Source organism: Nocardiopsis sp. EMB25, from assembly GCF_026797795.1.
GTDB lineage: Bacteria > Actinomycetota > Actinomycetes > Streptosporangiales > Streptosporangiaceae > Nocardiopsis > Nocardiopsis lucentensis.
Window position 1 is genome coordinate 5790055 of the sequence record NZ_JAMTDN010000001.1, and the last position, 115343, is coordinate 5905397.

Sequence of the window (115343 nt, forward strand, 5' to 3'; positions counted from 1 at the left end):
TGGGTGCGGTCAGGCCGTTGCTGGCGCCGTCCTGGTTGACCGCTGATCCTCGGATGACGGCCAGGACGGGGTGGCCGTTGCGTTGGGCGTCGGAGAGCCGCTCGACCAGCAGCATCCCGGCACCCTCACCGGGGCCGAAGCCGTCCGCCCCCTCCCCGAACGCCTTGCAACGCCCGTCGGGGGACAGACCGCGCTGGCGCGCGAACTGCACGAACACGGTCGGGGTCGCCATCACGGTCGCCCCTCCGGCCAGGGCGAGGTCGCATTCGCCCTGGCGGAGCGCCTGGGCGGCCATGTGCAACGCGGTCAGGGACGACGAGCACGCCGTGTCCACCGACACCGCCGGACCCTCGAACCCCAGCGTGTAGGAGATCCGACCCGAGGTGAAGCTGACGACCCCGCCCGCCAGAAGGTCCGCCTCCAGCGCGGCGGAGGGCGCGTGCACCCGGTCGGTGTAACCGCTGGACCAGGCGCCCACGTACACCCCCGTCCGGCTACCGCGCAGGGACCGCGGGTCGAACCCGCCGCTCTCCAGGGCCTCCCAGGAGGTCTCCAGCAGCAGTCGCTGCTGCGGGTCCATCGCGGTGGCCTCACGGGGTGAGATCCCGAAGAAACCCGCGTCGAAGGCGCCCGCCGCCTGGAGGAATCCCCCCTCCCGGCAGTAGGTGCGTCCCGCCGCGTCCGGGTCCGGGTCGTACAGTCCGTCGGTGTCCCATCCCCGGTCGGTGGGGAAGGGGGAGACGGCGTCCGTGCCGGAGGCGAGCAGGTCCCAGAACCGCTCGGGGGTGTCCGCGCCGCCGGGGTAGCGGCACGCCATACCGACGACGGCGATCGGTTCGCGTGCCCGGCCCCGTTCCTCCCTCAGCGCCTCCGAGGTCTCGTGCAGTTTCGTCGTCGCCCGCTTCAGGTAGGTGCGGAGCTGCTGCTCGTTCGCGTTGGCCATGTGTTCTCACCCGTACTGTCGCTCGGGCGGCTCAGAACCGCTCGTCGAGGAATGCGAAGATCTCGTCGTCATCGGCCGACTCCAGGGACGCGGCGACATCGTCGTCGCCGTCGGTCCCGGTGACATTGGCGTGGATCCGGTCCCACAGGCCGACCAGGGCGGACAGCCGCCCGGAGACCTGCCGGAGCTCGGTCTCGCCCACCGTCTGGACGGTGGTCCCGGCGTCCTCCCCGGCCAGGGAGGTCAGCAGGGCCTCCAGGCGGTCGAGTCCGTCCAGGAGGGAGCCGTCGCCCTCCGGCGCGCCGTCCTTCGGCGCCAGTTCGGACCGCAGGTACGCGGCCAGGTCGCCCGGTGTCGGATGGTCGAACACCAGGGTCGCGGGCAGGCGCAGACCCGTCGCGGCCCCCAACCGGTTACGCATCTCCACCGCGGTCAGCGAGTCGAAGCCCAGCTCCTTGAAGGCCCGGTCCTCGGGGATCGTCCAGTCCGCTCCGTGGCCGAGGACCGCCGCCGCGTGGGCGCGGATCTCGGCCAACACCAGACCGGCCTGGTCGTCGGCGGTGAGCCCGGCCAGACGGTCACCGATCGCCGCGGGACCGGCGGCCTCACCCGGCGAGGCGGTGCCGGAGCCCGGTGCGCCGCCGACCAGACCGCTGAGGAACGGGGTGACCTGGCCGGACGAGCGCAGCGCCCCCCGGTTGATCCGGACCGGGGCCAGGAGCGCGTCCCGCCCGCCCAGTGCGGCGTCGAACAGGGCCAGTCCCTCGGAGTCGGTGAGCGGCATGATGCCACCCCGGTTCAACCGGCGCCGCATGTCGCCCTGGTCGAGGTGGTCCGCCATCCGGCTGCTGCTGCCCCACAGTCCCCATGCCAGCGAGAGCGCGGGCAGTCCGAGCCCGGCGCGGTACTGGGCGAAGCCGTCCAGGAACGCGTTGGCGGCGGCGTAACTCCCCTGCCCCGGGCTGCCGAAGAGCGCCGAGGAGGACGAGTAGAGGACGAAGGCCGACAAGTCGGTGTCGCGCGTCAGCTCGTGCAGGTTCAGGACGGCGTCCGCCTTCGGCCGCAGCACGGTGTCGACGCTCTCGGTGGTCAGCGACGCGATGGTCCCGTCGTCGAGGACACCGGCGGTGTGGACGACCGCGCCGAGCGGGTGCTCGTCGGGGACCCCGGCCAGCAGTTCGGCCAGCCGCTCCCGGTCGGCGGCGTCGCAGGACGCCACCCGGACCCGGGCGCCTCGTTCGGTGAGCTCGTCGACCAGTTCCGGCACACCCCGGGCAGCCGCTCCGCTGCGGCCGGCGAGCAACAGGTGCCGTACGCCGTGCTCGCAGACCAGGTGCCGGGCCAACGCCTGACCGAGTGTGCCCGTGCCCCCGGTGATCAGCACCGTGCGGTGGGCGTCGAACCGGGCGGGGACGGTCAGCACGAGCTTGCCCGTGTGCCTGGCCTGGCTGAGCGTACGGAACGCCGTCCGGGCATGCCGCACGTCGTGCGCGGTCAGCGGAAGGGGGCGCAGAGTCCCGGCCTCGAACAGCTCCACCAGCTCCGCGAGCATCTCCCCGACCGCCTCGGGGCCTGCCTGGACCAGGTCGAAGGCCCGGTACGCGGTTCCCGGGTGGTCGGCGGCGATCCGGTCGGCGTCCCTGACGTCGGCCTTGCCGAGCTCCAGGAAGTGCCCGCCGCGCGGCAGCAGCCGCAGGGAGGCGTCGACGAAGTCGCCCGCCAGAGAGTTCAGCACGATGTCCACGCCCCGCCCCGACGTCGCGGTCAGGAACCGCTCGGCGAAGTCGAGCCCGCGGGAATCACCGATCCGATCCTCGGGCACGCCCAGCCCCCGGAGGGTGTCCCACTTGCCGCGGCTGGCCGTGGCGTACACCTCCAGCCCGAGATGCTCGGCGAGTTGGAGGGCGGCCATGCCGACGCCGCCCGCGGCGGCGTGGACGAGAACCGACTGCCCGGCGCGCGCCCCGGCCAGCCGGGTCAGCGCGTAGTAGGAGGTGAGGAACACCGCGGGCACGGAGGCCGCCTCGGCGTAGGACCAACCGAGCGGGATGCGGGCCACCATCCGGTGGTCGGCCACCGCGAGGGGGCCGAACCCGCCGGTCCACATGCCCATCACCCGGTCGCCGACGGCCACACCGGTCACGTCCGGGGCGGTCTCGACGACGACACCAGCCCCCTCCGCTCCCATGACGCCGTCACCCGGGTACATGCCCAGCGCGATCAGGGTGTCGCGGAAGTTCAGACCGGCGGCCCGGACCGCGACCCGCACCTGACCTGGGGCCAAGGGCTTCTCGGCGTCGGGGGCGGCCGCCAACGACAGTCCCTCCAGGGTGCCCTCGCCGGGGGAGAGCCGCCAGGCGCCGCCGCCCGCCGGGGGGACGAGTTCGTCCCGGTCCGGTTCCGCCTCAGCCAGCCTGGGCGCGGACACGGTCGTGCCGCGCACCGCCAGTTGGGGTTCGCCGGAGGCCAGGGCCGCCGCCAGCGCCGGCTCGGTCGCGGTCGCGCCGTCCACGTCGACCAGGACCACGCGGTCCGGCTCCTCGGACTGCGCCGAACGGACCAGGCCCCACAGCGCCGCCGCGGCCGTGTCCCGCACGGTCTCGCCCGGTGCCGCCGCCACCGCACCGCTGGTGACGAACACCAGCCGGGCCGAGGCGGTCCGCTCACCGGCCGCCGACCACTCTTGGACGAGCCCGAGGGCCCGGTCCAGCACCGCGCGCACCGACCCGCCGTCGGGTTCGGGGCAGACGGGGAAGGAGACGACCACGGCGTCGGGCAGTCCCGCGCCTTCCTCAGCCAGGAGATCAGCCAGACCGTCGTACCGCGCGCACCCGCCCGCGGCGCCCTCGAACACGTTGGCGAGTGCGCCGTGGTCCTCGCCCACGACCGCCCACCGCGGCGGGGGCACCGCAGCTGGCCTGGGCAGCGGAACCCAGTCGACCCGGTACAGGTCACGGCCGCCCCGACCAGGCGTCCCGGAGACCAGCTGCTCACCGGAGACGGGTCGGACCACCAGTTCCCCGATCTCCAGCACGGGGTTTCCGGCGGAGTCCACGCACAGCAGGCGCACCGCCTCGTCCCCGGCCGAGGAGAGGGTGACCCGGAGCCGTTCGGCCCCGGCGGAGTACAGCCGCACCCCGCGCAGGGAGAACGGCATCCTGGCCCGGCCGTCGTCGGGGAAGAACGCACCGAGGCTCATCGCCTGGAGCGCCGCGTCCAGCAGAGCCGGGTGCACCCCGTAGCCGCCCGTGTCCACGGTCGTGCTGCCCGGCAGGGCGACCTCGGCGTACACGGCCTCGCCGGCGCGCACCCCGGCCGTGAAACCCCGGAACGCGGGGCCGTAGTCGTAGCCGCGCTCGCTGAACTCCGCGTAGAAGTCGTCCGGGCTCACCGACCCGGTCAGGTCGAGACGGGCCTCGGGTGCGGGGGGAGCGGTGCCGGAGGCGACCGGCAGCACCGACGCCTCGGCGTGCCGGACCCACTCCGCCCCGGCCGCCCGGGAGTGCACGGTGACCGTACGCCGCCCCTCCTCGTCGGGGCCGTCGAGCAGCAGCCGCAGTTCGACGGAACCCTCCTCGGGCAGGACCAGCGGCGCCTGGAGGGTCAGCTCGTCGACGTGCTCGCAGCCGACGCGTGCGCCAGCCCACAGCACCAGGTCCACGAACGCCGTCGCGGGCAGCAGGGTGGTGCCCATCAGTCCGTGGTCGGCCAGCCACGGACGGCTGTCCGCGCCGATCCGCGCCGTGTACACCGTCCCGCCCGTCTCGGGGAGCTCGATTCCGGCGCCCAGCAGCGGGTGCTCCGCTTCGGCCGCGCCGAAGGAGGACACGTCCCCACGTCCGCCGTCCGTGGGGTGGTACCAGTAGCGTTCGCGCTGGAACGGGTAGGTCGCCAGGTCGACCTGCCGCGAGTCGGTGCCGAACAGCGCGTCACCGTCGATCGCCACCCCGTTGACGTGGGCCAGGCCGAGCGCCGCGCCGAAGCCTCTGGCGCCGCCCTTCTCCCGGCGCAGCGTGTGCACCACCGTGCCGTGACCACCGGTGTCGGCCAGCGTCTCGTGCAGCGACATCGCCAGCATCGGGTGCGGGCTGGACTCCAGGTACAGGTCGTAGCCGTCGGCGGCCAGTGCCCGTGTGGCCCGTTCGAACTCCACCGGGTCGCGCATGTTCCGGTACCAGTAGTCGGCGTCCAGCTGCTCGGTGTCGAGCAGACCCCCGGTCACCGTCGAGTAGAAGGGGATGTCCGACGGGCGCGGCGAGACCGGCGCGAGCACTTCCAGCAGGTGTTCGCGCAGCACGTCCACGTGCGCCGAGTGACCAGCGGTGTCCACCCCCGGCACCGGCTTGGCTTGGACGCCGTCGGCGGTCAGCTCCGCCAGCAGCTCCTCCAACGCGTCCACGTCGCCGCTCACCGCCGCGGTTCCGGGGCTGTTCACCGCCGCCACCGAGAGCCGGTCACCGTACGGTTCGAGCCTGGCCCGCAGCTCGGCGTCCGGAAGCGAGACCGCGACCATGCCACCCTTGCCCGCCAGCGTCAGCCACGCCTGGCTGCGTAGGGCGACGATACGAGCGGCGTCCTCCAACGAGAGCGCGCCCGCCACACAGGCCGCCGCGATCTCGCCCTGGGAGTGGCCCACCACGGCGGCCGGGTGCACGCCGATCGCCCGCCAGGACGCGGCCAGCGACAGCATCATCGTGAACAGCACCGGTTGCACCACGTCGACCCGGCTCAGCGGGGGCGCGTCCGGGGCCTCCTCCAACACGTCCAGCACCGACCAGTCCAGGTGGGCGCGCAGCGCCGCGTCGCAGGCCCGCGCGGTCTCCCGGAACGCGGGAGAGCGGTCGAGCAGGCCGCGCGCCATCGAGGGCCACTGCGAGCCCTGACCGGGGAAGACGAACACCACCCGCTGGTCCGGGCCCGCCGTGGTCTCACCCCGCACCACGACCGCGTGGTCCCGGCCCCGCGCCAGCGCGTCCAGGGCCTCCAGCAGCTCCTCCCGGCTCTCACCGACCACGGCGGCGCGGTGCTCGAAGTGCGTTCGTCCGGTGATCAGGGTGTATCCGGCGTCGGCCGGGTGCATCTCCGGGTGCTCCAGTAGGTCCCCGCGCAACCGGGCGGCCTGTTCGCGCAGCGCGGCCTCGGTGCGGCCCGAGAGCAGCAGCGGGACCGTCACGTCCTTCCATGCGTCCGCCTCGTCGACGGGCTCCTCCGGTTGCTCCGCCTCGGCGGGGAGCGGCGCCTGTTCGATGATCAGGTGGGCGTTGGTGCCGCTGATCCCGAACGCGGACACGGCGGCGCGGCGCGGCCCCGTCGGCTGATCCGGCCAGTCGACGTTCTCCGTGAGCAGGCGGAGCGCTCCGGTCGACCAGTCCACGTGCGGAGTGGGCTCGTCCACGTGCAGCGTGCGGGGCAGGGTCCGGTGCCGCATCGCCTGGACCATCTTGATCACACCCGCCACACCGGCGGCGGCCTGTGCGTGGCCGATGTTGGATTTGAGCGAGCCGAGGTAGAGGGGGGTGTGGGGGTCGCGGTCGTGTCCGTAGGTGGCCAGGAGGGCTTGGGCTTCGATGGGGTCGCCCAGGCGGGTGCCGGTGCCGTGCGCTTCCACGGCGTCCACGTCGGCGGGTCGGAGTCCGGCGTTGGCCAGGGCTTGGCGGATGACGCGTTGTTGGGCGGGTCCGTTGGGTGCGGTCAGGCCGTTGCTGGCCCCGTCCTGGTTGACGGCCGATCCCCGGATGACGGCCAGGACCGGATGCCCGTTGCGTCGGGCGTCGGAGAGCCGTTCCACGAGCAGCATCCCGGCGCCCTCACCGAGCGCCACACCGTCCGCGTCCGCGGCGAAGGCCTTGGAGCGGCCGTCGGGGGACATCACCCGTTGACGGGAGAACTCCACCAGCATCTCCGGCGTGGACATCACCGTGGTCCCGCCGACCAGGGCCATCCCGCACTCGCCGCGGCGGAGCGCCTGCACGGCCAGGTGCAGGGCGACCAGCGACGCCGAGCAGGCCGTGTCCACGGTCACGGCGGGCCCCTCGAAGCCGAACACGTACGACAGCCGACCCGACATCACGCTGGCTGAGTTCCCCGTCCCCAGGTAGCCGTCGAAGCTGTCCTCACCGCTCTGCAACAGCTGCATGTAGTGCTGGCCGTTGGTCCCGACGAACACACCGGTGCGGTCGCCGCGCAGCTTCGCCGAGTCGATACCGGCGCGCTCGAAAGCCTCCCAGGAGGTCTCCAGCAGCAGTCGTTGCTGGGGGTCCATGGCCAGGGCCTCACGCGGCGAGATCCCGAAGAAGGACGGGTCGAAGTCGGGCGCCTGCTGGAGGAACCCGCCCTCGCGCACGTAGGTGCGGCCGCCCGCCTCCGGATCGGGGTCGTACAGGCTCGCCAGGTCCCATCCCCGGTTCGCCGGGAACGGACCGATCGCGTCCACCCCGTCCATGAGCAGCTGCCACAGCTCCTCGGGGGTGTTCACGTCTCCGGGGAAACGGCACGCCATCGACACGATCGCGATCGGCTCCCCGTCCTGCGCGGGGACCAGCCCGAACGCCTCCGCCCCGGCCGAGTCCTCCTCCGTGTCGAGCGCCAGGTCGAGCAGGTGCCGTGCCAGGGCCGTGGGATCGGGGTGGTCGAAGACCAGGGACGACACCAGGTCCAGGCCGGTGGCCTCCTTCAACCGGTTCCGCAGCTCCACCGCCGTCACCGAGTTGAAGCCCAGGTTCTTGAACGGGCGCCGCACGTCCACCTCCTCCGGAGAGGAGAGGCCGAGCACCGCCGCCACGTGCGACCGCACCAGCCGCGACACCATCGCCAACCGCGCGTCCTCGGGCTTGCCTCGGAGCGAACGCGCCAGGGAGGAGCCCTCGTCGGCTGACTTCCCGGTCCGTCCCTCCTCCGCTTGTGCGGCGCGCATCGCCCGTACCTCGGGCAGCTCGTCGAGCAGCGGGGTGGCGCGGGCGGCGGTGTAGGCGGGGGCGAACCGTTCCCAGTCGACGTCGGCGACGGCCACCCGGCCCGCACCGCGCCGCACGGTACGGCTCAGCGCGTCCAAGGCCGACGCAGGCTCGAGCGGGGTCAGACCGGTACGCCGCATCTGCTGGCCGATGGCCCCCTCCGCGGCGGGGGTTCCGGACCACGGGGCCCACGCGACCGACGTGCCCGGCAGCCCGCGGGCACGCCTGCACTCCGCGACCGCGTCGAGGTAGGCGGTACCGGCCGCGTAACCGCCCTGGCCGATGCCGCCCCACACCCCGGACACCGAGGAGAGGACGACGAACGCGTCCAGGTCCGTGTCCGCCACCAGCCGGTCCAACCTGGTCACCAGGTCGGTCCTGGCCGACAGGGCGGTGGCGAGCGCCTCGGGTGTGGTCTCCGCCAGACCCGCCAACGGGGCCGTGGGCGGTGCCACGATCACCGCCGTCGGGGACAGTTCGTCGAGCATCGTCCGCAACGCCGCCTGGTCGCGTGGGTCACACGGGACCGTGGTCACGCGCGCGGCGACGTCCGCGAGTTCCTCCGGTAGGGGACCCGACAGGCCCGACAGCGCCACGCGCTGGGCTCCGTCATCGAGCAGCCGCCGTGTCAGCGGACCGGCGACCGTCGAGATGTCGCCCACTACCAGCACGGTGCCCCGGGGGCGCCAGCCACTGCCACCGCCACCGGCGAGGACGTGGGACAGCCTGCGGCCGTAGGTGCCCGAGGGGCGGACCGCCACCTGCTCCTCGTTCCCGCGGTCCGCGATCGTCGCCGCCAGTCGCCGGAACGCGGGTCCATCGGCGTTGACCGGCAGGTCGATCAGACCGCCCCAGCGCTGCGGAAGTTCGATACCGGTGACCTGGCCCAGCCCCCACAGCTGGGCCTGCGTGGCGGATGGGGCCTCACTGGGAGCCACCGCCACCGCGCCGCGGGTGACCGCCCACAGCCGGGCCTCGACCCCGGCGTCACCCACGGCCTGGATCAGGGCCAGGGAGGACGCCAGACCGGTGGGGAGTACCGGGTGCGCGGCGTCGGTGCCCTCGGCGAGGGCCAGGAGCGAGACGATCCCGCTCAGGGGGCCGCTGTCCGTGCGCTCGGCGATCTCCGCCAGCCGCCCGCACAGCCGGGAGCGGTCCGTGGCGGGCTCGACGGGCAGCACCCGCACGGTCGCGCCGCGTTCGGTCAGCTCGCGGGCGATGCCCTGTGCGGTGGGTGAGTCCGCGAGTTCCTCCGGGACCGCCAACAGCCACTGCCCGTCCAGCCGGGTGGTCTGTCCGTCCTCGTCCCGCAGCCGCTTCCAGGTCACCTGGTACGAAAGTGCGTCGGTGCCGTCGGCGGAGGCGGTCGCGCTCGACAGGGCGGCGCGGTGCGGCTCGATCCAGTGGTGTTGGTGTTGGAAGGGGTAGGTGGGCAGGTCGGTGGTGTGGCCGGTGGGGGTGAGGTGGGTCCAGTCCAGGGGGGTGCCGTGGGTCCAGGCGGTGGCCAGGGAGGTGAGTAGGCGGGTGGGGGTGTCGTCGTCGCGTCGCAGGGTGCCGGTGGTGTGGGCTGTCAGGTCGTGTTGTTCGGCGGTGTGCTCAATGGCGTGGGTGAGGACGGGGTGGGCGCTGGCCTCGACGAAGCGGGTGTGGCCCTGTTCCAAGAGGGTGGTGATGGTGTCGGTGAACTTCACGGTGTGGCGCAGGTTGCGGTACCAGTACCCGGCATCGAAGGAGGGGTTGTCCTCGACGGTGGAGTGGAACGGGATGCGCGGGGCCTTGGGGGTGATGTGGGCCAGGGCGGTGGTCAGCTCATCGTGGATGTGTTCGACGTGGCCGGTGTGGGAGGCGTAGTCGACGGGGATCTGGCGTGCTCGGATGTTCTGGTGGGTGCAGTGGGTGACGTAGTCGGTGACGGCGTCCAGATCCCCGGCCACGACGGTGGAGTGGGGGCTGTTGAGGGCGGCGATCTCGAGCCGTCCTTGGTAGGCGGTGAGGTCGATGGCCTGGACGGGGAGGGGGATGGAGGCCATGCCTCCGTGTCCGGCCAGGTGGGTGGCGATGATGCGTGCTCGTTTGGCGACCACGGCGGCGCCGTCTTCGAGGCTGAGGGCTCCGGCGACGGTGGCGGCGGCGATTTCTCCTTGGGAGTGGCCGATGACCGCGTCCACACGTAGTCCGTGGGTGTGCCAGAGGTGGGCGAGGGAGACCATGACGGCCCAGGTGGCGGGTTGGACGATGTCGACCCGGTCCAACGACCGTCCCTCGGTGAGGGTTTCGATCAGGTCCCAGTCGGTGTGGGGGGCCAGGGCACGCGCGCACTCGTGGAGGTGTTGGGCGAAGGCGGGTTGGTCGCGTAGGAGGTTCGCGGCCATGCCGGTCCACTGGGTGCCCTGGCCGGGGAAGACCAGGACCTGTTTGCCGTCGGCCGCGACACCGTTGATGACGGCGGGGTTCGGTTCTCCGTGTGAGAGGTCGCGTAGGCGCTTGTTGAGTTCTTCGGTGGTGTGGGCCAGGACGGTGGCGCGGTGGTCGAAGGTGGTGCGGTGGGTCAGGGTGTGGGCGATGTCGCCCAGGCTCATCCCCGGGTCGCGGTCGATGGTGTCGGCGAGCCGGGAGGCGGCGTCGGTCAACGCCTTGGGGGTCCGACCCGACAGCAACACAGGAACAGGACCGGGAATGTCAGGGCTGTCCTGGGGCTGGCTGAGTTCTGTTGCTTGTTCGATGATCAGGTGGGCGTTGGTGCCGCTGACCCCGAATGAGGAGACCGCCGCCCGCCGTGGCCGGTCGTTCTCGGGCCAGGGTTGGGCCTGGTCGAGGAGTCGGACGGCTCCGTTCGCCCAGTCGACGTGGGTGGTGGGGGTGTCGGCGTGCAGTGTGCGGGGCAGGGTGCCGTGGCGCAGGGCCTGGATCATTTTGATGACCCCGCCGACTCCGGCGGCGGCTTGGGTGTGGCCGATGTTGGATTTGAGGGATCCGAGGTAGAGGGGTTGCTGTGGGTCGCGGTCGTGTCCGTAGGTGGCCAGGAGGGCTTGGGCTTCGATGGGGTCGCCCAGGCGGGTTCCGGTGCCGTGTGCTTCGACGGCGTCGATGTCGGTGGGTCGGAGTCCGGCGTTGGCCAGGGCTTGGCGGATGACGCGTTGTTGGGCGGGGCCGTTGGGTGCGGTCAGGCCGTTGCTGGCGCCGTCCTGGTTGACGGCCGATCCTCGGATGAGGGCCAGGATGGGGTGTCCGTTGCGTCGGGCGTCGGAGAGCCGCTCGACGAGCAGCATCCCGGCGCCCTCGGCCCACCCGGTGCCGTCGGCCTCGTCACTGAAGGCACGGCACCGCCCGTCGGGAGACAGGCCACGCTGCGTGGAGAACTCCACGAAGACGTCTGGCCTGGCCATGACGGTGACACCTCCGGCCAGGGCGAGGTCGCATTCGCCCTGGCGGAGCGCTTGGGCGGCCATGTGCAACGCGACCAGTGACGACGAGCACGCCGTGTCCACCGACACCGCGGGACCCTCGAGCCCCAGCGTGTAGGAGATCCGACCCGACACCACACTGCCCGAGGTGCCGGTCCCGGAGTAGCCGCCCGTGTCCGCCGAGCGGTCCCGGTCGGAGCCGTAGTCGTGGTACATCACGCCGGTGTAGACGCCGGTGGGGGTGCCGTGGAGGGTGTGGGGGTCGATGCCCGCGCGTTCGATGGCTTCCCAGGAGGTTTCCAGCAACAGGCGTTGTTGGGGGTCCATGGCGGTGGCTTCGCGGGGTGAGATGCCGAAGAAGTCGGGGTCGAAGTCTGCGGCGTCGTGGAGGAAGCCGCCTTGGCGGACGTAGGTTTTGCCGGGGGTGCCGGGTTCGGGGTCGTAGAGGGTGTCCAGGTCCCATCCCCGGTCGGTGGGGAAGGGGGAGATGGCGTCGGTGCCGGTGGTCACCAGTTCCCAGAGGGCGTCGGGGGTGGTGGCTCCGCCGGGGTAGCGGCAGGCCATCCCCACCACCACGATCGGGTCCTGGTCACGCTCCTCCACGGCTCGGAGCCGTTCCCGGGTGTCGTGGAGATCGACCATGGCCCGGCGGAGATACTCGCGCAGCCTCTCCTCGTTGCCCGAGCCGTCGGTGGTCCCGGTCGCGCTGGTGGAGTCCTCGGTGGACACGTTTCCCCCTGGAAGTGTCGGTACTGTCGCCTCGGTGCCGTCGTGCCGTCCGTTCCGGCCGGTCATGGTGAGAGCCCGCTGTCGAACAGTGCGAACAGTTCGTCGTCCGACGCGCTGTGCAGCCGTTCCGTGACGCTCTCGGCGTCGCCCGGGCCGTCGTCGGTACTCGTCGGGGCCTCCCGGGTCCGGGGGAGACCGGTGAGAAGGGACCGGAGCCGCCGTTCGACGTCGTCGCGCAGGCCGTCGTCCGTGTCGTCGTCGGTCAGCGCCTCGTCGATCCGGTCCCGCAGGGCGTCGATCGCCTCCAGTAGCGCCGTCTCGGCCCCCGGGAGTTCACCGTCGATCCGCTCCGCGAGGGCGAGCGGGGTCGGGTGGTCGAACACGAGCGTCGCGGGCAGTCGCAGACCGGTGCTGCCGCGCAGCCGGTTGCGCAGTTCGACGGCGGTGAGCGAGTCGAAGCCAGCCTCCTTGAAGCTTCGACCCACCTCGACGGAGGCGGGGGTCGGGTGGCCGAGGACGGCGGCCACCTCAGCCCGCACGAACTCCACCAGCGCCGCCCTGCGCTCCCGGCGCGGCAATCCGACGATCCGGTCCGTCTCCGTGCCCACGGCGTCCGGCGCCGTCTCCTGCGTCGCGGCCCCGGAGGGCGGACGGGCCGCTCCGACCAGGCCGTGCAGGACGGGCGGCGCCGTCCCGGATCCGCGCAGGGCCGCCACGTCGAACCGGGCGGGTACGAGCTGGGCCGGTACCCCGCCCCCGCCGTCTCCGGTGAGCACGGTGTCCAGCACGGCCAGACCCTCCGCGCGACTCAGCGGGGTCAGGCCGCCACGGCGGAGCCGTGCCGAGTCCGCTCCGTCGAGCGCACCGGCCATACCGTCGCCCTCCCAGGGGCCCCACCCCAGGGCCACGGCGGGAAGCCCGAGGCCGCGCCGCCAGGACGCGAAGGAGTCCAGGTAGGCGTTGGCCGCGGCGTAGGCCGACTGCCCGGCGCTGCCCAGCACCCCCGCCGCGGAGGAGTAGAGCACGAACGCTGACGGATGCCGTCCGACCGTGAGGTCGTGGAGGTTGCGGACGGCCGCCACCTTCGGCCGGAACACCATCGCGAGCCGTTCCGGATCCTGTGCGGTGACCACCCCGTCGTCCACGACACCGGCCGTGTGCACGACGGCGGTCAACGGGTGCTCGGCCGGAATTCGCTCCAGCAAGTCCCGCAGGGCGTCGCGGTCGGCGACGTCGCACGCCGCCACCTCGACCTCCGCGCCGAGCCCGCTCAGCTCGGCGACGAGTCCGTCCGCGCCTGGGGCCCGCGTCCCGCGTCTGCTGGTGAGCAGCAGACGGCGTGCCCCGTGGGCCGTGACCAGGTGCCGTGCCGCCTCCGCGCCGAGGCCGCCGGTGCCCCCGGTGACCAGGACCGTTCCGGTGGACCAGGCCGGGGCGCCGCCGTGCGACTCCGCGTCGCCGTCCGGCTCCGGGGCGGGGGCCGGGTCGAACCTGGTGAGGGCGGGGGTGAGCCGGAGGCCCCCACGCAGCGCGAGCTGGTCGGCGGTGCCCACCGCTCGCGTCAGCGCCGCGCGGGAGGCGTCGGTGTCGTCGGTGTCGAGCAGCGCGAACCGGCCGGGGTGCTCGGACTGGGCGGCCCTGACCAGACCCCAGACCGTCGCGGACGCGGGATCACCGACCCCGTCGCCGGTGTCCACCGCGCGCCGGGTGACCAGCACAAGCTCACTGTCCGCGAACTCCTCCGCGGCCAACCACTCCTGGACGAGGGACAGCGCCGTCTCGGCGAACCCGGTCGGCGTTCCGGTGCCGTCCCCGCGCAGGTCGGCCAGGACGTGCCGGGGGACGGCCCCGCCGCGCGCCACCTCCGCCAGATCGGGCAGGTGGGTCAGCTGTTCGGCGAGGGGCGCGGCGTCGGAACCCACCACGACCGGTGCGGCGGGGGGGACGTCGCGCCCGCCCCGGTGCTCGGACCAGCGCAGGCGGTACAGGGGAGCCCGCGCGGCCTCGGCGGCGGCGACCGTCTCGGCGGAGACGGGACGCAGCGCGAGCGCCCGCGCGGAGAACACCGGGCGGTTCTCCGGATCCACCGCGGTCACCGCCACCGTGTCCGCCCCGGACGGGCGCAGCCGGACCCTCAGCGCCCGGGCGCCCCGGGAGTGGAGGGTGACCTCCCGCCAGGTGAACGGGAGCAACCCGTGCGCACCGCCCAGCGCGTGCGCCGTGGCGTGCAGGGCGGTGTCGAGCAGAACCGGGTGTATGCCGTACTGGTGCGCCTCCTCGGCCAGGTCGTCGGGCAGACGGACCTCCGCCAACAGGTCGCCCTCATGCCGCCAGGCGGCGCGCAGACCCCGGAAGGCGGGCCCGTAGCCGATGCCCGCCGCGCCGAATCGCGCGTACTCCTCGGCAGGGTCGACGGGTTCGGCCGCCTCGGGCGGCCACACCGCGCCCACCCCCTCAACCGGGGCGACGGGTTCGTCCGCCGCCTCCAGGGTCCCCACCGCGTGCCGGATCCAGCCGCCGTCGCCGTCGCTGGAGTGGACGCGCACCTCACGGGACCCGTGCTCGTCGGGTGCGTCGAGCACGACCCGAAGTCGGACGCCGCCCTCCTCCGGGAGCACCAGGGGCGCCTCGAAGGTCAGTTCCCCGACACGCGCCGTGGCGTGCAGCGCCAGGTCAAGCAGGGCCGAGCCCGGCACCACCGTGCGGCCGTGCACACTGTGGTCGGCCGTCCAGGGCAGCGCGGCGGTGGAGAGGGAGCCCGTCCACACCGTGCCCCGCCCCTCGGGGAGGTCGACGGCGGCGGACAGCAGTGGGTGGGCCGGGTCGTCGAGCCCGGCGGACGGCGCCCCGGCCCGGCCGGCGGGCAGGTCGAGCCAGTACCGGTCGCGCCGGAACGCGTAGGTCGGCAGCCGGGACGCCACCGCGAGGACGTCGGGCCCGGGCTCGTCGGAGAGCGACACGGCGGCGCCGTGGACGTGGGCGGTGGCCAGGGCGCGCTCGAACCCGCCCGGCCGTCCCGGCGCACCGGTCTCGGGTACGCCGTGCCGCAGCAGCGGCAGGACGCACACGGACTCTCGGCTCCGCTCCTCCGGTTCCCGGTCCAGGTACTCGCCGATCATGGCGGACAGCACACCGTCGGGTCCGAGCTCGATGAAGGTGTCCGTGCCGTCGGCGCGCATCGTGCGCACACCGTCGAGGAAGCGCACCGGTTCCCGCACCTGGCGGACCCAGTAGTCCGCCGTGCACAGGGTTTCCTCGGTGGCGAGCCCGCCGGTGAGAGTCGACATGACCGGAATTCTGGGCGGTGCGAATCCCAGGGCGCGAGCCTCGCGGGCGAACTGTGTCAACATGCCGTCCATCCGCGGCGAGTGGAAGGCGTGGCTGACCGCGAGTCGTTTGGCCTCCCGGCCCCGACCCCGCCACGCCTCCAGCAGGTTCAGCACGGCGGGCTCGTCACCCGACACCACGACCGAGGCGGGTCCGTTGACGGCGGCGAGCGCCAGTTCGCCCTCGCGTCCCGCCAACAGGGGCGCCACCTCCTCCTCGGTGGCTCGCAGCGCCGCCATCGCGCCGCCGGCGGGCAGTTCCTGCATCAGTCGGCCCCGGGCAGCCACCAGACGGGCCGCGTCCGGCAGCGTCAGCACACCGGCGGCGTGCACGGCGGCGATCTCCCCGACGCTGTGCCCGCACACCACGTCGGGTCGCGGCCCGCGGCGCTCGGTCAGGCGGTACAGCGCGGTCTGCAACGCGAACAGGGCGGGCTGAGTGAACTCGGTCCGGTCCAGCAGCGCCGCCTCCGCACTACCGGGGGCGGCGAACATCAGATCCCGCAACGGACGGTCCAGGTGCCGGTCGAGTTCGGCGCACACCTCGTCCAGCGCCGCCGCGAACACCGGTTCCTCCCGGTACAGGCCGAGCCCGGCCCCGGCGCGCTGACTGCCCTGACCGGTGAAGAGGAACGCGGTCCGGCGCTCGGTGTCCGAGGCGGCGCCCGTCACCACCCCGTCGTGCGCGCGTCCCTCGGCCAGGGCGCTCAGCCCGGCGAGGAGTTCGTCGCGGTCCCGCCCGAGGACGACGGCGCGGTGCCGCAGCGGCGTCCTCGCGTGGGCGAGGGCACCAGCCACGGCGGCGGGGGCGTCGTCGCCGGAGGACAGGGCCTCGTGCAGCCGTGCCGCCTGGGCGTGCACCGCCTCCTCGTCCCGGCCGCTCACCGTCCAGGCGACACTTCCGGCGGGAGCCGTCGCGGGGAGGGGACCGGCGTCCTCGTCGGCCGGTGCGCTTTCCACCACCACGTGCGCGTTCGTGCCGCTCGCACCGAACGAGGACACCCCGGCGCGGCGCGGCTCCCCCGGACCCTCCGGCCACGGAACGGCCTCCGTGAGCAGCCGCACCGCACCGGCCGACCAGTCCACCCGGGTCGTGGGCCGTTCCACGTGCAGGGTCCTGGGCAGTTCGCCGTGCCGCATCGCCTGGACCATCTTGATCACGCCCGCCACCCCGGCGGCGGCCTGGGTGTGGCCGATGTTGGACTTGACCGAGCCCAACCACAGCGGACGGTCCTCCGCCCGACCGCGCCCGTACACCGACAGCAGCGCCTCCGCCTCCACCGGATCGCCGAGCCTGGTGCCCGTCCCGTGCGCCTCGACGGCGTCGACCTGGTCCGGGCCGACCCCGGCGTCCCGCAGCGCGTCCTCGATGGTCCGGCGCTGGGCCCGCCCGTTGGGGGCGGTGAGCCCGTTGCTCGTCCCGTCTTGGCCGACCGCCGAACCGCGCACGACGGCCAGCACGGTCCGGCCCTCCCGACGGGCGTCGGACAGCCGCTGCAACAGCAGCACGCCGACCCCCTCACCGAAGCCGGTGCCGTCGGCGGAGTCCGCGAAGGTCTTGCACCGGCCGTCCGGGGCCAGTCCGCGCTGCCGGGAGAAGTCCACGAACATCGTCGGCGTGGACAGGACGGTCGCCCCGCCCGCCAGGGCCAGATCGCACTCGCCCCGTCGCAGCGCCCGCACCGCCAGATGCAGCGTCACCAGGGACGACGAGCACGCGGTGTCCACGGTCACGGCGGGGCCGCGCAGGTCGAGGGTGTAGGACACCCGACCGGAGGCCACACTCCCCGCGCTGCCGTTGACGAGGTAGCCCTCCAGGTCCTCCGGGACGCTCCCGGGACCGCCGTGCAGGACGCGGTCCCCGTAGTCGTCGTACATCACGCCCATGTACACGCCCGTGCGGCTGCCCCGGAAGCGGTCCGCGGTGATCCCGGCGCGCTCGAAGGCCTCCCAGGAGGTCTGGAGCAGCAGCCGCTGCTGCGGGTCCATGGCCAGCGCCTCACGCGGCGAGACACCGAAGAACTCGGCGTCGAACTCCGCGCAGCCGTGGAGGAAGCCGCCCTCACGCGCGTAGCTGGTGCCGGGGGCGCCGTCCGGGTCGTACAGTGCCGCCAGGTCCCAGCCCCGGTCCTCGGGCAGCCCTGAGACCGCCTCACGCCCCTCGGACAGCAGCCGCCACAGCTCCTCGGGGGACTCCACCCCGCCCGGGAACCGGCACCCGATCCCGACGATCGCGATCGGCTCGCGGTCCCGCTCCTCCATCTCGCCGAGGCGCTTCTTGGTGGCCACGAGTTCGGCCGTGACCCGCCTGAGGTACTCCCGGACCCGGTCGTCCGATCGCGGGGCGGGTGCGCCCGGCGTGTGGTCGCTTTCATTCCTACTGCTCACAGCTGCTCCTCGATGAAGGCGAAGAGGTCGTCGTCGTCCGTGGAGTCGAGCCGCTCGTCCAGGTCCACGGTGTCGGCGGCGGAGCCGGTCGACGGCTTGGACGGGGAGGCCGCGTGGCCTGTCGCGGTCGGCGTGACCGCGGCCAGCAGCTCGGACAGCCGTCGACGCACGGCATCGCGTCCCTGAACGTCCTCGGCCATGGCGCCGACCGCCCGGGCGACCGTCTCCAGACCGGCGAGCGCGGCGTCCACCCCGCCCCCGGCGCCGTCGGCGGTCGGGTCCGGGGACAGTTCGTCGGTGAGGTACTCGGCCACCGCCATCGGAGTGGGGTGGTCGAACACCAGGGCGGCGGGCAACCGTAGGCCGGTCGCCGTGCCGAGCCGGTTCCGCAGCTCCACGGCGGTCAGGGAGTCGAACCCGAGCTCCTTGAACGGCCGTCGCGGCGCCACCCCGTCGGGGGAGGCGTATCCCAGTACGGCCGCGACCTGGGCACGCACCAGGTTCACGAGTTCTCGGAGCCGGACCGACGCGTCGAGCCCGGCCAGCCGTTCGGCCCAGGTGTCCTCGGGCTCGGTCCGCGGCGCCGGGGCGGACGGCCCGGCCGCCCGCGCGGGCACCAGGCCACGCAGCAGTTCGGGCACCGCCTCCGGGCCCCGTTCGTCCCGCTCCCGGCGCACCGAGGTCAGGTCCAGCCGCATCGGTGCCAGGAGCGGGTCCGCCTCGGCGGCGGCGAGCGCCCGGTCGAACAGGGCGAGCCCCTGCGCGTTCGTCATCGGCGCGATCCCGGCTCCGCGCATCCGCCGCAGGTCGGTTTCGGTGAGGTGGCCGGTCATCCCGGTCGCCTCACCCCACAGACCCCAGGCCAGCGACACGGCGGGCAGCCCCAGGGACCGACGGTGCTGTACCAGGGCGTCGACGAACGTGTTGGCCGCCGCGTAGTTGCCCTGTCCGGGACGGCCCAGCAGACCGGCCGCCCCGGAGAAGACCGCGAACACCGACAGCGGGGCCTCGGCGGTCAGCTCGTGCAGGTTCAGCGCCGCGTCCACCTTCGGCCGCATGACCGTGTCGAGCCGTTCCGGGGTCAACGCCTCGACCGCTCCGTCGTCGAGCACCCCGGCCGCGTGGACCACACCGGTCAGCGGCCGGTCCGCGGGAACGTCCGCCAACACCCGGGCCAGCGCCGCACGGTCGGCGGTGTCGCACGCCGCGATCTTTGGCCTGGCGCCCAGCCCGGTCAGCTCCTCGGCGAGCGCGGCGGCGCCGTCGGCGCCGGTTCCGGCACGGCTCAGGAGCAGGAGGTCGCGGACTCCGTGCCCGACGACCAGGTGCCGGGCCACCAGTCGACCGAGCATGCCGGTCGCACCCGTCACCACCACCGTTCCGGCCGGGTCGAAGACGGTCGCGCGCTCCTCCCACGGGGTCCCGGAGGCTTCCGCGCGAGCGAGCTCCGGGATCCGGACGGCCCCTTCGCGCAGGGCCACCTGCCCGACGCCGCCCAGCACCGCGCCGAGCGCACCGGGCAGGGACCTCCGGCTCTCCGGGGAGTCGTCCAGGTCGATCAGGGCGAAGCGGCCCGGGTGCTCCGAGCGCGCGGACCTGACCAGACCCCACACGCCCGCGCACACCGCCCCGTCGACCCCTTCGCCGGGAACCGTCGCCACGGCCCGCCGGGTGGCCACCACCAGCGGCACCTCCGCCAACGCGTCGGCGGCCAACCACTCCTGGATGACGGCCAGACAGTGGCCGGTGGTCTCGCGCACGGCGCTCGCGGACGGCTCGGAACCGGCGGGCAGTGGCAGGACGACGGCCTCCGGGCGCGGTGCCCCGGCGGCCAGGGCGTCCAGCAGGGCCCGCACCTGCGGATACACCGCGGCGGGACGGCCGGTCCCGCCCGCGTCCGCGGCGGACGGAGCGGGAGAGGGGACGTCGGCGAGACCGTCCGCGTCGGGTCCGAGCAGGGCCCAGGAACGCGGCGGGGCGGTGTTCGCGGGCCGTGGCCGCCACTCGACCCGGTACAGCGGTCCGGAGTCGGCGTCCGCGCCGAGCAGTTCGGCCAGGCGCCCGTTCGACAGCGGACGCATGACCAGCGAGTCCAGGGACAGCACCGTCGCCCCGGTGGTGTCGACGGCGTGCAGGGAGACGGCGCCGTCTCCCACCCGCGCCAGCCGGACGCGGAGCACGTCGGAGGGGGCGGTGGTCGACCGTGACCTGACCCCCTGCCAGGCGAACGGCAGCAGCACGCCGTCGTCGGGGAGGTCGAGGAGCCCACCGGCCACCCACGGCTGGAGCGCGGCGTCGAGGAGGGCGGGGTGCACACCGAACCGGCCGGAACCGGTGGCGGCCCGGTCGGGCAGCCGAACCTCGGCGAGCAACGCGTCCGGTCGCCGCCACACGGCGCGCACCCCGCGGAACACCTCGCCGTACTCGTAGCCCAGAGCGGTGAACCGGTCGTAGAGTTCGGACCCCTCCACACGCTCTCCGGCGGGCGGCCAGTCCCGCGCCCAGTCGGCGGACGGGACGGTCGGAGCCGGGTCCGGGACGAGGACGCCCTGAGCGTGGCGTGTCCAGGTGGCGGGGGAGCCGTGTCCCTCGGGGGAGGAATGGATGGAGACCGTGCGCCGCCCGGAGTCGTCCGCTGGCGACACCCGGAGCTGCACCCGCACGCCTCCGGTAGCGGGGAGGAGGAGCGGTGCCTCCAGCTCCAGCGAGTCGAGCGAGTCGCAGCCGGTGGCGGAACCGGCGTGCAGAGCCAACTCCACGAAGGCCGTGCCCGGGAGCAAGACCGTCCCGGACACCGCGTGGTCGGCGAGCCAGGCGTGCTCCGAGCACGACACGCGCCCGGTGAGCAGGAGTTCTCCCGAGTCGGCCAGCGGCAGCCCGCCGTTGAGGAACGGGTGGTCCTCCCAGCTCATACCGAACCTGCCCGCCGCCGCGTCACCGATCGCCGACGGCGGCATCGGTGTCCAGTGGTGTTGGTGTTGGAAGGGGTAGGTGGGCAGGGGGGTGGTGTGGCCGGTGGGGGTGAGGTGGGTCCAGTCCAGGGGGGTGCCGTGGGTCCAGGTGGTGGCCAGGGAGGTGAGTAGGCGGGTGGGGGTGTCGTCGTCGCGTCGCAGGGTGCCGGTGGTGTGGGCTGTCAGGTCGTGTTGTTCGGCGGTGTGCTCGATGGCGTGGGTGAGGACGGGGTGGGCGCTGGCCTCGATGAAGCGGGTGTGGCCTTGGCGGAGGAGGGCGGTGACCGTCGAGGTGAAGGAGACCGTGTGGCGCAGGTTGCGGTACCAGTACCCGGCGTCGAAGGAGGGTTCCGGTTCCACGGTGGAGTGGAACGGGATGCGCGGGGCCTTGGGGGTGATGTCGGCCAGGGCGGCGTTCAGCTCATCCTGGATGCGTTCGACGTGGCTGGTGTGGGAGGCGTAGTCGACGGGGATCTGGCGAGCCTGGATGTTCTGGTGGGTGCAGTGGGTGACGTAGTCGGTGACGGCGTCCAGATCCCCGGCCACGACGGTGGAGTGGGGGCTGTTGAGGGCGGCGATCTCGAGTCGGCCTTGGTAGGCGGTGAGGTCGATGGCCTGGACGGGGAGGGGGATGGAGGCCATGCCTCCGTGTCCGGCCAGGTGGGTGGCGATGATGCGTGCTCGTTTGGCGACGACGGCGGCGCCGTCTTCGAGGCTGAGGGCTCCGGCGACGGTGGCGGCGGCGATTTCTCCTTGGGAGTGGCCGATGACGGCGTCCACACGTAGGCCGAGGGTGTGCCAGAGGTGGGCGAGGGAGACCATGACGGCCCAGGTGGCGGGTTGGACGATGTCGACTCGGTCCAACGATTGGCCTTCGGTCAGGACGGTGATGAGGTCCCAGTCGGTGTGGGGGGCCAGGGCACGCGCGCACTCGTGGAGTCGTTGGGCGAAGGCGGGCTGGTCGGCTAGGAGGTTCGCGGCCATGCCGGTCCATTGGGTGCCTTGGCCGGGGAAGACGAGGACTTGTTTGCCGTCAGTGGTGGTGGTGTTGGTGACCACGGCTGGGTCGGGTTCGTCTGCGGCCAGGTGACGTAGGTGGGTGGCCAGGTCTTGGGTGGTGTGGGCGAGGACGGTGGCGCGGTGGTCGAAGGTGGTGCGGTGGGCCATCGTGTGGGCGATGTCGCCCAGGTTCATTTCTGGGTTGTGGTCGATGGTGTCGGCGAGTCGGGAGGCGGCGTCGGTCAACGCCTTGGGGGTGCGACCTGACAGCAACACAGGAACAGGACCAGAAGGTTGTGTCGTCGCGTCGGGAGCCTCGGCGGGAGCGGACGCGGGGGCCTGCTCCAGGATCAGGTGCACATTGGTGCCGCTGACCCCGAACGCGGACACACCGGCTCGGGAAGGTCGGTCGTTCTCGGGCCAGGGTTGGGCCTGATCGAGGAGTCGGACGGCTCCGTTGGCCCAGTCGACGTGGGTGGTGGGGGTGTCGGCGTGCAGTGTGCGGGGCAGTTGACCGTGGCGCAGGGCCTGGATCATCTTGATGACCCCGCCGACTCCGGCGGCGGCCTGGGTGTGGCCGATGTTGGACTTGAGCGATCCCAGGTAGAGGGGGGTGTGGGGGTCGCGGTCCTGGCCGTAGGTGGCCAGGAGGGCTTGGGCTTCGATGGGGTCGCCCAGGCGGGTGCCGGTGCCGTGTGCTTCGACGGCGTCGATGTCGGTGGGTCGGAGTCCGGCGTTGGCCAGGGCTTGGCGGATCACTCTCTGTTGGGCGGGTCCGTTGGGGGCGGTCAGGCCGTTGCTGGCCCCGTCCTGGTTGACGGCCGATCCCCGGATGACGGCCAGGATGGGGTGCCCGTTGCGTCGGGCGTCGGAGAGCCGCTCGACCAGCAGCATCCCGGCACCCTCGGCCCATCCGGTGCCGTCGGCCTCGTCACTGAAGGCACGGCACCGCCCGTCGGGAGACAGGCCACGCTGCCGGGAGAACTCCACGAACAGACCGGGAGCCGCCATGACGGTGACACCTCCGGCCAGGGCGAGGTCGCATTCGCCCTGGCGGAGCGCTTGGGCGGCCATGTGCAGCGCGACCAGTGACGACGAGCACGCCGTGTCCACCGACACCGCCGGACCCTCGAGCCCCAGCGTGTAGGAGATGCGGCCGGAGACGACACTCGCGGACTTACCTGTGAGCAGGTGTCCCTCGTGCTCCGCTGGTGCCTCGTGCAACCGTGAGGCGTAGTCCTGGTGGGTGAGTCCCGCGTAGACGCCGGTGGGGGTGCCGTGGAGGGTGTGGGGGTCGATGCCCGCGCGTTCGATGGCTTCCCAGGAGGTTTCCAGCAACAGGCGTTGTTGGGGGTCCATGGCGGTGGCTTCGCGGGGTGAGATGCCGAAGAAGTCGGGGTCGAAGTCTGCGGCGTCGTGGAGGAAGCCGCCTTGGCGGACGTAGGTTTTGCCGGGGGTGCCGGGTTCGGGGTCGTAGAGCGAGTCCAGGTCCCAGCCCCGGTCGGTGGGCGCGTCGCCGATCACATCGCGCTCACCGGCCACCAGTTCCCAGAGGGCGTCGGGCGTGTCCGCGCCGCCGGGGTACCGGCACGCCATACCGACGACCACCACCGGATCGTCGTCGACCATGGTGCGACCCACCGGAACCGGCGGAGTGTCCGCCGGGCCCTCCGTGCCGTCGTCGACCAGAAGACCGAGTAGGAGCGTGGCGATCGCCGTGGGCGTGGGGTGGTCGAAGACGACCGTGGAGGGCAGCTTCAGACCGGTGGCCGCGTTGAGCCGGTGGCGCAGTTCGACGGCGGTCAGCGAATCGAAACCCACTGACTTGAAGGCACGTTCGGCGCCGATGGTGTCGGTGTTCGGATGACGGAGGACGAACGCCGCTTCCGCGCGCACGAGCTCCACGAGTGTACGCAGTCGCTCCGGCTCCGCCAGGGTGGACAGCCGACGTGACAGCTCGGATGAGTCGTCCTCGGCGCCGGGCGCGGCGGTCGTGTCCGCCAACGCCTCCACGGCCTCCGGAACGGAGTCGAACAGGGTGCTGGGCCGGACCGCCGACGTCGCGGGAGCGAACCGTTCCCAGTCGACGTCGACGATGGCCGTGACCGCGTCGCCGCCGGGAATGGAGCGCAGGAGGGCGTCGATGGCGGCCTCGGGGTTCATGGCCCGCAGCCCCCGACGGGACAGGCTGGCCTCGCCGGCACCCGCCGCCATGCCACCGCCGTCCCACAGGCCCCAGGCGATCGAGGCCGCGGGGAGTCCGGCGGCGCGGCGGCGCTCGGCGAGGGCATCCAGCGCGGCGTTGGCGGCGGCGTAGGCGCCCTGGCCGCCGTTGCCCCAGACCCCGGTGACGGAGGAGAAGAGGACGAAGGCGTCCAGGTCCGGCAGATCCTCGGTGAGCTCGTGCAGCAGCGTCGCCCCGAGGGCCTTCGGACGGTGCACGGCGTCGAAGCTCTCCGCCGACAACGTGTCGATCAGGGCGTCATCCAACACCCCGGCACTGTGGAAGACGGCGTTCGGGGGGTGGGCGGCGATCAGTGCGCCGAGCTCCGAGCGGTCGGCCACGTCGCAGGCGGCATGGATGACCTCGCAGCCGTGGCCCCGCAGCTCCTCGGTCAGTTCCGCCGCGCCGGGGGCGTTCGCGCCCCGACGGCCGGTCAGGACGAGGCGTTCGGCCCCCTCGGCGGCCAGCCTGCGAGCCAGACGCCGCCCGATGGCTCCCATGCCTCCGGTGATCAGCACCGTGCCGGACGGCCGCCAGGGGGCGGCGTTCGTCGGTGCCATCCGGGCCGTCCTGCGCCCGTAGACACCTGAGGGCCGGATCGCCACCTGGTCCTCGTCCCCACCGCCGAGCGCGGTCACCGCGCGGGCGAGGTCCCGCGGGCCGGGCCGCTCGGGGAGGTCGATCAGACCCCCCCAGACGTCGGGCAGCTCGAGGGCGGCGACACGGCCGAAAGCCCACAGCTGGGCCCCCTCGTCCTGGGGGCTCTCACCGGGGGAGACCGCGACGGCCTCCCTGGTCAGTGCCCATACCCGGGTGCTCTGGGGGGACACGTCGGTGATCGCCTGGATGAGGGAGATCGACGTCGTGACCGTGTCCAGGGACTCCGCCAGACCGACCAGTGAGACGACGGATACGGCGTGGTCGTCGTCGGTGCCCAGGTGAGGGGAGAGGACCTGGGCGAACTCGTCGCGCTCTGTACCGAGCGGAACGTCGACCCGGTCGACGGAACCGCCACGCTCGGACAGGGCGTGCGTGACCTCATCGACGATCGAGGCGTCGAGATCGGAGGGGACGACGAGCAGGTGGTGGCCGGAGAGCGTCGGAGCCGTGACTTCGGGGAGTGGTTTCCAGGTGGTGCGGTAGCGCCAGGTGTCGGGTCCGGTGGTGGGTGTGGGTGTGGGTGTGTGGGTGGGTTGGGGGGTGAGCCAGTGGTGTTGGTGTTGGAAGGGGTAGGTGGGCAGGGGGGTGGTGTGGCCGGTGGGGGTGAGGTGGGTCCAGTCCAGGGGGGTGCCGTGGGTCCAGGTGGTGGCCAGGGAGGTGAGTAGGCGGGTGGGGGTGTCGTCGTCGCGTCGCAGGGTGCCGGTGGTGTGGGCTGTCAGGTCGTGTTGTTCGGCGGTGTGCTCGATGGCGTGGGTGAGGACGGGGTGGGCGCTGGCCTCGATGAAGCGGGTGTGGCCTTGGCGGAGGAGGGCGGTGACCGTCGAGGTGAAGGAGACCGTGTGGCGCAGGTTGCGGTACCAGTACCCGGCGTCGAAGGAGGGGTTGTCCTCGACGGTGGAGTGGAACGGGATGCGCGGGGCCTTGGGGGTGATGTCGGCCAGGGCGGCGTTCAGCTCATCCTGGATGCGTTCGACGTGGCTGGTGTGGGAGGCGTAGTCGACGGGGATCTGGCGAGCCTGGATGTTCTGGTGGGTGCAGTGGGTGACGTAGTCGGTGACGGCGTCCAGGTCGCCCGCGATCACGGTGTTGGTGGGGCTGTTGAGGGCGGCGATCTCGAGTCGGCCTTGGTAGGGGGTCAGGTCCAGTTGGTGTGGGGGTAGGGGGATGGAGGCCATGCCTCCGTGTCCGGCCAGGTGGGTGGCGATGATGCGTGCTCGTTTGGCGACGACGGCGGCGCCGTCTTCGAGGCTGAGGGCTCCGGCGACGGTGGCGGCGGCGATTTCTCCTTGGGAGTGGCCGATGACCGCGTCCACACGTAGGCCGAGGGTGTGCCAGAGGTGGGCGAGGGAGACCATGACGGCCCAGGTGGCGGGTTGGACGATGTCGACCCGGTCCAACGATTGGCCTTCGGTGAGGACTTCGATGAGGTCCCAGTCGGTGTGCGGGGCCAGGGCACGCGCGCACTCGTGGAGGCGTTGGGCGAAGGCGGGTTGGTCGCGTAGGAGGTTCGCGGCCATGCCGGTCCATTGGGTGCCCTGGCCGGGGAAGACGAGGACTTGTTTGCCGTCGGTGTTGGTGCCGGTGATGACGGCGGGGTTCGGTTCTCCGTGTGAGAGGTCGCGTAGGCGCTTGTTGAGTTCTTCGGTGGTGTGGGCGAGGACGGTGGCGCGGTGGTCGAAGGTGGTGCGGTGGGCCATCGTGTGGGCGATGTCGCCCAGGTTTATCCCTGGGTTGTGGTCGATGGTGTCGGCGAGTCGGGAGGCGGCGTCGGTCAACGCCTTGGGGGTGCGCGCGGACAACAGAACCGGCACCGGACCAGCGGGATCGGCCGTTTCACCACTGTGCTCGACGTGAACAGACACAGGTGTCTGCTCCAGGATCAGATGGGCGTTGGTGCCACTAATGCCGAAGGACGACACACCGGCACGCCGTGGCCGATCGTTTTCGGGCCAGGACACCGGGTCGGTGAGCAGCGTGATCTGACCGTTGGCCCAGTCGACGTGGGTGGTGGGTTCGTCCGCGTGCAGGGTTTTGGGCAGTTGACCGTGGCGCAGGGCCTGGATCATCTTGATGACCCCGCCGACTCCGGCGGCGGCCTGGGTGTGGCCGATGTTGGATTTGAGCGAGCCGAGGTAGAGGGGGGTGTGGGGGTCGCGGTCGTGTCCGTAGGTGGCCAGGAGGGCTTGGGCTTCGATGGGGTCGCCCAGGCGGGTGCCGGTGCCGTGCGCTTCCACGGCGTCCACGTCGGCGGGTCGGAGTCCGGCGTTGGCCAGGGCTTGGCGGATCACTCTCTGTTGGGCGGGTCCGTTGGGGGCGGTCAGGCCGTTGCTGGCCCCGTCCTGGTTGACGGCCGATCCCCGGATGACGGCCAGGATGGGGTGTCCGTTGCGTCGGGCGTCGGAGAGCCGCTCGACCAGCAGCATCCCGGCGCCCTCGGCCCACCCGGTGCCGTCGGCCTCGTCACTGAACGCCTTACAGCGGCCGTCTGAGGACAGCCCCTGTTGCCGGGAGAACTCCACGAACATTCCAGGGCTCGCCATAACGGCGGCACCTCCGGCCAGGGCGAGGTCGCATTCGCCCTGGCGGAGCGCTTGGGCGGCCATGTGCAGCGCCACCAGGGACGACGAGCACGCCGTGTCCACCGACACCGCCGGACCCTCGAGCCCCAGCGCGTAAGCGATCCGACCCGACACCACGCTGGTCGTAGTGCCTGTGAGCAGATAACCGTCGTAACCCTGCGACGGTTCGTAGAGCCGAGGCCCGTACTCCTGCGACATCACGCCGGTGTAGACGCCGGTGGGGGTGCCGTGGAGGGTGTGGGGGTCGATGCCCGCGCGTTCGATGGCTTCCCAGGAGGTTTCCAGCAACAGGCGTTGTTGGGGGTCCATGGCGGTGGCTTCGCGGGGTGAGATGCCGAAGAAGTCGGGGTCGAAGTCTGCGGCGTCGTGGAGGAAGCCGCCTTGGCGGACGTAGGTTTTGCCGGGGGTGCCGGGTTCGGGGTCGTAGAGGGTGTCCAGGTCCCAGCCCCGGTCGGTGGGGAAGGGGGAGATGGCGTCGGTGCCGGTGGTCACCAGTTCCCAGAGGGCGTCGGGGGTGGTGGCTCCGCCGGGGTAGCGGCAGGCCATCCCCACCACCACGATCGGGTCCTCCGCGTCGTCCGTCTTTCGGGTGACGGCAGGCGCGACCTCGGGAGCGGGGCTGCCCATGAGTTCCTGGTGAAGGAATTCGGCCAGGAGTCGGGGACTGGGGTGGTCGTAGACGAGCGACGTGGCCAGGTGCAGTCCCGTCGCTGTCAGCAGTCGGTTACGCAGCTCGATCCCGGTTACGGACTCGAAGCCCTGCTCCTTGAAGGACTCGTCCGCTCTGATCTCGGACACTGCGACCAGGCCGAGGACTGCCGCGGCGTGCTTGCTGACCAGGTTCAGCAGCAGTTCGCTTCGCTCCTCCGGGGTGGAGAGCCGCCTCAGCTCCTGTCGCAGGGCGTTGTCTACGGTCCGGACTTCTCCTTCTGCGGAGCGAGTCTCGCCGTCACTGCCGATCCAGTGGTGTTGGTGTTGGAAGGGGTAGGTGGGCAGGGGGGTGGTGTGGCCGGTGGGGGTGAGGTGGGTCCAGTCCAGGGGGGTGCCGTGGGTCCAGGTGGTGGCCAGGGAGGTGAGTAGGCGGGTGGGGGTGTCGTCGTCGCGTCGCAGGGTGCCGGTGGTGTGGGCTGTCAGGTCGTGTTGTTCGGCGGTGTGCTCGATGGCGTGGGTGAGGACGGGGTGGGCGCTGGCCTCGATGAAGCGGGTGTGGCCTTGGCGGAGGAGGGCGGTGACCGTCGAGGTGAAGGAGACCGTGTGGCGCAGGTTGCGGTACCAGTACCCGGCGTCGAAGGAGGGTTCCGGTTCCACGGTGGAGTGGAACGGGATGCGCGGGGCCTTGGGGGTGATGTCGGCCAGGGCGGCGTTCAGCTCATCCTGGATGCGTTCGACGTGGCTGGTGTGGGAGGCGTAGTCGACGGGGATCTGGCGAGCCTGGATGTTCTGGTGGGTGCAGTGGGTGACGTAGTCGGTGACGGCGTCCAGATCCCCGGCCACGACGGTGGAGTGGGGGCTGTTGAGGGCGGCGATCTCGAGTCGGCCTTGGTAGGCGGTGAGGTCGATGGCCTGGACGGGGAGGGGGATGGAGGCCATGCCTCCGTGTCCGGCCAGGTGGGTGGCGATGATGCGTGCTCGTTTGGCGACGACGGCGGCGCCGTCTTCGAGGCTGAGGGCTCCGGCGACGGTGGCGGCGGCGATTTCTCCTTGGGAGTGGCCGATGACGGCGTCCACACGTAGGCCGAGGGTGTGCCAGAGGTGGGCGAGGGAGACCATGACGGCCCAGGTGGCGGGTTGGACCACGTCGACCCGGTCCAACGACCGGCCTTCGGTCAGGACGGTGATGAGGTCCCAGTCGGTGTGGGGGGCCAGGGCACGCGCGCATTCGTGGAGGTGTTGGGCGAAGGCGGGCTGGTCGGCCAGGAGGTTCGCGGCCATGCCGGTCCATTGGGTGCCCTGGCCGGGGAAGACCAGGACCTGTTTGCCGTCGGCCGCGACACCGGTGATGACGGCGGGGTTCGGTTCTCCGTGTGAGAGGTCGCGTAGGCGCTTGTTGAGTTCTTCGGTGGTGTGGGCGAGGACGGTGGCGCGGTGGTCGAAGGTGGTGCGGCGGGCCATCGTGTGGGCGATGTCGCCCAGGTTCATTTCTGGGTTGTGGTCGATGGTGTCGGCGAGCCGGGAGGCGGCGTCGGTCAACGCCTTGGGGGTGCGACCCGACAACAACACAGGAACAGGACCAGAAGGTTGTGTCGTCGCGTCGGGAGCCTCGGCGGGAGCGGACGCGGGGGCCTGCTCCAGGATCAGGTGCACATTGGTGCCGCCCATGCCGAACGACGACACACCGGCCACCCGCCGCAGGCCACCCTCCTCGATCCAGGGGCGCCGCTCCGTCACCACCTCAACGCTGAGCTCGTCGAGGGGGATGTCGGGGTTGGGCTCGGTGAAGTTGAGGCTGGGCACGAGCTCCCCCTCGCGCACGCACAGCGCCGCCTTGAGGAACCCGACGATGCCGGCCGCCCCCTCCAGGTGACCGACGTTGGTCTTGACCGAGCCCACCTGGACCGGGCGCGTCCGACCGCTGCCCGCACCGACCACCGCACCCAGGGCGGCGGCCTCCACGGGGTCGCCGACACGCGTGCCGGTACCGTGCAGCTCGACGTAGTGGACCGACTCCGGGGACACGCCCGCCCGCTCGTAGGCCCCGCGCAGCACCGCTTCCTGGGCGGCCTGGTCCGGGGTGGTGATGTTCACCCCGCCGCCGTCGTTGTTGACGGCGCCTCCCCTGATGACGCAGTGCACCCGGTCGCCGTCCGCGATCGCGGCGGAGAGCGGCTTGAGCACGACGGCCCCACCTCCCTCGCCGCGCACGTAGCCGTTGGCGCGCGCGTCGAAGGTGTGGCAGCGCCCGTCGGGGGAGAGCGCTCCCATGCGCTCCATCGTTGTGGTGCTCTCCTCGGTGAGCACCAGGTGGACGCCGCCGACCACGGCGAGCGTGGTCTCCCCCCGGCGCAGGCTCTCACACGCCGTCTGCACCGCCACCAGCGAGGACGACTGGGCCGAGTCCACGGTGACGCTGGGGCCGCGCAGGCCCAGGTGGTAGGACAGGCGGTTCGCTGCCATGGCGCGGTGCAGCCCCGTGGCGGTGTGGCTTCCCGTCGGCACCCCGGAGCGTCGGGTGAGGGCGGCGTAGTCGTCGGAGGCGATCCCGACGAAGACGCCGGCGTCCGTTCCGGCGAGGTCACCGGGGACGATTCCGGCGTTCTCCAACGCCTCCCACCCCAGTTCGAGCATGAGCCGGTGCTGCGGATCGGTCGCGGCGGCCTCTGCGGCGTCCATACCGAAGAACTCGGCGTCGAACCCGGCGTGGTCGTCCAGGGCGGCCCGCCAGGTGCCGTCCTCCCGGCGGGCAGGCATGCCGCGACCGGCGCACAACAGGTCCCAGAACTCCTCGGTGGTGGCCGCCCCTGGCAGTCGGCAGGACATGCCGACAACGGCGATGCCGTCGAGATCGTCTGTGCCGTTGGTGGTGTCGGGTCGCCGTGCACCGGTGTTCGGGATCATGAAGTCTCCATTGCCGAGGGGTGGATCGAGTCGCCTGCGTCACGGCGGAGGAAAACCTGGATCGCAGAGTTCGACGGAGGTGGAAACCGTGGTGCGGCGGGAGCGACCGCCGCTTTCTTTCACCACGTCACGAGTAGTTCCTGGGGGCTGCGAATGAGCATTCCCCGGTGCCATCCGATCTCGTTTTCTGGAACGGCCAGGCGCAGTTTTGGAATTCTGGTGACGAGGGCTTCGGTCGCGCACTGGAGTTCCATCCTGGCCAGTGCCGCGCCGACGCAGTAGTGCGGCCCCTTGCTGAACGACAGGTGGGGGTTGGGGTCGCGTTCCAGGGAGAACGTGTCGGGATCGTCGAAGACCTCGCCGTCCCGGTTGGCGGAGGTCAGCGAGTAGACGACGGCCTCCCCCGCCCGGATGCGCACCCCGGCGATCTCCAGATCCTCGGTGGCGACCCGGCTCGCGGGCACCGACGACCACAGGGGCAGGTACCGCAGGAGCTCCTCCACCGCGGTGGGGATGAGCTCAGGCTCCGCACACAACCGCTGGTAGTGCTCGGGTTCGCGCAACAGGAGGAGGACGTTCCCGGCCAGCTGGTTGGCGGTGGTCTCGTGGCCGCCGACGAGCAGGCCCCCGATGAGCATGAGCAGTTCCGGCTCGGTGAGCCGCCCCTCGTCGTCGCTGACCTGGATCAGTGCGCTGAGCAGGTCGTCTTCGGGCTCGGCCCGGCGCTTCGCGGCGAGATCGTACAGGTAGGCGCTGAACTGCTCCATCGCCCCGGTGATCTCGGCCTCGGTGTACCGCGTCGAGGACATCAGCGCGTCGCTGAAGCGGCGGAAAAGGTCCTGATCCTCGACGGGAACGCCGAGCATGCGGCAGATGACCCGCGTCGGCAGCGGGAGGGCCAGTCGGGCCACCAGGTCGACCGGGCCGCCGTCGGCGACCATCCCGTCGACGAGTTCCTCTGTGATCCGCTCGACTTCGGGGAGCATGTCGGCGACCCGCCTGGGGGTGAAGGCCCTGGACACGAGCCTGCGCAGCCTTCGGTGCTGCTCCGGGGGCATCCCCATCAGCCCCACCGAGTCCAGCGGGCGCGGCGCGACCCTGGGCACGTCCCAGTCGGCCCCGGCGTGCAGGCTCAGCCTCGGATCGGTGAGGGCCTCGCGGATGTCCTCGTGGCGGGTGAGGAGCCAGGCCTGACCGCCGTGGGGCATCCGCACACGGGCGACCGGCTCACGCGCGCGCAACTTCGCGTACGTGGGGTCGACGCTGAGGTCCACACGGTCGCCGAACGGGTAGTCCCACACGGAACCGCCGGTCACGGGGCAGGTCATGGCTCTCTTCTCCTCTGGGCGCGGATTCTGTCACTCAACACCAGAAGGAGCGGCGGACGAGAAGGGTTCGCTGATGCTATGTCAGGTCCTTCCCCGCGTTGCCCGAATGGGTTTTCCAAGCCCCGGGTCCGACGGTTCCCGTGGGCTACTGTGTCAGGTTCGGTCTTGCGGGTGGGGTCGCCCGGGATTTAGCTTCCTTTCCGCCATGGGTGTTCGCTCGGGGATTTCTCTCGACGCGGCCACTCGCCGTGTCAAGAGAATGACTCACCGGCGTTCGCGTATTCCCTTTCGTGCGCCCGAGGTCGAGCAATCCTCCGCATCAGCCCCGATGAGAGAGTCGATATGACGCAGCAGATGACCGAATCCGGAAACGGACCGGCCCAGCAGGGGGCCGAGGCCGGACCACACCCGCTCGCGCAGCCGGACGGGGCCGACGCGCGTGGCCTGCTGGACTGGTTCGCCAAGGCGCGGGAGGAGGCCCCGGTCTTCTGGGACGAGACCCGCCAGGCCTGGCAGGTGTTCACCTACGCCGATTACCTGACCGTTTCCACCAACCCCCAGCTCTTCTCCTCCGACTTTTCCCCGGTCTTCCCGGTGCCGAAGGAGCTGGCGATCCTCATGGGGCCCGGAACGTTCGGCGGTATCGACCCGCCCAAGCACGGGCCGCTGCGCAAGCTGGTGTCCCAGGCGTTCACCCCCAAGCGGATCTCCGCGCTCCAGCCGCGCGTGGCGGAGATCACCAGGGAGCTGCTGGCCGGACTGCGTGACCGGGAGCGGATCGACGTCGTCTCCGACCTGGCCTATCCCCTGCCGGTCATCGTCATCGCCGAACTGCTCGGTATCCCGGCGCAGGACCGCGACCTGTTCCGCGAGTGGGTCGACGTCATCCTCAACAACGAGGGCATGGAGTACCCGAACCTCCCCGACGACTTCGCCGAGACGATGGGGCCGGCGATCGAGGAGTGGGCCGCGTACCTGTACAAGCACATCGCGCTCAAGCGGGAGAACCCGGCGGACGACCTGATGAGCGGCCTCATCGAGTCCGAGGTGGACGGCCGCAGGCTCACCGACGAGGAGATCGTCAACATCGTGGCGCTGCTGCTCACCGCGGGCCACATCTCCAGCGCCACCCTGCTCAGCAACCTCTTCCTGGTGCTGGAGGAGCACCCGGACGCCCAGGCGGAGGTCCGCGCCGACCGCGGGCTGATCCCCGGTCTGATCGAGGAGACGCTGCGCTACCGCAGCCCCTTCAACAACATTTTCCGGCTGGTGAAGGAGGACACCGACATCCTCGGCCACCCCATGCGGGCCGGACAGATGGTCATCGCGTGGATCGCCTCGGCCAACCGGGACGCCGCGCAGTTCTCTGCCCCCGACACCTTCGACGTGCGCCGTGAGTCCAACCGGCACATGGCCTTCGGGCACGGCATCCACCACTGCCTCGGTGCGTTCCTGGCCCGCCTGGAGGCCAAGGTGTTCCTCGATCTCTTCTTCGACGAGTTCTCCGCCTACCGGATCGAGCACGACGGCGTGGAGTTCTACGAGGACGACCAGTTGACCGCTCGTTGCCTCCCGGTGGCCGTCACCCGCCACTGAGGCGGGGCGGTCGGCGTGGCGGAACGCGCACGGACGAAGGACTCAAGGAGCAGCCCGATGGTGGCGAGCATCACCGGGGGGACCGGTATCGGCGGGGTCAGATCCTGCCGCCTGGTCGACCTCGAACAGCACAAGGACGAGCGCGGAAGTCTGTCGGTGGTCGAGTCCGAGCGGACCGTGGGCTTCTCCGTCAGGCGTGTCTACTACCTGCATGACCTCCAGCCGGGCACCTCGCGTGGCGGGCACGCCCACCGCTCCCTGGAGCAGCTGATCATCGCCGCCCACGGCGCGTTCACCATCACCGTCGACGACGGGTTCCACCGGGCCAGCCACCAGTTGCTCCAACCCGGCGTCGGGATGTACGTGGGGCCGATGGTGTGGCGGAACCTCAGCGACTTCACCGAGGGGGCGGTCTGCCTCGTCCTGGCCTCCTGCCACTACGACGAGTCGGACTACTACCGCGACTACGACGCCTTCCTCAGGGACACCCGGGGGACGTCATGAGCGGTCGGGAGGTCGCCGCCCCCGCCGGGGTGCGGTTCTATGACCCGCGGGAGGTGCACGACGCCTCGGGCCTGCGGGAGGAGATCGACGCCGCCCTGCTGCGGGTCGCCGCCAGCGGACGGTATCTGCTCGGGGAGGAGATCGACGCGTTCGAGGAGCGGTTCGCCCGCTACTGCGGCGCGGGGCACTGCGTCGCCGTCGGCAGCGGGTTCGACGCGCTCCGGTTGACCCTCCGCGCGCTCGGGGTGGGCTCCGGTGACGAGGTGATCGTGCCCTCGCACACCTTCGTGGCGACCTGGCTCGCGGTGTCGGAGGTCGGGGCCACCCCGGTTCCCGTCGAACCCGGTGACGAGGGGCCCTCGCGGTTCCTGATCGACCCCGACCGGCTGGAGGCGGCCCTGACCGCCAGGACCAGGGCGGTGGTCCCCGTGCACCTGTACGGGCACCCGGTCGACCTGGAGGCGGTCGAGTCGTTCGCGCGGCGGCACGGGCTCCCGGTGGTCGAGGACGCGGCACAGGCGCACGGCGCCCGCCACCGGGGGACCCGCGTGGGCGGCGGGTACGCGGCCGCCTTCAGCTTCTACCCCGGCAAGAACCTGGGCGCGCTCGGCGACGGCGGCGCGGTCGTCACCTCCGACCCGGACCTGGCCCGGCGGCTGCGCCTGCTGCGCAACTACGGGTCCCGGGAGAAGTACCGGCACGAGGCGCGGGGCGTCAACTCTCGCCTGGACGAACTCCAGGCCGCCGTCCTGTCCGCCCAACTCCCCCACCTGGACACCTGGAACGCGCGGCGGCGTGAGATCGCCGACCGCTACACGCGGGCGCTGGCCGGACTGCCCGGGATCACCGTTCCCTCGGTCGCGCCCTGGGCGGAACCCGTCTGGCACCAGTACGTGCTGCGTGCGACCCACCGCGACCGGCTGCGGCGGCTGCTGGCCGAGGCGGGGGTGGAGACGCACGTCCACTACCCCGTGGCCGTGCACGACTCGCGGGCCTACGCCGGTCCTGAGCCGGTGGCGTCCGCCGCGGACCCCGGGCCGGGCACCGGCGCGGCGTCCGCCCAGTGGGCGCGGCCCTTCGGGGACCTGCCGCGCGCCCGGCGGTTGGCCACCGAGGTGCTCAGCCTGCCGATTGGCCCGCACCTGTCCGACGACGCCGTCGCGACGGTGGTCGCGGCCGTCCGGTCGGCCGCGCCGGACACCCGGGAGGTGGGTCCGTGAACCAGCAGCACACCGTTCGAAACGGCACCGGAGGGGAGCGATGAAGGGCGTCATTCTCGCGGGCGGCAGCGGCACCAGGCTGCGTCCGCTGACCGGAACCCTGTCCAAACAGGTACTGCCGGTCTACGACAAACCGATGATCTACTACCCGCTGTCGGTACTCATGCTGGCCGGGATCTGCGACATCCAGATCATCTCCGGCAAGGACCACCTGGAGATGTTCCGCTCCCTGCTCGGCGACGGCGACCGGATCGGGCTGGACATCAGCTACGCCGAACAGGCTGAACCCCGGGGCATCGCCGAGGCCTTCCTCATCGGGGAGGAGCACATCGGCCGTGACCAGGTCGCCCTGATCCTCGGTGACAACGTCTTCCACGGGCCCGGGTTCTCCTCCGTGCTGACCGCGAGCGCGGCCCGCCTCGACGGGTGCGAACTGTTCGGCTACCCGGTCAAGGACGCACAGCGCTACGGGGTGGCGGAGATCGACGACGGGGGCCAGGTGCTGTCGATCGAGGAGAAACCCCGGCACCCGCGGTCCAACCTGGCCGTGACCGGCCTGTACCTCTACGACAACGACGTGGTGGAGATCGCCCGGACTCTGCGTCCCTCCGCACGCGGCGAGCTGGAGATCACCGACGTCAACAAGGTCTACCTCGAACAGGGACGGGCCCGCCTGACCGAACTGGGCCGCGGCTTCGCCTGGCTGGACATGGGCACCCACGACTCCCTTCTCCAGGCGGGCCAATACGTGCAACTGCTCGAACAGCGCCAGGGCGAACGCATCGCCTGTATCGAGGAGATCGCGCTGCGGATGGGGTTCATCTCGGCCGAGCAGTGCTACGAGCTCGGCCTGGAGCTGCGCGCCTCCAGTTACGGCGACTACCTCATCGACGTCGCCACACGCGAGGCGTCCGCCGTCACCCTCACCTAGGGCACGGCGCCGTCCGCACTCCCGCTGACCCGTAGCGTGACCCCGAAAGGCTCTCCCATGCATGTGCTCGTGACGGGAGGTGCGGGTTTCATCGGCTCGCACCTCGTCCGGCAGACACTCTCCGGCGCCTACCCGGACCTGGGCTCCACCCGGGTGACGGTCCTCGACAAACTCACCTACGCGGGCAACATCGCCAACCTGGCGCCCGTCGCCGACCACCCGGACCTGGAGTTCGTCCGCGGCGACATCTGCGACCAAGCCCTGGTCCGACGCCTGATGGACGGCGTCGACCTGGTCGTCCACTGCGCTGCTGAGTCCCACGTCGACCGCTCCATCACCGACGCGTCCGCCTTCGTCACCACCAACGTGGAGGGCACCCGCACGCTGCTGCACGCCGCCCTGGACGCGGGGGTCGGCCGTTTCCTGCACGTCTCCACGGACGAGGTGTACGGCTCCATCCCCGAGGGCTCGTGGCCCGAGGACCACCCGGTCGCGCCCAACTCCCCCTACGCCGCGACCAAGGCGGCCTCCGACCTCCTGGCGCTGGCCTACCACCGCACCCACGGCCTGCCCGTGTGCGTCACCCGCTGCTCCAACAACTACGGACCCCACCAGTACCCGGAGAAGGTCATCCCGCTGTTCACCACCCACCTGCTGGACGGCCACCCGGTCCCGTTGTACGGCGACGGCCGCAACAGCCGCGACTGGCTGCACGTGGACGACCACTGCCGCGCCCTGGCGCTGGTCGCGGCCGGCGGCCGGCCGGGCGAGGTCTACAACATCGGGGGCGGGACCGAGCTGACCAACGTGGAACTGACCGAACGGCTGCTGCGGCTGTGCGGCGCGGACCGCTCGGCCGTGCGCAGGGTTCCCGACCGCAAGGGGCACGACCTGCGCTACTCCGTCGACACCGGCAAGATCCGCGCCGAACTCGGCTACGCGCCGCGCGTGGACATCTCCGAGGGACTCGCCGCGACCGTCGAGTGGTACCGGAACAACCGCGCCTGGTGGGAACCGCTGAAGGCGCCCGCCACGGCCGGAGTGTGACGCCGACCCCGACCCCAACGAACGTCAGAAGCAGGTGAGCAGATGAGGTCCCCCATCGCCGCGCACGGCGCCACCCCCGCCGCGGCCGAAGAGAACGTGTGGCTGCGCCGCTACGCCGAGGTCCCCGCGCCCGCGCACCGATTGGTGTGCTTCCCCCACGCCGGCGGCGCCGCCAGCGCCTACCTCCCCTTCGCCCGACGGCTCGCCGAGGCGGGGATCGAGGTGTACGCGGTCCAGTACCCCGGCCGTCAGGACCGCAGGCACGAGCCGTTCGCGACCACCGTCGGGGAGCTGGCCGAGGGAGTGCTGCCCGAGCTGCTCCGGGTACTGGAGGCCGCCGACGGGATCCCCCTCTCCCTGTTCGGGCACAGCATGGGCGCGACCACCGCCTACGAGGTCGCCAGGCTGCTGCACCACACCGGCGCGGCTCGGCCCGAACACCTCCTCGTCTCCGGTCGCCGCGGCCCCACCGTGGAGCGGCGCGACACCGTCCACCTGCTCGGCGACCGGGAGCTGATCGAGGAGGTGCGCAAGCTCCAGGGCACCGATCCCAGCGTCTTCGCCGACGAGGAACTGCTGCGCATGGTCCTGCCCGTCCTCCGGGCCGACTACCTGGTGGCCGGTCGCTACCGCCACGCCCCGGGCCCCTGCCTGGACCTTTCCCTGACGGTGCTCACCGGCGACGCCGACCCCAACGTGGGGCTGTCCGAGGCCCGCGCGTGGCGGGAGGCGACCACCGCGGACACCGCCCTGCACGTCTTCCCCGGCGGGCACTTCTACCTTCAGGACCAGCGGGAAGCCGTCTGCCGCACGATCGAGGAGACCCTCAGTGATGGGAACAACCGTGCTCGTTGACAGTGCTCCGTCGGCCGGCGGGCCGCCGTCCTCCTCCGCCTCCCGCTGGCGCCCGGCGGCTGACCGGAGGGACACGGCACGCCGGGTCCTGACCTCGGCGCAGACCCCGGACAGCCGGGTGACGCCGAGCGCGGACATCCCCGCCTGGCTCGCCGAACGGGCCGCCGCGGGGAGCTTCGAGGTCACCCCCATCCCGTTCGCGGCCATGCGCGGCTGGCACTTCGAGGGGGGGACCGGCAACCTCCGCCACGCGTCGGGCCGCTTCTTCTCCGTCGAGGGCCTGCACGTCCGCGGCTCCCGCGCTCCCGAGGGAGGATGGCGCCAGCCCATCATCGTCCAACCAGAGGTGGGGTTGCTCGGGATCGTGGCGCGGGAGATCGACGGCGTCCTCCACTTCCTCATGCAGACCAAGATGGAGCCGGGCAACGTCAACACGCTCCAGATCTCCCCGACCGTCCAGGCCACGCGCAGCAACTTCACCGGGGTCCACCGGGGGCGCGGGATCCGCTTCCTCGACCTGTTCCTCGCACCCGGCCGGTGCAGGGTCCTGGTCGACGTGCTCCAGTCCGAGCAGGCCGACTGGTTCCTGGCCAAGCGCAACCGGAACATGGTCGTCGAGGTCGCCCCCGACGAGGAGCTGGACACCGGCGAGGACTTCCGCTGGCTGACGCTCGGCCAGATCCGAGCCCTGCTGACCACCGACAACCTCGTCAACATGGACGCCAGGTCCATCGTCGCCTGCCTACCCACGCTCGGCGGCGGCGGGGAGCGGGGCGCCGGCGACGGGTTCACCGCCGCGCTCCTGCGTTCGTTCACCGAACCGTCGGCGCGCTCCCTGCGCACCGACGAGGAGATCGGCTCCTGGTTCAACGGCATCCGCGCCCTGGAGGAACTGGTGCAGCGGCTGGTCCCGCTCGACTCCGTCGACGGGGACGGCTGGGAGCACACACCCGAGGAGATCGCCCACGGCAGCGGTCGCCACTTCCGGGTACTGGCCGCCGACGTCACGGCCACCAGCCGGGAGGTCTCCAGCTGGAGCCAGCCCCTCATCCAGCCCCGCCATCCGGGCCTGCTCGCGCTGCTCGTCAAACGGGTCGACGGAGTCCTGCATGCCCTGGTGCAGGCCCGGGTGGACGTGGGCCACCTCAACGTCGCCGAACTCGCGCCTACCGTGCACTGCCGTCCCGCCGAGCACACCGGTCCCGACGCCGTCCCCCACCCGCCCTACCTGGACCTGGTCCTGCACGCCCCGGCCGCGCGGTTGCGCTACGACGCCGTGCAGTCGGAGGAAGGCGGGCGCTTCTTCCACGCCCAGAACCGGTACACCATCGTCGAGGTGCCCGAGGACTTCGACGAGGCCGCCGCGGCACGGGGGACCACCGGGGGCGACTACGCCTGGGTGACCTTCGCCCAGCTGACCGAGCTGCTCGCGCACGGCAACTACGTCAACGTCGAACTGCGTACCCTGATCGCCTGCGCGCACGCTCTCTACTGACCCGGCCTCCCACCGGGAACCCGGTTCGGCGGTCTCCCTCCCCGGCGGATCCGCCGGGGCGCGAACGAGCCCCGAGGCGAGAGGCCCCGAACCGGCTCCGGTCGCGCGCCGGGGGCGCCCCGGCGGGAGCGGGGGCGCCCCCGGGCAACAAAAAAGACCCTGCGAACAGGGTCTTCGTTGGTGTCCGAGGGGGGACTTGAACCCCCATGTCCTTAACGGACACTAGCACCTCAAGCTAGCGCGTCTACCTATTCCGCCACCCGGACTGGGCTGTGTTCGGCGCTTCCCGCGCCGGACAGGTCAACCATAGCAAAGGTCTGAGGCCCCGCGAACCAGTTTCCGGGCGGGGTGCGGGCGTGACATGGTCGGTGGGACACGCAGGAGCCCATGCGGCGGGACGGGAGTTGCGAGATGGCAGAGCCGGACAACGCGTTGAGCGCGGCCGAGGTCGAGGTCGTCGACCTGTGCAGGGAGCTCATCGAGATCGACACCTCCAACTACGGCGACCACTCGGGGCCCGGTGAGCGCAAGGCCGCCGAGTACGTCGCGGGCAAGCTCGACGAGGTCGGCGTCGAGTCCCGGATCTACGAGAAGCACCCCGGCCGCAGCAACGTCGTGGCGCGCATCGCGGGCGAGGACTCCGGTCGGCCCCCGCTGCTCGTCCACGGCCACCTGGACGTCGTCCCCGCGGCGCCCGACGACTGGACCCACCACCCCTTCGCCGGTGAGGTCGCCGACGGCTGCGTCTGGGGTCGCGGCGCCGTCGACATGAAGAACATGAACGCCATGGTCCTGGCCATGCTCCGCCAGCGCCTGCGTGAGGGCCGCCGCCCTCCGCGCGACATCGTGCTGGCCTTCCTCGCCGACGAGGAGGCGGGGGGCACCTGGGGCGCCCAGTACCTGGTCGCCGAGCACCCCGAGCTGTTCGCCGACTGCGACGCCGCGATCAGCGAGGTCGGCGGCTTCTCGTTCACGGTTCGGGAGAACCGCCGCCTCTACCTGGTGGAGACCGCGGAGAAGGGCATCGCCTGGATGAAGCTGACCGCGCGCGGCACCGCCGGGCACGGGTCGATGGTCAACGCCGACAACGCGGTCACGGAACTGGCGGCGGCCGTCGCCAGGCTCGGCGAGCACGAGTTCCCCGTGCAGCTCACCCCCACCGTGCGGACCTTCCTGGAGGAGATCTGCGAGGAGTTCGGGATCCCGTTCGACGAACGCGACGTGGACGCCACCGTCGCCCGCCTCGGCCCGATCGCCCGGATGATCGGCGCCACGCTGCGCAACACCCTCAACCCCACGGTGCTCGGCGGCGGCTACAAGGCCAACGTCATCCCCGGTGAGGCGACCGCGCAGGTGGACGGCCGATTCCTGCCGGGGACGGAGGACGAGTACTTCGCGACGGTCGACCGCCTCCTCGGGCCGAAGGTCAGCCGGGAGTTCATCCACCACCTCCCGGCGGTGGAGACCTCCTTCGACGGCGGTCTGGTCACCGCCATGCAGGAGTCCCTGTCGGCCGAGGATCCGGGGGCCAGGGCCGTGCCCTACTGCCTGTCCGGCGGCACCGACGCCAAGAGCTTCTCCCGCCTGGGCGTGCGCAACTACGGGTTCTCGCCCCTGCGGCTGCCGCCGGAGCTGGACTTCGCGGGAATGTTCCACGGTGTCGACGAGCGCGTCCCGATCGACGGCCTTCGGTTCGGGGTGCGTGTTCTGGACAGGTTCGTCGGCATGAGCTGACCCTGTCCGGGTTCGCGGTGCCCTTCCGGGGCGGAAGCGCCGAGAACTTCTCGGCGCGATCCGCGATCACGTCCACGCTCACCCAACGTGATGATACGGTTGCTTTCAGTTCGACGGTGCTGAGGTTCGGCGCTCGCGTCAGCGCGCGCCACGAACACGGCACCGCCGTGCGACCGCGGTAGATCCGCCGCACGGGACCGTCCAGTGACAGTGAGATGAGGGGGGCATCCGATGGTGCTCGCGGGACGAGGGTGGCTGGTGTCGTCCAGCCGCGCTGCCCGTGATGCCCAGGGCCCCTACGTTCGACTGTTGCTCCTGTCCGGTATCGCCGCCGTCGCGTGGCTGGCCGGGGGGTTCGGTGTCGCGCAGGCCGACACCGCCCCCGAGACCGGCGGACTGGTCGGTCGTGTCATCGGAGCGGAGGACGCGACCGAGGACACCGCCCGGGCCGACGCCACGCGTGAGCACGTGCTCGCCGGCGCCGGGGACCGGGCCTCGTCGCTCACCGACACCGTCGTCCCCCAGGCCGCGGCGCTTCCCGCGCACGCCCTGGACGGGACCGGTGTCACGGCGGCACTCGAGGAGGCCGCCGCCGGTGCGGCCACCACCCGCGTGGTCGGCGACACCGCCCGGGCCGTCGACGGCACCGCACGCGGTGCCGGAGAACTCGTCACCGGCGTCGCCCGCGCGAGCCGGGGAGTGGTGGAGACCACCGATGACTCCCTGCGCGGCACCGGCCTGGTCGACACGGTCACCGAGGGCCTGACCGACGCGGGGGAGGGGGTCGGCGACACCGTGCGCCGTACGGTCCCCGTCGACCTGCCGGTCCTCGAGGCCGGCACCGACCCCGTCACGTTGCCCGAGACGGCCGGGGCCGCCGCCCCGGACGCGGTACGGGACCGGGACGGGACCCCGAAGTCCGACCCGGCCACGACCGTGGTCTCGCCCGCGACCCTCTGGAACGCGGCTCCGTCCGAGGCGGCCGACGTGTCGGCCACCGGCGACGACGGCGAGACCGCCGACCGGATCCGCCTCATCGCGGGCGGTACGCCGCACTCGGCCGGGACCGACGCGACCGGTGCGTCCGCTCCGTCGTTCCCCACGCCCGGTGCGGCCGGATTCCTCATGGCCAGGGCCGTGCACACCGCGCCCCAGGCCCAGCGGGTCGCCCTTCCCGGCGACCCCACCCTGGTCGTCCGCGACGCCGCGGACGACCCCTCCTACTCCCCTGACTAGTCGCGCCTGACGACCGCGGCCGGTCAGCGCGCCCAGCGCGCGATCCGCCCACCCTTGCCGGTGGGTCACCACTCCTTCGGCTGATCAAGCCTGGAGTCACCGTCCGTGGTCACATGAGCCGCCAACAGACTTCCTCATTGACCCAAGGACATGTGATGACCTACGCAGCCGCTTCCCGCGTCGCCGCCCTCGTGGCGGTCGGATTCCTCACCGCCGCCGGTGGCTCCGCCCACGCCGACACCGCGACCAGCGGCAACGGTTCGATCGGCGGAGGCAACCAGCTGGTCGTCGACGGCGACGTCCCCGTCAACGTCTGCGGCAACGCCGTCGCCGTGGTCGGCGTGGCCGGCGCCGGGTGCGTGGACGGCGAGGCCGTCGTCCACGACGGGCCGAGCGGGGAGCCCACCACCCCGGCGTCACCGGCCGACCGCCGTACCGACGACGGCTACGACGGCTACGGAGAGCAGATCCCTGAGGAGAACCCCAGGGAGGACACCCCGGGCGAGGACGAGACCTCGGAGGCGACCGCCTCCCCCAGCCCGGAGGAGTCCCCCGCCCCCACCGAGGAGAACCGCGGTGAGGTGCCGGGGGACGAGGAGGGCGCGCCCCCGCAGGAGCGGCCGGGGACGCCCTCCCTCGAGGAGTCCGCCCCCGCCGAGGACGACACCGAGCTCGCCGTCACCGGAACCGACGGAACCGGGGTGCTCTGGATGGTCGTGGCAGCCCTCGCCACCGCCGCGGCCGGGGCCGGACTGATCCTCCTGGGTCTTCGCCGGCGCGCCCGCGCCTGATCGGCCGCCCGGGCCGCCGAGCGGCCCGGGGGTTGACGCGAGTCCCGCAGCACCGGCCGCAGCCGAGATCGCGGGGTTCACGTCAGCCGCCGCTCACCCAGAGCGGAGCTGATCGACCGAGCGCGCGCGTTCGCCCGCACCCAGTGGAGCCGAACCGCGGCGCGCTCACCAGCCCGGCAGACACGCACCGCCCAGGTGCGCGGCCGACCGGATGATCCCCGGGCTCGGTCGAGGGCCCGCGTCCCACCCAGGGACGCGGAACGGCCTGTGGCCCCAAGCACGACACCTTCTCAACTCGTTTTCCGAAAGGACTTCCCACATGAGTAAGTGGGCTGGCACATCAGCGAAGGCCATGCTCCTGGCAGCCGGCTTCGTCGCCCTGGGGACAGGCGTGGCGTTCGCCGACGGTGACATCGCCACCTCCGGCAACGGCTCGATCGCCGGCGGCAACCAGCTGGTCGTCGACGGCGACGTGCCCATCAACGTCTGCGGCAACTCGGTCGGGGCCGTGCTGGGCGTCTCCGGGGCCTCCTGCACCGGTTCGACGGCGGCCGTGATCGAGGACGAGGGCGACATCGCCACCTCGGGCAACGGCTCGATCCTGGGCGGCAACCAGGCCGTCATCGACGGCGACGTCCCGGTCAACGTGGCGGGCAACGCCGTCGGCGCGTTGGGCGGCATGGCCGGTGCCCAGGCCACCGACGCCGACGCCCTGGTCGTGCACGACGGTCACCGCCACGGCCGCGGCGGCGACCGCGACATCGCCTCGTCGGGCAACGGCTCGGTCCTGGGCGGCAACCAGATCGTGGGCGACCTGGACGTGCCGGTGAACATCTCCGGTAACGCGATCGGCGCCGTGGGCGGCGTCGCGGGCGCGGCGGCCACCGACGCCAACGCGATCGTGCACGACACAGCGGGCCGCGAGGGCCACGACGGTGACAACGGCGACGGCTACCGCGCCCACCAGTCGGCCCCCGCCGAGTTCGACACGATGGACCTGGTCGGCGAGGCCGCCGAGAACGTCCAGGTGCTGCCCGACACCTCCGGCGTGGACGCGGGCGTGCTCCGGCAGTCCGCGCCCGTCGAGCGCGAGCACATGGCGCACTCGGACATCGCCACCTCCGGCAACGGCTCCCTGGTCGGCGGCAACCAGCTGGTGGCCGACCTGGCGGTCCCGGTCAACTTCTCCGGTAACGCGATCGGCGCCGTGGGCGGCGTCGCGGGCGCGGCGGCCACCGACACCGAGGCGGTCGTGCACGACAGCCACGACGTGGCCACCTCCGGCAACGGCTCGGTGCTCGGCGGCAACCAGGCCGTCATCGACGGCGACGTGCCGGTGAACATCACGGGCAACGCGGTCGGCGCGGTGCTCGGCACCGCCGGGGCGAGCTCCACCGGTGACACCGCCGAGGTCGACCACATGAGCGCCCCGGTCGAGCACCAGTCGGGTGTCCTGGACGCCGCTCCCGTCCTGCACGAACTGCCCGAGGTGCCCGTCTCGGAGATGGTCCCCGTCCAGTACGGCCTGAGCGAAACCACGACCCAGGCCGTCCAGGAGCACGCCCCCGAGCGGGCCGACGAGCTGCCCGAGGCCTCGGCCATGCAGGCCGCCGACCCGGTCGGTCAGCTGCTCGGGGTCGCCGGCGTGGGCCTGTAACGACCCAGCGGGGTCTTCGACCCGGGGCCGTGGGCCGCACGGCCGGAGGAGTGCGGTGTCTCGTTCCGTAATGGATCGCGGTGGACTGCGAGACGCCGAACACCACCGGACGGCGGTACACGCCCGGGGGAAGAGGTTCCGCGACCGGCGCTCCGGCGCCGCGGACACCGTCCGTGTCCGGTGAGTCGCCTCCGCACTCCCGTTCCGTAATGGATCGCGGTGGACTGCGGGAGCGTGGGGGTGACGGTCACCGACCCAGGACGTGAGCCGAGTCCTCCCGGGAATATCCGGGAGGACTCGTCGCATTCTGGTGGTCGTGGAACGCCGACTCTCCGAGTGTGACTGATGTCACTGCGAAGGTGGGTTCCGGGTGCTCTCCGGAGCCGCAGGGCGATCGTGGGAGACGGTCGCCACGGCCACGCGCGGACGCCGTGGAGCGGTATCGGTTCGGATAACGCTTATTCTGCGGGTGCCGGTGGTTGTGAGCCTGGTGCCCGGGTCGGGGAGGAACCCCGGACTGGAGGAGCCACTCACCCATCGACGGGGGAGGGCCTGGTATTCGGTTACTGTCGGTTCCCAGGAAACCGCAGGACCACGGTCGGACAGATCACGTAGGGCTAGACGTAGGGGAACAGCGTGCCACCCACGAAGGGCAGCGCCGGCAAGAACGGCTCGAAGGACAGCGGACGGCAGGGAGCGGGAACCGCTCTGGTCATCGTCGAGTCGCCCGCCAAGGCGAAGACCATCGCCGGCTATCTGGGCCGCGGCTACGTCGTGGAGTCCAGCATCGGCCACATCCGTGACCTGCCCACCAAGGCCGCCGAGATCCCCGCCAAGTACAAGGGGCAGCCGTGGGCACGGCTCGGCGTGGACGTCGACGGCGACTTCGAGCCGCTCTACGTCGTCAACGCCGACAAGAAGTCGCACGTCAAAAAGCTCAAGGAGCTCATGGCGGAGGCCGACGAACTGCTGCTCGCCACAGATGAGGACCGCGAGGGCGAGGCGATCGCCTGGCATCTGCGCGAGGAGCTCAACCCCAAGATCCCCGTCCGCCGCATGGTGTTCAACGAGATCACCAAGGACGCCATCCAGCGCGCGGCCAACAACACGCGCGACCTGAACACGCGGCTGGTCAGCGCGCAGGAGACGCGCCGCATCCTGGACCGCCTCTACGGCTACGAGGTCTCCCCCGTGCTGTGGAAGAAGGTCATGCCCAAGCTCTCCGCCGGGCGGGTGCAGTCGGTCGCCACACGCCTGGTGGTCGAGCGCGAACGCGAGCGGATGGCCTTCACCTCCGCCGAGTACTGGGGCATCAAGGCGGTCTTCGACGCCACCGAGGCGGGCGTCACCGAAGGGCCCGCCTCCTTCCCCGCCGCTCTGGTCAGCGTGGACGGCACGCGTGTGGCCCTCGGCCGCGACTTCACCTCCCAGGGCACCCTGCGCTCCGACCGCTCCGTCCGCCACCTGGACGAGGCGGCCGCGCGCGGACTCGCCGAGCGGCTGACCGGCGCCGGTTTCGCGGTCAAGTCCGTGGAGCGCAAGCCCTACCGCCGCTCCCCGTACGCGCCGTTCCGCACCACGACCCTCCAGCAGGAGGCGTCCCGCAAGCTCGGCCTGTCCGCGAAGCAGACCATGCAGGTCGCCCAGCGGCTGTACGAGAACGGTCACATCACCTACATGCGCACCGACAGCACCACGCTCTCGGAGAGCGCGGTGACCGCCGCGCGTTCGCAGGCCCGGCGTCTGTACGGCGCCGACCACGTGCCCGACAAGCCGCGTGTGTACGCCAGCAAGGTCAAGAACGCGCAGGAGGCGCACGAGGCCATCCGCCCGGCGGGCGATGAGTTCCGCATCCCCTCCCAGACCGGCCTGTCCGGACCGGAGCTGCGCCTCTACGAGCTGATCTGGAAGCGCACGGTCGCCTCCCAGATGAAGGACGCGGTCGGCGAGTCCGTCACCGTGCGGATCGAGGGCACCTCCGCCAGCGGCGAGGTCGCCGAGTTCAGCGCGACCGGCAAGATCATCACCTTCCACGGGTTCCTCAAGGCCTACGTCGAGGGCTCCGACGACCCCGCGGCCGACCTGGACGACCGCGAGCGGCGCCTCCCGGCGATGGCCGAGGGCGACCCGCTCAAGGCCCAGACGCTGGAGGCCGAGGGGCACAGCACCCGTCCGCCCGCCCGCTACACCGAAGCCACCCTGGTCAAGGAGCTGGAGGAGCGGGAGATCGGGCGCCCGTCCACCTACGCCTCGATCATCGGCACCATCCTGGACCGCGGCTACGTGTTCAAGAAGGGCACGGCGCTCGTGCCGTCCTTCCTGGCCTTCGCGGTGGTCCAGCTGCTGGAGCGGCACTTCGGGAACCTGGTGGACTACGAGTTCACCGCCCGCATGGAGGAGGTGCTCGACGACATCGCCCGCGGCGAGACGGAGAGCCTGCCGTGGCTGCGCCGTTTCTACTTCGGCGGTGAGGACCCGCAGGGCCAGCAGGAGACCGGTCTGAAGGAGCTGGTGGGCGACCACCTGGCCGAGATCGACCCCAAGGAGGTCTCCTCCCTGCCGCTGCCCGGCACGGACATCGTCCTGAGGGTGGGGCGGTTCGGCCCGTACCTGGACCGGAACGGGGAGCGCGCCAACGTCCCCGAGGACCTGGCCCCGGACGAGCTGACCAAGGACAAGGCCGAGGAGCTGCTCGCCCAGCCCAGCGGCGACCGTGAGCTCGGCACCGACCCGGAGACCGGCCGCGCGATCGTGGCCAAGTCCGGGCGCTTCGGTCCCTACGTCACCGAGGTCATCGAGGAGCCCTCCGAGGAGAACGGCAAGGGCAAGGCGAAGACGAAGGTCAAGCCGCGCACGGGCTCCCTGCTCAAGTCGATGGACCTGGACACCGTCACCCTGGAGGACGCGCTGCGGCTGCTGTCGCTGCCCCGCGTCGTCGGCGAGCTCGACGGTGAGGAGGTCACCGCGCAGAACGGCCGGTACGGCCCCTACCTGAAGAAGGGCACCGACAGCCGGTCCCTGGAGACCGAGGAGCAGATCTTCACGGTCACCCTGGACGAGGCCAAGGCGCTCTTCGCCCAGCCCAAGCAGCGCGGGCGCCGCGCGGCCGCTCCGCCTCTGCGCGAGCTGGGCCAGGACCCGGCCTCCGGCGCCAAGATGGTCATCAAGGACGGGCGGTTCGGCCCCTACGTCACGGACGGGGAGGTGAACGCCTCCCTGCGCAAGGGTGACGAGGTCGGGTCGATCACCGACGAGCGCGCGGCCGAGCTGCTCGCCGAGCGCCGGGCCAAGGCTCCGGCCAAGAAGAAGCCCGCGGCGAAGAAGACCACGGCGAAGAAGTCGACCACGGCGAAGAAGTCGACGGCCGCCAAGTCCGGGGCCGCGACGACGAAGAAGGCGTCGACCACGCGCAAGACCGCGGCCGCGAAGAGCACCGCGGCGAAGAAGGACGGCACGCCGAGGACGACGGCGAGGAAGCCCGCCGACGGCGAGTCCTGACACACCGCGTCCGCCCGGGCCTTCCTGAGGGAAGCGCCCGGGCGCGGTGTTCCCGGGCCGGGGCGGTGACCCGCCGCGAACACCCCCTGTCCGGGACTCATGTTCCGTACTAGTCTGTGTGTGGCGGAGGGGAACACGTGAAACGTGTGTGACCTCCAGTTCCATCTCTCGAATCACCTGCGGCGGATCGTCGACCCGCCGGTCCCTATCCCCCTCACCGATAATCTTGAGCGCTATGAGCAGATCTGCACCCCTGGGAGCGCCGTCCGAGGCGCGCCACGTCCTCGCGATCTCACCCTTCAGAAGGCTGTGGATCTCGCTTTCCCTCTCCAGCCTGGGCGACTGGCTCAGCCTGCTGGCCCTGATGTCGCTGGCGGCGATCTTCACCGCTGACAGCTCCCAGCTCGTCCAGTACCTGGCGGTCAGCGGCGTGGTGGTGATCAAGCTCGCCCCGTCGATCCTGTTCAGCCCTCTGGCCGGGGTGGTCGCCGACCGCCTCGACCGGCGCTGGACGATGGTCGTCGGCGACGTGCTGCGCGGTCTGCTGTACGTCTCCATCCCTCTGGTCGGGCTGTTCCTTCCCGGTTTCGCCCTGGAGTGGCTGCTCATCGCCAACCTCCTGGCCGAGATCGTCGCCCTGTTCTGGGCCCCGGCCAAGGACGCCACCGTCCCCAACCTGGTGCCCAAGAAGTTCCTGGAGCAGGCCAACCAGCTCAGCCTGCTCACCACCTACGGCACCGCGCCCGTGGCGGCCCTGGTGTTCGCCGCGCTCGCCTCGGTCAGCAACGTGCTCGGCGCGCTGCTGCCCTCGATGGCCAGCCCTGAGGCGGACATCGCTCTGTACCTCAACGGAGTCACGTTCTTCGTCGCCGCGATCGTGGTCGTCGGTCTACCGATCCCCAAGCACAAGGCGGCGAGTGACGACGAGGACGCGACCGCCGACAGCGGGATCCTGCGCGCCGTGTGGACGGGGTGGCGCTACGTCGGCGGGACCCCGCTCGTGCGCGGCCTGGTGCTGGGCATGCTCGGCGCCTTCGCCGCCGGGGGCGCGGTCGTCGGTGTCGGCCGTATCCACGTCGAGTCCCTGGGCGCGGGCAACGCCGGTTTCGGCATGGTCTTCGCGGCCGTCTTCGCCGGGATGGCGCTGGGCATGCTCGCCGGCCCGCGGGTGCTCAAGAAGTTCAGTCGCCGCCGCCTCTTCGGACTGAGCATCGTCGTCGCGGGCGTGGCCCTGCTGCTCGCCGGCGCCGTCGCCGACATGGTGCTCACCGCCGTGCTCACGGCGTTCCTCGGCATGGGCGCGGGGATCGCGTGGGTGATCGGTCTGACGATGCTCGGCCACGAGGTCGAGGACGAGTACCGGGGGCGGACCTTCGCCTTCCTGCACGGCGCGGCGCGGATCGTGCTGGTCGGTTCCACCGCCCTCGCGCCGATCGCCGCCGGCCTCATCGGCGACTACGCCCTGCCGGTCGGCCCGCTCACCTACGACCTGCGCGGCAGCGGCGTGGTCCTCATGGTCTCCGGTCTGTTCGCCGTGGTCGTGGCGCTCGTGTGCTACCGCCAGATGAACCGGAACGTGCCCGACGCCGGCCCCGGCCTGCTTCCCGAACTCGTCGCCGCCCTGCGCGGCGTCGACCCGAGGGGTGACGAGGACGAGGAGGAGACGGGCCACGGCGGCGCGTTCATCGTCGTCGAGGGAGGCGAGGGCGCGGGCAAGTCCACCCAGGTCCGCGAACTCACCGTGTGGCTGCGCGACCAGGGCTTCGAGGTCATCGGCACGCGGCAGCCGGGGGCGACCAAACTGGGCATGCGCCTGCGCGGGCTGCTCCTGGACAAGGAGAACTCGCACATCACGCCCCGGGCCGAGGTGCTGCTGTACGCGGCCGACAAGGCCGACCACGTCGAACGCGAGATCCTGCCCGCCCTCGAACGCGGCGCCGTGGTGATCAGCGACCGCTACGTGGACTCGCTGCTCGCCTACCAGGGGGCCGGGCGCGACCTGTCGTCGGAGGAGATCGGCGACATCAGCGCGTGGGCCACCCAGGGTCTGGTCCCGGACCTGACCGTACTGCTCGACGTCCGCCCCGAGGACGGACTGTCCCGACTCGGCGGCCCCGCCGACCGCATCGAGTCCGAGTCGGCGGAGTTCCACGAGCGGGTCCGGCAGGGTTTCCTGGGCCTGGCCAAGGCGGACCCGGACCGCTACCTGGTGCTGGACGCCCGGGAGCCGCAGGAGAAGATCGGCCGCGAGATCCGGCGCCGGGTCCGCGCACTGCTGCCCGACCCGGTGCCGAGCGGCTCGGAGGCCGTGACCGGGATGATCCCGGTCATCAAGGACGAGTAGCGTCCGCCGTCAGTGCCCGCCCTGGCGCCCGGGGCGGGCACGGGGCCCTCCGGGCGGTGGGCCGTACATCCCGGACAGCCCGCCCAGGGCGTCGAACCGTTCCCACAACGCTCGGTCGGGCGTCCCCAGGATGCTTCCCAGGATCAGCAGCTCGAGGAACAGCGAGTGCAGCGGCGCGGTGTCGGGCCGCGCTCCCTCCCCCCACATGCCGGTGATCCGCCAACCCCCGGGGCGGGGGGCGAAGACCGCCTCATAGAAGCAACGGCCGGTCCAGCTCCGCATGACGAGGAGCCGGTCGTCCTCGACGAACGCGTCCCACCTCTCCTCCATCTCCCGGGAGACCAGCCCCAGGCGGATCCCCGCCCACTGGTCGGCGGTCCACAGGCGGGTGACGGGCGGCAGGGGGTAGGGCTCCAAGACAGGGGAGAAGCACGGAAAGTCCGCACGGGTCGCGGGGGGTCGGGAGATCGAGGCCATGGGTGGAACCTAGACGACGGTGCCCGTCGTCGGTGTCGGCTCCTATCCTTGAACCAGACATCAGCGCGGGTCCACGAGCGGAACCGCGCCGCGGGGTGTTCGAGGCGGGTGACGGGAGGGTGAAGGGTGACGGTCTTCGACGACCTCGTCGGCCAGGGCGCCGCGGTCGGCCAGCTGGAACGCGCCGTCGCCGCGGCGGGGGATCTGGTCGCGGGCGGTTCCGGCGGCGGAATGACCCACGCGTGGCTGTTCACGGGTCCGCCCGGATCGGGGCGCTCGGAGGCGGCGCGCGCCTTCGCCGCCGCGCTCCAGTGCCGGGACGGCGGCTGCGGGCACTGCGGCTCCTGCCACCAGGCGCTCGCCGGGACCCATCCCGACGTGCTGTACGTGCGGCCGAGCGGGCTGAGCTACGGCGTCGCCGACACCCGTGACCTGGTCCTGCGCGCCGGATCCAAGCCCTCCGGGGGGCGGTTCCGCATCGTTTTGTTCGAGGACGCCGACCGGGCCACCGAGGCCGCCTCCAACGCCCTGCTCAAGGCGGTCGAGGAGCCCTCGCCCCGGACCGTGTGGCTCCTGTGCACGCCCACACCCGACGACCTGCTCGTCACCATCCGGTCCCGTTGCCGGCTGGTCACCCTGACCACGCCGAACACGCGGGAGGTGGTCGACGCGCTCGTCCGCCGCGAGGGCGTCGACCCGGAGACCGCCCAGGCCGCCGCGCGGGCCGCCGCCGGACGGCTCGACCGGGCCCGGCAACTGGCCACCGACCCCGAGGCGCGCAGGCGGCGGGAGGAGGTGCTGGCCATCCCCGCCCGGCTCGACGGGCTCGGCACGTGCGTCACGGCCGCCGCCCGCCTCTACGAGATCGCGGAGGAGGAGTCCAAGGCCCTCACCGCCGCCCTCGACGAGCGGGAGAGGGGTGAGCTGAAGGCGGCCTTCGGCGAGGGTTCCACCGGCAAGGGGGTGGCCAAGGCGGTCCGGGGCGCCGCGGGCGCGCTCAAGGAGCTGGAGGATCGACAGAAGCGGCGCGCCACCCGGATCAAACGCGACTCCTACGATCGCGCGCTGCTCGACCTGGCGGCGTTCTACCGCGACGTGCTCACCCTCCAACTGGGCGCGGGGGTGGAACGGTCCACCGCGGACCGCTCCGGCGACCTGGAGCGCGTGGCGCGGTCCAGCACCCCAGAGGACACGCTCCGAAGGATCGACGCCATCATGGGCTGCCGCGAGCGGATCGCCGCCAACGTGCACCCGCAGATCGCCATGGAGGCCATGACCTCGGCTCTGCTCGCCGGTTGACCGTTCCCGGGGCGCCGCGGGGGAGTATCCCGCCCGGGATGATCGTTGCGGGTCGTGGGGGGCGACGGGCGGGGGCCGGGGCGAACCCGGTACCGGGTCCGGCACAATGGTGCGGCGCCGACGGCGCGCGCCGACCACGGTCGGCCGACACGGAGAGGGCGGACAACGGGTGGGCACGATCAATCGGGGGCCGCTGGCGGCCACGCTCGCGGGAGCGGTGCTGTTGGCGACCGGCTGCACGTTCGGCGGCGCCGACGAGGCCGGGGGGAGCCCCGAGGAGGCCGGTGCCACCGGCGCCCTGGCGGAGTTCACCGGTCAGGAGCTCGACTGGGACAGCTGCGAGTCCGGTCTGGAGGGCACCGAGTGCGCGGTCTTCGAGGTGCCCCTCGACTACGACGACCCCGGCGGTGAGCGGATCGAGATCGCGGTCAAGCGCCTGTCCGCCGAGGGCGACGACGTCATCGGATCGCTGGTGGTCAACCCCGGCGGTCCCGGGGGATCGGGGTTCGACTACGTCGACCAGGCCGCCTACACGATCAGCGACGACGTGCGCGAGCGCTTCGACGTGGTCGGGTTCGACCCGCGCGGGGTGGGGCGCAGTACGCCGCTCACCTGCCTGGACGCCGTCGAGCTCGACGAGTTCCTCGGCACGGACGTGGACTCCGAGGACGGGGACGCGGACCTGGCGGAGGTCACCGAGGAGGGCATGGCGGAGCTGGAGGAGAACAGCCGCGAGTTCGTCGAGGCCTGCGAGGCCAACGCGCCCGACCTCATGCTGCACATGGGCACCGCCGACGTCGCGCGTGACATGGACGTCCTGCGCGCGCTGCTGGGCGACGACAGGCTGACCTACCTCGGCGCCTCCTACGGCACGCACATCGGCGCCCAGTACGCCGACCAGTTCCCCGACCGGGTCCGCGCGCTCGTCCTGGACGGGGCGGTCGACCCGAGCCAGGACCAGCTCGACCTCAGCGTGGCGCAGGCGACCGGTTTCGAGACCGCGCTGCGGGCGTTCGTCGAGGACTGCCTGGGGCGGGAGGACTGCCCGCTGGGCGGTCCCGGCGACAGCGTGGACGACGGCATCGCGGTGCTGAACGACTTCCTGGAGGACGTGGCCGCCGACCCGCTCCCCAACGCCCTCGACGACCGCGAGGTCAACCGCACGCGCGCGGAGCTCGGCGTGCTCGCCGCGCTGTACACCGACGCCTGGTGGCCGCGGGTGCGCGAGGCGCTCACCGATGCCATGGACAACGGTGAGGGCACGGCCCTGATCCTGCTCGCGGACGACCTGTACAGCCGGTCCGAGCCCGAGGACTACGAGAACTCCACCGCGGCGCTCATCGCGGTCAACTGCTCGGACTCGCCGAGCCCGCGCGAGGTCGAGGCCTACGCGCGGGCCGCGGCCGAGGCGGAGGAGGAGTCGCCGAACTTCGGCGCGGGGCTCGCCTGGGGCGCGCTGCCGTGCGCCTACTGGCCGGAGGAGGCCGTGGCCCCCGGCGGTCCGCTCGACGCCGAGGGCGCCGACCCGATCATGGTGGTGGGGACCACGCGCGACTCGGCCACGCCGTACGCCTGGGCGCAGGCGCTCGCCGAGCAGCTGGACTCCGGCTTCCTGGTCACCCGGGACGGCGACGGCCACACCGGCTACCGGATGGGCGACCGGTGCGTGGACGCGATGGTGGACGAGTACCTCATCGACCTGACCGTCCCCGAGGACGGAATGGCGTGCGCCTGAGGGAACCGACACGGTGAACGTGTACGAATCACCCCGGTGGAGGCGCTAGACTGGTGACCGCTTCGCCGCGTTGAACGCGCGGCGCGGTGCCGCCTTAGCTCAGTCGGCAGAGCGATTCACTCGTAATGAATAGGTCGTCGGTTCGATTCCGACAGGCGGCTCAGCCAAAACGCCACCCCAACACGGGGTGGCGTTTCGCGTAGGTGACCAATTGGGTGACCAATGCCTACTCGGCGAAGAGGTCCCCCATGATGTGGGCTCCCTCCGTGATCACCGGCCGCAGCTCCTTGCGGTAGACGAGTTCGGTCGTGCTCGTGCTGCTGTGACCGACCAGCCGCGCGATGTCCTCCAGGTGCACGCCGTTGGCGGACATGAGCGAGACGAAGCTGTGCCGCAATTCTCGGGGCGTCCACGACCCTTCCACCCCGGCGGCCCGCACGATGGCCTGGAAGTCGCGTCGCACGTTGTTCACGTCCAGGGCCTCCCCGGTCCGGGTGCGGAACACGAGATCGGTGTCGGGCCAGTCCTTCCCGGCGGCCTCCCGTTCGGTCTCCTGTGCTTCCCTGTGGGCCTTGAGCGCGGTCACGACGGGTGTCGGGAGAGCGAGCGTGCGGCGGCTCTTCCTCGTCTTGGTGTCCCCGCCCTTGCGGACGGAGCGCCACACCGCCACGTGCGGCGGGGTGCCCTCGGGCGGGTCCAGGTGGACGTGCGACCACGTGAGTTCCCGCGCTTCCTCGGTGCGCACGCCGGTCAGCAGCGACACCAAGACGTAGGCGTGCAGTCGCCGTCCCCGGGCGGCCGCCAAGACCGCTTTGGCCTGTTCCAGGTTCAGAGCCTTGCTGGGGCGCCCGGCTCGGCCCTCGGGCAGGTCCACCAGTTCGGCGACGTTGCGCAGCACCTTGTTGCGGCGCTGGGCATGGGAGATTGACCGGCGCAGCAGGTCAAGGCACTGCTTGAGGGTGGATGTGGCCAGGTGTTCGGCGCGTTCGTCCAACCAGTCGTCCACGTCGTCGGCGGTCAGCTTCCGAAGCTTGGCCTTGCCCAGCTGGGGGATGACGTTGTTCGCGGCCAGTGACCGGTACTTGGTCACCGTCCCCTCGCTGCGGCCCTTCAGGCCGCGCTTCAGCCAGTCGTTGACGGTGTCGGCGACCGTGTAGCCGGGGGACGGCCGGATGCCGGTCTCGTGCTCTTCACGCAGCGCTCGCAGGGCCTCCCAGACTTCTTCCTTGGTCTGGCCGTAGGCCACGGGGCGACGCCGCTTGCCCGACGGGGTGGTACCCAGCGAGATCGAACCTCGGAAGCACCCCTTGGCCTCATCCCAGCTGACCGTGCCCTGCCCGTAGCGGCCCCGCGGCTTCTTCGGCGTGGGTTCCTTGCTCCCCATGTCCCGTGGTGCTCCTGTTCTGTATCAGAGGGTGGGGTGGCCGCTCCCCGGCGGGAGCGGCCACGGGAGGTGTCAGGCGGCGTCGGCCTCGTGCTTGAGCAGTTCGACGTAGGTGTCGATGGCGTCGGCGGTCACGCGCCGGTTCTTGCCGGTGCCGACCGTGGCGAGTCGGCCGGACTTGATCTCGGAGAACAGGCGGGTACGGCCCATCGACAGCACGTGTGCGGCCTCGGTGAGGGTGAACAGTCGCTTGGGCAGGTCGTGAACGGTCATGATGGGTGGTGCTCCTTTCGGGGAGTGCGGCCCCGGGGTCTAGCTGGCAGGTAGGCCCGGGGCCGTCTGTGCGCGTTGATCAGGTGAGAACTGCGGTGGTGCGCTCGCACGGGACGGCTGGTGCGCTCACACGGGCGCTCGCACGGGTTCGTCTGAGCGCTCCCACGGCTCTGTGCGGGCGCTCGCACGGATGACCTGCGCTTGTGCGGGCGTGCGGCCCTGGGCGTGGCACGTGGCGCACGTGTGCGGGTGGGGTGTGGCCCCGAAGTGTTGGAAGGCGGCCCCGCATACCAGGCACGGGCCTTTCTCGACCGCTCGTGTGTCGGCTTCCGGGAAGTCCGCCACAACCGCCACATCCGACACCTCGCAGGTCAGCGACGTGCTTTGTGTGGCGGCACCGTGGCGTGTGGCGGATACGGGTCCGCCACCTTCCACGGGGTTGGGGGTGTGCTGGGGTAGGTAGCGCGCCCAGGCGTCGGCCAGATCAGCGGCGTGGTAGCCCTTCGGGGTGCCGGTGCTCGTGCGCACCGTGCGGGGCTTGATCGGCTCCCCCTGGGCGGTGGTGTAGGGCTTGAGCAGCCGTGCGAGCGCCCGGGAGTCCAGGCCCTTGCCGCCGAGTTCGGCCCACGGGGCGTCGTCCATAGCGGCCAACTCCGACAAGATCACCGTGCCCGGGAGCTTGTCCTGTCCGGCCCGGGTGAAGACGGTGCGCAGGTCGGCCAGTAGGCGCACACCCAACGACACCTTGCTCGGGTCGGTGGACCCGGCCACCAGCTCCACACATGCCTTGCGGCCCCGCTCGGGCCACTCGCCCCCGGCGGCGTCCGCGACCGACAGCAGTGGCTCCCACACGTCGGCGGGCCGGTCGTTGACCCCTTCGGGCATGTCGGGGAAGGCTTCCCGTACGACGTCGGCCACGGTGGCGGCCCAGGAGGACAGGCGTGCCCGCAGGGCGTGTCCTTCGGGTTCGTTGAGCCGGGCGCGGTAGGGGGTGACCTTCTCGTGTGGGGCGCGGCGGCGCATCCGGATGATGACCGAGCGGGTCAGCACCGTGTCGGGCAGCTCCCCCAACCCTCCGAGTGCGATGGCGGCGTAGCACTTGAACGCCACCACGGCTTGGCTGCTGCCGTCGCCCACGCACCGGTAGGCGACCCCGGAGCGGCGGTGTCCGGCGTTGATCAGTCCGCGCAGGTCCTCATTGTCCTTGGCCTTGGGACCGAACACGGTGTCGATCTCATCGAACAGGACCGTGGGTGGGTTGTCGGCGTCACCAATCGCGCGGAACAGCGCGGCCGGGGTGGCATTGACCGCCAGCATCGGGTTGGGCACCAGCGTTTCGAGGATCTCCAACGCGCGGGTCTTGCCCGATCCGGGTTCGGGGGACAGAAACGCCAGCCGGGGTGTGGAGTCGAACCCCTCCAACAGGTGCGCGTGAGCGGCCCACAAGGTGGTGGCCACGGCGGCGGCTTCGGAAGGGAAGGCCACGAATCGGCGCAGGAACGCCTCGACCTCATCGAGGAGTTCGGTGCCTGCGTTGATGGTGCCCATGCCGGCGTCCCATCCTTGGGTTGCGGTGTTGGTCATCATCAGGCGGCCTCTCGTCCGTCCGGCTGCTCGGGCGGCTCGTGGGCGGCGGTGCCGTGGTTGTGGTCGGCGCTGATGTGGCGCCAGTCCCAGCACAAGGGGCCTTCGAGGCCTTCGGCGTCGCCAGGGGCGTGGTTGTGGGCTTTGGCGACGCGGTCACGTGCTGAGAGCACGTCGTTGCCCCAGGCCCAGGATTCGGCGGCCAGCACCACGGCGGCGATCTTGGCGGGGTGGGAGTCGGGCAGGTTGCACCACTCGGGGGAGCCGTAGCGGGGCGGGGGGTTGCCGGGGGTGTTGCCCCGGGAGATCAGGCGGCGTGCCCACTCGCGCCGGTAGGAGCGGATGCGGCGGTGTTCGGCGTTGCTCACAGCAGGCCCTTTCAAGTCCTCAGGAAGGTCGGTGAACGGCGCGGTGCGCCGTCGCGAGGGGCGGACCAGGCCACTTGAAGGGGGGAGGAGGGGCGTCGTCCCCCCGGGGGGACGACGGGCCGACCTGCGACTTCCCCTCTTCGAAGCGGTGGGGTCCGCCAGGGCCGTTCTTAGGCGTGGTCCAAGCTCGCCTCGGCGGGGAAGGCACCGTGTGCCCAGCAGGCCAGGGTCAGACCGTCCGCGAACGGAACCAGGTCCTGGCGGTGGGCGCTGGCGAAGTCGCGTGCTTGGGCACGGGTGACCTGGACACCGTGCATGGCGTCACCGAAGGGGGCGGCCTTGTAGAGGGTGACCAGTTCGTGCGCGTCGGCCTCGACCAGGCGGTGGGCGGGGGCGAAGGAGCGCAGGGCCCAGTCCAGCTCAGCGGAGAGTTCACGGACCATCTGCCGCAGTTCCCCGACCGGGGCGTCGGCCAGGAGGGTTTCCAGGTCGCGCCCCTGGTGGGGAAGCATGATCGGAGCAGTGGTGGGGGCTTGGCTGGTCGTGGTCTGGGGCATGATGGGAGTTCCTCCAGTTCGGGGCCTGCTTCGTTCTGGTGGTTCGCCCCGGCACGACCGCTCTCGCCAAAGAACTAGGTCGTGTCGGGGTTTCTTGGTTCGGGTGAGTTCAGAACCGTTCGCTTACTTGGCCATCATGGCTAGCTTGGCTAGGCAAGTCAAGCCATGTGCGAGGTTTTTTCTAGGCTGCCTAGCCAGCCTGCGGTAACGTGTTCCCATGGCACTCGATCCAGATGACCCGCGCCCGCCCTACGTCCAGGTCGCCAACTCCCTCCGGGCGGCGATCCTCACCCGGAAGTTCGAGCCCGGAGAGAAGCTGCCCTCAGGGCCGCAGCTGGCCAAGACCTACGGGGTTGCTCGCATGACGGTTCAGCAAGCCGTCCGCACCCTTCGGGAGGAAGGCCTGGTGGTATCACGCCAAGGAAGCGGCGTCTTTGTGCGCGAAAGAACCTCCCGCCCGGTCGGGCTGCGCCCTCACATCGAACGATGCTTCGAGGATGACGCCGTGACCATCGACTTCGCGGGCTTCGGAGGTGAGACCCTTCATGGCGCGCTACAGGAGCCGCTGGACAAGGTCCGGCATGGGCGCCTGACGCCACAGCGCATCCACATTCGATTGCTCGTGCCTGACACCACGCAGCCCATGTCGGTCCCCCGAAGGGTTGACCTGGCGGGAGACGACCCCGAAGCGCGTAAGCGCATGGCGCGCATCATGCTGCGGCACACTCAGGGCATCGAGGATGCTGTGCACGAACTCGGGATGCTGGGGCTAGTCGAAAGAGCCACTGTCGAGACACGCGTGCATGCCGCGATACCGCAGTTCAAGCTGTACATTCTGAATGGCGCTGAAACCTTCTTCGGCTACTACCCGGTGGCTCCGAACACTGTCCTGCTGGGCAAGGAGAAGGCCGAGATCTACGACTTGCTGGGGAGAGACACCATCCTCTTCCACCAGGCCAAGGACGAAGACCCCGAGTCGACGGGCTCCCAGTACGTCGCACAGTCACAGATGTGGTTTGACAGCGTCTGGTCAACGATCGCGAAGGATCGAGACGAATGAGTCCCGAGCAGGCCCGCCTTGTGCGTGAGGCGACGGTATTCCTCTTGGACTTCGACGGACCCGTATGCAGTGTCTTCGCTGGATACCCAGCGCCTAGCGTTGCCAGAGACCTCCTGGAGGACGGGGCCAAGGCAGGGACGCCGGTCACGCCTGCGATGAAGGCCGAGAGCGACCCCATGAAGGTCCTTGAACTCCTCTACGAGACCGAACCGCGCAACCACGACCGAGCTGAGGCCTTCCTGACTGCCGCAGAGGTCCGTTCAGTGATGAAGTCACCCCCGACCACTGGTGCCGTGGAGTTCCTCGAAGCTGCTCGTGCGGCCGATACCCCTGTCGCTGTCGTCAGCAACAACTCTCCCGAAGCGGTGGGGGTCTTCCTGGAAAGCCAGAAGCTCGAAGGATTCGTGGCGTCCATCGTTGGCCGTGAAAAGTCCACTCCTCACCTCATGAAGCCGAACCCCTATCTATTGGAGAAGGCGCTTCGCAGTCTCTCTGGAAGCCCTGCGCAGGCTTTGATGATCGGGGACTCAGTGACCGACATCGAGGTGTCGCAGTTGGTCGGGGTGGCATCGGTGGGATACGCGAACCGCCCTGGAAAGGCTCAGAGGTTCAGCGAACTCGGGGCTGACATCGTGGTGACCGACATGGCGGTTCTCGCCCGAACGCTCTTGAGCCCTCCTAACCCTGGCTAGCCAGTGGGGGGTGAGCGTGGCGGACCCGTATCCGCCACACGCCACACATCCGCCACATGAAACCAGCCTCTGACCTGCGGGGTGGCGGATGTGGCGGTTGTGGCGGATCTTCCAGAAGCTGGGGCTAGGGTGTCCTCTACTCCTCCGCGACATGTCCTTCAGCGATCGTGATAGCGAACTCCACCTGCTTCTTGAGCATGTGCAGTTCATCGGGCGACATTCCCCAAAGGAACTGGGCACCGCCCTTGACGTTGCTGCTGAGCATGGCGACGCCTGAGCTGTCGTCGATAGGGGTGTAGCTGAAGCTGTACGACACGGAAGACTCGTTTCTCGGAGGGGAAATGTGAGCCTAGTCGACTCCATCCCTCCACGTGGTGGGTCCAGCCGCGCGGCCTGGACACCCCGGCGTGGTGTTACAGGTCAGCGGGTGTCCAAACCGGTTTGGACAGGGTTTGGACACCTGGTTTGGACAGGGTGTGGAACGGGTTTGGACACCCGGCTTGGACGCCGACAGACGCGACGATCACCCTCGAAGGACCGGCTCCGGGAAACGCCCAGAGGCAGGTGAACGGGACCACCCGAAGGTGATCCATCGTGGCCGGAAACCGGACTCTCACAGGCGATCCGAGGGCACCAATTGGGTGACCAACCGTGGTGAACCCTGGCGGACCCTGGGGGACCTGTCAATGGCCAGTGTGTTTTCCCCGCAGGCGGCCAGTAGTTCTCCCCACTGACGGCCAGGCCGATCTCCCCAACGGCGGCCAGATAAGTCCCCGCCGTGGTGGTGTCCGAGGTCAACTCAACGCCTTCACCCCCGCTCCCGAGGTCGCCTGAGCAAGCCGGAAACTGTCACCCTGGGTCACCACGACATGGGCGTGGTGCAGGAGCCGGTCAACCGTCGCGGTCGCCAACGTCTTGGGCATGATCTCGTCGAACCCCGACGGGTGCAGGTTGCTGGAAACCACCAACGACCTGCGCTCATAGGCGGCGTCCACCAGCCTGTAGAACCCCTCGGCCGCATCGGCCGAGACCGGTAGCAGCCCGATATCGTCGACCACGATCAAGTCCGCGCGCAGCAGCCGTGTCACGGCCCTGGCCATGGAGTCGTCCGCCCGGTGCCTGCGAACCAGCACCCCCAGGTCCTCGATGGTGTGCCAGGCCACCGTCATCCCCGCCTCGACCGCGGCGTGCCCCAGCGCCTCGCAAAAGTGCGACTTGCCCGTCCCCGAGGGCCCGCAGATACTCAGGTTCTCCCGCCTGGCCACCCACTCCAGCGTCTTGAGCGCGTCCTGGGTGGGTCGGGCGATGCAGGAGGCGGTCTCGTCCCAGTCCCCGAACGTCTTGCCAGTGGGGAAGTTCGCCCGCTTGCGGCGGGTGCGCAGGTTGGTCTGGTCGCGTCCAGCGGCTTCCTCGGCCAGCAGGACGCGGACCACCTCGGCTGGGTCCCACCGCTGCGCCTTGGCGGTGGGGATCACGTCGGCCATGGCCTTGCGCAGGTAGGGGAGCCGCAACCGGCGGGTGAGCTCGACGGCCTCGGCCATCGGCTCGGCGGGCGGTCCGGCAACGGTGCGGATCGGGGTGCTCATCACTGCTCGCTCTCGTCGTCGCGGGGCAGGCCGAAGGAGGACCAGGCCGAGGTGCCCGGCTGCAGGCTGTGGTCCTCGCTGGCGCGGGTGGGCTCGGCGGCAGGGCGTCCGGCCTGGTGGGCCAAGATGGCGATCAGGTCGTTCTCGGCGAACCGGCCCGCGATCGCCGCGGTCCCCAGCGCCCGGTCAACCTCGGCCGGAGTGTGCAGCTTGGCCAGAGCGACGGCCTCGGCCATCTTGGGCTTGATCCGGCGGGTGCCCACCGAGGCGGCTTCGACCAGCCAGGACGCGGCTCCGGGCCCCAGGGTCAGGAACGCGGCCTCCTCGGCGCTGTGGGCTCTGGGGGTGCGGTCGCCTTCCTTGTCGCCCCGCTCGGGGTAGTGGTCGTCGCTGATGCTCGGGTTGCCCGGGGTGGAGCGCCCGTGGCGGGCCACCTCCTCGGGGCCGCGTTCGCCGACGGCGGTGACGATCAGCTCCTCGCCGTGGAAGCGGGCCCAGACACGGGTGTCGACCAGGTGGTGGGGGACGGAGTAGCGAACCCCCTCCACCGAGATCGTGCTGTCCCAATTGACCCGCCTTGTGGTGCCAAACGCGATGGTGAACGGTTCGGCGGGCAGCGGGTGCAGCCGGGTGCGCTCCTCGGCCAACGCTTCGGTGGGACGGCGGCGGGTTTCCCGGTGGATCCGGTCGTTGACCTGGTCGGTGAAGGCGCGGCAGGCGGTTTCCAGGTCGCCGAAGGTGCGGAAACCCTCGGCCAGGTTGACGTCGGTGGGCACCAGGTCGGCCTTGGCGATGCGCACTGTGGCCTCCGATCCGCCCTTGGTCTGCGGGTCGGCCGGGACGCAGGTGCGGATCGTCATCCCGTAGTGGCGGGCGACCTGCACGATCTCGGGGTTGCGGACCGCGATCCCGGCGATGTGGGCTTCGGTGACGGTCTTCTCGTTGTCGGTGAGGGCGTAGGCGGGCACCCCGCCGAGTCGGCGCAGGGTGGCGTCCAGGCAGGCGACCACGGTGGGCAGGGTCTTGTCGAAGACCGGGATGATCACGCGGTAGCGGGACCAGGCCAGCCAGGCGCACCACAGGTGGGTGCGCCGCCCCCGGATCTTGGGGCCTTCTCCCCAGTCCCACTGCATCCACAGGCCTGGTTCGGGGATCCAGGGCCGGAACACCCGCCGTTTCCCGGCCCGGTAGCGGTCCTTGACCTGGGCGACCACCCGCCGGGTGGTGCGCTCGCCGCCGGTGAAGCCCATCGCGGTGATGCGCCGGTGGACGACATCGGCGCGGACCCTGCCTTGGGAGCGGTTGACGAGTTCCTCGATCTTGTCGAGGTAGTCGTCGATGGGGCGGGCGCGGTGGGTGCGCTGCTCGGGGCTTTGGCCGGTCTCGCGGAGTTTGACGTAGCGGGCGACGGTGTGGTGGTCGCACCCGGCCAGTTCGGCCGCTGCCCGGTAACTCCCGGTGAGGTCGTAGGCCTCCAGGATTTCCATGATCTCCCTGCTGCTCTTCACCCGGTCAACCCTCGCCGACCGGTGTTTGTCCTGGTCAGGCGGGGAGGTATCTGGCCATCAGTGGGGAGTGTCGTGGCCGTGGGCGGGGCCTTAAGTGGCCGCCTATGGGGAGTATCTACTGTCCGCTGTCAGGGACCCAAGAGGACCGTCTGGGCAGGTCATCGGGGGTGTTCGGCCTGGTGTCCGGGTGCTGGAAAGACCTCGTAATGAATAGGTCGTCGGTTCGATTCCGACAGGCGGCTCCACCCCTTTGGGCCCGTCCGGTTCTTCCGGGCGGGCCCGAGGTGTTTCTCCGGGGCTCCCGCGGCCGTGCGGACCGCGGCCGGCGCGGGGGTCGCCTCCGGTCAATGGATGCTTACCGTACGTTGTGTCAGTTCGTGCCTGTTATGACCGGAATGCGGGTAGATGCGCACTATGAGTCTGGTGTTCATGGTGCTCCTGCTCGTGGGGGTCGTCCTCGTTCTCGGCGGGGGCTCCTACGCGGTGCGGCGGATCATCGCCTCGCTGGAGGAGCGCCTCGCGGCCGGACGGGCCCCGGGCGCCGAGCGGGTCGAGCCGTCCGAGACGCAGATCGGCGGATACGTGCCCGGGCCCCGGAGCCCCGACGACCTACCGCCGTCGTTGCGCGCCCGGGTGCGCAACCTCGTGTCGCTGGACCGGACCGAGGAGGCGGTGCGGATCGTGAGCGAGCGGGCCGACGTCGACGAGGAGCGCGCCCGGGGGATCGTCGCGGACCTGGGAGATGGTTCCGGCCCCGGACGCGCGCTGGATCCCTAGGCCCCCTTTCCCGGGGCGGTCACCCGGGGGCTCTCGCCGTTCGGGCGCCGTCGGGGTGCCGTGGCGCAAGCGAGGCGGCGGGTCCGGAAGGGCGCCACCGGCGCCTGTCCTGGGTCCGGCTCAGTGGGACGGACCGCCGGATCCCGGTTCGGCCGTGCGCGATCGGTTCGCCGCCCCGCGCCACCCGTCGGTTCGCAGACGAAAGACCGCTTCGTCGCCTTCGTCGGGGAAGGCCCCCTGCTGGAACACGCCCTCCTGAACGAACCCCAGGCGCCGCGCCGCGCTCCGACCCCGTTGGTCCGTGAGGCGGACGAACCACGTGACCACGCTCAGGCCCAGCGGTCCGAACGCCTGGTCGAGCACGGCCGAGACGGCCCGGGTGGTCAGCCCGCGTCCCTCGAAGCGGGCATCGAGCCAACAGTCCACCGTGCCTGACCGTGCAGGGGTGTCGTCGATCTCCAGGTCGACCATACCGACCAGGCGCCAACCGTTCCCCGCCTTGACCGCGACGGCCAGTGGCAGTCGCGAGCCCTCCCGCCACGCCCGGCCCGTCAGCTCCAGGGCCGCACGCGTCTCCTCCGGCGTCGGCCGCTCGCCGAACTCCGGGTACCAACGGTCGAGGCGCTCGTCGTCGACCTCCAGCAGCGCGTGACAGGCCTGCGCGATCTCGGCCGTGCGCGGAACCAGGGCCGTGTCGCCCCCCAGCGGCCAGACGCGGGAGCCGGCGGGGACGGTGAAGGTGCCCGTGTCCGGATCTGTGGTCATGGCGCGACCCTAGGCGGTGTTTTTTGGGTCCTCCGCTTCGCTTCGGACCGTGTTCGGGCGCCCTCAAGGCAGGGATTCTTCATCCTCGTCCTCGCCTGTCGCTCGTTCCTCGCTCGCGGCTCGACTCGTCTTGCACAACCCTGCCGGCGCCCGAACGACACCCCCTCGGGTGACCGTTCCAAGAAACAGGCCCTAGGGCCAGGTACCGTCCACGACCGTTCCGTGGCCGGGTTTGGTCCGGTCCAACCACTCCTGGCGGCTGCGCGCGAAGCCGAGCGCCCAGTGCACCTGCCGCTCGTGCAGCTCCACGAGACCGAGCCCGGCCACGTCCGGGTGCCGAGCCCCGATCTCCTCCGCCACGGCCAGCGCGGCCAGGGCGTCCGCGGCGGCGGTGTGCGCCTCGGTCAGGTCGACTCCGTAGTACTCGCTCATCGCGCTCAGATTGCGTTTGCCCCGCCGGTACGGCTCCACCCCCCGGTCGATCACCAACGGGTCCACGATCGGCGCCACGGCGCCGCCGAGACGCGCCGAGAGGGGCGCCAGGCCGTGCCGCTCCAACTCCAGTGTGAGCACCCTCAGGTCGTAGGGGGCGTTGAACACGACCACCCCCTGTCCCGCCGCCAGGTGCGCGGTGAGGGCGTCGGCGATCTCCTCCAGGCACTCGGTGGCGGGCCGGCCCTCCGCGCGCGCCCGCTCGGTGCTGATCCCGTGGATGGCGACCGCGTCCTCGGGGATCTCCCGGTGGCCGGGGTCCACCAGCCACGTCGTCGCCTTGCCGTCCCTGTCGACGAGGGCGGCCGAGACCACGAACGCGTCCTCGGGGTCGCGGGAGGAGGTCTCGGAGTCGAAGCCGAGCAGCGGGGTGGTGTGCCACCCCGGGTGGTCGCCGCGCACGGGTGGTGTGGGGCGGGGCTCGTGCTCGGCGCAGTAGGTGCGCCAGCGCCCGCCGTCCTTGACGACGACGCCGTCACCAGCGGCGACGGGGACCGAACAGGTCGTGCAGGTCCCGGGGTAGCGGTTGCGCATGGGGGTCCCTCTCCGGCCGGATGAACGGCACCGCCGTGAACGGCGGTGACTGGGCACATCGTAGAACGCGCCGGGGACAGGGCGGGTGCGAACGCGGATGGGGGGAAGGGGCGGTGGTGTGCGCGCGTCCAGTTCTGGGGAAGGGAGGAACATGAGTCTGGAAGAGGCGTCACGCCAGTTGGAAGCCGCGATTCACGACGCACGTGTGTCCTTCGACTGCATCCTCCTGGAGGAGTTGGAGCGGGCGCACACGAACGCGATCACCGCCCGAGCCGCGGTGGACGCCGCCGAACTCGCCATTCGGGTGGAGTTGGACAAACGCGCGGAGGAGAAGGACGAGTCCGTCGACTGACGGGGCCGCGCACTGACCCGAGGTCGATCGAACTTATTTTCGAACAGCGGGTATGCTGGCGGGTATGCCCGATCAGTCGCTGACGCCGGACTGGCCCGCGAGTGTGCACCCACCCGGGTCGGACTCCTTCGAGCAGACGGCCCTGGTGTGGCTGTTCGACCACGTCCCGGCCGACTACCGGCTGCACGGAGTGCTGCGCCGACATCCGGTCGCCCTCTCCCGCCTGGCCCATCAGTACGTGTCCGCCGCGCTGGAGGCCGCTCGCGAGGGGTACCGCACCGCCCGGGTGGACCTGCGCGAGCACCTGCCGCCCCACGCGCTGGACCAGGTGATGAACGCCTATCTGGAGGAGGGACGGCGCACCGCGGCCGTCCTCCGCTCGATCGAGGCGGTGGACACCGAACTCCGCGCGCTCGCCACGGGGCGCGGCGCCGATGTGTGACGCCGACTCCCGGACGGACTCAGGCGGTCACCCGGACCACGACGGCGACCTCGTCACCGGTGTTCACGAGGTGCTGGGTCGGCGGGCGCTCCCCGGCCGCGTGCTGGCCCGATCCCACGACCCGGGCACGCCCGGCGGTCAACTCGGCCGCCGACAGCATCTCCCCTCCCGGGCCCGACGCGATCAGGTGCGCGCGCCCGCTGACCAGGAACAGGACCTCCAGGGAGTGCCGCCGTCCCGGCTGCGCGGCCGGTTCGGGCACGAAGGTGTTCGGTTCGAGCGCCACCGCGGTCACCCGGAGCCGCCCGTTGGCGTGGCGGCGGGCCGCGCGGGGAGCGGGCTGCCACCGACCCCGCCGGGACGGCCAGAGCGTGGGTCGGCGCATCGCGTCGGCGGCCCCGCGCGCGGCCGCGACCAGGCGGCCGATCGTCGGCAGGCGGCGTTCGTTCAGGTGGGCGTAGCCGGACCGGCGGCCGGCGTCGACCACGTCGCCGATCCCCTCCGGGGAGACCCGGGCGGGGCGGGCGGGAGCGGTCGCGGGAGCGGATTCGGCGCGGAGGGCGGTGGAAGCCTGCTGGAGCATCGTGGGAAGATCCTTCACGTGCGCGCGCCCCGGCGGCGGGGGCGCGCTGATGTCGTCGATGGGCCCCGGCGAGCCGAGGCGGCGGGGGTGACCGCCGGGCGCGCGGACGCGGAGGCGGGACACCCCGGGCGGATGCGGGCCGCCGTCAGCTCACACGAGAACGTGGACGGGGCGGACACGCACCGGGTCGGTCGGGCACGGGCGTGCGGGCACGCCTGGCGGAGCGACTCAGCGACGACAACACGGACACGCCTCGACGGCCAGGTGGCAGGGGGCCCCGGGGGCCGTGCGAGCCATGGCGTCGGCGGACGTGTGCGGATGCATGGTTCCAAGGAGACCAGCAAAGTCCTGGAGGAGTCAAGCGATCGTGGGCAAACGCGCGTGTCGATCGTCTCACCCGGTCACCGCCCCGGGCGTGTTGCGGGTGGCGTCGCGTGGTGGTGACATGTGGAGCCCGTGGGCGGCGTGTGAGCGACGCCGGTACGGGACCCTCCCCATCCCCCAGCCGCAGTGTCAGGAGTGGCCGTGATGGCATCCGCCCCCCGGGAACCCAGGTGAGTCCGGGCGCACCGGGCCTGTGGGCGCGTGTCCTCGTGCGCGCGCTCGTCGTCGCGGCCGCCGGGGTGATGGCTCTCGGTTTCTTCGGTCCAGGGGCGGCGGTGCTGGTCGCGGGGCTCGCCACGCTCACGTACGTGCTCCTGTGGCTGCGCGGGCACACGCTGACCCGCGCCGCCCGGCAGCCCGCGTCCACGCCGTACCGGGGACTGGATCCCGGCGGGGCGGTCGACGCGGCCGACGGCGGTACCGAGCGTGACGGCTGAGTCGGAAGGCGCGGAACGGGGGGTCTTTCCGCAAAGGGGAGAAGGGCGTGTCGCGCGCGGCGTAGATTCTAGGTCTATGACGGACCGGGATCTTCTCCGCGCCCTGCGCTCCACCAGCACCTCGGAGGCGGACGCCTACGCGTACCTGCTCGACTCCTACGGGGACGAGCTGTACCGGAGCTGCATCCTGGTTCTGCGCGACCGCGACACCGCGCACGTCGTGCTCCGGGACACGCTCATCGTCGCGCACGCGCACATCGGCCACCTTCGGGACGCCGGCCGCCTGCGGGAGTGGCTGCACGCCCTGGCCGAGGTCGAGTGCGCCCGGCACACGCACGGGAGCGCCCGGCCGGAGCCCGCCGAGTCATGGCGGATGCCCGAGCACACCGAGCTCGTGCGGGCCCGAGTGCTCAACGGTATGACGGGGCCCGCGCTCGACGGTTACCGCGCGCACGTCACCGCCCGCGCCGACCACTTCGGCAGGGACGGGTTCCCGCTGCCCCCGGCCACCCGTTTCCTGGCGCGGGGGTTGGTCTCCCAGCTGCCGTTCCTGGTGATCCTCCTGGCCGCGCTGCTCGTGATCATGCTCGCCGGGTACCTCATCGCCGGGGGGTGGGAGATGGCCCAGCCCCTGCTGCCCCGCTGACGGAACCCGTCTCGGGACCCGCCGGGGCCGCTCAGGCCGGACCGGTTCGGCCCCGGGCACGACGACGGCCCGGCGGGGGAGTCGCTCCCCTGTCGGGCCGTGGTCGGAACACCGGGCGGAACCGGCTGCTACTTCTCGTCCCCGCTGGTGGAGATGTGCGAGCGGTCGCCGTGCACACCGGCCTCCTCGGCGCGCTTGACCGAGGCGATGATCTCCTGCTCGGCCTCGTGGCGGCCGACCCAGGTGGCGCCCTCGACGGACTTGCCCGGCTCCAGGTCCTTGTAGACCTCGAAGAAGTGCTGGATCTCCAGGCGCTCGAACTCGTTCACGTGGTGAATGTCACGCAGGTGCTCCTGGCGCGGGTCCGTCGCCGGGACGCAGAGCAGCTTGTCGTCGCCGCCCGCCTCGTCGCGCATCCGGAACATGCCGATCGCGCGGGCGCGGATCAGGCAGCCCGGAAACGTCGGGGCCTTGAGCAGGACCAGGGCGTCCAGGGGGTCGCCGTCCTCGCCGAGCGTTCCCTCGACGAAACCGTAGTCGGCGGGGTAGGTGGTGGAGGTGAACAGCATGCGGTCGAGACGGATACGACCGGTCTCGTGGTCCACCTCGTACTTGTTGCGCTCCCCCTTGGGGATCTCGATCGTAACGTCGAATTCCATGCTGATCTCGGCTCCCATTGCGACTAATGTCGCCATATAACTACAACGTCTGGCCGCGACACCGAAGGAGGGCAGGTGCCCAGGGTGCGACGGGTACGAGGCGAGGCCTTCCTCGCACTGGCCCTGCTCAACATATTCGTGCTGGTCGCCGGTCTGGTCACCCTCGACGTCATCGAGGCGCGGCCCGTTCCGGCGGAACCCGCCCCGGTCACGGACGCGGAGGGCGTGGCGGCGGTTGAACCCGCGACCTCGGCTCCGGCCGACCCGGGCAGGATCGCGGACATTCTCGATGATCCCATGTCCGGTTCCGGGCTGGAGGAGGGCCTCTCCGGTTTCGTGGTCGACGCCACCACCGGGGAGACGCTCTTCGAGCTGGCCCCGGACACCCCGGTCACCCCGGCCTCGACCACGAAGATCGCCACGGCGGTCACGGTCCTCGCCGCCGTCGGCCCCGACCACGTGCTCCACACCGAGGCCTACCTCGACGCGGAGCGGGACCGGGTGGTGCTGTGGGGTGCGGGTGACGTGACACTGACCGAACGCGCCGACTCCGCAGCTTACCCGCAGGTAGCGACCCTGTCGGAGCTCGCCGACCAGACCGCGGCGGCCCTCGCCGGCCTCGGGCTCGACACGGTCTCCGTCGGGTACGACGACTCCTACTTCACGGGTTCCACCTTCGGTCCCGGGTGGAAGCCCAACTACCTCACCGAGAGCAGTACCTCGCGTGCCCACGCGCTGATGGTCGACAGCGGCTGGGACGACGAGAACGGCGACGGAGTGATCGACGCCACCGAGGGCCGGGCCTACGACCCGCCCCTGTACGCCGCCGAGGCCTTCGCCCGCCAGCTGGAGCGCGCGGGGGTGTCGGTCGAGGGCGACCCGACGGAGACCGAGGCGGTCGGCGACGTCGTGGCCAGCGTCGCGTCGGCGCCCGTGTCGGCCCTGGTGGAGCACATGCTGCTGGCGAGCGACAACAACATGGCCGAGGCGCTCGGCCGGGTCGCGGCCGAGGCGATGGGGGAGGAGACCTCCTTCGCGGGCGCGGCCGCCGCCACCCACCGGGTGATGGCGGACCTGGGCGTCGAGGACGTGGAGCTGTCCGACAACAGCGGCCTGAGCACGAAGAACCGCATCTCCCCGCGCGCTCTGGTCGAGCTGCTCCGGATCGCCTCCGACCCCGACAACCCGGAGTTGAACTCGGCCCTGACCGGTCTGCCCACCGCGAACTCCACCGGCACGCTGGCCAAGAACGGGCGCTATGGCGAGTACGCGCCCACCCACGACGCCGCCGGTCTGGTCCGGGGCAAGACCGGCACGCTCAACGGGGTGAGCACCCTGGCCGGGACCGTCCGCGACCAGGACGGCCACACCTTCTACTTCGCGTTCATGGCGAACGACCCGGGTGCGCGAGGGGCGCTCCTGGACACCTTCGCCGCGGCCCTGGCCCGCTGCGGCTGTTCCTGAGCTGTGTTTGTTCGGGGCCTCCGCCCCGCTTCGGACCCCGGGCGCCGGACGGGGTGGTGATGGGGGATCACCCTGGCCCCTCCCGGAATTCGTCCCCCGATCCCCGTGCCGCGAGGCGACGCGTGGGTAGGCTGGCGGTGTGACTGTGATCGACTGGGACGTAGCCGTCAACACCGGTGTCCGCCTCGTCCGCCCGGGGCCGCAGGTGGACCTCTCCGACGCGCGGCAGGCCGTGGCGCAGTTGCGCGAGCTTTCCAACGTGGCCGCCGGGCACGTGCGCGACTTCACCGGGATGAACCCCCTCGAACCCACCGGACCCGCGGTCGTCGTCGACCGCCCCGGCTGGATCAAGGCCAATGTCGACGGGTTTCGGGTGGTACTCGAACCCGTTCTGGAACAGATGAGCTCCGAACGGCTGAACAACGGCACCGCCGCGGCCCTGACCTCGGCGGTCGGGTCCCGGATCACCGGGGTCCAGCTCGGCGCGGTGCTCGCCTACCTGGCCGGGAAGGTCCTCGGCCAGTACGAACTCTTCCTGCCGCCGGACCCGAGCGGCCACGCGCCGACCGGCCGCCTGACCCTGGTGGCGCCCAACATCGTCAGCACCGAACGCGAGCTGGACGTCGACTCCCGCGACTTCCGCCTGTGGGTGTGCCTGCACGAGGAGACCCACCGGATGCAGTTCACGGCCACGCCGTGGCTGCGCTCGCACGTCCAGGACCTGATGCGCGAGCTCCTGCTCTCGTCGGAGATGGACGCCGCCGACCTCATCGGACGGCTCCGCTCCGCCGGTGAGGCCGTCGCCGACGCCGTGCGCGGCGGTGACGCCAACCTCATCACCGCCTTCCAGACCCCCGAGCAGAACGAGATCATGGACCGCGTCACCGCGGTCATGAGCCTGGCCGAGGGACACGGCGACTACGTCATGGACGCCGTCGGCCCGGAGGTCGTGCCGAGCGTGGAGCGGATCCGCGCCCGTTTCCAGAAGCGCCGCGAGGCCGCCAACCCCCTCGACCGGATCATGCGCCAGCTGCTGGGCATGGACCTCAAGATGCGCCAGTACGAGGAGGGCGCCGCGTTCGTCGGCGCGGTGGTCGCCGAGGTCGGCATGGCCGAGTTCAACAAGGTGTGGACCTCGCGCGAGACCCTGCCCACACTGGCCGAGATCCGCGACCCGAACGCGTGGATCGACCGGGTCGTGCGCCCCGCAGCCATCGCGGAGTGAGCGGACCGCCCCCCGCCGTGGCCGCCGTCCGTTCGGCGGTCCGGCGGGTCCTGGCCGACCTTCCGGCCGACACCACCGCCCTGGTCGCGTGCAGCGGCGGCGCCGACTCCCTGGCCCTGGCCGGCGCCGTGGCCTTCGAGGCTCCGCGCGTGGGCAGGGTCGCGGGGGCGGTCACCGTGGACCACGGGCTCCAGGAGGGCTCCGCCGAACGCGCCGAGTCCGTCGCCGGTGTCCTGCGCGGCCTGGGCCTGTCCCCCGTCTCCGTGCGGACCGTGGAGGTCACGGGTCGGGGCGGTCCCGAGGCGGCCGCCCGGCGCGCCCGCTACGAGGCCCTGGACGCCGCGGCCGCCGAGCACGCGCCCGCGGTGGTGCTGCTCGCCCACACGCTGGACGACCAGGCCGAGACCGTCCTCCTCGGGCTCGCGCGCGGGTCGGGGGCCCGCTCCCTGTCCGGGATGGCCCCGCGCAACGGCCACCGTCTGCGCCCCTTCCTCGACCTGGAGCGTGCCACCGTCCGGGCGGCCTGCGACCGTATGGGCCTGGTCGCGTGGGAGGACCCGCACAACGCCGACCCCCGCTACGCCCGCTCGCGGGTGCGCCACGAGGCATTGCCCGCCCTGGAGCGGACCCTCGGCCCGGGGATCGCGGCCGCGCTGGCGCGGACGGCCACGATGCTGCGCGAGGACGCCGACACGCTCGACGGGCTGTCCGCGGACCTGTACACCGCCGCCCTCGGCGGAGGGGAGGCCACGGCGGTCTCGCGTGTCCCCGCCGGCCCGGAGCCGCCGGACGCCGCGGAGCCGTCGGACGCCCCGGGGGCGGCGGGGCCGGAGCTGTCGGTCGGACCGCTGGCCGAGGCGCCGCCAGCACTGCGCACCCGGGTACTGCGCCGCGCCGCCCTCGCGGCGGGCTGCTCGGCCAGTGCGCTGACCGCTCGCCACGTGCGGCAGGTGGAACGCCTGGTCACGGAGTGGCGTGGGCAGTCCCACATCGACCTTCCGGGCGGAATCCGGGTGCGCCGCGTCTCCGGGCGCCTGCGGTTCGGGCGCTGATCGGCCCCACCGGACACCCGCGGTTCCCGGGCGGGTGGCGCGGTCGCCTCGTTGACCACGTTTATCCTGGTTGCCGCAAACGGGGAACCCAGCAGCGAGGACAGTGAGCGTGGACGCCAAAGACATGGGTCGGGATCTGGAGAAGGTCCTGGTCACCGAGGAAGAGATCAATGCGCGCCTTGCGGAGCTGGGTGAACGGATCGACGCGGACTACGCGGGCAAGGACCTCCTGATCGTCGGTGTCCTCAAGGGCGCCGTGATGGTCATGGCCGACCTGGCGCGGGCGCTGCACACGCCCGTGTCCATGGACTGGATGGCGGTCTCCTCCTACGGGGCCGGGACCACCTCCTCCGGTGTGGTGCGCATCCTCAAGGACCTGGAGACCGACATCAAGGACCGCGACGTCCTCATCGTCGAGGACGTCATCGACTCCGGGCTGACCCTGTCCTGGTTGGTGGGCAACCTCAAGTCGCGCGGTCCCCGTTCGGTCGAGGTCTGCACGATGGTCCGCAAGCCGCTGGCCTTCGAGGTCGACCTGGAGGTCAAGTACATCGGTTTCGACCTGCCGAACGAGTTCATCGTCGGCTACGGTCTCGACTACGCGGAGAAGTACCGCAACCTGCCGTTCATCGGCACCCTCGCCCCGCACGTCTACGAGAAGTAGGGGCCCGGGCAGGTCCGGGGCGAACCGTTCGGGCGCCCGGACCCGGGCCGAAGCGAAGTCGCGGGCCCGAGGAGGACACAGCTCGGGAACAACGGAACGGGGCTTCGTCGTTGCTTCGGTGACGGCCCCGCTCCGGGTGCCCGAGCGGTGTGCTCGCTCGGCAGAGCGAGGTGTACCGTCGAAGATCCCAGCGTCATCGCAGGGAGAACATGTCCGATTGGTCCTGCTTCGGAAAGTCCTCTGGGGCGGGGCGGCCTGGTCAGGAGGGACGGACCCGACAGGGTTCCGCTCACATGAATCTGAAGCGTTTTTTCCGCGGCCCGTGGATATGGATCCTGGCCGTCGCCGTCATGCTCGTCATCGGCTTCCGCGTGTTCGACATCGGGGGCGGTCCCCAACCGGAGCAGGCCGACATCTCTCGCGTCTACGACCTCATCGAGCGGGACCAGGTCGAGAGCGCGGAGATCATCGACCGTGACCAGCGGATCCTGCTGACCACCACGGACGACGAGATCCTCGAGGCCTACTGGGTCGAGGGCCAGGGCCTCGAACTCGGCACCATGCTCCAGGAGAACGCCGACGCCGAGGACGGCAACCTGGAGTCGTACCAGGTCTCGGTCGCCACGACCCCGATCTGGACCACCGCCCTGTTCAGCCTGCTCCCGCTGATCATCATCATCGCCATCTTCTGGTTCATCTTCAGCCAGATGCAGGGCGGCGGGTCGCGCGTGATGAACTTCGGCAAGTCCAAGGCCAAGCTCATCACCAAGGACACCCCGAAGAACACCTTCGCCGACGTCGCCGGGGCCGACGAGGCCATCGAGGAGCTCCACGAGATCAAGGAGTTCCTCCAGAACCCGGCCAAGTTCCAGGCCATGGGCGCCAAGATCCCCAAGGGCGTGCTCCTGATGGGCCCGCCCGGGACCGGTAAGACCCTGCTGGCCCGTGCCGTCGCCGGTGAGGCCGGGGTGCCGTTCTACTCCATCTCCGGTTCGGACTTCGTCGAGATGTTCGTCGGTGTCGGCGCCTCCCGCGTGCGCGACCTGTTCGAGCAGGCCAAGGCGAACGCCCCCGCGATCATCTTCATCGACGAGATCGACGCCGTCGGCCGCCACCGCGGCGCCGGTATGGGCGGCGGACACGACGAGCGCGAGCAGACCCTCAACCAGATGCTGGTCGAGATGGACGGCTTCGACGTCAAGGGCGGTGTCATCCTCATCGCCGCCACCAACCGCCCCGACATCCTCGACCCGGCGCTGCTGCGCCCCGGCCGCTTCGACCGGCAGGTCGTCGTCGACCGCCCGGACATGGACGGCCGCCGCGACATCCTCAAGGTCCACTCCAAGGGCAAGCCGATGGCCGACGACGTCGACTTCAACGTCATCGCCCGCCAGACCGCCGGAATGACCGGCGCCGACCTGGCCAACGTCATCAACGAGGGCGCGCTGCTGTCGGCCCGCGCGGACGCCACCGTGATCACCCACCTCATCCTCGAGGAGGCGATCGAGCGGGTCATGGCCGGCCCCGAGCGCAAGACCCGGGTCATGTCCGACCGGGAGAAGAAGGTCATCGCCTACCACGAGGGCGGCCACGCCCTGGTGGGCCACGCGCTGCCCAACGCCGACCCCGTGCACAAGATCACGATCCTGCCGCGCGGCAGGGCGCTCGGGTACACCATGTCGGTGCCGACGGAGGACAAGTTCCTCACCTCCCGCTCGCAGATGATGGACCAGCTGGCCATGATGCTCGGCGGTCGGGCCGCGGAGGAGCTGGTCTTCCACGAGCCCACGACCGGCGCGGGCAACGACATCGACAAGGCGACCTCGCTCGCCCGCAACATGGTCACCGAGTACGGCATGAGCGAGCGCCTGGGCGCCCGCAAGTTCGGCTCCGCCAGCACCGAGCCCTTCCTGGGCCGGGAGATGGCGCACGCCCGCGAGTACTCCGAGGAGATCGCCTCCATCATCGACGAGGAGGTGCGCCGCCTCATCGAGTCCGCGCACGACGAGGCCTACGAGGTCCTGGTCGAGTACCGGGACGTCCTGGACGACCTGGTGGTCGCGCTGCTGGAGAAGGAGACGCTCACCAAGGAGCAGGTGCTGGAGATCTTCGCTCCGGTGACCAAGCGGCCGTCGCGCGGCTCCTACACCGGCTACGGCAAGCGCCAGCCCTCCGAGCGGCCTCCGGTGCTGTCCAAGAAGGAGCTGGACGGGCTGAACGGCGCCGAGGTGCGGGGCTCGGCGACCAACGGCCAGCTGCCCAGCGCCGCCGCCAACAGGATCGAGGGGGACGAGGCGTGAGCGAGACCTTCGACGAGGAGCGCCCTCCCAGATCCGTCGACCGGTTGCGCATCGAGCGCGCCGTGCGCGAGATCCTCATCGCGATCGGTGAGGACCCCGACCGCGACGGTCTGCTCAAGACACCCGAACGGGTCGCCCGCGCCTACGAGGAGCAGTTCTCCGGCCTCGGCCAGAAGCCCGGTGACGTGCTCACCACGGTCTTCGAGGCCGACCACGAGGAACTGGTGCTGGTCAAGGACATCGAGCTGTACTCCACGTGCGAGCACCACCTGGTGCCGTTCTACGGGGTCGCGCACGTGGGCTACATCCCGGGCGCGGACGGCCGGATCACCGGTCTGAGCAAGCTCGCGCGGCTCGTGGACGTCTACGCGCGCCGTCCGCAGGTGCAGGAGCGCCTCACCGGGCAGGTGTCGGACGCCATCATGGACCACCTCCAGCCGCGCGGCGTGATCGTCGTCGTCGAGGCCGAGCACCTGTGCATGACCATGCGCGGGGTGCGCAAGCCCGGAGCCAAGACGGTCACCTCGGCGGTGCGCGGGATCTTCCGCAGCAGCGACCGCACGCGGTCGGAGGCGATGAGCCTCATCCTGGACCGCCGCTGACCAGGCGCCGCGCGCGATCGCGGCCCCGGCCACGTCAAGCCCCGGTATCCGGCCGTCACGGTCGGATACCGGGGCTTCGCGCGCGGCAGGGTCTGTGCCCCGAGGGGCGTTCCCTGAGCGTAGGGTGATCCTTATGGGGCCGAAACAGACAGTTCCGGGCCTGCCCGACCTCGGGCGGTGCCTGGTCATGGGAGTCGTGAACGTCACGCCCGACTCCTTCTCCGACGGCGGCGAGTGGTTCGACCCCGATCGGGCGATCGAGCACGGTCTGAGCCTGGTCGAGGCGGGCGCGGACATCGTCGACGTCGGTGGTGAGTCCACCCGCCCGGGAGCACAGCGCGTCGACCCCGCCGAGGAGATGCGCCGCGTCGACCCGGTCGTACGGGAACTGGCGTCGCGCGGCGTCGCCGTCAGTGTGGACACCATGCGCGCCGAGGTGGCCGAGCGCGCCGTCGAGGCGGGCGCGGTCCTGGTCAACGACGTCAGCGGGGGGCTCGCCGACCCCGCCATGGCCCGACTCGTGGCCTCTTCCGGCGTTGCGTACGTGTTGATGCACTGGCGTGGGCATAGTCATGACATGCAGAGCCGTGCCGTGTACACGGATGTCGTCCAGGAGGTCCTCGATGAGCTCCGCGATCGTATGGAGGCCATGATCAGTGCAGGTGTCGACCCGGGCCAGATCGTCCTGGATCCGGGGTTGGGATTTTCCAAACGCCCCGAGCAGGCGCACAACTGGGCGCTGCTCCAGCACCTCGAACGGTTCCACGAACTAGGCCGGCCGGTACTCGTGGCGGGATCCCGCAAGCGTTTCCTGAGCCGGCTGCTCGGCGATGCCGCGGACGGGGACCGCCCCTTCGTCGACTGCGACGCCGCGACGGCCGCGGTCACCACCCTGGCGGCCGACCGGGGGGCCTGGGCCGTGCGCGTACACGACGTGCGCCCCAACGCCGACGCGGTGCGCGTGGCCGCCGCCTGGTCCGACGGCGGGGCCCGGCTGGACGAGGGGCGCGCCCAGGCGCCGGGCCGGGGCGGCCTGTGAAGTCCCGCCAGGAGGTCATGGAGCGCGTGGCCGAGGCCAACGCGCAGTTCTACAGCGCCATCGAGAACGGCGACATCGACCTGATGCGCAGCGTGTGGGCCGAGGAGCACGAGGCCCCCGACCTGGTGTGCGTGAACCCGGGCTGGCCGCTGCTGCGCGGACGTGCCGAGATCATGCGGGCCTGGTCGCTGATCATGGCCAACGTCACCTACATCCAGTACGTGCTGACCGAGACGCACATCGGCGTCGGCGGGGACGTCGCCATGGTCACCTGCGAGGAGAACGTGCTGACCGCCGAGGACGACAGCCCCGGTTTCGTCGCCGGGGGCAAGGTGGTGACCACCAACCTCTTCGTCGACACCGAGCAGGGGTGGCGGCTGTGGTCGCACCACGCCTCGCCCGTCCTCATGGACGATGAAGGGGAGGACGAGGCCTGATGGCGGACCGCATCACGCTGCGGGGGCTCCGGGCGCGCGGGTACCACGGGGTGTTCGACTTCGAGCGCCGCGACGGCCAGGACTTCGTGGTCGACGCGGTGCTCCACCTGGACACCGCCGCGGCCGCGGCCAGCGATGACGTCGGTGACACCGTGCACTACGGACTGCTGGCCGAACGGCTGGTGGAGATCGTCAGGGGCGAACCGGTCAACCTGATCGAGACGCTCGCCGAGCGGCTGGCCACCGAGTGCCTGGCCGAGCCCCTGGTACGCGAGGTGGAGCTGACGGTGCACAAGCCCTCCGCGCCCATCTCGCACGAGTTCACCGACGTGGCGGTGACCGTTACCCGGGGAAGGGAGACGGTGTCGTGACACGCGCGGTTCTGGCGCTGGGGTCGAACATGGGCGACCGGATGGCGACCCTCCAGGGCGCGGTGGACCACCTCATGGCCGGGGAGGGCGCGCCGCGGCCGGTCGCGGTGTCGCCCGTGTACGAGACCGCCCCGGTGGGCGGTCCCGAACAGGGCGCCTTCCTCAACGCGGTCCTGGTCGTGGACACCGACGGTGAGCCGATCGACCTGCTGCGGCGGGCCCAGGCCGCCGAACGGGCCTTCGGCCGGGTGCGCGAGGTCCGCTGGGGACCCCGCACGCTCGACGTGGACGTCATCGCCTTCGGGGAGGTGCGCGACGACGACCCGGATCTGACCCTGCCGCACCCGCGCGCCCACCTGCGGGCGTTCGTGCTGCGTCCGTGGCTCGACGCCGACCCGGGGGCCGAGCTGCCCGGGCACGGCCCGGTGGCGGACGCGTTGGCCGCGGTGGTCGCGGCCGACACGGCGGGCGAGCAGGACCTGCACCGCCGGGACGACCTTCGGCTGCGGCTCCTCGAGGGGTCGGACGGCTGATGGTCGAGGAGCACGAGGGGAGGATGCACCCGACGGGATGGCGCGTCCCCCTGGCGTTGGCGGTGGTCGGCGCGCTCCTGGGGTGGCTGATCACCGGGGCGGTCCACATCCTGCCGCCGCTGCCGTGGTCGGCGATCCCGACCCTGCTCCTGCTGGCGTTCGCCGAGGCGTTCACCGCGCGCCGGACACGGCGGCGGATCCGCAGGGCCCCGGGGACCGAGCCGATCCAGCCGCTCAGCGCCGCCCGGCTGGTCGCGTTGGCCAAGGCCAGCGCCCTGTTCGCGGCGTTGGCGGCGGGTTTCTTCCTGGGCATGGCGCTCGCGGTGGTCGGGACGCTCGTGCTGCCCAGCCACCGTGAGGTGTTCGCCACCGCCCTGGGCACGGCGGCCTCCAGCGGGCTGCTGCTGGGGGCGGCGCTGTGGCTGGAGTCGGCCTGTCGGGTGCCCGAGGACGGCGAGGGCGATGACGACCCGTCCGCGCGTGCCTGAGGACCGGGTGTTCCGGGTGGGGCGGTTCCCGACCGCCCCACCCGGTGTTGTCCGGTCAGTCCGTGAACACGAAGGGGCGGAGTCCGGTCGGCACCGCGGCGGTGTCGACGTCGAAGGTCGCCCACACGCACGTGCCGAGGTCGGCCCAGGGGGCCAGACGGACGTGGCCCCACTCCCGGGCGAGGTTCTCCAGCAGCAGAAGGCCGCGCTGGCCCTCGGCCCGGTCCCACTCATCCTCCGTGCGCTCGCTCGGGATACGGGGGATGCCGCCTCCGCCGCCCGAGTCGCTGAACGACAGCCGCAGCGTGCGCTCGTCCGGCATGGACAGGATCCGGATGACCTCGCCGTACAGCCGTTCCGGGTCGGTGTACCTGACGGCGTTGGCGTGCAGTTCGCTGGCGCAGAGCCGAAGGGTGTCGACCAGGTCGGGATCGAACCCGGTCAGGTCGCGGGCGAGGTCCGCGCGCACCTGGGCGAGTTCGGCCAGTTCACCCTGGTAGACGCGGGGCTCCCAGAACACCGTCGGCGTGGTCATGCGACCGCCTCCCGCCGCTGGCCGTGCCAGGCGCGCACGAGGTTCGCGAGTTCGTCGAACTCACCGGGCACGCGCGTCACCGGGGCCGCGTGCCTGGGCGTGTAGGCGCTCGCGCGCCTGGTGGTGGGCGAAGTGGCGATGCTCGTTCGAGCGCGCAGGCGGCGGGCGGGGTGGGCCTGGGCGTGGGCGAGTTCGCGCTCGAAGGCGACGTAGTAGGGGCGGATGAGGGAGAGTTCGTCGGCGCGCACGCGCTCGGCGGGCGGGGAGAGCCGGGGCGCGGGAACGGGCGGTTCCTGGACCTCGGGCGGAGCGCTGGCCTGCTCGGGGGCGGGAAGCGGGGCGTAGCGGCGGACCCGGGTGGAGCGGCGACGCCGGGCCGAGTGGCGGCCGTGCGCGGGGGCGAGGAGGGACTTGAGGGTCTCCAGGGCAGACCTGAGGACCGCACGGCTAAACTGAGCCATGTCGGCAATCCTGTTCTTCAAGGTACGTACTTGCTGACCACGACCCCGGGCGCCTAACTAGCGTCGCGGGGTCTTCGGCGTATGGAGTTGTGGGTTTGGCAAGAAGAGTAGAGCACGCGTGGAGTGGAGGCGAACTTTTCCGCGAACTCGTCGGGGAAAACTTCATGGTCTCGACGTTTTCCCAGTTCAGGGCGCATTCAGAAAAGGGTGACCCCATTTCCCCGCCTCGCCAGAACTATCCTCTTGGTCCGAATTGGGATGAATTCTTTGACCTGTGTGAAGCACGCCAAGCTGAGCCGTTGAACGGACACCCGATCGGTGAGCTGTCTCTCCCACCTTCAGTAGATATGCCCGGGGTGCGAAACGCGAGGCCTCGCCCGTGTCGCAGACCGAGGCCCTGCGGTGTGTGACTACTGCGCTGTCAGTACCTCGGTAGCGAAGCGGCGAGCGTAGGGGGCAAGACGCGCATGGAGCGAATCCCGCTCGGCCGCCTGAATGATCTCGGCGCAGATCACCAGGTGAGCCAGTTGCCCGGCGTCGGTGTTCAGTACGTCGGCGAACACTTCGCGCACCTCGGCCGCCGTTTCGGGTTCGGGCAGGGCGTAGGCGTGGAGAACAGCGGCGTCGTAGCCCAACGGGGCCAGCCCCCACCCCTCCCAGTCCAGGATCATCAGGGGATCACGGGTCAGATTGGCCCAATGGAGGTCTCCATGCGAAGCCACCCACGTCCCTACGTTCAGATCCACCCCGGCTTCGGCGATCTCAGGGAGATGATTGGGTATGCGGTGGATGAACGCCTGGGAGAACACCTGTCGATCGGCCGGAGCGGGAACAGTTTCCAGAGTGGTCAGGGCGTGGCGTAGGTCGGTCCACCATTGGGCGTCGTTCTTCGCAGGGGCGGTGAGGTCAGGGGTCGCCGACACCGCCGTTCCCTTCATTCGCTCCCACATCAGGGCTTGGAACGCGGGGGTGTCACCCCAGGTGTGCTCGGCGAGCAGACGCGGTCGGGGGACGTTGTCGCTCACCAGCACATCGGCGAGTGCCGCCCCGTTCCACACTTTCCCGCCGGGTCGAGGCGCGGACATGACCCGAAGCCAGACGGGCGAGCCGTCGGCGGTGGTGGCCGGTCCGCTGAGGGTTCGGCCACCCACCCCGTGATGCAGTGCGACACGGTCGGACGTGGTAAGGCTCAGAGCCACGATCGCGTGATGCCACGCCTGTTGCAGGTCAGGCGTGTTCTCGGAGGAGGAGGTCACTGATGTCCTTGATTCGAGTCTCGGGCAGGAGCGGCCCGCCCACCACCGAGGCCGCGTTCGCCCAGTGCTCTGTACTCGACGTGCTGATCAGCATCCCGGTCAGGCCGGGCGCTGAAGCTGTCACGAGCAGAGCCGCCTCCACGGGTGACGCGCCCTCACTGATGTAGCGCGCGAGACGTTCATTCACCAGTCGGACGAGTTTGCCGCCGTGCAGCGGGGCGGAAGCCCAGACCTCCAATCCTGCCTCGCTGGCCCGACCGATGGGACCGTTTCCCAACAGGGCGTCTCGGATGGGGGCGATCTTGACCAAGGAGGCGGGGAGCTGGATCGCGCGAAGGCCGGTCTCGGGCCGTCCTGCGGCTTCCTGCGCAAGTCGGACGAGATCGTGCACGGTGAAGGCTCCCGTGTCGAAACCGCTCCACGTCGCCACCCCGTATCCACGGATCGCTCCGGACACGGTCGCCTCTTCGAGCGCACCGAACGCATCACGTATCCGTTTGTGGAGGTCGCCGCGCTTCTGGTGATCGTGTTCGGGGTTGTGCAGGTACACCACATCGAGGACGGGGCGGCGCAGCTCGGTCCGGGACATGGCGATCTGGTGAAGCACGTACTCCGGGGCGATGCTGTGCCGGAATCGGACGTCCTCCCCGGTGAGGTCCCCTGTGCTGAGCGCGACCTGTGCCTGCCCCTTGGTCATGTAGCCGACTTTGCTGGTCACGCGGATGCTGGGGTGTTCTCGTAGAACAGGTGCGATGGCCGATTGGTGCTTCCCGTTCCCGTACACGGGAGCGGTGTCGATGAGGGGGCATCCGGCCGAAGCCGCGACGCTGGCCGATGTGGCCGCGTCGTGGCTTCGGTAGGTCCCCAGACCGAGGAGGGTCACGCGGTGCCCTCCCACACGAGAGCGCCATCGTTCATCAGACGCCGGAGCAAGGACACGAGAGCGTCCTCGGCGACGTTGGGGGCGAGCTGGCACAGCTCCTTGACCGTGACCGCTTCGCCCTTCGCGAGCCGGTGCAGCACTGGAGCGGCGGGAGGCGCCAGGTGCCAGCGGCGCCCTTGCGCCGACAGGATCACCGTCGTCTTCTCCTCGTGCACAGTGCCTCGGTGGGAGGCCAGCCGCACTCGTGAGGACGACGCCAGGTCCTCGGTCACGGCGACCGGGAGGCTGAACGCCATCCGGGCGGGAGCGGTCTGGTTCAGGTGGTTCCAATACTCATCGACAACGCCGGGGGTCTGAAGGCGTTGCGTGATCAGATCGGCCAGGCGAGCGGCCCACGCCGCCTGGTCAGCATCGCTTCGGGGGACGTCGCGCCGAACCTCGACGTGTTCAAGCAACAGGCCGTTGAGCCAGTCGAGGAAGTCCGCGCCGGTGGTGGTGTTCAGCCCGCAGGTCAGGTGCAGGCTGGGCTCGCCTTCCGAGGCCGCCGCCGCGTGCCAGCACCCCCGGGGAACATGGAGCACATCGCCGGGCTCCATGGTGAACTCATCGATGGGCTCGGTGGGTGCCTCGTCGTCCACCTCCACATCGGAGTACAACGGGGCCTCGCGGGTGGTGCCGTAGATGCGCCACCGCTTTCGTCCCGAGACCTGAACGACGATCACGTCATGGTCGTCCCAATGGACCCCGAAGCCCTCCTTCGCGGTCCAGGAGGCATAGGCGTTGACCTGGACCCGAGTCCCCAACCAGGCCTCGATCTCGGCAGCCAGGTTGTTGATGGGCGGGTGCATCTCATCGATGGCATCCACGACCAGCGTCGCGCCTTCGCGAAGCTGGGCGTGGAACAGGTGCGGCACGGGCGCGTTCCAGTCGGGCATACGGCGGTAGGTCTGGAGGCGGGTGTAGGCGTTCACGTCCACCGTCTGTCCGGCCGAGAGCCGCATACGCGGCACGTCCAGACGTCGGGTCGCGAGCAACTCGTTGAAGTCGGGCCAGGTGAGCAGGTCAGCGAAGTCAGCGGCCTGGTCAGCGTTGGCGGCGTAGCGGCGGTGGGTGCGGCCGAGCACCTGGGCGGGGAACTGGTCCCCGCCCAGACGGCCGCTGATCACATCAGCGGGCACTGTTGCTCCTAACGGATGCCGTCGTTGGTGTCGCTACGGCCGGTGCCGCCTCCGTCGGAGGGCTGGTCGCCTCGGCTGCGCTCGGTGGTGATCTCCTCGACGGCGACCATCAGGTCACCGTCGAACTGCTGCTCCTGCATCTGCGTACTTCCTTTCGTGCGTTCCTAAGGGTGTGCGGGTCCGACCCAGAGGCCTTCACTGCACGTGTCCACATGATCGACTTTCCGTCATGTGGAGTCTTTGGTGTCTCTCGTACGGACCGGCTTCACCGCGGACACCAGCAACGGCCCACCGGACGGGTGCTGGAGCGTCGGCACGAGGTCGAGAGCCACTCGTGCGGCGAGCCGGTCGGCTGGCTCAGCTGTACTGCGCGGGTTGGACCACGTCGGCGATCCCGGCGGGATTCCACGAAGGGCTGGAAGGGCCGTTGCGCGAGCACGTCAACGCCCTCCTCTCGGGTCGTTGAGCAGCTTGCGGAGCTGGTCGGCGGCCCATTGCCGGTGCCCGTGGACGAGGGCGGTGTTGGCCTCGGAGTGCCGCATCCCGTACTGGCGGGTGAGGTGGGTGTGGCAGACGTGCCAGCTTCCGGCCACGTCGTCCACGCGCCAGACTCCGTGTCCCAGGTAAGAGACCACGGGGTCACCGGCGAGCACCGTCCACCACCACCAAATGACCGGCTGGGTAGCGGTACCACGCGGTCCCGAGGCGAAGGTTCACGAAGCCGGGTTCGGGATCGGGCTCCGCGGCGGTGACCACGCGGAGGTGCCCGGCCCCGACGAGCACGATGTCGTTGCGGCGGAGTTGGCGGGCGGCCCTACGAGTCCAGGTCTGCATGGGATCCAGGTCACACCTTCACTACGGTGTGCATCGACCCGATAGCACTGCTGTGCACGCCCGCGCCATCCTGTGCGATATGGGTCGCACATTCGGCAGGATCCTCACCGAAGCCATGGCCGCCGCCGGAATCAGCAACAAGGAACTCGCGTCACGCTTCCACGTGGACCGGTCCACGGTGTCCCGCTGGCGTCATGACCGCAACCTGCCCGACCGTGCTCTGGTCGAGCAGATCGACACTGCCTTGGATATCGGAGGTCACCTCGTCCGCGCGTGGCAGGTCCAGACGACGGGGTCGCTTATCGCGGACTGGCGCAAGTCCGAACCCGAACTCGACCGGGCGGCCCGTGTGATCGAGATGTTGTCCCCCAACTACGTGCCCGGACTGTTGCAGTGCCCCGTGTACATCGAGCACGTACTTCGGGAGTGCGTCTACCCGGGTGGTGATGACGACATCCGGCGAGAGGTGGGGCGCAAGAGCCGTCGTTACCCGACTCTGCGGGCGACGTCCGATCCCTTGGTCGTGGCGGTGTTCCCCGTCGTGGGCCTGCTCGGTGTCCCGGTCCCTGTGCGTGTCGCGCAGGTGAACCACCTGGTGAAGGCGATCGACTGCGGGCGATTGATCGTTCACCTGTTGCCCGAGAACACCATGGCGACCACAGTCGCGCCGTTGACGGTCTACCACCTGACGGACGGCGGTACGGCCGCGATCGGCGATGGTGTGAGCGGCATGTTGGACTACAGCACGCCGGGCAAACTTCCGTTCATGGTCGAGCGGATGAAACGGGCCTTGGGGTGGGCACTGCCGCCCGACCAGTCCCGCACCCTCATGGAAGGAATGATCCATTGAACGAGTGGCACAAGTCGAGCTACAGCTCGACCGGACCCGAGTGCGTCGAGGTCAGAGAGCACGAGGCCGGGGCGGACGTTCGCGACACCCAGAACCGGGAGTCGGGGCATCTGTCCCTCCCCGCGAGTGAGTGGGCGGCGCTGCTGGCGTCCGTGACGCGGTAGGACCCCAGGGCAGAGCGGGACCCCGGGCAGGACTGGTGCCCGGGGTTTCCACATAAGTGCGTACGCACTGGTCCTCTCGTCACCAGGGCCGCGGGGACCCTCTGCTCGATCGGGCGGGGCATCCTCGCCGTCGCACGGGACATCCCGACCCGTGTGCGGGTCAGGCCCGGTGCTCCCAGGAACCAGCCCCGGATCGGACGACGCACACACCGCACTGCGAATCGACATCCAGTGAGAACGCGTCCAGAGGGGGCCAGGCCGCCCCGTCCAGCGCCGCGTAGGCGGCCGTGAAGGCCTCCAGCGCCGTGGTCCTACCGCTGCCGGTGACCGAGCCGTCCGGCCAGATCCACGCCCAGCTCTGGGAGTCCCCCACGGCGACCAACCTCGCCCGCCCGTCCTTCCATGGCCGTCCGCCCATGGCGACGTGAATGCCGGGGCAGGCCAGTACGAGTCGGGTCAGCAGATCACGACCGAGCAGATCATCTGAGCCGAGAGGGAAGGTGCCCTCCCTCTCGGGTTCCTGACCGACTCCGGGGAAGGACGGTCCCCCCTGGCGCTGGGTGCGGTCCCGCATGAACATCGCGTCACGCACCACGGGGCCCGAGGCACTGGCCCGGCCCGTCTTGCGCAGGGCCGCGATCGGGGTCGGTCCGCCTTCGGTGTAGGGCGCCCAGGGCGCGACGAGTGTCGAACCCTCATCGAGGCAGTCCAACCAGGGGAGGGGGAGGCGTCGGACCGCGCACGTGGCGATGACCACGTCGAAGACCGTGCCCGGTGGCGGCTGCGTGCCGTGGACGACGTCCACCCGGGTTCCGGCGAGCAGCTTACGGGCACGGGAGGCCACGCCGGGGTCGATCTCCAGCGACGTGACCGAACCAGTCGGGCCGACCAGGGAATCCAGGATGGCGGCGTTCCATCCGGTTCCCGTGCCGATCTCCAGCACCCGCACCCCGGGGGAGACGTTCGCCGCCTCGATCATGTCCGCCATCACCTGCGGTGCCGAGGACGACGAAGAGGGGGTGTTGACCAGGCCACTGCCTCCGTCGTTGGCCTGGGTGACGACGAAGCCGTCCGAGTAGACGCACTCCACCCAGCGCTGCGGATTCTGCTTACGCGGTACCGGAAGACCCTGCACATCCGGCCATATGAGATCGGGGATGTAGTGGTGGCGGGGGTGGTCGGCGAACGCGGCGCGAATGGTGTCGGTGGTGTCCAGGCGCTCGACGAGCCGGGCGTGCAGGTCGTCCAGGTCCGTCACTTCTCCCCCGTTCCGTTGCAGTCGCCACAGGTGATGACCTCCTTGTCGGACCAGGGGCCAGACCCGTCCCCACCGGCGACGATCGTTCCTTCACCATTGCATGCCGCGCACTTGGCCATGGGGGTTTCCTCTCTGAGAAAGGCGGGGTGACCAGTGTTTACCCCGCGTATGGATTCGATTCCTTGGTGTGTCCGGATGCGGCCACGGGTGCAGGACCCGGTGGCTTTCTGGTTCGGAGCCGCCTCCGGGAGGCAGGGGCGTCCACCAGCGCCTGGTTGGCCTCGGAGTGCCGCATCCCGTACTGGCGGGTGAGGTGGGTGTGGCAGACGTGCCAGTTTCCGGCCACGTCGTCCACGCGCCAGACTCCGTGTCCCAGATAAGAGACCACGGGGTCACCGGCGAGCACCGTCCACCACCACCAAATGACCGGCTGGGTAGCGGTACCACGCGGTCCCGAGACGAAGGTTCACGAAGCCGGGTTCGGGATCGGTTTCCATGGCGGTGACCACGCGGAGGTGCCCGGCCCCGACGAGCACGATGTCGTTGCGGCGGAGTTGGCGGGCGGCCTTACGAGTCCAGGTCTGCATGGGACTCAGGTCACACCTTCACTACGGTGCGCATCGACCCCGTGACCAGTTCACTCGTCACGTCTAGAGTCACCGCATGAGCGCGCAGGATTTCTGCAAGCTGTTGAAGGAGGCCCGCAGGAACGCGGGAATCACACAGGATGCCCTCGGGCGGATCGTCGGTGTGGTCGGCGGGACGGTCAGCCGCTGGGAGAACGGCGAGAATCTGCCGGATCGGGACGTCGCCGAGGCCCTTGACCGTGCGCTCAAGTGCAACGGGCGCCTGATCCGGGCGTGGCAGTACGAGGCCACGGGTTCGATCATCCCCCACTGGCGCCGCCCGTTGGAGCAGCTCCGGAGGGCGTCTCACACCATCGAGGCCGTTGTCCCGAACGCGGTTCCCGACTTGCTGCAAGCCGTCTCCTACGCGCGGATGATGCTCGAAGAGGCGATGTACCCCGGCACGGACGAGGAGATCCAGCGGGTCGCCGAACGCCAGGCCTCGCAGTACGACCAACTGAGGTCGAACGGCAACCCATGGGTCGTGGCCGTGTTCCCCGTGTACGCGTTGACGTGCCTGCCCGACGGGGTCCGCCGTGACCAGGTGAACCGGCTACTTTCCCTGACCGGTGCGGCCCGGGTTCGAGTGCACCTCATCCCCGAGGACACCCCCGTCTCCCTCGTCGCTCCCGTGGTCCTGTTCCATCAGAGGGACGGGGGAACGGTCGCCGCGGGCGAACACGTACGCGGGCTTGAGGTCTATGACGAGCCGACCGATATCGAACGTCTTGCGGGTCAGGCCAAGAGGATGCTCGGGGCGGCACTGCCCATGATCCAATCGAGAACCCTCATGGAAGGAATGTTGAAGTGAAACCCGGAGAATGGCACAAGTCGAGTTACAGCCCCACCCAGGGGCATGACTGCGTCGAGGTCCGAGAGCACGAGGCCGGGGCGGACGTTCGCGACACCCAGAACCGCGAGTCGGGGCATCTGTCCCTCCCCGCGAGTGAGTGGGCGGCGCTGCTGGCGTCCGTGACGCGGTAGGACCCCGTACGGCGTGGAACCCCGGGCGGGGCCGTCGCCCGGGGTCCCGTGGTGTGGACCCGTCGAGGACGCCCACCAGCCCCTTGGCGGCCTCCGTGATCACCGGGGCCTCGCGGCACACCCGCTCCGCGCTGGCGTCCGCCCCCTGTTTGCCCGCTGATGGTTGACTGGCCTCGTGGACACCAGTGACCCGGCTCCGACGCCGAACCCGCCCGGCCCGTCCCGGCCAGACCGCCCGCTCGCGGCGGCGTTCGCCCCGCCCGAGGGCACGTCCTGGACGCGTGTGTCACCCGCCCTGGCCCTGTACCGCAGGCTGGTGGTCGGCGCCCTGTGCCTGGTCGGGGGAGTGGTCGCCGCGACCCTGGCGTACGTGTGGGCCGGACCCGGCTGGGCGGCCGCCGCGGGGGGCGCGGCGCTGGCCGTCCTCGCCGTCGGCTGGTTCCTGGCGGGACGGTTCCAGCGGTCGTGGGGCTACGTCGAGGCAACGGGGGAGCTCTACCTCACCTACGGCGTCTTCCTCCGCCAGCTGGTCGTGGTGCCCTACGGCCGGATGCAGGTCGTGGACGTGACCGCCGACCTGCTGGAGCAGGCGCTGGGGATCGCCACCGTGCGGCTGCGCACGGCGGCGAGCACGGCCGACACCCGCGTGGTCGGCCTCCCGCTGGCCGACGCGGTGGAGCTGCGCGCCCGTCTCGCGGCGCGCGGTGAGAGCTTCTCGACGGGGTTGTAGTGGACGGACCGAGCCAGTTCCCCCAGCACACCCAGCGGACGCCCGCGTGGCCGCCGGGGGCGCCCCCGCCGCCCGGGGGTCCCCACCCGCGACCCCGGGGAGCCGTTCCCGGAGCCCCTCCGCCGCCCGGGGCACCCGTGCCGGGCGCCCACCCGCCGCCCGCCGGTCCCGTTCCGGGGGCGTTCCCGCAGGGCCCCGCGCTGATGCCGCCGTCCGTGGCCTACCGGCCGCCGCCGATGCGGCGCCCCCGCCCGGAGGACGACGTCACCACCGGGGAGTTCCGGTCGCACTGGTCGATCGTCCCGCTGCGGGTCGCCGCCGTCACCCTGGTGTTCGTGGCGCTGGTGGGACCCATCCTGGTGACCTTCGGCTTCGCGTGGGTGTTCCTGCTGGCGTTCGCGGTCGTCTTCGGCACGCTGGCCTACGCGCTGCCCGCGTGGTGGTACGGCACCTTCGGCCTGCGTGAGGACCACCTGGTGGTGCACAGCGGGCTGGTGATGCGCGGGTCGAGGGAGATTCCGCTCAGCCGCCTCCAGGCGGTGGACGTCGTCCAACCGCTGCTGATGCAGGTGTTCGGGCTGGCCGAACTGCGGATCGAGCTCGCGGGCGGGGACCGGACGGCGATCCGGCTGCCGTGCCTGCGCAGAACGTTGGCGGAGCGCCTCCGGGTGGCCGTGCTCGCGCACGCCGCCGGTCTGCCGGGGCGCTCGCCGGAGGCGCCCGAGTGGCCGTTCTACCGTCTGCCGTTCCCCCTGCTCCTGGGAGCGCTGACCTTCCGGGCGCCGATCCTGTTCTCCTTCGTCGTGCTGCTCCTGCTGGTCGTGGCGGGCGTGAAGCTGATCGAACCCGGGGTCCTGGGCGCGCTCATTCCGCTGGTCCTCGGCCTGATCCGCTACTTCTGGGGACCGTTGGCGCGGTACACGGACTACTACGCGTCGCTGTCCTCCGACGGCCTGCGGCTGCGCTACGGGATGTTCCAGCGCCGGATGCAGACCGTGCCCCCCGGGCGGGTCCAGGCGGTGCGCGTCGTGGAGCCGCTGTTGTGGCGCGTCCTGGGTGTGGCGCGGGTGGAGGCCAACGTGGCCGGGTACGCGGGCGCCCGTCAGGGGGATTCGGCGACGCTGTTGCCGGTGGCGCCGCGACGCCTGGCCTTCTCCCTGGTCAACGAGGTGTTCGTGGGAGCCGATCCGGCGCGGGTGCCGCTCGTGCCGAACCGGAGGCGGGCGCCGAACCTGGCGGGGACGGACGAGCACCTGTTCGTCACCACCCGGGGCCTGCTCTGCCGGGTGACGGACGTCGTGCCCGTGGAGCGGATGCAGACCCTGCGGCTGACGGCGGGCCCGCTGGCCCGGCTCACGGGTCGGGTGTCCCTGGACGTCGACACGCCACCGGGTCCCGCGGACGCGCGGGCCACCGGCAGGGCGGCGGCGGAGGGCCGTGGCCTCCTGGACGCGCTGGTGGGGTCCGCCCGGCGCGCGTTGGTGCGGGAGGCGGGTACCGAGCGGTGGGCGACGAGGTCGACCGAGGGGCCGTCCGAGGGGGCCGGTGACACTCCCGAGGCGTGAGTGTGTGATGTGTCACAAGAGGCGGGGGAGGCCCTCCAGATTGTGGACTGCATGTCCGACATGTCTACTCACCCAGTGTGATATTTCCAGGTGAAGGTTGCGCCAAGCCTCGTCGTTTCGGTCGTGTGGAGCGGTTGAGTATGGCTAAATGGTCTCCGAACACGAGGAGTGTTCGCAGTCATACACATCGTCAATGATTTGGCCCGGTTGGCGCCCCCAGTCAGCCGGTCCATGGGAGAAACCATGCTGAAGAAGGCTCTCGCCGCCAGTGCCATCACCGCTGCCGCTGCCGGCGTCCTGTTCACCGGTGCTCCGGCCATGGCCGACGACAACATCTTCACCTCGGGCAACGGGAGCATCCTCGGCGGCAACCAGCTCGTGGCGGACCTGAACGTTCCCATCAACGTCTGCGGCAACGCGATCGGCATCCTCGGTGTCGCCGGTGCCAGCTGCGTCGGTTCCGACGCCAAGGTCATCGAGTAGTCGGACAGCGAGTCGGACCGCCAGCGAAGCGACCTGACCGGTCGGGGGTGTCCACCCGGGAGACGTCCCGGGTGATCCGATCCGGTCAGGTTCCAGAGCGGCACGCTCGGAAGGCGCCATCCAGCCGGGATGGCGCCTTTCTCGTGTGTCCGGACCCTTCCGGTCCGCGCGGCGCGGTCGACCGCAACGCGGATTGGCGCACGGCTGGAACCCGGACTCCCCGTGACCCTGCGCGCACGCGGCTCCCGGCGATGCGCGACCTTTGCCCCGATCCGACCCGAGGTGTGATGCCACGCAGTGTGAACAATGGCATGTATCTCGTGATAACTCCAGCTCAACATGGGTGAACCGGAGTTCGTCAGGGGTAACTCCCTCATCGGCGCCCCCAAGGTGCTCAGGAAGAACACCGAACGTCCGGCTGGTCCCCCCGTCGGACACAGAAGGAGACACGTAGTGCTCAAGAAGACGTTCGTCACCGCCGCCGTGGCCCTCGCCTCCGCCGGGGTCCTCCTCACCGCGGCGCCGGCGGCGGCCCACGCGGGGGCCTGGACCTCCGGCGCCGGCGGCAACGTCAGCGGGAACATCGCCTACATCAACGGCATCGACAACGCCAACACCGGCTGCGGCAACTCCAACGCCGTCCTCGGCCAGTCCCTGGCGTCCTGCTACAACTCCGGCGTGATCATCCAGGGATAGGCGGTGCTCGCTCCGGGCCCGCCGCTTCGCCTCGGCACGCCGGGAGGGCTCCCCGCGGGGGCGGGCGCGCGGCGCCCGCCCCCGCTCACGCGCCCTGACCGGCGGGGCACCGGGCCAGGAGAGTTATCGTGTGCTCAGGCGTCACGGTGCTGGAGGGACCGGACGCACCGGACCACGAGGGAGCACCACCATGGAGACGACGCGGGGTCGCCCGGCACGGTTGCGAGTCGGTGTCATCGGGCCCGGTCGGGTCGGCTCCGTCCTCGGCCAGGCCCTGGGCCGGGCCGGACACAAGGTGGTCGCCGCCACCGCGGTCTCCGACACGTCCAAGGCCAACGTCGACTCCCGCCTGCCGACCGCGCGGATCCTCGACGCGTCCGAGGTCGTGGGGGCCAGTGACCTCGTCCTGCTCACGGTGCCCGACGACGCCCTGCCCGACCTCGTCGAGGGGCTCGCCGCCACCGGTGCCGAACTGCGGGGCAAGCTCCTCGTCCACGCCAGCGGCGCGCACGGCTACGGCATCCTCGCCCCCGCCACCATCGCCGGAGCCCTGCCCCTCGCCCTCCACCCCGCGATGACCTTCACCGGGCGTGACGAGGACGTCGAACGGCTGGCCAACTGCGCGTTCGGTGTCACCGCCCCCGACCAGCTGCGCCCGATCGCCGAAGCGCTCGTGGTCGAGATGGGCGCGGAACCCGTGTGGATCACCGAGGACAAGCGCACGCTCTACCACGCCGCCCTCGCCGGGGGCGCCAACCACCTGGTCACCCTGGTGGCCGACAGCGCCTCCCTCCTCGCCGCCGCCGGGGTGCCCGAACCGGGCCGGATGCTCGCGCCCATGCTCAGCGCCGCCCTCGACAACGCCCTGCGCCTCGGCATCCACGGCCTGAGCGGCCCCGTCCTGCGCGGCGACGCGGGCACCGTCGCCGGTCACATCGAGCAGCTGCGCGAGAACGCCCCGGAGAGCGTCGCCAGCTACGTCGAACTCGCCAGGCTCACCGCGGACCGCGCCATCAACGCCGGGATGCTCGACCCCGCCGACGCCGCACGCCTGCTCGACGTCCTCCGCCGCTGAGACCCACCGCGTCGCACGGCGGAGGCGGCCACGCCGTGCGCGAAAGACACACCACCACGGGGAAGCACCGATGACCGAACCCACGCCACAGCCCGCGCCAGCCGACGGGCCCCTCGTCGTCCACACGGCCGAGGACCTGCGCCGCGCCCTCTCCGACGCCGGACGCGTCGGCCTCGTCCCCACGATGGGCGCGCTCCACGAGGGCCACCGCAGTCTCATGCGCCTCGCCCGCGCCCAGGCCGACACCGTCGTCGTGAGCGTCTTCGTCAACCCGCTCCAGTTCGGCCCCAACGAGGACTTCGACCGCTACCCGCGCACGCTGGACACGGACACCGGGGTCTGCGCGCAGGAGGGCGTCGACGTCGTCTTCGCCCCGACCGTGAACACGATGTACCCCACCGAGCAGATGGTCACCGTCCAGGCGGGCGCCATGGGGGACCGCCTGGAGGGCGCCTCCCGCCCCGGGTTCTTCACCGGGGTGCTCACCGTGGTCAGCAAACTCCTGCACCTGGTCGGCCCCGACCTGGCCGTCTTCGGGCAGAAGGACGCCCAACAGCTCGCCGTCGTCCGTCGGATGGTCGCCGACCTCAACCTGCCCGTGGAGATCGTCGGCGCCCCCACCCTGCGCGACCCCGACGGACTGGCCACGTCGAGCCGGAACGTCTACCTGGACGCGGACGAACGCGCCAGCGCCCTCGCCCTGTCCCGGGCCCTGAACGCCGGGCGCGACGCCGCCTCCGACGGGCCCGACGCGGTCCGCGCCGCCGCGCGGGGCGTCCTGGACGAGGCCGCCAAGGCCACGCCGCCCGTCGAACTCGACTACCTCGCCCTGGTCGACCCCGCCACCTTCGCCGACGCCCCCGCCGGGTTCACGGGCGAGGCCGTCCTCGCCGTCGCCGCCCGGGTGGGCACGACCCGGCTCATCGACAACGTGCTGGTGCGGCTGGGGAGCGCGTAGGCAGTGTTCCCCCGGTCCTCCGCCTCACGTCGGACCGTGTTCGGGCACCCCCAGTCGGCACTCGCGAAAGAGACCCACATGACCTCATCCAGACAGACCCGGATCGACGCCCCCGCGCCGTCGTGGAACGTCAGCGCCGACGTCGCCGTCATCGGCTCGGGCGTCGCCGGGCTGAGCACCGCGCTGCGCTACGTCCAGCGCACCGAGCGCGGCCGCGTCGTCCTCGTCACCAAGGACCGCCTCTCCACGGGTTCCACCTCCTACGCCCAGGGCGGCATCGCGGCGGCCATGGCCCCCGGGGACAACCCGGTCGCGCACATGGTCGACACCCACCTGGCCGGAGCCGGTCTGTGCGACCCCCTCGCCGTGCACGTCCTGGCGGAGGAGGGGCCCGACGCCCTGCGCTGGCTCATCGGCGCGGGCGCCGAGTTCGACCGCGCCGACGGAGGGGAACTGGCCCTCACCCGCGAGGGAGGACACCGCGCGGACCGGGTCGCCCACGCCGGGGGAGACGCCACCGGAGCCGAGATCCAGCGCGCGCTCCAGGCCGCGGTCCTGGCCGAGGAGCGCATCGAGGTCATCGAGCACGCGCTCGCCCTCGACGTCCTGCGCGACCCCGCCGACGCGACCGTCGTCGGAGCCTCCCTCCACGTCATCGGCGAGGGGGCCCGCGACGGCGTCGGCGCCGTCCTGGCCCCGGCCGTCGTCCTCGCCACCGGGGGGATGGGCCAGATCTTCGCCGCCACCACCAACCCGCCCGTGTCGACCGGCGACGGACTCGCGCTCGCGGCCCGCGCCGGAGCGCGCCTGCGCGACCTGGAGTTCATCCAGTTCCACCCCACCGTGCTCTGGCTGGGGCCCGAGGCCCGGGGCCGACAGCCCCTGGTCTCCGAGGCCGTGCGCGGTGAGGGCGCCCACCTCGTGGACGGCGACGGCAACCGGATCATGGAGGGCGTCCACGAACTGGGTGACCTCGCCCCGCGCGACGTCGTGGCCAGGACGATCGCGCGCACCATGGCCGAGACCGGCACCGACCACGTCTACCTGGACGGCCGCCACTTCGGCGCGGCCACCTGGGAACACCGCTTCCCCACCATCCTGGCGTCCTGCCGCGAACACGGCATCGACCCGGTCACCCAGCCGATCCCCGTCGCCCCCGCCGCCCACTACGCCTCCGGCGGCGCCGAGGTCGACATCGACGGGGCCACCAGCGTCCCCGGGCTCTGGGCGGTCGGCGAGGCGGCGCGCACCGGTGTGCACGGCGCGAACCGCCTGGCCTCCAACTCCCTCCTGGAGGGCCTGGTGTACGCGGAACGGATCGCCGGCCGCCTCGCCGAGGAGGCGCGTCCGATCCCGGACCGGGGCGTGCCCGTCGGCGACGTCACCCGCCTCGTCCAGCCCGCCACCGCGACCCGTGTCCGTGCGCTGATGTCCCGCCACGCCGGGGTCCTGCGCACCGGCGAGGGGCTGACCGCGCTGGCCGCCGAACTCGACGCCCTCACCGCCCCGGCCGAGCGCGTCGCCCCGGACACGGCCACCTGGGAGGCGACCAACCTGCTGACGGTGGCCCGACTCGTGGCCGCCGCCGCGCTGCACCGCACCGAGAGCCGGGGCTCGCACCAGCGTGCCGACGCACCCGAACCCGACCCCGGGTTCCGGACGCGGCCGACCGTCGTTCGACTGGAGGGGAACACGCCCGTGACCACCGACGAGGACTGGGCCCCGTCCCTGCCGCCCGAGCTCGTCGCGGAGCTGGACGACATCGCCTTCCCCCTCGCCGGGGGAACGCCCGACCCCGACACGCGCGCCGAGTTCACCCTTCCGTACACGGCGCCCCACCAGTCCCACGTGGACCTGGTGCGGCGCGCCCTGGCCGAGGACCTCACCGCCGGTCCGCGCATCGACGTCACCACCGTGGCCACCATCCCCGCCGACCAGGTGCGGACCGCGCACGTCGTGGCGCGTGCCGACGGGACGGTGAGCGGCCTGCCCCTGGCCGAACTCGTCTTCTGGCTCGTGTCCGACGGCGCCGTGCGGGTCGCCCGTTCCGCGGGCGACGGCGACGCGGTCAAGCGCGGGGACGTGCTCATGTCCGTCACCGCCCGCACACGCGACCTGCTCACCGCGGAGCGGACCGCGCTCAACCTCCTCACCCACATGTCGGGGATCGCCACGGCCACCCGTACCTGGACGGACGCGGTGGCCGGCACCCGAGCCCGGATCCGCGACAGCCGCAAGACCCGTCCAGGACTCCGGGCGCTGGAGAAGTACGCGGTGCGCTGCGGGGGCGGCGTCAACCACCGGTACTGCCTCAGCGACGCGGGACTGGTCAAGGACAACCACGTGGTCGCGGCGGGCGGGGTCGGCGCGGCCGTGCGCGCCATCCGCGAGCGCTTCCCCGACCTGCCGCTGGAGGTCGAGGTGGACCGGATCGACCAGATCGAGGACGCGATCGCCGCCGGGGCGGAGGAGATCCTCCTCGACAACTTCACCGTCGATGACCTGCGGGCCGCCGTGGAGCTGGTCGCCGGACGCGCGCGGCTGGAGTCCTCCGGCGGACTGACGCTCGACGTGGCCGCCGACGTGGCCGCCACGGGGGTCGACTACCTGGCGGTCGGGGCCCTGACCCACTCCAGTCCGGCACTGGATATCGCGCTCGACCTGTTGTGAGCGGCCCGGTTGGTGGAAGATTCCTTAGGAACACACCACTTCGACCACGGATGAGGGTCCCCAGCATGCTGCTCGCGATCGACGTCGGCAACTCCGAGACGGTGTTCGGCCTGTTCCAGGGCGACGACCTTCTCGAACACTGGAGGGTGGGGACCGAGACGCGCCGCACCGCCGACGAGTGGGCGGTGGTGCTGCGCGGGCTCATCGACGGGAGCACGCTGGGGGCCCCGGCCGACATCGAGGGGATCGCGCTGTGCTGCTCGGTCCCCTCGGTGCAGCACGAGATGCGCGACATGTTCCGCCGCCACTTCGGTGACGTGCCCGCCGTGATCGTCGAGCCCGGCGTCAAGACGGGGGTGCCGATCCGGATGGACAACCCCAAGGAGGTGGGCAGCGACCGCATCATCAACGCGCTGGCCGCCAGCCACCTGTACGGCGGCCCGGCGGTCGTGGTCGACTTCGGCACGGCGACCACGTTCGACGCGGTCAGCGCGAAGGGGGAGTACGTCGGCGGCGCGATCGCGCCGGGCATCGACATCTCCGTGGACGCGCTGTCCCGCAGGGGCGCCCAGCTGCACATGGTGGAGATCGTCAAGCCGCGCGCGGCGATCGCGAAGAACACCACGGAGGCGCTGCGGTCGGGGATCGTGTTCGGGTTCGCGGGCCAGGTCGACGGGATCGTGGACCGGATGGTCGCCGAGCTGACCGACGCCCCGGACGACGTGACCGTGGTCGCCACCGGTGGCCTGGCCTCGGTGGTCGTCGGCGAGTGCGAGACCGTGGACGTGCACGACCCGTGGCTGACCCTCATCGGCCTGCGCCTGGTCTTCGAGCGCAACGTCGCCTGAGCGCCGCTGAGCGGTGCGGGGAGGGTCCCGCACCGTCGCTCAGTCCTGTTCACTCTCCACGATGTCGCTTCCCTCGAGTCCTTTCAGCCGTTCGTACGCGCTCACGGATGCGATCATGTGGCGGAGGGCGATCTCCGCGGCTTCGCTCTTCGTCCTCGCGTTGAACTTCCGCGTGACCTTCGTGACCAGTTCGTCGTCGACGTCGACGACGCTGCGTCCCATGAACTCAGAGTATTCACTTCGTGGCGATGAGTGGGATTCCCTGTGCGGCGCCTGGGCGTTTCGAGGTGTCGACGAGCGCCTGTCAACGGGAGGGGCCGCGGGAGGAGGTGAGGGGTGGCGGACGGCCTGTGGACAGCGACCTCGGGGTGCTCGGAAGCGAGTAGGATCGGGCCCGTGAATGACGCGCACGACTCCTACGACGACCTGCCCGAACAGATGCGGGTCCGGCACCAGAAGCTGGACCGTCTCCGGGAGGAGGGCATCGACCCCTTCCCCGTGACCTTCCCGCGGACCACGTCGATCGGTGCCGTGCGAGACAAACACCAGGGCCTGGAGCCGGACACGCGCACCGGGGTCGACGTCTCGATCGCGGGCCGCGTGATGCTGTACCGCACCGGCGGCAAGCTGTGCTTCGCCACCCTGCGCGACGAGACCGGTGACGTGCAGATCATGCTGTCCCTGGACCAGGTCGGCAAGGAGCGGCTGGACGCCTGGAAGGCCGACGTCGACCTCGGCGACCACGTGGGCGTCGAGGGCGAGGTCATCACCTCCCGCCGCGGTGAGCTGTCCATCCTGGTGCGCTCCTGGACGCTGACCGCCAAGTGCCTGCGTCCGCTCCCGGAGAAGCACAAGGGGCTCACCGACCCCGAGGCCCGGGTGCGCCAGCGCTACGTCGACCTCATCGTCAACCCCGAGTCCCAGCAGATGGTGCGCCGCCGCTCGGCCGCCATCCGGGCGATCCGGGAGACGCTCAGCTCACGGGACTTCATCGAGGTCGAGACCCCGATGCTGATGCGGGTGCACGGCGGCGCCACGGCGCGCCCGTTCACCACGCACATCAACGCCTACGACATGGACCTGTACCTGCGCATCGCGCCGGAGCTGGCGCTCAAGCGGCTGGTCGTGGGCGGCCTGGAGAAGGTCTTCGAGATCAACCGGAACTTCCGGAACGAGGGCGCGGACGCCACGCACAACCCCGAGTTCACGATGCTGGAGTTCTACCAGGCCTACGCCGACTACAACGACATGGCCGACATCACCCAGCGGATCATCCAGGACGCGGCTCAGGCGGTCTTCGGCACGACGGTGGTCGAGCGCGACGGCCAGACCTTCGACCTGGGCGGGGAGTGGCCGAGCATCACCCTGTACGGAGCCGTGTCCGAGGCGCTGGGCACCGAGGTCACCCCGAGGACGCCGCTCGAGGACGTCCGGCGCCTGGCCGAGGCCAAGGGTGTGGAGTTCGACCACCAGTGGGGCCAGGGCAAGCTGATCGAGCACCTCTTCGAGGAGCTGGTCGAGCACACACTCATCCAGCCCACGTTCGTGCGCGACTTCCCCGTGGAGACGAGCCCGCTGACCCGCCAGCACCGTGAGGACCCGCTGCTCACCGAGAAGTGGGACCTGATCGGCTTCGGGATGGAGCTGGGAACCGGTTACTCCGAGCTCGTGGACCCGGTCGAGCAGCGCCGCCGGCTCACCGAGCAGTCGCTCATGGCCGCCGAGGGCGACCCCGAGGCGATGCAGCTGGACGAGGACTTCCTCCGCGCGCTGGAGTACGGCATGCCGCCCACGGGCGGTGTCGGCGTCGGCATCGACCGGCTCCTGATGGCGTTCACCGGAAAGAACATCCGGGAGACCGTCCTCTTCCCGATCGTCAAGCCCTCCGGCGACTGACGGGACGGATCGCTTGCGAGCCCGGGCCGAATCCGGGCGACCGCAGGACCGAAAAGGGAACGGGGCCGTCACGCGCGAGTCGTGGCGGCCCCGCCCTCATCGCGGAAATGTGGCGTGTACCACCGGACATACCTCACTGTTAGGACATGTCGCGCAAAACCACAGTGAGAATGGGGTGTCCTGACCGACAGGGCCGAGGTTTTCCTTGGAACTCCGTCCGCATGGTCGGCGACGGAGGGTGAAGGTGATTTGCGCAGGTCAGTGGAGTGGCGAAAATAGCCCACCCGCCACACTGTCACCCAGTGGCCCCAAGGTGATACTCATGGTGATTTACTGGCCCTTGACGGTATCATCACGGCCGCCTAGCGTGCTGAGGGCGGACTTTGGTCCGCGAGATTGCCGAAGTGGATCGAGTACGACAGTGAGCGAGGTGTGAGGACCGTCCCACGGTCCGCCCATCCCGCGCGCACGTGTGCCCTCGGCGCGGTCTGACCGTCCCAGACCGCGGTGACACGGCCCGTGCGGCCCATGTTCCCCACCGCCCTCCACCCCTGTGCCAGAGGGGCTCCGGAAGGCGGTTGGACGCATGGGTCCCGGTCGCGCCCCGGCGCGCTCGATCCGCCCGGTGACGAGTTGATGTTCCGCACTCACATGGATGAGGGAGGACGGAGTGGAACAGGCCACACTCGTACGGCGTAGTGCTGAGGACCAGAACGCTCTCCAGCCGCGAGAGCACCGGGAGAACGTGGTCCCCCTGCAGTCCCGTTCAGGTGACACGGCGCTGAACGGCGCCTACACCCCGGTCGAGCTGAGCCACGAGGACCTGGAGTTGCTCGCCGAGATCGCCACCGGCGTGACCACCGAGGTGGCCGCGCGGCGACTCGAACTCAGTGCCCGCACCCTGCGCCGCCGCATTCGCAACATCTGCGACATGCTCGGCGTGAACACCCCCATCGAAGCGGTCGTCTGGGCCGCACGGCGCCAGCTCATCTGAGTCTGGCCGTCCCGGTGTCCCCGCCGGGAGAGACTACGGGCATACCCGGCCCGGCACGCCCACGGGCACACGCGGCACCCGCCGGAGGAAGAGCGATCCGGTGGGTGCGGGCGCGTACGTGGGCGTAGTCTGGTCAGGCTATGTCCGTTCGTCATGTCCGGGTCCGTCGCGCCAAGACGCGCGACGTGGTCCACATCCGCCGCCTGGTCGACACCTACACCGTCGACCGCCGTGTCCTCTCCAAGAGCACCGTCAACCTCTACGAGGACATCCAGGAGTTCTGGGTCGCCGAGGCGGAGGTGGTTCCAGATGGTTCGTCCGCCGAATCCCGGTCCGCCGCTCCCTCATTCGACGCCTCCGGAACCGTTCCCGCACGGGAGGAGGTTGAGTACCGTGTCGTCGGCTGTGGCGCCCTCCACGTCCTCTGGGAGGACCTCGCGGAGGTGCGAACTGTCGCGGTCGACCCCTCACTGCGTGGTTTCGGGGTGGGACACCGAATCGTGACCGAACTGCTGGACGCGGCGCGTGAGTTGGGCGTGCAGCGTGTGTTCTGTCTGACATTCGAGACCGGTTTCTTCACCAAACACGGCTTTGCCCCGATCCAGGGCACGCCCGTCTCTGGCCGTGTGTACGAGGAACTCCTGCGTTCCTATGACGAGGGTGTCGCGGAATTTCTCGACCTTGAGCGGGTCAAACCCAACACACTCGGGAACACGCGCATGCTTGTGCACCTGGGGACCAGGTCCCGAAGCCCCCGTGCCTAAAGGCTTTCGGGCGCTCTTGGGACCGAGTTCCCGATACGTCCCCGGAGGACGCGCACCGGTGTGCCGACCGGTCCACTCGCTTAAGTAGACCGGGTGGTATGAGAGGGGAAGCGGGCGGGTAATGTGTACCTGCGCTCGACGGGCCCCTCCTCGCCGATCGAGTTCGACGGACGCGGCTACGAAGGGTCGCGAATCGAGTTCGCTCAGGGGGCGGTGCGTGTTCGCGGTCAACCGGATGCCGAAGACGCTGTCGGACATTGGTCACCATCGGGTTTCGCTGGGCGGGTCCTGGTACGTCCGGGACCAAACCGGGGGCAAGCGATGTCTATGATGTCGGGTATGCGATTGCCCGGGTCCCGGTGCGTCATCCCCCAGGACTGGCCCGACGCTGAGTCGGGTATTTGCTGCAATAAGTAACAACCAGGAAGGGTGGACCGCTTCGATGGGTGATCTTTCGTCGGTGCTTCCCGCCGGGCTGCTCGACGTAATCTCCGCGCTGATCCCGCCGGTGGTTGTCGCGACCGTCTTCTGTGCGTTCGTCATCAAGCTGCTGCGTAGGGAGATGGCGCCTCGCAGGATGGACGGCAGCCTGGTCAGCGGTGACGCGACCGTGGGCGCCCCTGATGCTGAGCCGGCCGGGTCGTCCGTGGCCGCCGCGAAGGACGAGAAGCCGATTGTCGGGGGCGGGGATCAGGCCGAATCCGACGGCCGTTGATACGGTGTTCGACCGTATCGTGCTCTGAGCGGCCCTGATCCGGGCCCAGATCGCGCGTGAGGCCGCCCCAGGCCCCGCGCTGCTCAGCCGATCCCGAAACCCAGGATCAAGTCCAGCTGATTACTGGCACGTCGGGAATTGTCTTTCGCCTGCGCTCGAGATAGCTTTATATTCAGGTGCGAAGGCACTGCTCTTCTGAAAGGTTTGAATCCATGGCACAGAAGGTCCAGGTTTTCCTGGTCGACGACCTCGACGGCGGCGAGGCCGAGGAGACGGTGACGTTCGGTCTGGACGGCTCCGTGTACGAAATCGACCTCAGCGCGGGTAATGCCGCCAAGCTCCGCGAGGCTCTTACGCCCTTCGTCGAAGCCGCTCGCAAGGCTCCGGCCAAGTCCGGCCGCGGCCCCGCCCGCCGTGGCAGCTCCCGGAATGCGCCCAGCCGTGAGCGCAGCGCCGAGATTCGCGCGTGGGCGAAGGCCGCCGGCAAGCCGGTCAATGAGCGCGGCCGTATCCCCGCGAAGATCGTCGCCGAATATGAGGCCATCAAGGGCTAGGTTTGCCGACGGCACCCGGGTTCGCCGAAATGTTGTCAGGTCTTGATCGGACCGGTGTCCCGGGGCGCGTACCCGAACCCGACCATCCCGGGCCCTCACGGCCCACGTGACACGGGATGCAGGGGATAGAGACGGGCTCATCGCGACCCTGGACGATGGCGATCGGTATCCGCCACCGCGTCGGCGGGGCGGAGGGGTGACACCCGACGGCCCCACGCGGGCGACGGTCGGGTTGGAGCCGAACCGGAGGCATCCGTTCGGGGTGGTGAGGGACTGTGGCCCCGGGCGCGTACGGTGCCCGGACCGCGGTGGACCGCACGACCCGTCGATCCGGCCCAGCCGTGACGACGGGACGGTGCCGCGCGGCCGGGAAAAGGCCGCACGGACCTCGTAGTCCGACGTAAGGACCCACGTTCCGCCCCGCGGCCGAGCGGCCGCGGGGCCAGGTGCGCACGACGTTCCCGGACCGGGGAAGAACCCGGCCCGCCGCACCGTTGCAGAGTGCGGGGCCGCACGCCCGCGGCGGTCCGCCGTCCGCGGTGGACCCTCCCGGTCACGGAGAGCACCCGGAGAGAGAATTCCGGACGCGGCTTTCCGCGCCGCGGTGACCGACGCGGAACAACTTAGGCGATCGGCGTGTTCGCTAAGAGCCGATTATCAGGCTTACACGCGTGCGGCCCGGGGACTCCCGTGATGGATGGGAGCTCCGGGCCGTTCGCCTTCGGCGTACACCGAAATCTGACGCCCCAATTGGTAGTTGGATGTTGGGTGAACGCCCTATCGTCGGGGAAAGTCTCTGGCACGGACGGCTACGGTCGGCCGTGCGGAGACGTCCGACCGGTCGGCAACCAGTCGTCCGGGACGGACGGGTGCGGCAGTGCTCCCCGGGGCGGTTATCCCTGTGGGGCCGATATGCGGAAGAGTTGGGTCGGCGAGTACCGTCCCTGCCTGACCGCTCTGTAGAGGAGCGACGAGACATGTTCGAGAGGTTTACCGACCGCGCGCGGCGAGTGGTGGTTCTGGCCCAAGAAGAGGCCAGGATGCTCAACCACAACTACATCGGTACGGAGCACATCCTGCTCGGCCTCATCCACGAGGGTGAGGGTGTCGCCGCCAAGGCCCTGGAGAGTCTTGGCATCAGCCTCGAAGCGGTTCGGCAGCAGGTTGAGGAGATCATCGGACAGGGCCAGCAGGCACCGTCGGGGCACATCCCCTTCACGCCGCGTGCGAAGAAGGTCCTGGAGCTGTCCCTGCGCGAGGCCCTTCAGCTCGGCCACAACTACATCGGCACCGAGCACATCCTGCTCGGCCTGATCCGTGAGGGCGAGGGCGTGGCCGCCCAGGTGCTGGTCAAGCTCGGCGCCGACCTGAACCGGGTCCGCCAGCAGGTCATCCAGCTGCTGCACGGCTACCAGACCGGCAAGGAGGCGCAGACGACGGGCGCGTCCACGGAGTCCGCCCCGTCCACGTCGCTGGTGCTGGACCAGTTCGGTCGCAACCTGACCCAGGCCGCCCGGGAGAGCAAGCTCGACCCGGTCATCGGTCGGGACAAGGAGATCGAGCGCGTGATGCAGGTGCTCTCGCGCCGTACCAAGAACAACCCGGTCCTCATCGGTGAGCCCGGTGTCGGTAAGACGGCCGTCGTCGAGGGGCTGGCGCAGAAGATCGTCAAGGGGGAGATCCCCGAGACGCTCAAGGACAAGCAGCTGTACACGCTGGACCTGGGCGCCCTGGTCGCGGGCAGCCGCTACCGCGGTGACTTCGAGGAGCGCCTGAAGAAGGTGCTCAAGGAGATCCGCACCCGCGGTGACATCATCCTGTTCATCGACGAGCTGCACACGCTGGTCGGCGCGGGGGCGGCGGAAGGTGCCATAGACGCCGCCTCGATCCTCAAGCCCATGCTGGCCCGGGGTGAGCTCCAGACCATCGGCGCCACCACGCTGGACGAGTACCGCAAGTACCTGGAGAAGGACGCCGCGCTGGAGCGCCGCTTCCAGCCGATCCAGGTGGACGAGCCGACCGTCAAGCACGCGGTCGAGATCCTCAAGGGCCTGCGCGACCGTTACGAGGCCCACCACCGGGTGTCGATCACCGACAGCGCGCTGGCCGCGGCCGCCAACCTGGCCGACCGCTACATCAGCGACCGCTTCCTGCCGGACAAGGCGATCGACCTCATCGACGAGGCGGGCTCGCGGATGCGCATCCGCCGGATGACCGCTCCGCCGGACCTGCGCGAGTTCGACGAGAAGATCGCCTCGGTCCGCCGGGACAAGGAGTCGGCGATCGACGCGCAGGACTTCGAGAAGGCGGCGTCGCTGCGTGACGACGAGAAGCAGCTGCTGAACAAGAAGGCGCAGCGGGAGAAGGAGTGGAAGGCCGGCGACATGGATGTCGTGGCCGAGGTCGACGAGGAGCTCATCGCCGAGGTCCTGGCCGCCTCCACCGGCATCCCGGTCTTCAAGCTGACCGAGGAGGAGTCCTCGCGTCTGCTGCGCATGGAGGACGAGCTGCACAAGCGGGTCATCGGCCAGGAGGACGCCATCAAGGCGCTCTCGCAGGCGATCCGCCGCACGCGCGCCGGGCTGAAGGACCCCAAGCGCCCGGGTGGTTCGTTCATCTTCGCCGGCCCGTCCGGTGTCGGTAAGACCGAGCTGTCCAAGACGCTGGCCGAGTTCCTGTTCGGGGACGAGGACGCGCTGATCCAGCTGGACATGTCCGAGTTCATGGAGAAGCACACGGTCTCGCGGCTGTTCGGCTCCCCGCCCGGGTACGTCGGCTACGAGGAGGGCGGCCAGCTCACCGAGAAGGTGCGCCGCAAGCCGTTCTCCGTGGTCCTCTTCGACGAGATCGAGAAGGCCCACAACGACATCTTCAACTCCCTGCTCCAGGTGCTGGAGGAGGGCCGTCTCACCGACGCCCAGGGTCGCAACGTCGACTTCAAGAACACGGTCATCATCATGACCACCAACCTGGGCACGCGGGACATCTCCAAGGGCGTGGCGATGGGCTTCGCCAAGGAGGACGACGCCCAGACCAACTACGAGCGGATGAAGGGCAAGGTCAGCGAGGAGCTCAAGCAGAACTTCCGGCCGGAGTTCCTCAACCGTGTGGACGACGTCATCGTCTTCCACCAGCTGACGGAGAAGGAGATCTTCCAGATCGTGGATCTGATGATCTCCAGCCTGGACAGCCGCCTCAAGGAGCGGGACATGGGGATCGAGCTGCGCCCCGGTGCCAAGAAGGTGCTGTCCGAGCGCGGATTCGACCCGGTCCTGGGGGCGCGGCCGCTGCGTCGCACGATCCAGCGCGAGATCGAGGACCAGCTGTCGGAGAAGATCCTGTTCGGCGACCTCAAGTCGGGTCAGATCGTGGTGATCGACGCCGAGGGCGAGGGAACCGACGCCAAGTTCACCTTCAAGGGTGTGCCCAAGCCCGCCGCGGTTCCGGACACGCCCGCGGTCGAGGAGCCGGCCGCCGGTAAGAGCGAGTAACGGCGCCGGTCGCGCGACGGCTGACGAGTGCGGGCGGGGGCATCCCTTCGGGGTGCCCCCGTTCCCGTGCGTACGGCCCAGGGGTTGGCGGTCCGGTGCGGCGTGTGGTTAGGGTTTGCGCGTGACCCATCCACAGGACCCACGACAGCCGGGTGGCCAGGGGCCGCCGGGACCGTTCTCTCCGCAGGGCCCGCGGAACCCCCACGCGCCCCACGGCCCGTACGATCACTCCGGTCCGGCTCCAGGACCTCCCCCTCCCCACGGCGGGCCCGGCCCGTACCCGCAACAGGGGCAGCCCGGTGCCCCCGGCCCGTACCCGCAGCAGGCCCACCCCGGTCCCCCCGGCCCCTACCCACCTCCCCGGCGAAGGAGGGGACGCGGGGTGGTCATCGGCGTGGTCGCCGGTGTGGGCCTTCTGGTGGTCGTCCTCGTCGCCGTCACGGGCGTCGTCCTGTGGACGGCCAACGACGGGGGAGCCGGAGTGTCCGGCCCGGCGGACCTGGGCGCGGTGGTCGAGTACGAGGACCTGCCCGCCGACCACGTGGAAGTCACGGAGACCGTCGACTACGAGATGTTCCCGCCCGCGGGCGGTGAGCACTACGGCTACTGGCAGAACTGCGGCGTCTACGAGGTGCCGATCAGGAATGAGACGGCCGTGCACTCCCTGGAACACGGGGCCGTGTGGATCACCTACGATCCCGCGTCCGTGGACAGCGGCGGGGTGGCGGCCCTGGAGGGCCACTACAGGCAGGGGGACTACCTCCTCGTCAGCCCGGTGGAGGAAGGCATGCCCGCGCCGGTCGTGGCCTCCGCGTGGGGTGCGCAGATCCTCCTCGACGGCCCCGACGACCCGCGTCTGGCCGCGTTCGTGCGCCGGTACGAGCAGTCCCCGGAGGCGCCGGAACCGGGTGCTCCGTGCAGCGGCTCCCACGACGGGACCGCCGCCGACGCCCTCCTCCCGGTGGACGCGGAGGACACCGACGTCGACGAACTCCTGGACATGGAGGACTGACCGGGCCCGTCCGTCCGGGGCGGATCGGACGGGCCGGCCCGGACGGCGCGGGCTCAGCCGGGCAGCGCGTACCGGCCGTCGTCCAGGGGGTCCACGAGCCCGTCCGCGACCAGCGCGTCCAGGGCCCGCTCGCGCTGGACACCGTCGTCCCAGACCGCGTCCAGGGCATCCTTGGGCACCGGGTCGGTGGAGTCGCGCAGCACGGCCAGCAGCCGCCCGCGCACCTGCCGGTCGGTGCCCGCGTAGGTCTGCCCCCGGCGCGGCGGGCCGTCGTGGGCGGGTTTGCCCGCCAGCCGCCAGGCGCACTGGTGGGCGATCGGGCAGTCCGCGCACGCGGGGGTCCGGGCGGTGCACACGAGGGCGCCCAGCTCCATCACGGCCACGCCCCAGCGCGCCGCGACGGACGGGACGGGCGGGAGCAGTGACTCGGCGAGGGCGGTCTCCGCCTTCGTCTGGGTTTTCGGCGGGTACTGGATCCCGGTTTCGGCCCTCGCGAGGACACGCCGAACGTTCGTGTCCAAAATGGCGTGCCGCTGTCCGAAGGCGAAGCTCGCCACGGCCGCCGCGGTGTAGGCGCCGACGCCGGGCAGGGAGAGCAGCGTCTCGTGACTGTCCGGCACCTGCCCCCCGTGCTGTTCGGTGATCGCCACGGCGCACGCGTGCAGACGCAGGGCACGGCGTGGGTAGCCGAGCCGGTTCCACATGCGTACGGCCTCACCGGAGGGCTCCTCGGCCAGGTCAGCGGGGGTGGGCCAGCGTTCCATCCAGGCCTGCCAGGCGGGTAGCACCCGGACGACCGGCGTCTGCTGGAGCATGATCTCACTGACCAGGATCGACCAGGGGGTGGCGTCGGGGGCGCGCCAGGGAAGGTCGCGGGCGTTGGCCTCGTACCACGCCAGAACCGCTGTGCTGTAAGGGTTATCGCTCATCTTTTACGGGGTATCGGCGGGTTGGGTAGGTGAGTGGCACGCGAAACCGCAATACTACGGCCCATGGCGTCAAGTACCGGACATCCAGGAGCTGTCAGCCGCGAGACCTATTGGAAGCGGCGTGCCCTCGTGTTGGCGGGGGTCATGCTCGTCCTCACGCTGATCGCGTTCGCCTGCCGCCCCTCCTCCGGGGACGACGCCGAACCGACGCGGTCGGAGGCGGGCGCGGCTGACACCGACCCCTCTCCCAGTGTCCCACCTGAGACACCCTCCGCGGCCGAGAGCGCCGAACCCGAGGACGAACCTTCCGAGGGGGAGGACGAGGACGCCGAAGGAGCGGGCGACCAGGGCACCGCCGGGGGAGAGGGCGGGGAGGCCGCCGAGGGCTCCGACGCCGAGTCCGGCGGCGCCGCCGCCCCCGAGCGCCCCGAGGACGCGTGCCGCCCGCAGGACGTGGTCGTGACCTTCGAGCTCGCCGACGAGGACCGGGAGGTCTACGGGAGCGGTGCGCGGCCGGAGTTCCGGATCACCGTCGTGAACACCGAGGACCAGACCTGCACGGTGGACGTGGGACCCGAGGCCATGGAGATCCGCATCCACTCCGGAAACGACCGCATCTTCTCCACGGGTGACTGCGTCGAGGGCGAGGCCGCCGAGGACCGACAGCTCAGCCGCGGCGTGCCGCACGAGTTCACGGTCGGCTGGGACCGGCAGCGCTCCTTCACGGACTGCCGCGACTCCTCCGCCGCGCGTCCGGGGTGGTACCGCGCCAACCTGCGCGGGGAGTACGCGGGAGACACCGGTGAACTGGTGTTCCAGCTGACCTAGGGCGTGCTCGCGGGACCGGCGCCCCGGCGCCGGTCCCGCCACACGCCACGCGAGAGGAAGACGCCACGTCTCGTTATCCCAATGTTACTCTGGGTGATGTCAAGCGATCCCGCAGTCACCAGGAGCAATTGTGAAGCTTGTCGGAACGATCCTGTCCGGTGTCGCCGCGTCCGCCCTGGCGCTGTCGACGGCGGCTCCGGCGCAGGCGGTGGAGGACAAGACCCAGCATTACAGGCTCTCCATCGAGGAGAAGCACACGGGCGACAAGAAGCACGTGCATCTCTTCTGCGATCCGCCGGGAGGTACCCACCCGAAGCCCGAGGAGGCCTGCGACCTCATCTACGCGTTCGGTTCCATCAAGAAGATCGACGTCAGCGACAGCGCCTGTCCTCTGGTCTGGGACCCGGTCGTCGCCCGGTCCAGCGGCTCCGAGCACTACAAGAAGACCTTCCCGAACATGTGCGTCCTGCTCGACGTCAAGGGCGCGGTCTTCGACTTCTGGAAGTACGGCGACCGTGAGGACTCCGACGGCCGGAGCGCGCACGAGGCCGGTCACCCCAGCTACGACGGCTGGCTGCACGGTCACCACGGCCGGGCGGACCGCGACGACCACCACCACTACTGGTAGCCGCGGCGGCCACCCCGTTCGGAGGGTGAGGCCCGAGCCTTCGCGACGTCGGCCGTCCTGGCCGCGCGCACCCCTTCGTTCGGGGTAGAAGAGTCGTAAGTGAGTGATGTGACGGCACGGCCCGCTCCCGTGCCTGACACCCCACCGATGTGCCGGAGGCCATCATGAGAGCCGTAACGGCCGCGCTCGCCGCCTGCGCCGCCACCGCGATCGCCCTCGTCCCCGCCGCGCCCGCGGCCGCCGAGGTCCCCGCCGCGGACCCGCCCGCGCATCCCGTCTACCGGGCCTACCGGCTCCAGGTGGTCGAGGGCGTCGGGTTCGAGGACGAGTCGGTGCGGGAGGTCTCGTTGGTGTGCGCTCCCAAGGGCGGAGCGGGGAGCCACCCGCGAGCGGCCGACGCCTGCGCGGCCATCGCCCGGGCGGGGTCGATCAAGGCCGTCCCGGCCGATCCGGCCGCGGCCTGCACACTGGAGTACCGCCCGGTCATCGCGTCCGCGCGGGGTTCTGAGAACTACCGGGCGAAGTTCGGCAACACCTGTCTGCTGCACGCGGCCAAGGGCGTCGTCTTCGACTTCTGACGGTGTCCCCCTGGGGCCTGCCGCTTCGCTTCGGCCCGCCCGTCACCCGCCCCGCGCGCGCTTGGACCGCCGCGCCACCCAGGCGAGCGCCTCGCTGAGCTCCTCCACCTCGTGCGTTCGGATCCCGGGCACGGGGTCGCCGGAGTGCTTGGGCACGACCGCCTCGGTGAAGCCGAGCCGCTGTGCCTCCGCGATCCTGCGCTGGACCCCGTTCACGGCGCGGATGTCCCCGGCCAGGCCGACCTCACCGATCGCGATGAACCCGCGCGGCAGGGCCACGTCGTTGTTGGAGCTGCCCGCCGCCAGGGCCAGGGCGAGGTCGACCGCGGGCTCACCGAGGCGTACGCCGCCCACCGTGGAGGCGTACACGTCCATGTTGGCCAGCCGCATACCCGTGCGCTTCTCCAGGACCGCCAGGATCATGTTCACCCGGGAGGTGTCCAGCCCGGACGTGGCCCTGCGGGGCGCGGGCAGCGGAGTGGGCGCCACCAGCGCCTGCACCTCCGTGATGAGCGGCCGCTGCCCCTCCAGGGTGACCGTGACGCACGTCCCGGGCACCGGGTCGGTGCGCTCCGTGAGGAAGAGCCCGCTGGGGTCCGGGAGCCCGATGATGCCGTTCTCGGTCAGCTCGAAGCACCCGATCTCGTCGGTGGGCCCGTACCGGTTCTTGACCGCGCGCAGCAGCCGTAGCTGCGAGTGGCGCTCGCCCTCGAAGTGCAGGACCACGTCCACCAGGTGTTCCAACAGGCGGGGGCCGGCGATGGAGCCGTCCTTGGTGACGTGGCCGACGAGGACCGTCGCGATACCGCGCTCCTTGGCGATCTGGATCAGCGCCCCCGTCACCTGGCGGACCTGGGTGACGCCGCCGGGCACCCCGGCCACCTCGGGGGAGACCATGGTCTGCACCGAGTCCACGATGAGCAGCCGGGGGCCGACCGCCTCGACGTGGCTGACCAGGGAGGCGATCGAGGTCTCCGCGGCCAGGAACAGCTTGTCGGAGAGCGCGTCGAGCCGTTCGGCGCGCAGGCGCACCTGACCGGCGGACTCCTCCCCGGTCACGTACAGGACGGGGCCCTCCGCGGCCCGCATCGCGGCGACCTCCAACAGCAGCGTCGACTTGCCGACGCCCGGTTCGCCGGCGAGCAGCACGACACCGCCGGGGACGGCGCCTCCGCCGAGGACGCGGTCGAGTTCGTCCACCCCCGTGGGAACGGCCTCGGCGGTCTCGACACTGATCTCGGTGATGGGCCGGGCGCGGGAGGTCACCGGTGCCGCCGCGACCGCGGCCGGGGCCGGGGCGCCCGCCTCCTCGACCGTGCCCCAGGCCTGGCACTCACCGCAGCGGCCCACCCACTTGAGGGTGCTCCATCCGCACTCGGTGCACCGGAACGTCGTCTTCGCTGCTTTGGCCATGTCCGCCACGCTAACGCCTCCCGAAGACACGCCGGGCGGGACAGATTCGTGGCACGTCGGGGCAGGTGAAAGTTACCTACGAGTTAGTCAACGTCGTTCGTAGGTTGTGTTACAGAATGCGTAGGGTCCGACACCCCTGGTCCCCCACTGGAGAGGAACCCGCGTGCCCCGCACCGACGACAGCACGACCGTGTCCGCTTCCCGACCCCGCGCCCCCCGCCGAACCCCGCTCCTGGCCGTTCCGCTCGCCGCGGCCCTGTGTCTGGCCGCCGCGCCCGCGGCCGCCGAGGCGGAGGAGGCGGCCGTCTTCGACCACTACGTGGCCCTCGGTGACTCGTTCACCTCGGGTCCGCTGATCCCGCCGTACGCGCCCGGCTCCGACCCCCGTTGCCTCCGGTCGTCCAGCAACTACGCCCAGTTGGCGGCCGACGCGCTGGGCGTCGCGGAGTTCTCCGACGCCAGTTGCTCCGGCGCGGTCATCCGGGACCTGCGCGAGCCCCAGCACACCGACCTGACCGACGTCCCGGCGCAGTTCGACGCGCTCACCCCGGACACCGACCTGGTGACGGTCGGGATCGGCGGCAATGACTTCGGTTTCACCGACGTCCTGATGGAGTGCGCCCAGCGGAGCCTGAGCAACCCGATCGGGAGCCCGTGCGCCGACCACTACGGTGACGAGCTCGACCAGCGGATCGAGGACCTGCGCGACGACGTGTCGGGCGTCTACGCCGAGATCGCCGAGCGCAGCCCCGGGGCGACCGTCGTCAGCGTCGGTTACCTCCAGATCCTCCCCGAGGGCCGGGGCTGCTGGCCGAGCACGCCCATCGCCTGGGGCGACGTGGCCTACCTGGACGGTGTCCAGAGCGCCCTGAACCAGATGATCGCCGAGGAGTCGGGGGCGTCGGGCGCCGTGTTCGTCGACGTGCTCGAACGCGGCCACGACGTGTGCCAGTCGTCGTCCCGCCGCTGGGTCGAGGGGCTGATCCCGGAGAACACGGCCGCGCCGGTGCACCCCAACGAGGCGGGCATGGTGGCCGTCTCCGAGCGGCTCGTGGCTCGGCTGGGTGCCTGACCTTCGTCACCTAACGTAGTTAACCGCAGAGGAAATCTGGTGTCGATCGACTGATATGCACCTTTTGTCGGCGAAATTTTACCGTGATCGCACGACGAATTGATCACAGAGGGTGATTCGTTCGCGCGCGAAAGCGACGAAGGGTGATCCGTTGGGATGGAACGCCCCGGGGCCGACCCGGCACGGGGCATCCACACATCCGAACGGGGAACCCCATGAGTCACTCCCGACACCACGAGCAAATCCCGGCCTGTCGCCCGGGTCGTCCCGGGCGGCAGGCCGTACCCGTGCGGACCGCCGCGCGGGCGATCGCCCTCGCCACCGCGTTCCTACTCGCCGCGGCGCTCGCCCCGGCACCGGCTCTGGGGGCCGCCGCCGAAACCGCCCCGCCCTCCGACCGGGTCCATCAGAGGCTGTCCGCCCCGATGGTCGAGACGGCGATCAGAGCCGCCGAGTCGAAGAAGGGCACGCCCTACGGCTGGGGCGGGACCGGGCCGCACGCCTTCGACTGCTCCGGCCTCGTCCAGTGGTCCTTCCGGCAGGCGGGGGTCGAACTGCCCCGTATCGCCCACGACCAGGTGGCGGTGGGCACCAGGATCCCCTACTCACAGGCCCGCCGCGGCGACCTCGTCTACTGGTCCGACAGCGGGGGCTACGTCTACCACGTCGGCATCTACCTCGGCCGGGGCCGCATGATCGACGCCCCCGAATCGGGCGATCACGTCCGCGAGCGCGACGTGTTCCACCACGACCTCGGCGGAGCGGTGCGGCTGTGACGCCCACCGCGTCGGACGGTTCCACCGCCGGCGTCCGCGGATGACCGATCCGGATCCGGCACCCGTGCCCCTGGTGCCTCTCCCCCCTCTCAATACCTCTTCCACCACACGTTGACCGCGTAGTCCACGGACAGTCCCCGGTGGGAATCGATGATCTCGGCCGCCAGGGCGGCGGGGAACTCGATCCGCACCACGGCCTCGAAGTCACGCCGGTCCGTGAACTCCCAGCGCATCGTCAGGGCCTCGCGGTGGAAGCCGTGCGCCGTCCAGAACCGCTCCACGGCTCCGGGGTCGTAGCTCGGGAGCGAGCGCCGGAACCACACGCCGAACGTGGAACGGGTGGCGTCGTTGTCGATGACGAACGCGACCCCGCCGCGCCGCATGACCCGGTCCAGTTCGCCCAGACCGGGCTCGCACCCGGGGCCGAAGAAGTAGGCCCACCGGGCGTGCGCGACCTCCACGGTGGCGTCGGGGACGGGGAGGTTCTGCGCCGTCCCGTCCAGCACCCTGACGTGGTCCAGACCGCGCACCCGCCCCCGTGCCGCCTCCGCCAGCCGGGGGTGCGGCTCCACACCCGTGACCCGCCGCGCCCGCGAGGCGAACCCGGGCAGGTGGTAACCGGTCCCGCAACCGACGTCCAGCACGTGGGCGTCGTCGATCGGCCGCACGCGCCCCATGGCCGCGGCGATCACCCCGTCGGGGTCGACGGCGTCGTTCTCCAGTTCGTAGGTGTGCGGATGCTTCCAGATGTTGGGGCTGGGGATCGCGTCCCCGGGGATCACGGGGCGTCTGTGGATCATGTCCGAACCCTAGACCCGCGGCTGACCGCGCTTCGTCGAACCCGTCACCCCCGAGCGCGCGGCACGCCGTGGTCCCGACGTCGAGGGGCGCGCGGGGGCGGGTAGCGCATAGTCTGGGTCTCGTGAGCCCTATCCAGGTCCCAGACGCGCCCGTCGTGCTCTCGTCGGCGTCGGTCTACCCGGAGAAGACCCCGGCCGCCTTCGAGATCGCCGCGAAGCTGGGTTACGACGGCGTGGAGGTGCTCGTCTCCTCCGACCCCGCCAGCCAGGACATCGACCTCCTGCGGCGCCTCTCGGACTACCACCAGATGCCCGTCACCGCCGTCCACTCCCCCTGTCTGGTCCTGACCCAGCGCGTGTGGGGCCGCGATCCCTGGGGCAAGCTCGTCAAGTCCAAGGAGATGGCCGAGGCCCTGGGCGCGAAGGCGATCGTGGTCCACCCCGCCTTCCGCTGGCAGCGCGAGTACGCCAAGGAGTTCGAGACCGGCGTCGCCCGCATGCAGGACGAGACCGACGTCGTCTTCGCCGTGGAGAACATGTACCCGGTGCGCGTCCGCGACCGCGAGGTCGTGCCCTACGCGCCGAGCTGGAACCCGCTCGACCGCGACTACGCCGACGTCACCCTCGACCTGTCGCACACCGCCATGTCCGGCTCCGACGCGATGGACATGGCCAAGCGGCTCGGTGACCGCCTCTCCCACGTCCACGTCGCCGACGGCTTCGGCGGCCAGAACCTCGACGAACACCTCATCCCGGGACGCGGCCGCCAGCCCGTCGCCGAACTCCTGGAGTATCTGGCCGCCGACGGCTACGAGGGTCAGCTGGTCCTGGAGGTGAGTACCCGCAAGGCCCCCGACCGCCGGGCCCGCATGCGGGAACTGGCCGAGGCGCTGGCCTTCACCCGGCTGCACTTCGCCCGGCCCACCACCGACGCCGGAGGCCGGCCGCGCGACCGGCGCGAACACATCGCCCTCCTGCGCCGCAGACCGGCCGCGCCGCCCCGGCACTTCTCCGTGGACCCCCAGGGGACCGTCGACGACCAGGACGCGGACCGGGGAAGGGACGCGGACGGCGACCACTGACCGTCCACGGTGTGAGACGCCCCGTCCGCACCGGAGCGGCC

At 71.0% G+C, this 115343-nt stretch carries 89 protein-coding genes, 2 tRNA genes and 1 pseudogene (1 of these 92 running past the window's edge); 59 read left to right on the top strand and 33 right to left on the bottom strand.

All coding sequences use genetic code 11. The features are described from left to right. The 5 genes and pseudogenes from KIK06_RS25805 to KIK06_RS25825 form a co-directional block, all read right to left on the bottom strand. Positions 1-943, bottom strand: partial view of a type I polyketide synthase gene (locus tag KIK06_RS25805; protein WP_268645472.1) — the start only. 3746 nt of this gene lie to the left of the window's left edge; the window shows 943 of its 4689 coding nt (coding positions 1-943); its start codon is at positions 941-943; its stop codon lies off the left edge, out of view. A 31-nt stretch (positions 944-974) separates the two neighbouring features. Further along, positions 975-12029 (bottom strand): type I polyketide synthase, encoded by an 11055-nt coding sequence (locus KIK06_RS25810; RefSeq protein ID WP_268645473.1) that lies wholly within the window; start codon positions 12027-12029, stop codon positions 975-977. 62 nt (positions 12030-12091) lie between these two features. Then, a pseudogene (locus KIK06_RS25815) lies at positions 12092-17704 on the bottom strand (type I polyketide synthase); the annotation flags it as partial. 35 nt (positions 17705-17739) lie between these two features. Next, complete coding sequence (locus KIK06_RS25820; RefSeq protein WP_268645475.1) at positions 17740-30711, bottom strand: type I polyketide synthase; 12972 nt, start codon at positions 30709-30711, stop codon at positions 17740-17742. Between the two features lie 119 nt (positions 30712-30830). Then, complete coding sequence (locus KIK06_RS25825) at positions 30831-32039, bottom strand: cytochrome P450 (protein WP_268645476.1); 1209 nt, start codon at positions 32037-32039, stop codon at positions 30831-30833. A gap of 354 nt (positions 32040-32393) precedes the next feature. Here KIK06_RS25825 and KIK06_RS25830 point away from each other — a divergent pair, with 354 nt between their 5' ends. Genes KIK06_RS25830 through KIK06_RS25860 form a run of 7 tightly spaced genes read left to right on the top strand, consistent with a single transcriptional unit; the run spans position 32394 to position 39687 of the window. Beyond that, positions 32394-33635 carry a cytochrome P450 gene (locus KIK06_RS25830; RefSeq protein ID WP_268645477.1) on the top strand — a complete coding sequence of 414 codons (1242 nt, stop codon included), beginning with the start codon at positions 32394-32396 and terminating at the stop codon, positions 33633-33635. A gap of 57 nt (positions 33636-33692) precedes the next feature. Further along, positions 33693-34139: a sugar 3,4-ketoisomerase gene (locus KIK06_RS25835; protein ID WP_017601704.1), complete on the top strand. Its 447-nt coding sequence runs from the start codon at positions 33693-33695 to the stop codon at positions 34137-34139. Continuing rightward, positions 34136-35359 carry a DegT/DnrJ/EryC1/StrS family aminotransferase gene (locus KIK06_RS25840; RefSeq protein ID WP_017601705.1) on the top strand — a complete coding sequence of 408 codons (1224 nt, stop codon included), beginning with the start codon at positions 34136-34138 and terminating at the stop codon, positions 35357-35359. The genes KIK06_RS25835 and KIK06_RS25840 overlap by 4 nt, the downstream gene beginning before the upstream one ends. Before the next feature lie 40 nt (positions 35360-35399). Then, positions 35400-36290, top strand: coding sequence for a glucose-1-phosphate thymidylyltransferase RfbA (rfbA, locus tag KIK06_RS25845; RefSeq protein WP_268645478.1), 891 nt, complete (start codon positions 35400-35402; stop codon positions 36288-36290). Positions 36291-36347: 57 nt separating this feature from the next. Further along, complete coding sequence (gene rfbB, locus KIK06_RS25850) at positions 36348-37337, top strand: dTDP-glucose 4,6-dehydratase (RefSeq protein ID WP_017601707.1); 990 nt, start codon at positions 36348-36350, stop codon at positions 37335-37337. Between the two features lie 42 nt (positions 37338-37379). Beyond that, a complete protein-coding gene (locus tag KIK06_RS25855; RefSeq protein ID WP_327084666.1) occupies positions 37380-38192 on the top strand; it encodes a thioesterase II family protein in 813 nt (270 codons plus the stop codon). Further along, a complete protein-coding gene (locus KIK06_RS25860) occupies positions 38182-39687 on the top strand; it encodes an NDP-hexose 2,3-dehydratase family protein (RefSeq protein WP_268645479.1) in 1506 nt (501 codons plus the stop codon). The genes KIK06_RS25855 and KIK06_RS25860 overlap by 11 nt, the downstream gene beginning before the upstream one ends. Positions 39688-39865: 178 nt before the next feature. Here KIK06_RS25860 and KIK06_RS25865 read toward each other — a convergent pair. Further along, positions 39866-39953 (bottom strand) — tRNA-Leu (locus KIK06_RS25865). Positions 39954-40098: 145 nt separating this feature from the next. Between KIK06_RS25865 and KIK06_RS25870 the strand changes: the two genes are divergently transcribed. From KIK06_RS25870 to tmk, 6 genes are all read left to right on the top strand, one after another. Further along, a complete protein-coding gene (locus KIK06_RS25870; protein WP_268645480.1) occupies positions 40099-41421 on the top strand; it encodes a M20/M25/M40 family metallo-hydrolase in 1323 nt (440 codons plus the stop codon). A gap of 258 nt (positions 41422-41679) precedes the next feature. Then, a complete protein-coding gene (locus KIK06_RS25875; protein WP_327084667.1) occupies positions 41680-42657 on the top strand; it encodes a hypothetical protein in 978 nt (325 codons plus the stop codon). Positions 42658-42812: 155 nt separating this feature from the next. Continuing rightward, positions 42813-43448: a chaplin family protein gene (locus KIK06_RS25880; RefSeq protein WP_268645482.1), complete on the top strand. Its 636-nt coding sequence runs from the start codon at positions 42813-42815 to the stop codon at positions 43446-43448. 319 nt (positions 43449-43767) lie between these two features. Beyond that, a complete protein-coding gene (locus KIK06_RS25885; RefSeq protein WP_268645483.1) occupies positions 43768-45105 on the top strand; it encodes a hypothetical protein in 1338 nt (445 codons plus the stop codon). 636 nt (positions 45106-45741) lie between these two features. Beyond that, positions 45742-48603, top strand: a complete 2862-nt coding sequence (topA, locus tag KIK06_RS25890) for a type I DNA topoisomerase (protein ID WP_268645484.1) — start codon at positions 45742-45744, stop codon at positions 48601-48603. Positions 48604-48838: 235 nt separating this feature from the next. Continuing rightward, positions 48839-50947: a dTMP kinase gene (gene tmk / locus KIK06_RS25895; RefSeq protein WP_017601720.1), complete on the top strand. Its 2109-nt coding sequence runs from the start codon at positions 48839-48841 to the stop codon at positions 50945-50947. Between the two features lie 9 nt (positions 50948-50956). Here tmk and KIK06_RS25900 read toward each other — a convergent pair whose 3' ends face one another. Beyond that, entirely contained in the window at positions 50957-51424 is a 468-nt protein-coding gene (locus tag KIK06_RS25900) for a hypothetical protein (RefSeq protein WP_268645485.1), read from the bottom strand. Positions 51425-51550: 126 nt separating this feature from the next. Here KIK06_RS25900 and KIK06_RS25905 point away from each other — a divergent pair, with 126 nt between their 5' ends. The 3 genes from KIK06_RS25905 to KIK06_RS25915 all read left to right on the top strand — a co-directional run bounded on the left by KIK06_RS25905 (position 51551) and on the right by KIK06_RS25915 (position 54619). Further along, positions 51551-52723 (top strand): DNA polymerase III subunit delta', encoded by a 1173-nt coding sequence (locus KIK06_RS25905; protein WP_268645486.1) that lies wholly within the window; start codon positions 51551-51553, stop codon positions 52721-52723. Positions 52724-52892: 169 nt separating this feature from the next. Further along, a complete protein-coding gene (locus KIK06_RS25910) occupies positions 52893-54458 on the top strand; it encodes an alpha/beta hydrolase (RefSeq protein ID WP_268645487.1) in 1566 nt (521 codons plus the stop codon). 88 nt (positions 54459-54546) lie between these two features. Further along, positions 54547-54619 (top strand) — tRNA-Thr (locus tag KIK06_RS25915). A gap of 65 nt (positions 54620-54684) precedes the next feature. Here KIK06_RS25915 and KIK06_RS25920 read toward each other — a convergent pair. The 5 genes from KIK06_RS25920 to KIK06_RS25940 form a co-directional block, all read right to left on the bottom strand. Next, the gene (locus tag KIK06_RS25920) at positions 54685-55842 is read right to left on the bottom strand and encodes a tyrosine-type recombinase/integrase (RefSeq protein WP_268645488.1); all 1158 of its coding nucleotides are present in this window, start codon (positions 55840-55842) and stop codon (positions 54685-54687) included. Positions 55843-55914: 72 nt separating this feature from the next. After that, positions 55915-56115, bottom strand: coding sequence for a helix-turn-helix domain-containing protein (locus KIK06_RS25925; protein ID WP_268645489.1), 201 nt, complete (start codon positions 56113-56115; stop codon positions 55915-55917). Between the two features lie 126 nt (positions 56116-56241). Continuing rightward, positions 56242-57663 (bottom strand): DUF3631 domain-containing protein, encoded by a 1422-nt coding sequence (locus KIK06_RS25930; protein ID WP_268645490.1) that lies wholly within the window; start codon positions 57661-57663, stop codon positions 56242-56244. 38 nt (positions 57664-57701) lie between these two features. Further along, complete coding sequence (locus tag KIK06_RS25935; RefSeq protein ID WP_268645491.1) at positions 57702-58067, bottom strand: hypothetical protein; 366 nt, start codon at positions 58065-58067, stop codon at positions 57702-57704. 170 nt (positions 58068-58237) lie between these two features. Then, positions 58238-58624 carry a hypothetical protein gene (locus tag KIK06_RS25940; RefSeq protein ID WP_268645492.1) on the bottom strand — a complete coding sequence of 129 codons (387 nt, stop codon included), beginning with the start codon at positions 58622-58624 and terminating at the stop codon, positions 58238-58240. Between the two features lie 217 nt (positions 58625-58841). Here KIK06_RS25940 and KIK06_RS25945 point away from each other — a divergent pair, with 217 nt between their 5' ends. Next, the gene (locus KIK06_RS25945) at positions 58842-59684 is read left to right on the top strand and encodes a GntR family transcriptional regulator (protein WP_268645493.1); all 843 of its coding nucleotides are present in this window, start codon (positions 58842-58844) and stop codon (positions 59682-59684) included. Beyond that, positions 59681-60376, top strand: coding sequence for an HAD family hydrolase (locus tag KIK06_RS25950; RefSeq protein ID WP_268645494.1), 696 nt, complete (start codon positions 59681-59683; stop codon positions 60374-60376). Before KIK06_RS25945 ends, KIK06_RS25950 begins: the two co-directional genes overlap by 4 nt. 136 nt (positions 60377-60512) lie before the next feature. Here KIK06_RS25950 and KIK06_RS25955 read toward each other — a convergent pair whose 3' ends face one another. The 3 genes from KIK06_RS25955 to istA all read right to left on the bottom strand — a co-directional run bounded on the left by KIK06_RS25955 (position 60513) and on the right by istA (position 63470). Next, complete coding sequence (locus tag KIK06_RS25955) at positions 60513-60692, bottom strand: hypothetical protein (RefSeq protein ID WP_268645495.1); 180 nt, start codon at positions 60690-60692, stop codon at positions 60513-60515. A 478-nt stretch (positions 60693-61170) separates the two neighbouring features. After that, positions 61171-61962, bottom strand: coding sequence for an IS21-like element helper ATPase IstB (istB, locus tag KIK06_RS25960; protein ID WP_268641605.1), 792 nt, complete (start codon positions 61960-61962; stop codon positions 61171-61173). Then, positions 61962-63470, bottom strand: coding sequence for an IS21 family transposase (gene istA, locus KIK06_RS25965; RefSeq protein ID WP_017602407.1), 1509 nt, complete (start codon positions 63468-63470; stop codon positions 61962-61964). Before istA ends, istB begins: the two co-directional genes overlap by 1 nt. 405 nt (positions 63471-63875) lie before the next feature. Here istA and KIK06_RS25970 point away from each other — a divergent pair, with 405 nt between their 5' ends. Then, positions 63876-64247: a hypothetical protein gene (locus KIK06_RS25970; protein ID WP_327084668.1), complete on the top strand. Its 372-nt coding sequence runs from the start codon at positions 63876-63878 to the stop codon at positions 64245-64247. A gap of 120 nt (positions 64248-64367) precedes the next feature. Here KIK06_RS25970 and KIK06_RS25975 read toward each other — a convergent pair whose 3' ends face one another. Together KIK06_RS25975 and KIK06_RS25980 are read right to left on the bottom strand one after the other, a co-directional pair. Further along, positions 64368-65012 carry a GNAT family N-acetyltransferase gene (locus KIK06_RS25975; protein WP_268645496.1) on the bottom strand — a complete coding sequence of 215 codons (645 nt, stop codon included), beginning with the start codon at positions 65010-65012 and terminating at the stop codon, positions 64368-64370. Between the two features lie 192 nt (positions 65013-65204). Continuing rightward, a complete protein-coding gene (locus KIK06_RS25980; protein WP_017601726.1) occupies positions 65205-66038 on the bottom strand; it encodes an exonuclease domain-containing protein in 834 nt (277 codons plus the stop codon). A gap of 151 nt (positions 66039-66189) precedes the next feature. Here KIK06_RS25980 and KIK06_RS25985 point away from each other — a divergent pair, with 151 nt between their 5' ends. Further along, on the top strand, positions 66190-66390 hold the full coding sequence (locus tag KIK06_RS25985; protein WP_017601727.1) for a hypothetical protein: 201 nt from the start codon (positions 66190-66192) through the stop codon (positions 66388-66390). Between the two features lie 52 nt (positions 66391-66442). Then, positions 66443-66832 (top strand): hypothetical protein, encoded by a 390-nt coding sequence (locus tag KIK06_RS25990; protein WP_017601728.1) that lies wholly within the window; start codon positions 66443-66445, stop codon positions 66830-66832. Between the two features lie 19 nt (positions 66833-66851). Here KIK06_RS25990 and KIK06_RS25995 read toward each other — a convergent pair whose 3' ends face one another. Beyond that, positions 66852-67415 carry a hypothetical protein gene (locus KIK06_RS25995; protein ID WP_268645497.1) on the bottom strand — a complete coding sequence of 188 codons (564 nt, stop codon included), beginning with the start codon at positions 67413-67415 and terminating at the stop codon, positions 66852-66854. Positions 67416-67969: 554 nt separating this feature from the next. On the opposite strand from KIK06_RS25995, the gene KIK06_RS26000 reads away from it, so the two are divergent. Beyond that, positions 67970-68236 (top strand): hypothetical protein, encoded by a 267-nt coding sequence (locus KIK06_RS26000; RefSeq protein WP_017601730.1) that lies wholly within the window; start codon positions 67970-67972, stop codon positions 68234-68236. A 76-nt stretch (positions 68237-68312) separates the two neighbouring features. After that, complete coding sequence (locus KIK06_RS26005) at positions 68313-68882, top strand: RNA polymerase sigma factor (RefSeq protein ID WP_017601731.1); 570 nt, start codon at positions 68313-68315, stop codon at positions 68880-68882. Positions 68883-69010: 128 nt separating this feature from the next. Here the strand turns inward: KIK06_RS26005 and KIK06_RS26010 are convergent, their stop codons facing one another. Beyond that, entirely contained in the window at positions 69011-69541 is a 531-nt protein-coding gene (locus KIK06_RS26010) for an inorganic diphosphatase (protein WP_193789801.1), read from the bottom strand. A gap of 75 nt (positions 69542-69616) precedes the next feature. On the opposite strand from KIK06_RS26010, the gene dacB reads away from it, so the two are divergent. The 11 genes from dacB (at position 69617) to KIK06_RS26065 (ending at position 79716) form a co-directional block, all read left to right on the top strand. Further along, complete coding sequence (dacB, locus tag KIK06_RS26015; RefSeq protein ID WP_268645498.1) at positions 69617-71005, top strand: D-alanyl-D-alanine carboxypeptidase/D-alanyl-D-alanine endopeptidase; 1389 nt, start codon at positions 69617-69619, stop codon at positions 71003-71005. A gap of 145 nt (positions 71006-71150) precedes the next feature. After that, positions 71151-72230, top strand: coding sequence for a zinc-dependent metalloprotease (locus tag KIK06_RS26020; protein ID WP_268646192.1), 1080 nt, complete (start codon positions 71151-71153; stop codon positions 72228-72230). Further along, positions 72227-73282 (top strand): tRNA lysidine(34) synthetase TilS, encoded by a 1056-nt coding sequence (gene tilS, locus KIK06_RS26025; RefSeq protein WP_268645499.1) that lies wholly within the window; start codon positions 72227-72229, stop codon positions 73280-73282. Before KIK06_RS26020 ends, tilS begins: the two co-directional genes overlap by 4 nt. 109 nt (positions 73283-73391) lie before the next feature. Then, entirely contained in the window at positions 73392-73946 is a 555-nt protein-coding gene (gene hpt, locus KIK06_RS26030) for a hypoxanthine phosphoribosyltransferase (protein WP_017601735.1), read from the top strand. A 293-nt stretch (positions 73947-74239) separates the two neighbouring features. Then, the gene (gene ftsH, locus KIK06_RS26035; RefSeq protein ID WP_017601736.1) at positions 74240-76246 is read left to right on the top strand and encodes an ATP-dependent zinc metalloprotease FtsH; all 2007 of its coding nucleotides are present in this window, start codon (positions 74240-74242) and stop codon (positions 76244-76246) included. Beyond that, complete coding sequence (gene folE / locus KIK06_RS26040; RefSeq protein WP_017601737.1) at positions 76243-76848, top strand: GTP cyclohydrolase I FolE; 606 nt, start codon at positions 76243-76245, stop codon at positions 76846-76848. Before ftsH ends, folE begins: the two co-directional genes overlap by 4 nt. Before the next feature lie 133 nt (positions 76849-76981). Next, a complete protein-coding gene (gene folP, locus KIK06_RS26045) occupies positions 76982-77887 on the top strand; it encodes a dihydropteroate synthase (RefSeq protein ID WP_017601738.1) in 906 nt (301 codons plus the stop codon). Further along, a complete protein-coding gene (locus tag KIK06_RS26050; protein ID WP_017601739.1) occupies positions 77884-78324 on the top strand; it encodes a nuclear transport factor 2 family protein in 441 nt (146 codons plus the stop codon). The genes folP and KIK06_RS26050 overlap by 4 nt, the downstream gene beginning before the upstream one ends. Beyond that, positions 78324-78695, top strand: coding sequence for a dihydroneopterin aldolase (folB, locus tag KIK06_RS26055; RefSeq protein ID WP_268645500.1), 372 nt, complete (start codon positions 78324-78326; stop codon positions 78693-78695). The genes KIK06_RS26050 and folB overlap by 1 nt, the downstream gene beginning before the upstream one ends. After that, on the top strand, positions 78692-79228 hold the full coding sequence (gene folK / locus KIK06_RS26060; protein WP_268645501.1) for a 2-amino-4-hydroxy-6-hydroxymethyldihydropteridine diphosphokinase: 537 nt from the start codon (positions 78692-78694) through the stop codon (positions 79226-79228). The genes folB and folK overlap by 4 nt, the downstream gene beginning before the upstream one ends. After that, complete coding sequence (locus tag KIK06_RS26065) at positions 79228-79716, top strand: DUF3180 domain-containing protein (RefSeq protein ID WP_268645502.1); 489 nt, start codon at positions 79228-79230, stop codon at positions 79714-79716. Before folK ends, KIK06_RS26065 begins: the two co-directional genes overlap by 1 nt. A gap of 55 nt (positions 79717-79771) precedes the next feature. Here KIK06_RS26065 and KIK06_RS26070 read toward each other — a convergent pair whose 3' ends face one another. The 8 genes from KIK06_RS26070 to KIK06_RS26105 form a co-directional block, all read right to left on the bottom strand. After that, the gene (locus tag KIK06_RS26070; protein ID WP_268645503.1) at positions 79772-80251 is read right to left on the bottom strand and encodes an ATP-binding protein; all 480 of its coding nucleotides are present in this window, start codon (positions 80249-80251) and stop codon (positions 79772-79774) included. Continuing rightward, on the bottom strand, positions 80248-80712 hold the full coding sequence (locus tag KIK06_RS26075) for a hypothetical protein (protein ID WP_268645504.1): 465 nt from the start codon (positions 80710-80712) through the stop codon (positions 80248-80250). Before KIK06_RS26075 ends, KIK06_RS26070 begins: the two co-directional genes overlap by 4 nt. Before the next feature lie 410 nt (positions 80713-81122). Next, positions 81123-81968: a phosphotransferase gene (locus KIK06_RS26080; protein ID WP_268645505.1), complete on the bottom strand. Its 846-nt coding sequence runs from the start codon at positions 81966-81968 to the stop codon at positions 81123-81125. Further along, complete coding sequence (locus tag KIK06_RS26085) at positions 81940-82866, bottom strand: aldo/keto reductase (protein ID WP_327084669.1); 927 nt, start codon at positions 82864-82866, stop codon at positions 81940-81942. The genes KIK06_RS26080 and KIK06_RS26085 overlap by 29 nt, the downstream gene beginning before the upstream one ends. After that, on the bottom strand, positions 82848-84029 hold the full coding sequence (locus KIK06_RS26090) for a cupin domain-containing protein (protein ID WP_268645507.1): 1182 nt from the start codon (positions 84027-84029) through the stop codon (positions 82848-82850). The genes KIK06_RS26085 and KIK06_RS26090 overlap by 19 nt, the downstream gene beginning before the upstream one ends. 8 nt (positions 84030-84037) lie before the next feature. Continuing rightward, the gene (locus tag KIK06_RS26095; protein ID WP_017601747.1) at positions 84038-84169 is read right to left on the bottom strand and encodes a hypothetical protein; all 132 of its coding nucleotides are present in this window, start codon (positions 84167-84169) and stop codon (positions 84038-84040) included. A gap of 300 nt (positions 84170-84469) precedes the next feature. Continuing rightward, on the bottom strand, positions 84470-84664 hold the full coding sequence (locus tag KIK06_RS26100) for a hypothetical protein (protein WP_268645508.1): 195 nt from the start codon (positions 84662-84664) through the stop codon (positions 84470-84472). Between the two features lie 4 nt (positions 84665-84668). Then, a complete protein-coding gene (locus KIK06_RS26105; RefSeq protein WP_268645509.1) occupies positions 84669-84863 on the bottom strand; it encodes a hypothetical protein in 195 nt (64 codons plus the stop codon). 52 nt (positions 84864-84915) lie between these two features. Here KIK06_RS26105 and KIK06_RS26110 point away from each other — a divergent pair, with 52 nt between their 5' ends. Both KIK06_RS26110 and KIK06_RS26115 read left to right on the top strand, forming a co-directional pair. Then, on the top strand, positions 84916-85713 hold the full coding sequence (locus KIK06_RS26110) for a helix-turn-helix domain-containing protein (RefSeq protein WP_268645510.1): 798 nt from the start codon (positions 84916-84918) through the stop codon (positions 85711-85713). Then, positions 85710-85877 carry a DUF397 domain-containing protein gene (locus KIK06_RS26115; protein ID WP_017602405.1) on the top strand — a complete coding sequence of 56 codons (168 nt, stop codon included), beginning with the start codon at positions 85710-85712 and terminating at the stop codon, positions 85875-85877. Before KIK06_RS26110 ends, KIK06_RS26115 begins: the two co-directional genes overlap by 4 nt. 160 nt (positions 85878-86037) lie before the next feature. Here the strand turns inward: KIK06_RS26115 and KIK06_RS26120 are convergent, their stop codons facing one another. After that, positions 86038-87135 (bottom strand): rRNA adenine N-6-methyltransferase family protein, encoded by a 1098-nt coding sequence (locus KIK06_RS26120; RefSeq protein ID WP_268645511.1) that lies wholly within the window; start codon positions 87133-87135, stop codon positions 86038-86040. A gap of 392 nt (positions 87136-87527) precedes the next feature. Next, positions 87528-87722, bottom strand: coding sequence for a hypothetical protein (locus KIK06_RS26125; RefSeq protein ID WP_268645512.1), 195 nt, complete (start codon positions 87720-87722; stop codon positions 87528-87530). 76 nt (positions 87723-87798) lie between these two features. On the opposite strand from KIK06_RS26125, the gene KIK06_RS26130 reads away from it, so the two are divergent. The 10 genes from KIK06_RS26130 (at position 87799) to KIK06_RS26175 (ending at position 97770) form a co-directional block, all read left to right on the top strand. Then, positions 87799-88572, top strand: a complete 774-nt coding sequence (locus KIK06_RS26130; protein WP_268645513.1) for a Scr1 family TA system antitoxin-like transcriptional regulator — start codon at positions 87799-87801, stop codon at positions 88570-88572. Continuing rightward, positions 88569-88745: a DUF397 domain-containing protein gene (locus KIK06_RS26135; RefSeq protein ID WP_268645514.1), complete on the top strand. Its 177-nt coding sequence runs from the start codon at positions 88569-88571 to the stop codon at positions 88743-88745. The genes KIK06_RS26130 and KIK06_RS26135 overlap by 4 nt, the downstream gene beginning before the upstream one ends. A 283-nt stretch (positions 88746-89028) precedes the next feature. After that, positions 89029-89475 carry a PH domain-containing protein gene (locus tag KIK06_RS26140; RefSeq protein WP_017601109.1) on the top strand — a complete coding sequence of 149 codons (447 nt, stop codon included), beginning with the start codon at positions 89029-89031 and terminating at the stop codon, positions 89473-89475. A gap of 203 nt (positions 89476-89678) precedes the next feature. Then, a complete protein-coding gene (locus KIK06_RS26145) occupies positions 89679-91040 on the top strand; it encodes a PH domain-containing protein (RefSeq protein WP_086003044.1) in 1362 nt (453 codons plus the stop codon). 243 nt (positions 91041-91283) lie between these two features. Then, entirely contained in the window at positions 91284-91523 is a 240-nt protein-coding gene (locus tag KIK06_RS26150; protein WP_017601107.1) for a hypothetical protein, read from the top strand. A gap of 453 nt (positions 91524-91976) precedes the next feature. Further along, positions 91977-92219, top strand: a complete 243-nt coding sequence (locus KIK06_RS26155) for a hypothetical protein (protein ID WP_268645515.1) — start codon at positions 91977-91979, stop codon at positions 92217-92219. 190 nt (positions 92220-92409) lie between these two features. Further along, positions 92410-93294, top strand: coding sequence for a Rossmann-like and DUF2520 domain-containing protein (locus KIK06_RS26160; protein WP_017601105.1), 885 nt, complete (start codon positions 92410-92412; stop codon positions 93292-93294). A gap of 70 nt (positions 93295-93364) precedes the next feature. Continuing rightward, a complete protein-coding gene (panC, locus tag KIK06_RS26165) occupies positions 93365-94252 on the top strand; it encodes a pantoate--beta-alanine ligase (protein ID WP_268645516.1) in 888 nt (295 codons plus the stop codon). 78 nt (positions 94253-94330) lie between these two features. After that, a complete protein-coding gene (locus KIK06_RS26170) occupies positions 94331-96922 on the top strand; it encodes an L-aspartate oxidase (RefSeq protein ID WP_268645517.1) in 2592 nt (863 codons plus the stop codon). A gap of 65 nt (positions 96923-96987) precedes the next feature. Further along, the gene (locus KIK06_RS26175; protein WP_268645518.1) at positions 96988-97770 is read left to right on the top strand and encodes a type III pantothenate kinase; all 783 of its coding nucleotides are present in this window, start codon (positions 96988-96990) and stop codon (positions 97768-97770) included. Between the two features lie 39 nt (positions 97771-97809). Here KIK06_RS26175 and KIK06_RS26180 read toward each other — a convergent pair whose 3' ends face one another. Continuing rightward, positions 97810-97992, bottom strand: coding sequence for a type II toxin-antitoxin system VapB family antitoxin (locus tag KIK06_RS26180; protein WP_268645519.1), 183 nt, complete (start codon positions 97990-97992; stop codon positions 97810-97812). Positions 97993-98166: 174 nt separating this feature from the next. Between KIK06_RS26180 and lysX the strand changes: the two genes are divergently transcribed. The 7 genes from lysX (at position 98167) to KIK06_RS26215 (ending at position 107196) form a co-directional block, all read left to right on the top strand. Then, positions 98167-99666, top strand: a complete 1500-nt coding sequence (lysX, locus tag KIK06_RS26185) for a bifunctional lysylphosphatidylglycerol synthetase/lysine--tRNA ligase LysX (protein WP_017601100.1) — start codon at positions 98167-98169, stop codon at positions 99664-99666. Between the two features lie 670 nt (positions 99667-100336). Next, the gene (locus tag KIK06_RS26190) at positions 100337-100660 is read left to right on the top strand and encodes a LuxR C-terminal-related transcriptional regulator (protein WP_017601099.1); all 324 of its coding nucleotides are present in this window, start codon (positions 100337-100339) and stop codon (positions 100658-100660) included. A 140-nt stretch (positions 100661-100800) separates the two neighbouring features. Beyond that, on the top strand, positions 100801-101424 hold the full coding sequence (locus KIK06_RS26195) for an amino-acid N-acetyltransferase (protein ID WP_268645520.1): 624 nt from the start codon (positions 100801-100803) through the stop codon (positions 101422-101424). 442 nt (positions 101425-101866) lie between these two features. After that, positions 101867-102139 carry a hypothetical protein gene (locus tag KIK06_RS26200; RefSeq protein WP_268645521.1) on the top strand — a complete coding sequence of 91 codons (273 nt, stop codon included), beginning with the start codon at positions 101867-101869 and terminating at the stop codon, positions 102137-102139. A 212-nt stretch (positions 102140-102351) separates the two neighbouring features. Next, positions 102352-102693, top strand: a complete 342-nt coding sequence (locus KIK06_RS26205) for a histone-like nucleoid-structuring protein Lsr2 (RefSeq protein ID WP_017601096.1) — start codon at positions 102352-102354, stop codon at positions 102691-102693. Between the two features lie 977 nt (positions 102694-103670). Next, a complete protein-coding gene (locus KIK06_RS26210) occupies positions 103671-106184 on the top strand; it encodes an ATP-dependent Clp protease ATP-binding subunit (RefSeq protein WP_017601095.1) in 2514 nt (837 codons plus the stop codon). Between the two features lie 382 nt (positions 106185-106566). Further along, positions 106567-107196 carry a DUF3105 domain-containing protein gene (locus KIK06_RS26215; protein WP_268645522.1) on the top strand — a complete coding sequence of 210 codons (630 nt, stop codon included), beginning with the start codon at positions 106567-106569 and terminating at the stop codon, positions 107194-107196. A gap of 53 nt (positions 107197-107249) precedes the next feature. Here KIK06_RS26215 and KIK06_RS26220 read toward each other — a convergent pair whose 3' ends face one another. Then, entirely contained in the window at positions 107250-108125 is an 876-nt protein-coding gene (locus tag KIK06_RS26220) for an A/G-specific adenine glycosylase (protein ID WP_268645523.1), read from the bottom strand. A gap of 144 nt (positions 108126-108269) precedes the next feature. Between KIK06_RS26220 and KIK06_RS26225 the strand changes: the two genes are divergently transcribed. The 3 genes from KIK06_RS26225 to KIK06_RS26235 all read left to right on the top strand — a co-directional run bounded on the left by KIK06_RS26225 (position 108270) and on the right by KIK06_RS26235 (position 110159). Next, positions 108270-108953, top strand: a complete 684-nt coding sequence (locus KIK06_RS26225; protein ID WP_017601091.1) for a hypothetical protein — start codon at positions 108270-108272, stop codon at positions 108951-108953. Between the two features lie 130 nt (positions 108954-109083). Further along, positions 109084-109581, top strand: coding sequence for an SSI family serine proteinase inhibitor (locus KIK06_RS26230; RefSeq protein ID WP_268645524.1), 498 nt, complete (start codon positions 109084-109086; stop codon positions 109579-109581). Between the two features lie 164 nt (positions 109582-109745). After that, on the top strand, positions 109746-110159 hold the full coding sequence (locus KIK06_RS26235; protein ID WP_017601089.1) for an SSI family serine proteinase inhibitor: 414 nt from the start codon (positions 109746-109748) through the stop codon (positions 110157-110159). A 42-nt stretch (positions 110160-110201) separates the two neighbouring features. On the opposite strand, the gene radA is transcribed toward KIK06_RS26235, so the two are convergent. After that, positions 110202-111572 (bottom strand): DNA repair protein RadA, encoded by a 1371-nt coding sequence (radA, locus tag KIK06_RS26240; RefSeq protein ID WP_017601088.1) that lies wholly within the window; start codon positions 111570-111572, stop codon positions 110202-110204. Positions 111573-111735: 163 nt separating this feature from the next. On the opposite strand from radA, the gene KIK06_RS26245 reads away from it, so the two are divergent. Then, a complete protein-coding gene (locus tag KIK06_RS26245) occupies positions 111736-112644 on the top strand; it encodes an SGNH/GDSL hydrolase family protein (RefSeq protein ID WP_442789801.1) in 909 nt (302 codons plus the stop codon). A gap of 215 nt (positions 112645-112859) precedes the next feature. Next, positions 112860-113420 (top strand): C40 family peptidase, encoded by a 561-nt coding sequence (locus tag KIK06_RS26250; RefSeq protein WP_026128042.1) that lies wholly within the window; start codon positions 112860-112862, stop codon positions 113418-113420. An 89-nt stretch (positions 113421-113509) separates the two neighbouring features. On the opposite strand, the gene KIK06_RS26255 is transcribed toward KIK06_RS26250, so the two are convergent. Further along, on the bottom strand, positions 113510-114220 hold the full coding sequence (locus KIK06_RS26255) for a class I SAM-dependent methyltransferase (RefSeq protein WP_268645525.1): 711 nt from the start codon (positions 114218-114220) through the stop codon (positions 113510-113512). Between the two features lie 122 nt (positions 114221-114342). On the opposite strand from KIK06_RS26255, the gene KIK06_RS26260 reads away from it, so the two are divergent. Continuing rightward, complete coding sequence (locus KIK06_RS26260; protein ID WP_268645526.1) at positions 114343-115302, top strand: sugar phosphate isomerase/epimerase family protein; 960 nt, start codon at positions 114343-114345, stop codon at positions 115300-115302. Positions 115303-115343: the final 41 nt, after the last annotated feature.

Excerpts from the sequence above, each read along its gene's own strand:
- KIK06_RS25820 (WP_268645475.1), bottom strand. The coding sequence starts at position 30,711 with ATGATCCCGAACACCGGTGCACGGCGACCCGACACCACCAACGGCACA.
- KIK06_RS25825 (WP_268645476.1), bottom strand. The coding sequence starts at position 32,039 with ATGACCTGCCCCGTGACCGGCGGTTCCGTGTGGGACTACCCGTTCGGC.
- KIK06_RS25830 (WP_268645477.1), top strand. The coding sequence starts at position 32,394 with ATGACCGAATCCGGAAACGGACCGGCCCAGCAGGGGGCCGAGGCCGGA.
- KIK06_RS25835 (WP_017601704.1), top strand. The coding sequence starts at position 33,693 with ATGGTGGCGAGCATCACCGGGGGGACCGGTATCGGCGGGGTCAGATCC.
- KIK06_RS25840 (WP_017601705.1), top strand. The coding sequence starts at position 34,136 with ATGAGCGGTCGGGAGGTCGCCGCCCCCGCCGGGGTGCGGTTCTATGAC.
- rfbA (WP_268645478.1), top strand. The coding sequence starts at position 35,400 with ATGAAGGGCGTCATTCTCGCGGGCGGCAGCGGCACCAGGCTGCGTCCG.
- rfbB (WP_017601707.1), top strand. The coding sequence starts at position 36,348 with ATGCATGTGCTCGTGACGGGAGGTGCGGGTTTCATCGGCTCGCACCTC.
- KIK06_RS25855 (WP_327084666.1), top strand. The coding sequence starts at position 37,380 with ATGAGGTCCCCCATCGCCGCGCACGGCGCCACCCCCGCCGCGGCCGAA.
- KIK06_RS25870 (WP_268645480.1), top strand. The coding sequence starts at position 40,099 with ATGGCAGAGCCGGACAACGCGTTGAGCGCGGCCGAGGTCGAGGTCGTC.
- KIK06_RS25880 (WP_268645482.1), top strand. The coding sequence starts at position 42,813 with ATGACCTACGCAGCCGCTTCCCGCGTCGCCGCCCTCGTGGCGGTCGGA.
- KIK06_RS25885 (WP_268645483.1), top strand. The coding sequence starts at position 43,768 with ATGAGTAAGTGGGCTGGCACATCAGCGAAGGCCATGCTCCTGGCAGCC.
- tmk (WP_017601720.1), top strand. The coding sequence starts at position 48,839 with ATGAGCAGATCTGCACCCCTGGGAGCGCCGTCCGAGGCGCGCCACGTC.
- KIK06_RS25900 (WP_268645485.1), bottom strand. The coding sequence starts at position 51,424 with ATGGCCTCGATCTCCCGACCCCCCGCGACCCGTGCGGACTTTCCGTGC.
- KIK06_RS25920 (WP_268645488.1), bottom strand. The coding sequence starts at position 55,842 with ATGGGGAGCAAGGAACCCACGCCGAAGAAGCCGCGGGGCCGCTACGGG.
- KIK06_RS25925 (WP_268645489.1), bottom strand. The coding sequence starts at position 56,115 with ATGACCGTTCACGACCTGCCCAAGCGACTGTTCACCCTCACCGAGGCC.
- KIK06_RS25930 (WP_268645490.1), bottom strand. The coding sequence starts at position 57,663 with ATGGGCACCATCAACGCAGGCACCGAACTCCTCGATGAGGTCGAGGCG.
- KIK06_RS25940 (WP_268645492.1), bottom strand. The coding sequence starts at position 58,624 with ATGCCCCAGACCACGACCAGCCAAGCCCCCACCACTGCTCCGATCATG.
- KIK06_RS25945 (WP_268645493.1), top strand. The coding sequence starts at position 58,842 with ATGGCACTCGATCCAGATGACCCGCGCCCGCCCTACGTCCAGGTCGCC.
- KIK06_RS25950 (WP_268645494.1), top strand. The coding sequence starts at position 59,681 with ATGAGTCCCGAGCAGGCCCGCCTTGTGCGTGAGGCGACGGTATTCCTC.
- istB (WP_268641605.1), bottom strand. The coding sequence starts at position 61,962 with ATGAGCACCCCGATCCGCACCGTTGCCGGACCGCCCGCCGAGCCGATG.
- KIK06_RS25970 (WP_327084668.1), top strand. The coding sequence starts at position 63,876 with ATGCGCACTATGAGTCTGGTGTTCATGGTGCTCCTGCTCGTGGGGGTC.
- KIK06_RS25975 (WP_268645496.1), bottom strand. The coding sequence starts at position 65,012 with ATGACCACAGATCCGGACACGGGCACCTTCACCGTCCCCGCCGGCTCC.
- KIK06_RS25980 (WP_017601726.1), bottom strand. The coding sequence starts at position 66,038 with ATGCGCAACCGCTACCCCGGGACCTGCACGACCTGTTCGGTCCCCGTC.
- KIK06_RS25985 (WP_017601727.1), top strand. The coding sequence starts at position 66,190 with ATGAGTCTGGAAGAGGCGTCACGCCAGTTGGAAGCCGCGATTCACGAC.
- KIK06_RS25990 (WP_017601728.1), top strand. The coding sequence starts at position 66,443 with ATGCTGGCGGGTATGCCCGATCAGTCGCTGACGCCGGACTGGCCCGCG.
- KIK06_RS25995 (WP_268645497.1), bottom strand. The coding sequence starts at position 67,415 with ATGCTCCAGCAGGCTTCCACCGCCCTCCGCGCCGAATCCGCTCCCGCG.
- KIK06_RS26005 (WP_017601731.1), top strand. The coding sequence starts at position 68,313 with ATGACGGACCGGGATCTTCTCCGCGCCCTGCGCTCCACCAGCACCTCG.
- KIK06_RS26010 (WP_193789801.1), bottom strand. The coding sequence starts at position 69,541 with ATGGAATTCGACGTTACGATCGAGATCCCCAAGGGGGAGCGCAACAAG.
- ftsH (WP_017601736.1), top strand. The coding sequence starts at position 74,240 with ATGAATCTGAAGCGTTTTTTCCGCGGCCCGTGGATATGGATCCTGGCC.
- folP (WP_017601738.1), top strand. The coding sequence starts at position 76,982 with ATGGGGCCGAAACAGACAGTTCCGGGCCTGCCCGACCTCGGGCGGTGC.
- folB (WP_268645500.1), top strand. The coding sequence starts at position 78,324 with ATGGCGGACCGCATCACGCTGCGGGGGCTCCGGGCGCGCGGGTACCAC.
- KIK06_RS26065 (WP_268645502.1), top strand. The coding sequence starts at position 79,228 with ATGGTCGAGGAGCACGAGGGGAGGATGCACCCGACGGGATGGCGCGTC.
- KIK06_RS26070 (WP_268645503.1), bottom strand. The coding sequence starts at position 80,251 with ATGACCACGCCGACGGTGTTCTGGGAGCCCCGCGTCTACCAGGGTGAA.
- KIK06_RS26075 (WP_268645504.1), bottom strand. The coding sequence starts at position 80,712 with ATGGCTCAGTTTAGCCGTGCGGTCCTCAGGTCTGCCCTGGAGACCCTC.
- KIK06_RS26095 (WP_017601747.1), bottom strand. The coding sequence starts at position 84,169 with ATGCAGGAGCAGCAGTTCGACGGTGACCTGATGGTCGCCGTCGAGGAG.
- KIK06_RS26105 (WP_268645509.1), bottom strand. The coding sequence starts at position 84,863 with ATGCAGACCTGGACTCGTAGGGCCGCCCGCCAACTCCGCCGCAACGAC.
- KIK06_RS26125 (WP_268645512.1), bottom strand. The coding sequence starts at position 87,722 with ATGCAGACCTGGACTCGTAAGGCCGCCCGCCAACTCCGCCGCAACGAC.
- KIK06_RS26130 (WP_268645513.1), top strand. The coding sequence starts at position 87,799 with ATGAGCGCGCAGGATTTCTGCAAGCTGTTGAAGGAGGCCCGCAGGAAC.
- KIK06_RS26145 (WP_086003044.1), top strand. The coding sequence starts at position 89,679 with ATGCCGCCGTCCGTGGCCTACCGGCCGCCGCCGATGCGGCGCCCCCGC.
- KIK06_RS26150 (WP_017601107.1), top strand. The coding sequence starts at position 91,284 with ATGCTGAAGAAGGCTCTCGCCGCCAGTGCCATCACCGCTGCCGCTGCC.
- KIK06_RS26160 (WP_017601105.1), top strand. The coding sequence starts at position 92,410 with ATGGAGACGACGCGGGGTCGCCCGGCACGGTTGCGAGTCGGTGTCATC.
- panC (WP_268645516.1), top strand. The coding sequence starts at position 93,365 with ATGACCGAACCCACGCCACAGCCCGCGCCAGCCGACGGGCCCCTCGTC.
- KIK06_RS26170 (WP_268645517.1), top strand. The coding sequence starts at position 94,331 with ATGACCTCATCCAGACAGACCCGGATCGACGCCCCCGCGCCGTCGTGG.
- KIK06_RS26175 (WP_268645518.1), top strand. The coding sequence starts at position 96,988 with ATGCTGCTCGCGATCGACGTCGGCAACTCCGAGACGGTGTTCGGCCTG.
- KIK06_RS26180 (WP_268645519.1), bottom strand. The coding sequence starts at position 97,992 with ATGGGACGCAGCGTCGTCGACGTCGACGACGAACTGGTCACGAAGGTC.
- KIK06_RS26195 (WP_268645520.1), top strand. The coding sequence starts at position 100,801 with ATGTCCGTTCGTCATGTCCGGGTCCGTCGCGCCAAGACGCGCGACGTG.
- KIK06_RS26200 (WP_268645521.1), top strand. The coding sequence starts at position 101,867 with ATGGGTGATCTTTCGTCGGTGCTTCCCGCCGGGCTGCTCGACGTAATC.
- KIK06_RS26205 (WP_017601096.1), top strand. The coding sequence starts at position 102,352 with ATGGCACAGAAGGTCCAGGTTTTCCTGGTCGACGACCTCGACGGCGGC.
- KIK06_RS26210 (WP_017601095.1), top strand. The coding sequence starts at position 103,671 with ATGTTCGAGAGGTTTACCGACCGCGCGCGGCGAGTGGTGGTTCTGGCC.
- KIK06_RS26220 (WP_268645523.1), bottom strand. The coding sequence starts at position 108,125 with ATGAGCGATAACCCTTACAGCACAGCGGTTCTGGCGTGGTACGAGGCC.
- KIK06_RS26225 (WP_017601091.1), top strand. The coding sequence starts at position 108,270 with ATGCTCGTCCTCACGCTGATCGCGTTCGCCTGCCGCCCCTCCTCCGGG.
- KIK06_RS26235 (WP_017601089.1), top strand. The coding sequence starts at position 109,746 with ATGAGAGCCGTAACGGCCGCGCTCGCCGCCTGCGCCGCCACCGCGATC.
- radA (WP_017601088.1), bottom strand. The coding sequence starts at position 111,572 with ATGGCCAAAGCAGCGAAGACGACGTTCCGGTGCACCGAGTGCGGATGG.
- KIK06_RS26250 (WP_026128042.1), top strand. The coding sequence starts at position 112,860 with ATGAGTCACTCCCGACACCACGAGCAAATCCCGGCCTGTCGCCCGGGT.
- KIK06_RS26255 (WP_268645525.1), bottom strand. The coding sequence starts at position 114,220 with ATGATCCACAGACGCCCCGTGATCCCCGGGGACGCGATCCCCAGCCCC.